Here is a 114,004-nt window from a genome sequence, read left to right on the forward strand (position 1 = left end):
CCCGGCCAGAGCGAGACGTTCACGGCCAGCGCGAGCTACACCATCACCAAGCGCACCCAGTACACCTGCCAGATCAGCCTGGCCAGCAAGTCGCCCACCAGCAGCTGACCCACCGGGCGCGCACCGGGCATTCAACGGGTACTCACCGGACGCGGAAGCCGGGCGTGCGGGCCGCGAAGAGCGCGGCCTGCGCGTCCGGCGGCCGGTTCCCCAGGGCGATCAGCTGCGGGGCCCGGGCGAGGGCCTGCGTCAGCGCCGCCTCCCTGGCCGCCCACAGCGCCCGTACGGTCCCCTGGACCGCCTCCGTCGGGTACGACGCGATGACGGCGGCGGCCCGCACCGCGGCGGCCACCGCCTCGCCCCGCGGCACCACCTCGCTGACCAGCCCCGTCTCGTACGCCCTTCGCGCCGAGACCCGTTCGGCGGCCCCCATCAGCGCCATCCGCGCGACCTCCCCGGCGGGCATGCGCTGCGCCATGTAGACGGCCTCGTACGCGCTGACCATCCCGTAGGAGGTGTGCGGGTCGAAGAAGGTCGCGGTCTCGTCGGCGACGAGGAACTCGGCCTCGCCCAGCAGATAGAACGCCCCGCCGCACGCCATCCCGCCCACCGCCGCGACGACCGGCTTCCACAGATCGTTGGCCTTGGGGCCGATGTCCCGCAGCGGATCGTCCATCGCGTACGGGGACGGCGGCTGCGGGACCGTCACCGAGCGGTCGATCCCGGTGCAGAACGCCCGCTCGCCCGCCCCGGTGAGCACCACGGCCCGCACCGACTCGTCCCCGCGCAGCCGCCGCCACACGGCGGCCAGTCCGTCGGCCGTCGCCAGGTCGATGGCGTTGTGGCGCTCGGGCCGGTCCAGCGTGACGACCGCGACCCCGTCGTCCCGGGTCTCCGTGCGGATCGCCATGTCCGGGGCCGTCATGGCCGCTCCAGCAGCCAGCGCACCACGGTGGGCCCGTCCGGCATCCGGTGGTAGACGGCCCGCACGGGCGCCCCGATCCGTATCCGCGCCGGGTCGACGGAGTCGAGCGCGGCGCCGGCGGATTCGAGCAGGTTGCCCACCAGCCGGATCCGCGGGGCCTCGGCCAGTTCGACGAGGATCACGTTGTACGGGGCCTGCGCCGCGTAGGCGGGCAGCAGCGGCGGATGCGGCAGGACGTATGACCAGATCCGGCCACGCCCGCTCGTCTTCGCCCACAGGCTGTCGAAGGACTGGCAGTGGGGGCAGCAGGGCCGGGGCGGGAAGCGCGGCTCACCGCAGCCGGTGCAGGTCTGGACACGCAGCTCGCCGCGGGCCGCGTACTCGAAGAAGGGCGCGCCGTCCTCGTCGGGCACGGGCCGAAGCAGCTCCGGAATCTCCGGCAGTGCGGTCATCGGTCGTCAACTCCTCAGCAGCAGGGCCGATGTGGGGACGCCCTCGCCCGCCGTGACCAGGCAGGTCCTGGCGTCGGGGACCTGGGCGGTGCTCGTTCCGCGCAGCTGTCTGACCCCCTCGGTGATGAGGTTGAAGCCATGCACATACGCCTCGCTCAGCCCGCCCCCGCCCGTGTTGAGCGGCAGCCGTCCGCCCAGTTCCAGCGCGCCGCCCTCCGTGAAGGCGGCGCCCTCGCCGCGCCCGCAGAAGCCGTAGCCCTCCAGGGACAGCGGGATCAGCGGGGTGAACGCGTCGTAGATCTGCGCCACGTCGACGTCCGGCGGGCCGAAGTCGGCGGTTTTCCACAGGTGGCGGGCGGCGGTCCAGGCGGGGCCGGTGAGCGGGTCGTCGTTCCAGTAGTTGACCATCCCGTGGTGCTGTGCGGGCAGCCCCTGGGCGGCGGAGTGGACGTACACCGGGCGGCGGCGGCAGTCGCGCGCCCGCTCGGCGGAGACGACGACGCAGGCCAGCGCGCCGTCCGTCTCCAGGCAGTTGTCGAACAGGCAGAGCGGTTCGCTGATCCAGCGGGCGGTCATGTACATCTCGCGGGTCAGCGGCCGTTCGTACATCATCGCGGCGGGGTTCTGGTTGGCGCGGTTGCGGGCGGCCAGCGCGACGTTGAAGAAGTGGTCGCGGGTGGCGCCGTATTCGTGCATGTAGCGGCGGGCCAGCAGGCCGATCTCGTCGGCGGGCCGCAGCAGCCCGTACGGCCGGGTCCACTGGGCGGGGGTGGGCAGCTGGACGCGGGTGTTGGTCCAGGGCCGGGGCCCGCTGCCGCGCTTGCGGGAGCGCCAGGCCACCCCGACGCCCGCCTGTCCGGTGGCGATCGCGGCGGCCAGATGCGCGACGGTCGCGCAGGAACCGCCGCCGCCGTAGCCGATCTTGCTGAAGAAGGTGACGTCGCCCGCGCCGATCGCCTTGGCGACCTCGACCTCGTCGGTCTCCTCCATGGTGTACGAGGCGAACGCGTCCACCTCGGAGGGGGCGATTCCGGCGTCGTCGAGCGCGGCCAGGATCGCGCGGCAGGCGAGGGTCTTCTCCGATTCGGGGAGGCGTTTGGCGAACGCGGTCTGGCCGATGCCGACGATCGCCGTCGCGTCCTTCAGGCCCATGGCCACCTCCGTACGTCGCGGTCACCGGTGCTGACAGCGGGGAAGGCTACCGCTAATCTGACGGGTAGTCAGCTAGTGGGAGTCGCTGTGCTGGAGGCGGAGTCATGGCGGAGTGGCAGACCATCCCGGCGCTGATACGGGACGCGGCGCGGGTCCACGGGGACGCGACCGAGGCCGTCGTCGAGGGCCGCGCCCGGATCTCCTACGCCGAACTCGGTACCCGCGTCGAACGCGCCGCGGCCGCGTGCGTCGCCTCCGGCGTCGAACGGGGCGACCGGGTCGCGATCTGGGCGCCCAACACCACCGACTGGATCGTCGCGGCCCTCGGCGCGGTCACCGCGGGCGGCGTCCTCGTCCCGGTCAACACCCGCTTCAAGGGGGCCGAGGCGGCGTACGTCCTGCGGCGCACCCGCGCCACCCATCTGTTCATCACCGGCACCTTCCTGGGCGCCTCCTACGTGGCGTCGCTGCGCCGGGCGGCCGAGCGGGGGCCAGGGCAGGGGGTCCCGCTGCCGGGGCTGCCCTATCTGCGCGAGGTGATCGTCCTCGCCGGGGACGCACCCGAAGACTTCCGCACCTGGAAGGACTTCCTGGCGGCGGGCGAGTCCGTGCCGCCGGACGCCGTACGGGACCGGGCCGACTCCGTACGCCCGGGCGACCCCTCCGACATCACCTTCACCTCCGGCACCACGGGCGACCCCAAGGGCGTGGTGATCACCCACGCGCAGACCCTGCGGGTCTACGACACCTGGAGCGAGGTGACGGGGCTGCGGCACGGCGACCGCTATCTCGTCGTCAACCCCTTCTTCCACACCTTCGGCTACAAGGCGGGCATCATCGCCTGTCTGATGCGCGGCGCGACGATGGTGCCGCAGCCGGTCTTCGACGTGGACACCGCGCTCACCCGCATCGCCGTCGAGCGCATCAGCGTCCTGCCAGGGCCGCCCACCCTGCATCAGGCGATCCTCGACCACCCGGCGCGCGAGGCCCATGACCTGTCCACGCTGCGCCTGGTCGTCACCGGCGCCGCCGTCGTCCCGCTGGAGCTGGTGGAGCGGCTGCGCTCCGAACTGCGCGTCGCCACCGTGCTGACGGCCTACGGCCTGACCGAGGCGTCCGGCACCGTCACCATGTGCCGCCGGGGCGATCCGCCCGAGACGATCGCCGCCACCTCGGGCCGCGCCATCCCCGACACCGAGGTCAAGGTCGTGAGCCCGCTGGGCGACCCGCGCCCGCCGGGCACTCCCGGCGAGGTCTGGGTCCGCGGCCACCACGTGATGCGCGGCTACTTCGAGGACCCGGTCGCCACCGCCCGCGCCATCACCCCGGACGGCTGGCTGCGCACGGGCGACATCGGCGTCCTCGACGGGAGCGGCAATCTGCGGATCACCGACCGGATCAAGGACATGTTCATCGTCGGCGGCTTCAACGCCTATCCCGCCGAAATCGAGCAACTCCTCGCCCGCCACCCCGGCATCGCCGATGTCGCCGTCGTCGGCGTCCCGGACGCCCGCCTCGGCGAGGTCGCCAAGGCGTTCGTGGTCCGCCGCGCGTCCTCCCCCCTGACCGCCGACGGCCTGATCGCCTGGTGCCGCCGCGAAATGGCCAACTACAAGGTGCCGCGCCACGTGGAGTTCCTGCCCGAACTGCCGCGCAACGCGAGCGGCAAGGTGCTCAAGCGCGCCTTACGGGGGCGCCCGGCGTGAAACGACGGCGTGGGGCCGAGCCGCGATGGCTCGACCCCATGTGGGAGGCGTCCTGGCGCCGGTGGCTCAGTGGTCGCCGTCTATCACCTGGTCGGCGGCCGCGCCGGGCTCGGGGCTGCCCGGGTAGGAGTCCTGCGTGGAGAACTCCGAAGCCGAGGCGCCCGTCGCGGCGCCCGGGTAGGAGTCCGCCAGCGCCGGGGCGGCGCTTCCGAGTGCGAGGGCCGCGGTGAACGCGCAGGCGGTGAGGGCCTTCTTCGAGCGGGTCATCTGGATCCTCCGTGGGGCGTGAATATTCGATACCAATACCCAGGCCGGGAGCGGCGTGGGATGTGTGTTCGATCCGCTGTCTTGAAGCCACCGAAATTTGGCGCGACGCAAGAGCCTGGCGTCGCGCCCGTAACGGAACCGGCTGCGGCAGCTTCCCCTCCGAGCTGCCCCAGCCGGTCCCGTCATTTCCTACGGCCCCCGTTGGGCGGCGTGCCTTACTTCGTCTCCTCCGCGGAGCCGCTGTCCGCGGCCGCGGCCGCGGGAGAAGGCGAGCCCGGGTAGTTGTCGTCCGCCGTGACCGGGGACGGCGAGCCCGGGTAGTTGTCCATCGTGACGGCAGGGGACGGCGAACCCGGGTAGTTGTCCTTCGCCGTCTGGGTCTGCGCCTCGGCGAGAGGACCGCTCTCGGCGGCGGCGGTCACACCGCCGGGGTAGTTGTCCATCGGACGGTAGGCATCGGAACTAGGCTTCTTGTCCTGGCTCATCAGGATCGACTCCTTCAGGGCAGTAGCTGGCAGGGCGATGACATCCGCCCGGCGACTCCCCCGTGGGTCGCCGGACGGATGTCTCCAGAGCCACTCACCGTAATGGCGGGGCCTGACAATCGATCCGCCTGCCCCCCGCGGGGACGGATCGACAGATTCAAGAGTGCCGTCCGGCGATAAACGATTGATGAACGGTCCGCAGTGGGTCTGCTACGCCGCTGTCGCGGGCGCCAACAGGGCCCGTACTTCCGCGGCTTCCGGCAGGTCCAGCCGCTCGTGGATGGCCAGCGCCTCGTACCAGCACGCCCGGGCGCGGTCCCGCTGGCCGAGCTGGTCCAGCGCCTTGCCCAGCACGGTCAGCACCGTGCCGCGCCGCCACTCCCCGCCGACGAAGCGCAGGGCGAGGGCCTGTTCCGCGTGCGTGGCGGCCTCGGCCGGGCGGTGGGCGGAGAGGTGGACCTCGGCGATCCTGGCGTGGGACGACCCCTCCCACAGGCGCTGCCGGTTGTCACGGAACAGCTGGAGGGCCTGGGTCAGCTGGTCGAGCGCCTCGGAGAGCCGTCCGGCCTGGTGGAGCGCCATACCGAGGGCGAACCTCCCGTTGGCGACGCGGAGCGCGAGCCCCAGGCCGCTCAGGATCTCGGTGCCCTCAGCGGCGAGTTCCACCGCGCTCTCCGACAGCCCCATGGCCGCGTGGGCACGGGAGATGTTGCACAGGGCGCCGGCGATGCCCGGGAGGTTGTTGTCGGCCCGGAAGGCGTCCAGGGCCTCGCGGAAGTGCGCCTCGGCGTCCTCGTAACGCTTCTCGTAGAGCGCGATGATCCCGCGGTCGTTCGGCGCCTCGCACCGGGGCACCGGGTCCCCGGCGGCGACGGCGAGCCGGATGGCGCGCTGTGCCTCCGCGTCGGCCTGATCGAACCTGCTGCTCATGTGGAAGCCGTGGGTCAGCATCATGCGCGCACGGCCCTCCGCGCGCGGGTCGTTCGCGGCGATGGCGGCGTCACGAACGGCCTCCGCCGCCAGCTCGTACTGCCGGGAGTTGGCGCCGGACTCGCCCAGGTCCTTGGTGGCCAGCAGCAGGTCGGCCGAGCGCCGCAGGGTCGTGTCCGCCGCGAGCTGCTGGATGCAGGCCAGCAGGCTGTTCGCCTCGGAGTAGAGCCAGTCGAGCGCGGTCGAGCGGTCGGTGAAGTCCAGCCCGGGATACCGCGTCGGCTCCAGGTGGTCCACCAGCCGGTCCCCGGGCCGCGCCAGCGCGAAGACGCGGGCGGCGGACGCCAGGTAGAAGTCCAGCAGCCGGGACAGCGCGGCGGCGCGCTCGGCCGGGGGCATCTCGTCGCGCTCCGCGCACGCACGCGCGTAGAGCCGGACGAGGTCGTGGAAGCGGTAGCGGCCGGGCGAGGCGGATTCGAGGAGGGAGGTGTCGACCAGGCTCTCCAGCAGGTCCTCCGCGTCCTCGACGTCCATGTCCAGCACGGCCGCCGCCGCGGCGAGCGAGATGTCGGGGCCGTCGGCCAGCCCCAGCAGGCGGAAGGCGCGGGCCTGCTGCGGTTCGAGCTGGCCGTAGCCGAGTTCGAAGGTGGCCTTGACCGCCAGGTCACCCGCGCGCAGCTCGTCCAGCCGCCGCCGCTCGTCGCCGAGCTTCCCGGCCAGGGCGGAGACCGTCCAGGTGCGGCGGGAGGCGAGGCGGGAGGCGGCGATGCGGATGGCCAGCGGGAGGAAGCCGCAGGCGGCGACGACGTCCATGGCGGCGTCGCGCTCGGAGCCGACCCGCTCCTCGCCCGCGATGCGGGTGAACAGGACGAGCGCCTCGTCGGGGCTCATCACATCGAGGTCGACCAGGTGGGCGCTCTCCAGGTCGACCATCCGGTGGCGGCTGGTGATCAGCGCCGCGCAGCCCGGGGTGCCGGGCAGCAGGGGGCGCACCTGGGCGGCGTCGCGGGCGTTGTCCAGCAGGGTCAGCACGCGGCGGCCGTCGAGGAGGGAGCGGAAGAGCGCGGCGCGCTCCTCGACGCCGTCGGGGATGGCGTTGTCGGCGGTGCCCAGGGCGCGCAGGAAGGAGCCCAGCACCGCGCCGGGGTCGGCGACCAGGGGGCCGGATCCCTGCAGGTCGACGTAGAGCTGGCCGTCCGGGAACTGGTGGCGCGCGGCGTGCGCGACGTGCACGGCCAGGGTCGTCTTGCCGACGCCGCCGATGCCCGCGACCGCTGACACGGCCATGACACGCCCTTCGGCGGTGGCGAGTTGGTCGCTCAGTTCCTTGATGAAGGGGACCCGCCCGGTGAAGTCCGAGACCGTGGCGGGCAGCTGCGCGGGCCGTACGAAGCTCGCGGCGCCGCCGCTCGGCTCCCCGGCGGCGTGCGCGGAGACCGCCAGCTCGGCGTCGGCCTCCAGGATGCGCTGGTGCAGCGCGGACAGCTCGGGGCGCGGGTCCACGCCCAGTTCGTCGGCGAGCAGCCGCCGGGTGTCGGCGTAGACGGCCAGGGCCTCCGCCTGCCGTCCGCTGCGGTACAGCGCCAGCATCAGCAGCTCGCGCAGCCGCTCGCGCAGCGGGTACGAGGCGGTCAGCGCGGTCAGTTCGGAGACCGCCTCGGAGTGGTGGCCCAGCTCCAGGTCCAGATCGAGCCGGGTCTCGATCAGGGAGCGGTACCACTCGTCGAGTCTGGTGCGCTGGGTCTCCGCGTAGGGGCCCGGCACTCCGGCCAGCGGTTCGCCGTTCCACAGGCCGAGCACCTTGTTGAACAGGTCGCGCGCCCGCGTGCGGTCCCCGGAGTGCTGCGCCTTCTCCGCCTCGGCCGTCAGCTGCTCGGCCACGTCGGTGTCCAGGGCGCCCAGGCCGATCCGTATCGCGTAACCGCCCGACTCGCTCACCAGGAGTTCGGAGTCCGGCCCGAACGCCTTGCGCAGCCGCGAGGCGTACGTGCGCAGCGCGGCGATGGCCGCCTCCGGCGGCTCGGTGCCCCACAGGCCGTCGACCAGCTCGGGCGCGGTCGCGGTACGCCCCCCGCGCAGCAGCAGCGCGGCGAGCAGCGCGCGCTGCTGCGGCGAACCGGTGCTGATCGCTTCCTCGCCCCGCCAGGCCCGGACGGGGCCCAGCACGGTGAAGTACAAGTGCTGTCCCGGCACCCGCTCCCTTTCGCCGTCCATGGTTTCCCCCTCGGCTGTCCTGCCAGTCGCACGGGCCAGTTTGCCTTGTCAACGCCTTCCGCGTCAGTAGGGCCCCCACGTCCTCCACAAGCCCGCCATAGTTGTCCGAAGTGCCCATGTTGCGTGGCGCGGTGCTTGCGTTCGGAGGGGCTCCCTGCGGGTGCGGGGGAAGCCCCGGCGCGTACGCGCGAGGCCCGCGGCGAACCCGGAGAGAAACCGCGGAGAAGCCCCGGCGAACCCGCAGAGAAGGCCGCACCGATAACTGACACTCCGTCAGATCAGCGCTACCGTGAACGGCATGGAGAGCTTCCCGAAGATCATCTCGGTGGACGACCACACGGTTGAGCCCCCTCACGTCTGGCGGGACCGCCTCCCGTCGAAGTACCGCGACATCGGCCCGCGCATCGTCCGGGCGCCCCTGAAGGAGATGACCTTCGTCGGCGGCAAGTTCGCCCCGAAGATGGGCGCGCCCGGCGACGACGGGCCGATCGCCGACTGGTGGGTGTACGAGGAGCTGCACCGGCCGCTCACCCGGCTCGACACCGCCGTCGGCTACGCCCGCGACGAGGTCCGGCTGGAGGCCATCACCTACGAGCAGATGCGGCCCGGTTCCCATTCGGTGCCCGACCGGCTCGCCGACATGGACGTCAACCACGTCCAGTCGGCGCTCTGCTTCCCGACCTTCCCCCGCTTCTGCGGGCAGACCTTCACCGAGGCGGGCGACCGTGAGCTGGGGCTGCTCGGGGTGCGCGCGTACAACGACTGGATGGTGGAGGAGTGGTGCGGCCCCGAGGCGCGGGGCCGCCTCATTCCGCTGATCATCATCCCGCTGTGGGACGCGGAGCTGGCCGCCGCCGAGGTGCGGCGCAACGCCGCGCGCGGGGTGCGCGCCGTCTGCTTCTCGGAGATCCCGCCGAACCTCGGGCTCCCCTCCGTCCACACCGACGCCTGGGATCCCTTCTTCGCGGCGTGCGACGAGACCGGCACCGTCATCGCCATGCACATCGGCTCGTCCTCCCGCATGCCCTCGACCTCCGCCGACGCGCCCCCGGCGGTCGGCTCCACCATCACCTTCGCCAACTGCTGCTTCTCGATGGTCGACTGGCTGATGAGCGGCACGTTCGAGCGCTTCCCCAACCTCAAGATCATGTACGCGGAGGGCCAGATCGGCTGGATCCCGTACATCCTGGAGCGCGCCGACGTGGTGTGGGAGGAGAACCGCGGCTGGGGCGGCGTCGCCGAGAAGGTGCTGCGGCCGCCGTCCGAGCTGTTCGCCGAGCATGTCTACGGCTGCTTCTTCGACGACGCGTTCGGGCTGCGGAACCTCGACGCGATCGGGGTGGGCAACGTCCTGTACGAGACGGACTACCCGCACTCCGACTCGACCTGGCCGAAGTCCCGGGAGGTCGGCGAGGCCCAGATGGGGCATCTGGCGCCGGACGTGGTGGAGCGGATCGTACGGGGCAACGCGATCGAGCTGCTGGGGCTGACCGCCGAGGGGCTGTGGGCCGGGCCCTGAGCCCCGGTCCGCCTCGCCGATCACTCAGGGGCAAGTCGGTTCACTCGGGAGCGGGCCGGTTCACTCAGGGACAAGTAAGTGTCCACTGCCGGTCAATGACACCCGTGCGGCGCTCCGGCAGGCTGGGAGACCTGGCGCCCGGGTTCGGTGCGTGCCGGACGCCACGGGGGTGCGTCCGGTGCGCCGGACCTGAGGGCCAGCTGCCGGTAGTCGCTCGGCGGCATCCCGTACGCGGCGCGGAACACGCGGCTGAACACGGCGGGATGGGCGAAGCCCCGGCGTGCGGCGACCTCATGGAGGGGGACGGCGGACAGGCCGGGATCGTCGAGGTCCCGCCGGACGCGGTCCAGGCGCTGCTGCCGTATCCAGGCCGCGACGGTGGTGTCCTGGGCCCGGAACAGCCGGTGCAGATAGCTGACGGAGATGTGGTGCGCGGCGGCGACGGCGGCCGGGGTCAGCTCCGGATCGTGCAGATGCCGCTGGATGAAGGTCTGCACGCGCAGCGTCAGGGTCCGCTGCCGGGTCTCGGGAGGTACGGCGTCGTCGGCCTCGGCTGCGTGCGCGAGCAGCGCCGTGGCCAGGTCGACCAGCACGGCCCCCAGGCGCGGTCCGTCGGAGGGGCGGTACGAGCCGCTGTCCGCGGCCAGCCGGCTGAGGAACCCGGTCAGCAGGGCACCGACCCCCTCGCGTCCCGGGATGGGCCGGGCGAGCAGCCGGTCGATCCGGTCGTGGGGGACCGGGATCAGCGCCTTGGGGATCTCCAGTCCCACGCCCTGGGGAGAGCCGCCGAAGGCCACGCAGTCGTAGGGGCGCGAGCTGTCGACGACATACAGGCCGCCGCTGGTGTGCGCGGCCTCCCCGCGCGCCTGGGAGACCTGGAGGTTCGCGCCTTCGAGGAAGGAGAAGTGGTACAGCTCGGGGTCCGACTGCCGGATGAGCTTCGGCGTCCGCCGGAAGGTCATCGGGTGGAACTTCGTGGGCCACACATGAGCGGCGCCGACCTCCAGGATGCGGACCTCGCCGCGGAAGTCGCCGGTGTGGTCGCTGCTCATCTCCATGGGCGCCATGAGCTTCGTCATCTGCTCGCGCCAGAAGTCGAACCGGTCGGCTCTGGGGAGTTCGTCGCACCGGAACACTGTCTCGATCATCAAGTGCCCTCGTGTTTGCCCTCATGTGGGGGGAGCGCTACAGCGGGGGGAAGGACGCGCGCGGCCTGAGGCCCACAACAACTCCCGTACGTTAGCACCAGGTCTTGTCTGACGAACCGTCAGCTACGACGATGGCGGTCCCGCCGCCGTCCACCGACAAGGAGGCCCGGCATGCGCGTCCTGCCCCGGGGCCGGTTGAGCTACGGCATGCAGCTGCCGGTCCAGTCACAGAGCACCCTCTACGCCGAGCCGTGGGAGGAGGCCGCGGGCCCCGCGGACCTCGTGGCCATCGCCCGCGCCGCCGACCGCTCCGGCTTCGCCTACGTCGCCGTCTGCGACCACGTGGCGATCCCGCGGCGGCTGGCCGACGCGATGGGCACCGTCTGGTACGACCCGGTCGCCACCCTCGGCTATCTGGCCGCCGTCACCGAGCGGGTGCGGCTGCTCAGCCATGTCGCCGTCGCCGCGCTACGGCACCCCCTGCTCACCGCCAAGCAGTACGCGACGCTCGACCACCTCTCCGGCGGGCGGCTGATCCTCGGGGTCGGCGCCGGGCACGTACGCGAGGAGTTCGACGCGCTCGGCGTCGACTTCGACGCGCGCGGGCCGCTGCTGGACGAGACGGTCGACGCGCTCAAGGCGGCGCTGGGCCCGGAGGAGTTCGCCGACTTCCACGGTGAGCGCTTCGCGTTCAGCGGTCTCGGCCAGGCGCCCCGCCCCGCCCAGACGCCGCGCCCCCCGCTGTGGGTGGGCGGCTCCTCGCCCGCCGCGCTGCGCCGGGCCGCCGTCCGCGGCGACGGCTGGCTGCCGCAGGGCGACCCGCGTGACCGGCTCCCCGCCCAGATCGCCCGGCTGCGCGCGCTGCGCGAGGCGGCGGGCGTCGAGGAGCCCGCCGAGATCGGCGCCATCACCGAGCCGCTGTACGTGGGCGATCCGCCCTGGCGCGTCGGGCGGCGCACGCTCACCGGCAAGCCGGAGCAGCTGGCCGAGTCGCTGCGCGCGTACGCGGCGATCGGCGTGGACCAGATCCAGGTGCGGTTCCGCAGCCGGAGCCGTACCGAACTCACCGACCAGATGGCGGCCTTCGCGGCCGGTGTCGCCCCGCATCTGAACGCTTGAATCGGCTGAAACGCCTGAGGAGACCATCATGGGCAAGCTGGACGGACGCGTCGTGATCGTCACGGGTGCGGCGCGCGGGCAGGGCGAGCAGGAGGCGCGGCTGTTCGCCGCCGAGGGCGCGAGGGTGGTGCTCACGGACGTCCTCGACGACCAGGGCGGGGCCGTCGCGAAGGAGCTGGGGGAGGAGACCGCCCGCTACGTCCATCTGGACGTGAGCAGCGAGGACGACTGGGCGGCCGCCGTGGCGTTTTCGAAGGACGCCTTCGGCAAGGTGGACGGGCTGGTCAACAACGCGGGCATCCTCCGCTTCAACGAGCTGACCAGCACCCCGCTGGCGGAGTACCTGTCCGTGGTGCAGGTCAACCAGGTCGGCGCCTTCCTCGGCATGCGCACGGTCGCCCCCGAGCTGGCGGCGGCGGGCGGCGGCACGATCGTCAACACCGCCTCGTACGTCGCCCTCTCCGGCATGGCCCTGCTGACCTCGTACGCCGCCACCAAGGCGGCCATCGTCGGGATGACCCGGGTGGCCGCGATGGAGCTGGCGGACAAGGGGATCCGGGTCAACGCGATGTGCCCCGGCGCGATCGACACCCCGATGAGCAACCCCGCCCGGCTCGACCCGGCGGCGGACGTGGCGGATGTGGCCGAGGCGTCGGAGGCGGTCGACGGCCTCTACCGCAAGCTCGTCCCGATGGGCCGCATCGGCGGCCCCGAGGAGGTCGCCCGCCTGGCGCTCTTCCTCACCTCGGACGACTCCTCGTACATCACCGGCCAGCCGCTCGTGGTCGACGGCGGCTGGCTGAGCGGCGTCTCCGTCTTCTGACGTATCGGCCTTCTGACGTATCGGCCCTTGACGGTCCACCCTCCCGGTGCCATGGTCGAACTCAAATCTGACGGTACGTCAGATTGTTGAACTGGAGGCGGTGACCCCCTTGGAATTCGGACTGTTCGTACAGGGATACGTGCCGGAGCGCCGACGCCGCGCCGACCCCGAGGCCGAGCACCACGCCCTCATCGAGGAGACCGAGTACGTCATCCAGGCCGACCGGTCCGGCTTCAAGTACGCGTGGGCCTCCGAGCACCACTTCCTGGAGGAGTACTCCCACCTCTCCGCGAACGACGTCTTCCTCGGCTACCTCGCCCACGCCACCGACCGCATCCACCTGGGATCCGGCATCTTCAACCCGCTCCCGCAGGTCAACCACCCCGTCAAGGTCGCCGAGAAGGTGGCCATGCTCGACCACCTCTCCGGCGGACGCTTCGAGTTCGGTTCGGGGCGCGGGGCGGGCAGCCACGAGATCCTGGGGTTCATCCCGGGCGTCACCGACATGAACCACACCAAGGAGATCTGGGAAGAGACCATCGGCGAGTTCGCCAAGATGTGGCTGGAGGACGAGTACCCGGGCTTTCAGGGCAAGCACTGGTCGCTCCCGCCCCGCAAGGTGCTGCCCAAGCCGTACGGCGCCGGCCACCCGGCCATGTGGTACGCGGCCGGGTCCCCGTCCTCGTACGCGATGGCGGGCCGCAAGGGGCTCGGCGTCCTCGGCTTCTCCATCCAGAAGGTCTCCGACATGGAGTGGGTCCTCGACTCCTACAAGAGCGCCGTCGAGGATGCCGACCCGGTGGGCGGCTTCGTCAACGACAACGTCATGGTGACCTCGACCGCGATCTGCGCCGAGACCCACGCCAAGGCGGTCGAGATCGCGCTCGGCGGCGGTCTCAACTACCTCCAGTCGCTCCTGTTCCGCTACCACGACACCTTCCCCCGCCCGGAGGGCATCCCGGAGTGGCCGGAACTCCTCCCCGAATACACCGAGGAGATCATCGAACTGCTCATCGCCGAGGAGCTGATGATCTGCGGCGATCCGGACGAGGTCCTCCGGCAGTGCAAGCGGTGGGAACAGGCCGGAGCCGACCAGCTCTCCTTCGGGCTGCCGATCGGGATCGGCTACGAGGACACCATGAACACCATCAAGCTCATCGGCGAGCACGTCATCCCGAAGATCGACACCGATCCGGTGCACCGCACGACCCGCTTCCGCCAGACGGCGAACGGATGACAGATATCAGCTGATGTCAGCCAGCGAACAGCTTTCAGCGAGCAGCTGACGGCTAACAGCAGGCAGCTAACAGCTATCAGCGGGCAACTAACAGCGAGCAGATGACAGCTGACAGATTTCAGCTGATGTCAGGCAGCTAACGGCAGGCGTCAGAAGGGATCCCACCCGTGCTCGACCACCTCATCAAGGGCGCGACCGTCGTGGACGGCACGGGCGCGCCCTCCTCCGTCGCCGACGTCGGCCTGCGCGACGGGCGGATCGTCACCGTCGCCGAGCCCGGGTCCGTCACCGAACCGGCCCGCTCCACCGAGGACGCCACCGGGCTCGTCCTCACGCCCGGTTTCGTCGACCCGCACACCCACTACGACGCCCAGCTCTTCTGGGACCCGTACGCCACCCCCTCCATGAACCACGGTGTCACCACCATCGCGGGCGGCAACTGCGGCTTCACCCTCGCCCCGCTCAACCCCGAACGCCCCGGCGACGCCGACTACACCCGGCGGATGATGAGCCGGGTCGAGGGCATGTCGCTGGTCGCCCTGGAGGAGGGCGCGCCCTGGAACTGGCACGGCTTCGGCGAATACCTCGACGCCCTGGAGGGCCGGATCGCCGTCAACGCGGGCTTCATGGTGGGGCACTGCGCGCTGCGCCGCCACGTCATGGGCCCGGACGCGATCGGCGGCCAGCCCACCCCTGACCAGCTGGAACAGATGCTGCGGCTCCTCCATGAGGCGATGGACGCGGGCGCCTGGGGGCTGTCCACCACCCAGTCCTCCACCCACGCCGACGGGGACGGCAAGCCGGTCGCCTCCCGTCACGCGCGGCCCGATGAACTCCTCGCCCTGTCCCGGGCCGTCGGCGAGCACGAGGGCACCCAGATCGAGGCCATCGTGGCGGGCTGCCTCGACCGGTTCGCGGACGAGGAGATCGATCTGCTGGTGGAGATGAGCGCCGCCGCCGGGCGCCCCCTCAACTGGAACGTCCTCACCATCGACGCCGCCGTCCCCGAGCGCGTCCCGCGCCAGCTCCAGGCGAGCGAGCGGGCCCGTAAGGCGGGCGGCCGCATCGTCGCCCTCACCATGCCCATCCTCACGCCGATGAACATGTCGCTCGGCACGTTCTGCGCGCTCAATCTCATCCCCGGCTGGGGAGACATCCTCGGCCTGCCCCTCCCCGAGCGCATCGCGAAGCTGCGCGACCCGGACGTACGGTCGGAGATGCTGCGCCGCGCGACCAGCCCCGAGGCCGGGGTGTTCCGGCGGCTCGCCGACTTCGAGCGGTACGTCATCGGCGACACCTACAGCGACACCAACGCCGGACTCACCGGCCGCGTCGTCCGCGACATCGCCGCCGAGCGCGGTCAGGACGCCTTCCACACCCTGGTGGAGATCTGCGCCGCCGACGAGATGCGCACGGTCCTGTGGCCGATGCCGACCGACAACGACCCGGCCAGCTGGGAACTGCGGCGGCAGACCTGGGAGCACGAGGACGTCATGCTGGGCGGCTCGGACGCCGGCGCCCATCTGGACCGCATGTGCGGCGCCCCGTACACCACGCGTTTCCTCGGCGACTGCCTGCGCCGCCGGAAGCTGGTCCCTCTGGAGCGGGCCGTACGCATGCTGACCGACGACCCGGCGCGGCTGTTCGGCCTGCGCGAGCGCGGCCGCGTCGCCGAGGGCTACCACGCCGACCTCGTCCTCTTCGACCCCGAACGGATCGACGCGGGCCAGGCGAAGCTGGTGCACGACCTCCCCGGCGACAGCCCCCGCCTGGACTCCCGGGCGGAGGGCATCGTGAGCGTCCGGGTCGGCGGCGTCGAGACCATCCGCGACGACGAGATCACCGGCGCGATACCGGGGAAGGTGCTGCGCTCGGGCCGCGACACCCGCAGCGTGTCCACGCGGGGCTGACCCGATGCCCCGCGTCGCCCTGGTCACGGGCGCCTCGCGCGGCATCGGCCTGGCCGTGGCGAAGGCGCTGGCGGCGGACGGGACGGCGGTGTGCGTCACCGCGCGCGACGCCTCCGAACTCGACGCGGCCGTAACCGACCTGGGCCCGCACGCGCTCGCCTGCCCCGGCGACGTGGCGGACCCGTACCATCTCGAAGAGTGCGTGGCCCGTACGGTCGCGGCTTTCGGCCGCCTCGACATCCTCGTCAACAACGCCGCGACCAACGCGCCCCTCGGCCCGCTCATCGACGCCGATCCGCTGCTGTGGCGCAGGGCCTTCACGGTCAACGTGGAGGCCCCGCTGCGGCTGACCCAGGCCGCCTGGCGCGCCGGGATGCGCGACCACGGCGGCGCGGTCGTCAACATCTGCACCGAGGGCACCCACGGCGTGGGCCCCGGCGTCGGCGCCTACGGCGCCAGCAAGACCGCCCTGCTCCGCCTCACCCGCCAGCTCGCCGCCGAACTCGCCCCGGGCGTCCGCGTCAACGCGGTCTCCCCGGGCCTGATCCGCACCGAGATGGCCCGCTTCGTCTGGGAGCCCGACGAACCCTCCCTCGCCGCCACCCTCCCCCTGGCCCGCATCGGCGAGCCGGAGGACGTGGCGCGCGCGGTCCGCTGGCTGGTCTCCGACGAGGCGTCCTGGATCACCGGCACGGACCTGGTGGTGGACGGTGGCCGCCGCGTCCGGGCGGCCTACCGCCCGCCCGGTGCTACCAGATGATGGCGTCGTCCAGCTCCTGCTGCCAGTACGAGACCTTGATGGAGTCGTCGATGTAGACGCCCTTGGCGGGCAGCGACGGGTGGGCGGCCGAGGAAAGGCTCTCACCGGCGCGGTCCTGGAAGTAGACCGTGAGGGACTTCTCAGTCGTGCCGTTCGAACCGCTGCCGTCGGCGGCCGACAGGTTCACGGAGGCGTAGCCGGACTCCTTCGGCGCGAGCGTGACGACGGCCTGCGGCTTCGACTCCTCGATGACCGGCGGCACCGACTGGGCCTCGCCGAACTGGACGGCCGGGTAGCCATAGAGGTAGCAGGGCGAGCTGCCGGTGTTGGTGACCGTGAGCAGCATGTGATTGATGGGGCGGGCCAGGGGAGCCGCGGTCGTCTTGGTGTTGGAGCCCTGGCAGGTGACGGCGGCCTTGGCCTTCGCCGCCCCCGAGGCCCGCGCGCCTTCGGCGTGGGCGGTCGCCCCGTTGCTGTACGCGGTCAGGGAGAGCGCGGCGACCGCGACGGTCGCAGCGGCGGTCAGAACGCGGGTACGGGACGCCCGGATGCTCGACATGTGGGTGAGCCCTTTCGGTGGTGCGGTGGGTGTGGTGCTTGGATGACCGGAGCTTGTGGGGTGATCCGTCCCAGCCGCCACGAAATCCGGGCAGTTGGGGACAGTGGGACGCGGAAACGGGCTATGACCAGGGGGAACGTAAGGGGCTTGGGACGCGTGAATGGGACGCGCCGGGCCGCACGGGGAAGGGGAGGAACGGGTGTCAGGGGTGTCAGGGGTGAGCGGGGCCGACGCGGAGGCGTTCGGGGAGCTGCTGCGGGGGTTCAAGGAACGCTCGGGGCTGAGCTACGGGGTACTCGCCAAGCGATTACACATGAGCAGGTCCACGCTGCATCGTTACTGCAACGGCAGCGCGGTGCCGCCCGACTACGCACCGGCCGAGCGGCTCGCCCGGCTGTGCCGGGCGACCCCCGAGGAACTGGTCGAGCTGCACCGGCGGTGGATTCTGGCGGACGCGGCGCGGGGCCGTAAGGCGCCGGGCCCCGACGATCCGGCACCCGCTGCCGCCACGGACGCCCCGGCGCCCGCCGCCGACGCCCCGCCGCCCGCCGCCGTCGCGGACGACAGCCCGCCCGAGCCGCCGTCCGTGGACGACGAACTCCCCGTACCCGCCGCGGCCGATGAACCGGTCGTCGGCGGCACCACCCCGCCCGCTCCCGTGCGGCGGCCCGGTCGGCGCCGCACCGTGCTGATCGCCTCCGTCGCGACGGCCGCCGTGCTGGGAGCCCTCATGGTCGCCGTGAACCTGCCGTTCTCCGGGGGCGACGGCGAAGGCCGGCGGGCCGGTGATGTCACCGTCCCGGCCACCGCACCCGCCACCACCACCCGGGCGGACGACCGGCGCCCGTCCGCGTCGGCCTCCCCTTCCCCGTCCCGGAGCCGGAGCGCGAAGACCGGCGAACCCTCCGCCCCTGCGCGGGAGTCCGCCACCCCCGGCGGTGCGGAGGCCCGCGGCGGTGGGGGCGCCCGCGGCGGTGCGGACGCCCCCGCGGTGGACGGCGGCGTACCGCTCAACGTCGCCACCCGCCCCTACACCTACGAGAGCCCGTGCAGCCAGCACTTCCTCGTCGACCGCGAGCCCGAACAGGTCGGCCCGCCCGCCGCCGAGCAGGACGCCCCCCGCTGGGCGGCCGCGAACGGCGCGGTCTCCTCGGGTGAACAGCGCGTCGCCCTCACCGTGCAGGGCACGGGCAAGGACACCGTCGTATTGGAGGCGCTGCACGTACGCGTCGTCGCGAAGGGCGCCCCGCTCGCCTGGAACGACTACTCGATGGGCGTCGGCTGCGGCGGTGGCGTCGGCACCAAGTCGTTCGGCGTCGACCTCGACAACGGCAGCCCCACCGTCACCGTCAGGAACGGCCAGCGCGACTTCCCGTACAAGGTCAGCGAGTCCGACCCGGAGGTCTTCTACGTCACCGCCCGCACCAATGCGCACGACGTCCGCTGGGACCTCGCCCTGAGCTGGTCCAGCGGCGACCGCCACGGCACGGTGCACATCGACAACAACGGCACCCCGTTCCGCACCAGCGCCGCCACCGGCCGCCCCGGCTACGACTACCCGCTGGGCGGCAGCGAGTGGATCAAGCGGGAGGAGTAGCAAGGCGGCCCCGCGGCCGCCCCGTCCAACCGCTCACACCGGGGGACGGGTCGGCCGGTACGCCCCCAAGTCCGCGGTCCCACCCGTCATTACGGCGTGCTCCCGTCCCTTAAGCTTCACCGCGGAAACGTCGTCCGTCGCATCGCCTTCCGTCGCGCATTCCATGACCTGATTCGCACCAGCGTCATACCCGCGCCTCGGACCGGCCGTCCGCCCGACGACGACGTGGGTGTCGCTGAATCCTCAGGAGGGATTCATGAGCCCGACCGACACCGACCCCACGCCCGGCTGGTACGTCGACGGCCGCTGCCTGAACTGCAACCTCGCCCGCCAGTACGCCCCCGGCCTCATCGGCTATACGCCCGGCGGCGATTACGGCGGCCTCTCGACGGTCCTGCGCCAGCCCGAGACCGAGGACGAGGTCCGCCAGCTCTACATGGCCGCCCACGCCTGCCCGACCCGTTCCGTGCACCCGCCCGCCAACGACTGGCAGCCGGGCTCGGACCCGTACCCCCTGCCCCTGGACGAAGCCGGAACCGTCCTGCTGTGCGGGCACGCCTCACCGAAGACCTACGGCGCCGCCTCCTACCTGCTGCGCCGCCCCGACGCCACCGCGATGATGATCGACACCCCGCACTGGCGGCCCGCCCTCGCCCGCCGCTACGAGGAGGCGGCCGGGAAGATCACCGACGTGCTCCTCACCCACCTCGACCACGTGGCCCACGGACGCCAGTACGCCGACGCGTTCGGCGCACGGCTGTGGGTCCACGAGGGCGACCTCCACTCCCGGCCCGACGCCGACTCCGTCATCCGCGGCCACGACCCGGTGGAGATCGCCCCGGGCGTGATCGCCCACCCGTTCCCTGGCCACACGGCGGGCAGCACGGTCTTCGTCGCGGACAACACGTTCTGCTTCACCGGCGACGCCTTCTTCTGGTCCCACTCCGAACAGGACCTGGAGGTCGCCGACAGCGTCGTCTACGACTCGATCACGACCCTGGCCGCATCCGTGGCACGCGGCGCCGAGGAACTGACCTTCGAGTGGGTCCTCCCCGGCCACGGCAGCTACCACCACCTCCCGGCCGAAGAGATGAGCCACCGAATGCGAGCCCTGGCCCACCGAGCCGCCACGTACCCGGAACAGCCGATCGACTACGGCAAGGTCCGCTACTGACCACTCGGCGGTGGCCGCCATGACCTGACCTTCGGCGCGAAGCCGGAAACCGATGCGCCTGGTGGGTCGTCTTGGGGGGTGGGGTCGGACGGATCGGACGTGACAGTGGTGGGGCGGCGACGGTGAAGGCGGCAATCCGGGGGTGGGTTCGGCGCTGGGGGCCGGGCGAGGGCGGCGAGGGGCGGTCGGTCTGGGCTCGGGGGCGGGTTCTGGGTGGACTGGCGGTGCTGACCGCCGGGTTGCTGGCGTTTCACCGGGCGGTGCCCGGCTCCTGGGGGAGTCTGCTGGAGGCGTTTCTGCCGTGGCTCGGTCTGGTGGTCGTGGTGCTGCTCGGCCTGGCGCTGCTGCGTCGTTCGGTCACCGCGCTGGTGGCGCTGCTGCTGCCGGTGGCGGCGTGGACGTACCTGTTCGGCGGGCTGCTGCTGCCCGGGGGGACGGAAAGCGGCCTGCTCGTGGTGCAGCACAACGTCAGCGATGAGAACGCCGACCCGGCGGGTACGGCCCGGGCCCTGGCGGACGCGGGGCCCGATCTCATCGCGCTGGAGGAGCTGGTGCCCACGGCGCTGCCGGTCTACGAGAAGACCCTCGCCCGGGAGTATCCGCACCACGCTGTGCGGGGCACCGTCGGGCTCTGGTCGAAGCATCCGCTCGCCGAGGCCCGGCTGTTGGACATCAAGCCCCGGGGGATCACGGAGGACTGGAGCCGTGGGCTGCGGGCCGTGGTCCGGACGCCGCGGGGCGAGGTCGCGGCGTATGTCGCGCATCTGCCGTCGGTCCGGGTCGGGGCGGGCGGCCTCGCCTCGTCATGGCGGGACGAGAGCGCCGGACTGCTGGGCGAGGCCATCGCCGCCGAGAAGCGGAAGCCGGTGATCCTGATGGGCGACCTCAACGGCACGGTCGACGATCGTGGGCTGGATCCGCTGACCTCCCGGATGAACGTGGCGGAGCGGGGCCTCGCCTTCAGCTTCCCCGCCGGGTTCCCGCTGGCCCGGATCGACCAGGTCATGGCCCGTTCGGCGGACGTCGGCCACATCCGCACCCTGCCCGCGACCGGCAGCGACCATCTGCCGGTCGCGGCGCGGGTCGCCCCCTGAGGCAGGCATCGGCCGGGACCTCCTACTTCACCCACCAGAACGTGCTCAGCGCGTATGGCCTGTGCCATGCGCGCTCCTCGTCGTAGCCGCTCGCCATTCAGCGGTGTGCCGGTGCGGGACCCCTTGACATGCCGCCGTGGTGAGGCGCACTCTTACCGCCCAATACGCAGAGCGCAATATATTGGAGCACGGATGAGCGCACCACCCACCCAAGCCACCAGCACAGACGCCCGGCCCGGGCCTCGGCCGGGGCTTCTGCGGCGATGTCTGCGGATGCCGATCGGTGTGCAGTCGATCATCGCCGTCGGGCTCGGAGCCCTCATCGGCGCTCTCGCGCCGGGCGTCGGCGAGCAGATGAAGATCCTCGGCGATCTCTTCCTCAACCTGGTGCAGGTCGTCGTCCTGCCCCTGGTCTTCCCGCTCATCGTGCTGGGCATCGCCCGCATGGAGTCGGTCAAGAAGGTCGGCCGGATCGCGGGCAAGGCCATCCTCTACTTCGAACTCGTCACCACGGTCGTCCTCCTCATCGCCGTGGGCCTCGCGAAGTTCACCGGCATCGGCAAGGGCGCCCCCGTCGGCGCCGCCGACGCCAAGGACCTGGAAAGCCTGGACCAGGGGATCGACTTCCACGAGCTGATCCTGCACGCGGTCCCGAAGAACATCTTCGCCGCCTTCAGCGAGGGCAATCTGCTCGGCGCGATCGTCTTCGCCCTGCTGGTGGGCGTGGCCATGGCCGCCATCGGCGAGAAGGCGGCCCCCTTCGCCACGCTGCTGGACTCCGTCGCCACGGTGATGTTCAAGGTCGTCGGGTACGTCATCCGCGTCGCCCCCTTGGGCGTCCTCGGGTTCCTCTCGTACGACGTCGCCCACTACGGCTTCGGCAATCTGCGCAGCCTCCTGGGCTTCATCGCCGTCGTCTACGCGGGCCTGGTCATCGTGATCGGCGTGCTGTTCCCCCTCATCGCCGCGATCTACCGCATCCGCTACGTCGCGCTGCTGAAGTCGATCGCCAACCTGGCCGGGATCGCCTTCGTCACCCGCAGCTCCGAAGCCGTGCTGGCCCCCCTCATGGGCAAGCTGGAGGACTTCGGCCTCAGCCGGTCGACGACCTCGTTCGTCGTTCCGCTCGGCTACTCGTTCAACACCGACGGCTCCGTGCTGTACCAGGCCGCGGGCCTGGTCTTCATCGCCAACGCCTACGGCGCCGACACCTCCCTGCCCGCGCTGCTCGTCATGGTCGGCGTGCTGGTGCTCCTTTCCAAGGGGATGGCCGGTGTGGCCTCCGCCTCCGTCGTCGTCCTCATCGCCGCCGGTAACAGCATCGGACTGCCCGCCGAGGGCATCGCCCTGCTGCTCGGTGTGGACTTCATCGTCGACATGGCCCGTACCGGCGTGAACGTCATCGGCAACGCGCTCGCCGCCGCCGTCGTGGACAGCTCCGAGAAGCGCCGCGAGGCCAAGCACGGACCACACGAGGCCACGGCCGACGCCGCCGCACCCGACGACACCAGCCCCGGCGACACCGGCCCCGCGCCGCGGTTCGCGCAGGCTCTCCAGAAGGACGACGCACGATGACCTGCCCGGTCGGCACGACGGAGATCATCGGCATCCTGGGCGGCATGGGACCGGCGGCCACCGCCGACTTCTACGCCAAGCTGGTGTCGATGACTCCGGGCCGCAGCGATCAGGACCACCTCAGGACGGTCATCTGGTCCGACCCCACCATCCCCGACCGCACCGAGGCCCTTCTCGGCGACGGCCCCGATCCCACCCCCTGGCTCCTCAACGGCAGCCGTGTCCTGCGCGAGGCGGGTGCCACCGTCATCGCCATCCCCTGCAACACCGCGCACGCCTTCGTCCCCCGCATCGCCGACGCCGTGGGCCTGCCGATCGTCCACATGATCGGAGAAGTGGCCCGCCACCTCACCACCCTGCGACCGGCCGTCCGCACCGCGGGGCTGTTGGCCACCACCGGCACCGTCCGGGCGGGCCTGTACCAGGAATGGCTGGACCGCTACGGCATCCGCCTCGTGCTCCCCGACGACGACAGCCAGCACCATGAGGTCATGGCCGCCATCCGCGCCGTGAAAGCGGGCACCCCCGGCACGGCGACCGCGTCCCTGGCCGATGCCGCACGGCAACTCGCCGAACGGGGCGCGCAAGCGATCATCGCGGGGTGCACCGAGATCCCCCTCGGGCTTCCCGCCGACGCGGTAGACGTTCCCCTCGTCGATCCGGCTGCCATCCTGGCCCAGGTCCTCGTCCGCCGGGTCCGGGCAGCATGAAGGCTGTAAGGGGCGGGGGAACCGCGGCGAACCGATGTATTGTACGCAATATGTCGCTCGACAGCCCTGTCTCCCGCCGTCTCCTCAGTGACGAGGTCTTCCACCGCCTGCGCGACTCCATCGTGCGCGGCGAGCTGCCCCCGGGGGAGAAGGTCAAGGACAGTGAACTCGCCGAACGTCTCGGGCTCAGCCGCACCCCGGTGCGCGAGGCGCTCGCCCGGCTCGCCGACATCGGGCTCGTCGAAGCCAAACCGGGCGTCTACACCCGCATCACCACCCTCAACCGCCGCGACGCCGAAAAGACCCTCGCCGTCCTGCGCTCCCTCGACCAGCTCGCCATTGAGACCGCCGTGCCGGTCATGACCGAGCAGGACCTACGGCAGATGCGCGACGCCAACCGCGACTTCGAGCAGGCCGTCGCCGCCAACGACACCACGGCCGCCCTCGCCGCCGACGACCGCTTCCACGCCGTCCCCATCGCGGCCGCGGACAACCCGGTGCTCAGCCGCATCGTCGAACAGGTCCACCCGCAGATCCACCGCATCCTCTACCGCAAGTTCTCCACGCTGCTCGGCGGCCGCAACACCATCGAGCACCACGACCAGCTCGTCGACGTCTGCGCCACCGGCGACGCCCGCGCCGCCGCCGAGCTCTCCGGACGGCACTGGTCCGAACTCGGCGGACACATCAACCAGCTCTTCGACACCAACCAATTCGCCGAAGACACTCCGGACCTCGCTGCCCGTGGGCGGTGATGGCGGCAGGTGGGAGCCCGTCACCGCCGGGGAGTCCGGGGCCGCCGTCTTCCGCTCCGATGACGGTTCGCGGTACGCGAAGTGCGTGCCCGCGCACCAGGTGGCCGCGCTGGAGGCGGAGCGGGACCGGGTCGAGTGGCTGCGTGCGCAGGGCGTTTCCGGTGCGCGGGTGCTCGACTGGCGCGTGACCGATGCGGGCGGCCGCCTGGTGACGAGCGCCGTGGCGGGCGTACCGGCGGACCGTGTCCCGGCGGCCACGCTCCACGCGGCGTGGGGGCCGATCGCCGATGCCGTGCGGCGGCTGCACGAACTGCCGCTCCAGGGGTGCCCCTTCGGCCGCGATCTCCGGCAGATGTTCGCCACCGCGCAGGACGTTGTGGCGCGGGGCGCGGTCAACCCGGAGTTCCTGCCCGTCGAGCAGCAGGGCACCCCTCCCGAGGAGCTGCTCGCGCGGCTCGCCCCGCAGGTCGAGGGCCGTCTCGCGCAGGAGGCCGCCGAAGCGGTCGTCTGCCATGGGGATCTGTGCCTGCCCAATATCCTCCTCGACCCGGCGACCCTGACCGTCTCGGGCTTCATCGACCTCGGCCGCCTCGGGCGGGCCGACCCGTACGCCGACCTCGCCCTACTGCTCGCCACCGCCCGGGAGACATGGCCCGATGACCGGCAGGCGACCACGGCGGAGACTCTGTTCGCCCGCCGCTACGGCAGCACCCTCGACCGCGACCGTGAGCGCTTCTACCTCCACCTCTACCCCCTCACCTGGGGATAGCGAGGAATCGCCAGGGGCGTGGACTTCCGGAGCTCCCATGTCAGGAGTTTGACATAGGCGGGGGTCGTGTTTACGTTCTTGATGTCAAAGTTCTGACATCAACGTCACGCGCCCGATCACCGGAGGCACCCCATATGAGTACCCCCATGACGACGATCTCCGTTGACTCCGACGTGATCACCGTGGTGAACGTCTTCACCGTCGCCCCGGAGCGGCAGATCGAGCTGGCCGACGCCCTCGACCGGGCGACCAACGACGTATTCCTGGCCGTGCCCGGCTTCGTCTCCGCGAACCTGCACGTCAGTCTGGACGGCCGCCGCGTCGTGAACTACGCGCAGTGGGCCAGTGAGCAGCAGTACGAGGACGCGATGCGGCGCCCCGACGTCCGGGAGCACATCTCCGAGGCGTCGGCGATCGCGGAGGCATACGATCCGACCTTCGCGCGGGTCCGTTCGGTCCACCACCCCCGTGGGCAGCGGGCATGAACCCCCGATGGCCACTGTCGGTGGGCGGTTTCCGGCCGTCCCTAGACTCCGTCCATGGAGATCCCTGACACCACCGCGCTCGCCCGCGACCTCGCCCCCGCCGGAGTGCTCCGCGCCTCCGTCAATCTCGGCAACCCCGTCCTCGCCCAGGGCACCCCGGACGCGCCCCGCGGCGTCACCGTCGATCTCGCCGGTGAGATAGCCCGGCGTCTCGGCCTGGACGTGGAGTTCCTCTGCTTCGACGCGGCCCGCAAGTCCTTCGAGGCGATGAGCACCGGCCGTGCCGACCTGTGCTTCCTCGCCGTCGAACCCGCCCGGGAGGCGGAGGTCGCGTTCACCGCTCCGTACGTGCACATCGAAGGGGTGTACGCCGTCCCGGCCGAGTCCACGCCGCGGACGCCGGAAGACGTGGACCGGCCGGGCGTCCGTATCGGGGTGAAGCAGGGCTCCGCGTACGACCTGTACCTGACGCGCACCCTGCGCCACGCCACCGTGGTCCGGGGCGCGGAGGGGGTGGACGTCTTCCACGCCGAGAACCTGGAGGTCGCGGCGGGAATCCGGCAGCCGCTCACCGCGCATCTCGCCGAACGGGCCGAACTGCGCCTGATCGAGCCCGCGTTCATGACCATCCGGCAGGCCGTCGGGACGACGAAGGCGCGGCATCCGGACACGGTGCGGTTCCTGAGCGAGACGGTGGCTCATCTGACCGCGTCCGGGTTCGTCGCCGAGGCCCTGAGCCGGTCCGGACAGGATCCGGCACTGGCCGCGCCCGCGGAAGGCTGAGCCCGCGGAAGGCTGAGCCCGTGGGGCGGACGGGCCCGCCGCTGATCCTCGGGTGCGCCAACGTCAGCGGTCGGGGGCGCCCAGCCAGATCGGGTTGGTCAGGGCGACCATCGGGCCCGGTACGCCCGACGCGCCGCCGTCCGCCGCCGGGTGGCGCACCTCGGCGCGTACGTAGGCCGCGTAGGAGGCTGTGGTCTTCCACTCGGCGGTGCCGGAGCCGGAGTCCGGGAGCGTGGTGGTGTACAGCGGGCCCTGGTCGGTGATGAAGCGGACCTGACGGCCCGCGCCCGTGACCTTCAGGCGGACCGTCACCTCGGCGTCCCTCGGGACCGCCAGCCGGTCCGCGATTCCGGCGTGCCTGCCGCGGCCGTCCACCGCCTCGAAGGTGAGGTCGACGTCCGCGGACTCGGCGATCCAGCAGCGGCCGGACCGGATGCCGTCCTGGAGGGCGGTGCGCGACAGGTCGTCGGCGAGGACGACGGTCTGGGGGAGGCCGACGGGCGCGGGCTCGCGGTGGGAGTCGCTGTTGCCGACGGCGGGGAGCCAGCGGCCGTCCCCGCGGGCGGCGGCGACCAGGGTGTTGTCCCACTCCAGGACGGTCGCCTCGTCGTCCGGGCCGAAGTCGGCGTTCCACACCTCGACCGCGTCGGCCTCGTTGAAGCCGAACTTCCAGTTGCAGCCGACGCAGGTGCCGTGCGGGTGGGCCGGGATCACCAGGCCGCCCGCCTGCCGGATCTTGCGGGCGAACTGGCCGAAGCGGTTGTCCCGCGCGCGGTAGCGCCAGTCGATGAACGTGCCCGGGGTGATGCCGAGCGCGACCACATGGCCGTTCCGGGTGGTGATCTCCTCACCGGTGATGATCAGCAGGTCGTCGCCCCACAGGCCCTCGAACGCGCCGTGGGCGGAGGTGGTGTTGTGCTCGGTCGTGGTGATGAAGTCGAGCCCGGCGGCGCGGGCGGCGGCGGCCAGCTCGGCCGGGGTGCGCTTGCCGTCGGAGTGCACGGTGTGCAGATGGGAGTCGCCCCGGTACCAGGCCCGGCCGCGCCCCTTGGCGCGCTGCGGCGGGTACACGGGCTTCGGGGTGGTGCCGGGGGCGCCGAACCGCAGGGTGACCGTGACCTTGTAGTCCAGGCCCTGCGGGGCGACCGTGTAGGGCCCGAGGACGACCTGCCAGGTGCCCGCCCGGACGGGCCCGGCGAGGTAGCCGGGGGTCGCCTCCGCGGCGCTGATGGCGAACTCCGTACGGGCGCCGCCGGACCAGCCGCGGAAGCCGCGCCCGCCCAGCTCCGTACCGCGCTCGTCGAAGATGCCGATATCGCACGCGTTCCCCTGCGTGCCCGCCGGGACCGTCGGCTTGTCGTACGAGTACGACACGGCGATCTCGCGGACTCCGGACGGCACCTCCACCGGGAGATACACGAAGTCAGGGGAGCCGGTGGGCAGATGGCCGGTGATCGTGCGGGACTTCTCATCGCCCCCGTCCGCCTCGTCGGCCTGCGCGAAGGACACCGGGTCGAGCGTGAGCACCCCCGCCGCGCCCGCGATGGCGGAGAGTCTGAGTACGTCCCGTCGCTGCATGCCTGCCCCCAGAGTCGTAGCCGTGTCACCCGCGTCACACCGTTGTACGCGGGGATGACATCCGCGGAAAGCCCTGTGGATAACTCCGTGGCGGTGAGGGAACATACGCGAGCCACATCGGCCAACCCGGAGGAGCGGCCCCTTCATGCGCATCGCGACCACCGTGTTCCTCACCGACGAGACCGTCCGCCCCGCCTGGCTCGGGCGCGAGCTGGAGCAGCGCGGATTCGCCGGGCTGTATCTGCCCGAGCACACCCATATCCCGGTCAGCCGCGACACGCCCGCCCCCATGGGCGAGCCGCTGCCGCGCCCGTACGGCCGCACCCTCGACCCGTTCGTGGCCCTCGGCCAGGCGGCCGCCGTGACCGAACGGCTGGGGCTCGGCACCGGCATCTGCCTGGTCGCCCAGCACGATCCGGTCGTCCTCGCGAAGAGCGTGGCCACCCTCGACTTCCTGTCCGGCGGCCGCTTCACCTTCGGCATCGGTTATGGCTGGAATGTCGAGGAGGCCGCCGACCACGGCACCGTCTGGGCCGAGCGCCGCGAGCTGGTCCGCGACCGGACGGCGCTGATGCGCGCGCTGTGGGCGGAGGAGCCCACGGCCCATCAGGGCCCGTACGCGTCGGTGCGGGCGAGCCTGGCGTACCCCAAACCGGTGATCCGGGAGCGCCCGCCCGGCGACCCCCTCACCGGGCCGCGCACCCTGATCGGCGGGGCGGCCGGGCCGCGGCTGTTCGCGCACATCGCCGCGTACGCCGACGGCTGGCTGCCGATCGGCGGCGGCGGTCTGACGGAGACCATCCCGGAACTGCGCCGCGTCTGGGCGGAGGCGGGGCGGGACCCGGCGGCGCTGGAGGTGGTGCCGTACGCGGTGCACCCCTCGCCGGGCAAGCTCGCCCACTACGCCGACCTCGGCATCGAGGAGGTCGTCGTGCAGCTCCCGTCCGGGGACGAGACGGAGATCCTGCGCACGATGGACGCGTACGCGGGGTACCTGTAGCCGGTCGCTGTAGGACGCAACCGTATTCCCGCCCCGGCGGTGAATTGTCGTGATCAGACCCACATCACCGCAGGCCCGGCCGCTCTGGCGATGTCGGACCCCACTCGTATGCTCGGAGGATGACCACGAGCGCGCAGGGAAATGAAGCGAAGTCCCCCACCGCCAACGCGATGCGCCGTGCGCTCAAGCGCGCCCGCGAGGGGGTCGCGCTGGACACCGCCGAGGCGGCGGTGCTGCTGCAGGCGCGCGGGGACGACCTGAGCGACCTCGCCGCCTCCGCCGCGCGCGTGCGGGACGCCGGTCTGGAGGCCGCGGGCCGCCCCGGGGTCATCACCTACTCGCGCAGCGTCTTCATCCCGCTCACCCGGCTGTGCCGCGACAAGTGCCACTACTGCACGTTCGCCACCGTCCCCGGCAAGCTGCGCCGCGAGGGCCACGGCATGTTCATGTCCCCCGACGAGGTGCTGGACATCGCCCGCCGCGGCGCCGAAATGGGCTGCAAGGAAGCGCTGATCACGCTCGGCGACCGCCCCGAGGACCGGTGGCCCGAGGCCCGCGAGTGGCTGGAGGCCGAGGGGTACGACGACACGATCGCGTACGTACGGGCCATGGCGATCCGCATCCTGGAGGAGACCGGGCTGCTGCCGCACCTCAACCCCGGCGTCATGAGCTGGACGGACTTCCAGCGGCTCAAGCCCGTCGCGCCCTCCATGGGCATGATGCTGGAGACCACGTCCGAGCGGCTGTGGAGCGAGCCCGGCGGCCCGCACTACGGCTCGCCGGACAAGGAACCGGCCGTCCGGCTGCGCGTCCTGGAGGACGCGGGCCGCAGCTCCGTCCCGTTCACCAGCGGGCTGCTGATCGGCATCGGGGAGACGTACGAGGAGCGCGCCGACTCACTGTTCGCGCTGCGCCGCGTGTCCCGCTCGTACCACGGCGTCCAGGAAGTCATCGTCCAGAACTTCCGCGCCAAGCCCGACACGGCGATGCGCGGCATGCCGGACGCGGAGCTGGAGGACCTGCTCGCCACGGTCGCGGTCGCCCGGCACATCCTGGGCCCCTCCGGCTGCATCCAGGCGCCGCCGAACCTGGTCGACGCGGAGTACGAGCGGCTCATCGGCGCCGGTATCGACGACTGGGGCGGCGTCTCCCCGCTCACCCCGGACCACGTCAACCCCGAGCGCCCCTGGCCCCAGGTGGACGAGCTGGCCGAGCGCTCGGCGGCCGCCGGGTTCGAACTGCGCGAACGGCTCGCGGTCTACCCCGAGTTCATCCAGCGCGGCGAGCCGTGGCTGGACCCGCGGCTGCTGCCGCACGTGCGCGCGCTGGCCGACCCGGAGACGGGCCTCGCCCGCCCGGACGCGCTGCCCGCCGGGCTGCCCTGGCAGGAGCCGGACGAGGGGTTCGCCGCCTCCGGCTCCGGCCGCACCGATCTGCACCGCACGATCGACACCGAGGGCCGCACCGGCGACCGGCGCGACGACTTCGACGAGGTGTACGGCGACTGGGAGGCGCTGCGCGAGGCGGCCGCCCCCGGCATGGTGCCGTCCCGCATCGACGCGGACGTGAAGGCCGCGCTGTCGCAGGCCGCCGACGACCCGACGAAGCTCACCGACCCCGAGGCGCTGGCCCTCCTGCACGCCGACGGGCCCGCGCTGGACGCCCTGTGCCGCATCGCCGACGACCTGCGGCGCGCGGCGGTCGGCGACGACGTGACGTACATCGTCACCCGCAACATCAACTTCACCAACGTCTGTTACACCGGCTGCCGCTTCTGCGCCTTCGCACAGCGCCGCACCGACGCCGACGCGTACACCCTCTCCCTGAGCCAGGTCGCCGACCGCGCCCAGCAGGCGTGGGACGTGGGCGCGGTGGAGGTCTGCATGCAGGGCGGGATCCACCCGGACCTGCCCGGTACGGCGTACTTCGACGTCGCCCGGGCCGTGAAGGAGCGCGTCCCCGGGATGCACGTCCACGCGTTCTCCCCGATGGAGGTCGTCAACGGCGCGACCCGCACGGGGATGTCCATCCGCGAGTGGCTGACGGCGGCGCGCGAGGCGGGCCTCGACACCATCCCCGGCACGGCGGCCGAGATCCTCGACGACGAGGTGCGCTGGATCCTCACCAAGGGCAAGCTGCCGACCGCGACCTGGGTGGAGGTCATCAAGACCGCGCACGAGCTGGGCATCCGCTCGTCCTCGACGATGATGTACGGCCATGTCGACCAGCCGCGCCACTGGCTGGGCCATCTGCGGCTGCTCGCGGAGATCCAGCAGGAGACGGGCGGCTTCACCGAGTTCGTCACCCTCCCCTTCATCCACACCAACGCCCCGGTCTACCTCGCCGGTATCGCCCGCCCCGGCCCCACCACCCGCGACAACCGCGCCGTGACGGCCATGGCGCGGGTCCTCCTCCACCCCCACATCCCCAACATCCAGACCAGCTGGGTCAAGCTCGGCACCGAGGGCGCGGCCGAAATGCTGCGCTCCGGCGCCAATGACCTGGGCGGCACGCTCATGGAGGAGACCATCTCGCGCATGGCGGGCTCCTCGTACGGCTCCTACCGTTCCATCCAGGACCTGATCGGCATCGCCGACCTGGCGGGCCGCCCGGCCCGCCCCCGCGGTACGACGTACGGGGACGTCCCGGAGGAGCGGCAGCAGGCGGCCCTCGCCTCGGACGGCCACCTTCCGGAGCTGCTGCCGGTGCTCGGCGACTGAGCCTCAGCGCTGCTGCCAGGCCGATTCGCGCAGCAGCCGCAGCCCGTTGAGGCCGACGAGGACCGTGGAGCCCTCGTGCCCGGCGACGCCGAGCGGCAGCGGCAGCTGCCCGGCCAGGTCCCAGACGACCAGCGCGGTGATGCAGACCCCGGCGATGACCAGGTTCTGGACGACCAGGCGCCGGGCGGTGCGGGAGAGCCGTACGACGGCGGGCAGGGCGGCCAGTTCGTCCCGTACGACGACCGCGTCGGCCGTCTCCAGGGCCAGGTCGGAGCCCGCCCGGCCCATGGCGACGCCGGTATGGGCGGCCGCCAGGGCGGGGGCGTCGTTGACGCCGTCCCCGACGACCATGACGTGGCGCCCGGCCTCGGCCAGCTCCCGTACGGCGGTCACCTTGTCCTGCGGCAGCAGCCCGGCGCGTACGTCCTGGATGCCGGTCTCGGCCGCCAGCCGGTCGGCGGCGCGCGCGTTGTCGCCGGTGAGCAGCACCGGCCGGGAGCCGGTCAGCGCCGCGAGCCCGCCGACCGCCTCCGCGGCGTCGGGGCGCAGCCGGTCGGCGAGGCCGAGCACCCCGGCCGGTGCGCCGTCGACCAGGACGGCGACGGCGGTACGCCCCTCCGCCTCCAGCTCGGCGACGACCACGTGGTCCGTGTGGTCCGTGGGCAGCAGCCGGGCGGGCGCCCCGACCCGCACCTCGCGTCCGTCCACGCTCGCGCGGACGCCGAGCCCGGGCGCGGAGCTGAACCCTCCGGCGTCCGGCAGCGCCAGCCCGCGGGCGCGTGCCGCGTCCACGACGGCGCGGGCCAGGGGGTGTTCGCTCGGCCGCTCGGCCGCGGCCGCGAGCCGCAGCAGCGCGTCCTCGTCCAGCCCCGAACCGGGCAGCGGGCGCACCTCGGTCACCCGGGGCGTGCCCTCGGTGAGGGTGCCGGTCTTGTCCAGCGCGACGGCGTCCACCTGGCCCAGGCGCTCCATGACGACGGCCGACTTGACCAGGACGCCATGGCGCCCGGCGTTGGCGATCGCCGACAGCAGCGGCGGCATGGTGGCCAGCACGACCGCGCACGGCGATGCGACGATCATGAAGGTCATCGCGCGCAGCAGCGTCGGCTGAAGTGCCGCGCCGAGGGCGAGCGGGACGGCGAACAGGGCGATGGTGGCGGCCACCATCACCAGCGAGTACCGCTGTTCGACCCGCTCGATGAACAACTGCGTGGGTGCCTTGGTCTCCGACGCCTCCTCGACCAGCCGCACGATGCGGGCGATCACCGAGTCCGACGGGTCGCGTTCGACCCGTACCCGCAGTGCCCCGGTGCCGTTGACGGTCCCGGCGAACACCTCGTCCCCGGCCGCCTTGGCGGCGGGCAGCGGCTCGCCCGTGATGGTGGCCTGGTCGACCTCGCTCTCCCCGTCCAGCACCCGCCCGTCGGCCCCGACCCGCTCCCCGGGCCGGACCAGGACCGTGTCCCCGACCGCCAGCGCGTCGGCGGCCACCGTCTCCTCGTCCCCGCCGGGCAGCAGCCGGGTGGCGGTCGCGGGCGCCAGGTCGAGCAGCCCGCGCACCGAGTCGGCCGTCCGCGCGGTGGCGACCGCCTCCAGGGCGCCGGAGGTCGCGAAGATGACGATCAGCAGCGCCCCGTCCAGCACCTGCCCGATCGCCGCCGCGCCGATCGCCGCGACGACCATCAGCAGATCCACGTCCAGCGTGCGTTCTCTGAGGGCCTTCAACCCCTCCAGCCCCGGCTCCCAGCCCCCGGTGACATACACCGCCACGTACAGCGGCTCCCCCAGCCACTCGGGCGCACCGAGCAGCTGCGCCACCAGCGCGGCCAGGAACAGCAGGAGCGCCGACAGCGCCCAGCGGGCCTCCGGCAGGGCGAACACACGAGTACGGCGGCGGGGTACGGCCGCCGGGCGGGCCGTCGTCGGCGCGGACCGGGTGGTGAGCGTGGACGTCATGGCCGCAGACGCTACCACCAACATGTGAACAAGTGTTCATGCATCAAGCGGTCCGTAGGATGAGCCCATGGGTCATGGAGTGCAAACCCCCGCAGGCGACGCCGAAGCCCCGCGCGCCCGCCTCACCCCCGAGAACGCCCCGACGGTCGCCGCCACCCTCCAGGCCCTCGCCACCCCGTCCCGCCTGCTGATCCTGGCCCGCCTCCGCGAAGGCCCCTGCCCCGCCACCGAACTCGCCGAAGCCGTCGGCATGCAGCAGTCCGCCTGCTCCCACCAGCTCCGCCTGCTCCGCAACCTCGGCCTGGTCACCGGCACCCGCCAGGGCCGCTCAGTCGTCTACACCCTCCACGACAACCACGTGGCGGAACTCCTCGACCAGGCCCTCCACCACGTGGAACACCTCCGCCTGGGCGTCACGGACTGACGTCGCCCGTACCGGTGATCAGCCGCAGCAGTGGCAGGCGTCCGGTGTCGCGGAGGGGGCCGCGCAGCAGCCCTTGCCCTGCCAGGCGTCGCGCCCTTCCTTGACGGCGACGGCGGCGATGACGAGCGCGGCGATCGGGTCGGCCCAGGACCAGCCGAGGGTCGCGTTGAGGACCAGTCCGGCGAGCAGGACCGCGGAGAGGTACGTGCACAGCAGCGTCTGCCGGGAGTCGGCGACCGCGGAGGCGGAGCCCAGCTCGCGGCCCGCCTTGCGCTGGGCGGCGGACAGGAACGGCATGATGACCAGGGACAGGGCGGCGATGACGATCCCGGGGACGGACGTTTCGGCCCCGCCGGTGCCCGTCAGGGTCCGGACGGCGTCGACGCCGACGTACGCGGCGAGGGCGAAGAAGGAGACGGCGATGATCCGCAGCGTCGTCTTCTCCCGCGCCTCACGCACGGCGTGCTCGCTCGCGGAGAACTGCCAGGCGACCGCCGCGGCGGAGGACACCTCGATGACCGAGTCCAGTCCGAAGCCGATCAGCGCGGTGGAGGAGGCCAGCGTGCCCGCGGTGACCGCGACGACCGCCTCGATGACGTTGTAGGTGATGGTGGCCGCGACCAGCAGCCGTATCCGGCGGGCCAGTTCGTCGCGGCGAGCCGGGGACGGTCCGAGGGATATCGCGGTCATCTCAGCAGCACCCCTTGGTCTCGGCGTCGGGGCAGGTCTTGTCCGCCTCGACGGCGACCACAGCGCTGCGCAGATCGTCCAGGGCGTGCCCGAGGCGTTCGTCGGCCAGCTCGTAGCGGGTGCGCCGCCCGACGGGCACGGCGACGACCAGTCCGCAGTCCCGCAGGCAGGCCAGGTGGTTCGACAGCCGGGTGCGGGAAATGCCGAGCGCGTCGGCGAGGTCCGAGGGATGCGCCGGGGACTCGCGCAGAGCGAGCAGCAGCCGGCAGCGGATCGGATCGGCGAGCGCCCGGCCGAAGCGGGCCAGCACTTCGATGTCGGGGGCAGCGGTCAGCATCCCTCGACAGTACACGCCATCCTGAATTCAGGGAATCGTGGACTTGGAAGGTTCCGGGAGGCGGGAATCGCGGCCCTTCGTGCACCGCTCACCGACCTGCGGGCGACGCTTCAGGTGTCGTAGCCGGTCAGGCCGTCCGCGTCCTCGTTGAGCCGCCTGAGGTCCACGTCGCTGAGGAAGGGCAGCAGGGCGCCGCAGTCGAGGCAGGCGCGGGCGAAGTCGACGTCGAACGCCGGGCGGAGCTTGTAGAGGCGCGGGCGGGGGAACTTGAGCCGGAGGCGGTCGTTCTGGCCTTCGAAGGTCCTGAGCTGCCCGACCGGGGTCAGTCGGCCGGATCCACACATTCCGCAGCGCAGCACCCCGGTTCCCATGGGGTGACGATACCTCAGGCGTTCGTGCCCCGGGGGTGGCGCGAACCGCCGGGGAGGGGGCCGCGCCCCGACGGCGGGGGAGCCGGTCGGGGCGCGGTCAGGAGCCGTCGGGCTGGTTCGCTTCGGCGGCGGGCTCCCGCAGCTGTTCGTTGAGCCGCTGGGCTTCTTCCAGCTGGTCTTCGAGGATGACGATGCGGCAGGCGGCATCGATCGGAGTGCCCTGGTCCACGAGTTCGCGGACGCGCGCCGCGACGCGCAGCTGGTAGCGCGAGTAGCGGCGGTGACCCCCTTCGGAGCGCAGGGGGACGATGAGGCGGGCTTCGCCGACGGCCCGCAGGAAGGCGGGGGTGACTCCGATCATCTCCGCGGCGCGGCCCATGGTGTACGCCGGGTAGTCGTCGTCGTCGAACTTGTCGGTGGCTCGCTCTCGGGGCTTTGAATTCATCCGCACCTCTTTGCTGGACGCGTCGAGGAGCCCTGGTGCCGTATGGCACCAGGGCCCCGAGGGTTTCAACACCATCTACCGGCGCCGTGCGCCGGCCTTCTGTGTCCGCTGCCTGCCCGAAGGGCGGGACGCGGGGATCGCGGCTGCGTGACCGGGGACCACCTTCCAATCCGGGGCCTGCGGTACCCGAGCGGACCAGGTCCGTGCCCGGGCGATCCTGATGGTGTCTTCTCCTCTCTGTTCTCTCACGCTGACGTCGTTGACTACGGGAAAAACCCTAGCCACAAGAGTGCCGCATGTCTACCTTCGCCGGTGCAGGTTTACCTCTATTGCCGGAACAGACCGGAGCAGACCCGGGGCGGCGCGGACCCGGGAGGGCCGGGGGAGGCGGGGGCGCGGGCGCGGGTGGTGCGCGGATCCGGAGCGCGTCCGTCCGGCGCCTCGGCGGTCCGGCCGCCAGGGGGGTCTCCGCGGGGCCACCGGCACTCTCCCCGCCGCTGCCGAATATGTAATGCCGCAACTGCAGAAATAGCCTCTGAATTGGTAGGGAGTTTTTACCTCACTTGCTGGCGGCTATCAATTTCCGTGCGTGATCCCGGTGTGCCGTGTTACTGTCGTTGGCAGTTGCAGTTGTGGTTCCCAGACTTCAAGTGTCCCCGTCGTCGTACGCGGCGGGAATGCTTTTGTATTTTCCGGTGCATTTCCGGAGGGGCGATCATCGCGGCGACGCGGGGTCCGCAAAGTGTGGGCTCCGGGCACTGCGCCCGAAGGAGATATGACATGGCTACTGGCACCGTGAAGTGGTTCAACTCGGAAAAGGGCTTCGGCTTCATCGAGCAGGACGGCGGCGGCCCCGACGTCTTCGCCCACTACTCGAACATCGCCGCCCAGGGCTTCCGTGAGCTGCAGGAGGGCCAGAAGGTGAGCTTCGACCTCACCCAGGGCCAGAAGGGCCCGCAGGCCGAGAACATCGTTCCCGCCTGACGCTGACGCGTGAGTGAAGTTGGGGCCCGCACCTTGGGTGCGGGCCCCAACTTTTGATTTACCTATTCGGTTCGTTCTGGCGATTCTTTTATGCGCGGCTCACGGCTGCCGAGAATTCCTCGACGTACCGTATCGAGGAAAGGTTTGCATGAATCGCACCGCCCGAACGAACCCCCGAACGAACCCCCGGACGAACAACCGCTCCGTCCGGCCCCGCTCCGGGGGGAACGGCCGTCGTCCCGCCGCGCCGCAGGGAGAATTCGCCCTGCCCGTCACCCATACGCCCGCGCTGCCTCCGGCCGAGACCTTCGCCGAGCTGGACATGCCGCCCGCGCTGCTGTCGTCCCTGGCCGCGGAGGGCATGGCCGTGCCGTTCCCGATCCAGGGCGCCACGCTGCCGAACTCCCTCGCGGGCCGCGACGTCCTGGGCCGCGGACGCACCGGCTCGGGCAAGACCCTCGCCTTCGGCCTGGCCCTGCTGGCCCGCACCGCCGGACAGCGCGCCGAGCCCCGTCGGCCCCTGGGCCTGGTCCTGGTCCCCACGCGGGAGCTGGCCCAGCAGGTCACCGACGCGCTCGCCCCCTACGCCCGGCCGCTGAAGCTGCGGATGACCACCGTCGTCGGCGGTATGTCGATCGGTCGGCAGATCAGCGCTCTGCGCGGCGGTGCCGAGATCGTCGTCGCGACCCCCGGGCGGCTCAAGGACCTCATCGACCGTGGTGACTGCCATCTGAACCAGGTCGGCATCACCGTGCTGGACGAGGCGGACCAGATGGCCGACATGGGCTTCATGCCCCAGGTCACCGCCCTGCTGGACCAGGTGCGCCCCGAAGGGCAGCGGATGCTCTTCTCGGCCACCCTGGACCGCAACGTCGACCTTCTGGTCCGGCGCTACCTGGCCGACCCGGTGGTCCACTCCGTCGACCCCTCGGCGGGCGCCGTCACCACGATGGAACACCACCTGCTGCACGTCGACGGCGCCGACAAGCACGCCACCACCACGGAGATCGCCGCGCGTGACGGCCGGGTGATCATGTTCCTCGACACCAAGCACGCGGTGGACAAGCTCACCAAGCACCTGCTGAACAGCGGCGTCCGCGCCGCCGCACTGCACGGCGGCAAGTCCCAGCCGCAGCGCACCCGTACGCTCGCCCAGTTCAAGACCGGCGACGTGACGGTACTGGTGGCCACCAACGTCGCGGCCCGCGGCATTCACGTGGACAACCTCGACCTCGTCGTCAACGTGGACCCGCCCAGCGACCACAAGGACTATCTGCACCGCGGCGGCCGCACCGCCCGGGCCGGGGAGTCCGGCAGCGTCGTCACCCTCGTCCTGCCGGGCCAGCGCCGCGACATGACCCGCCTCATGAGCGCGGCCGGTATCACCCCGCGGAACACCCGGGTCCGCTCCGGCGAAGCCGAACTGAGCCGCATCACCGGCGCCCAGGCCCCCTCCGGCATCCCCGTCACCATCGCCGCGCCGGTCGTCGAACGCGCCAAGCGCGGCGGCTCCTCCTCGCGAGGACGGCGCAGCCGCCCGGCACAGGCCCGCCGCGCCGCCGGCTCGGCCCGGACGGGGTCGGGAGCCCCGCAGCGGCGGTCCTCCCTCGGTTCGGCCGCGTGAGCCCCGAGTCCCCGCCCCGCGTCGCCGATCTCTCGGCCGGCCATCCGGTTCGGCTTCTCTTCGACCCTGATGAGGCACTATGCGCTGTGTCATCGCCCGCTTCCCCTTCGACCTGATCAAGAGTGAGGTTCAGGAAGCGATGGCAGGTATCAAACCCGAACCCGTCACGACGGGCGACATCGTGATCATCGGCCGCCGTCAATACCCCGTCAAACAAGTGGGCGCGATCATCACCCGTCAGGACCGTAGGGACTTCACCGCCGACGAGGTCACCCGAGCGCTCACCCGCCTCGGCTTCACCTGCCGTTCCCTTCCCGTATCCGCACCCGTCGCGGACGCCACTCCATTCGAGACGGCGTCGGCATTGCTCGGTTCCCCGGAACCCTCCTGACCTGGGGAAAGGACGCACAACGAGGGCCCCGACCGCACGCCAGCGGTCGGGGCCCTCAGCTGTCCGCATTCCGCGGTCCGAACAACGGAAGTCGCCCGCTATCCGGTACACCTTTTCGGAATGCGGTGGTCCGTCGCATCATTCGTGATGACGCCTTCACAAGGGGCCGTCCCATTGACGGCATCCAGAAGTGATCAAAGAGTGTCCATTACAGTTCAGAGGCACTCCAGGGCGATGCACGTACCGACGAAAAGGGGAAAGGTCGTGACCGCAACCGCCAGCGCAGCGACCGGCGTATGGGGCCGCGCCGAACAGCAGGACTTTCGCAGCCGGGTACGGGGCTGTCTGCTCGGGGGAGCGATCGGGGACGCGCTGGGGGCGGCCGTGGAGTTCTCCTCGCTGGCCGACATCCGGGCGAACCACGGCCCGCACGGCGTGACGGACTTCCTGCCCGCGTACGGGCGGCGCGGCGCGGTCACCGACGACACCCAGATGACGCTGTTCACCGTGGACGGCCTGATACGCGCCCAGGTGCGCCGCGACACCGGCGCCTGGCATCCGCCCACCGACGTCCACTCCGCACACCGCCGCTGGTACGCCACCCAGCGCGACTGGGGCCCCGACGAGCGCCGCGAGGACGACGGCTGGCTGGCCCGCGAGGAGTGGCTGTACGCCCAGCGCGCCCCCGGCCGGGCCTGTCTCACCGGGCTCGGGGACGCGACCATGGGCACCCTGGAGGCGCCCAAGAACCCCGAATCCAAGGGCTGCGGCGCCGTCATGCGCTCCGCGCCGTTCGGGCTGCTGGTGGGCTGGGAGCCGCAGCTGGTGTTCCAGCTGGCCATCGAGTGCGCGGCCCAGACCCACGGCCACCCCACCGGATACCTGGCGGCCGGGGCGTTCTCCCTCATCGTCCACGGACTGGCGCGCGGGGAGGCGCTGGACGGCGCCGTCCAGCGCGCCCTGGCCCATCTGGCCGGTCGCCCCGGCCACGACGAGACCACGGACGCGCTGCGCCGCGCGCTCGGCGCCGTACGCCAGGGGCTGCCGACGCCCGAGCGCGTCGAATCCCTCGGCGAGGGCTGGACCGGGGAAGAGGCGCTGGCCATGGGGCTGTACTGCGCCCTGGTCGCCGAGGACGTACGGCACGGTCTGCTGCTCGCCGTCAACCACGGCGGGGACAGCGACTCCACGGCGGCGGTCTGCGGCAATCTGCTGGGCGTGCTGCACGGCGAGACGGCGCTGCCGCCCGCGTGGCTCGCCGAGGTGGAGGGGCGCGGCACGATCCTGGAGCTGGCGGACGACTTCGCGATGGAGATGACCCAGGGCCCGGCCCTGCACAGCCCCGAGAGCTCCGCCCCCGCCTGGCTCAGCCGCTACCCGCGCGCGTGAGCGGGCGCGACGTCCCCGACACGCCCGACACGGGGCGGGAAACCGACGGAGGCCCGGAAGTGCGCGGGGCGCGGAAGGTGACCCAGGCCGCGGTCGCCAGGAAGGCGATGCCGATGATCGGGTAGACCGCCGTCATCAGCATCTGCGGCGGCGTCTGGTGCAGCTCGACCCGCTGTTTCACGCTGTGCGGGGCGTACCAGATCATGAAGGAGCAGAAGAGCAGCCCGGTCAGCGCCGTCCAGCCCGCCCAGGCCCAAGACGCCCGGCGGACCGTCTCGACGCCGAGCAGCAGCACCATCGGGACCGCCCACACCCAGTGGTGTGACCAGGAGACCGGGCTGACCATGAGGGCCGTGACGGCGCAGCTGAGAGAGGCCCACGCGCGGGCGTGGGGGAGGCCGCGGCCGTGCGGGAGCGTGTGGTCCTCGGCGAGCTGGGCGGCGACGGCGGTGGCCAGGCCGAGCAGGCCGATCAGCGCGGCCGCGGCGAGCCACCACAGGCCGGGGTCGGGGGTGTGCAGGAGGCGGGCGAGGGCGCCGCGCAGGTTCTGGTTGCCCGAGCCCTCGACGTCGCCGGGCCGGTCGGTGGCGAACAGGACCTCGGTCCAGAAGCGGCGCGAGTCGTACGGCAGCGCCACCGCGGACAGGCAGACCGTCCAGGCGAAGGCGGCCGTGGCGACGCCCGCCCGCCGCAGCTGGTCGCTCCCGAATCCGCGCCCGGACCGCAGGCGCCGGACGGCGTCGATCAGCCCGGCGGCGGCGAGGAAGACGATGAAGAGCCCGGGGGTCAGCTTGATCCCGGTCGCGATGCCGGTGCCGACCCCGGCCCAGCGGTGGCCGGTCGGGCGGGTCAGGTCCCACAGCACCAGGACGGCGACAGCCAGGTTGATCTGGCCGTAGCGCAGGGTCGTCCACACCGGTTCGCACCACACCGCGAGCCCGGCCAGGGCCAGGACGGCGGCGGCGCGCGGCGCCCGGCGCGGGCGGCCGACGAGCCGCAGCGAGAGGTGGGCCAGGCCGGCCATCAGGACCAGGTTGACGGCGGTGCCGAAGGTGCGCAGGACGCCCGTGCCCATGAGGGTCAGCGGGGTGAACAGCATGGCCGCGAACGGCGGATAGGTATTGGGCAGCTGGTGCGCGGTGGCCCGCATCTCGTACAGGTCCGCGGCATTGCGTACGGTCCAGCCCTCGGCCTGGTAGACCAGCAGATCGGCCATGGACACCTGGGCGGCCCGCTGCGCGATCCAGAAGCCCGTGAAGGACACCAGGCAGAACACCGCCGCGCACAGCGTGGGACGCCGGGTGATCATCTGTGTCGCGGTCACGGGGGTCGCTCCAGAGGTCCATGAGGGCGGCAAACGGCACAGGCGGCCGACGATAGTACGTTCCGGATGATGGCCCTCGAAGGGGGGACGGTTGCCTGGGCGGGCCGTGAAACTCCACCTCGGGGCTGATGGGCACAGGAAGGGCCCCGGCCACCGAAGGAGCGAAGGTGACCGGGGCCCACGTGGTGCCCGAAGCGGAGGCCGTCAGTCGGAGGCGCCCGCGACCGTCGTACGGCCGGTGGCGTCCGACGCCGGGACCGACCGCGCGGCACCCGCCGAACCCGGCCCGTCGTCGTCCGAGTTGAGCGAGGCGAGGATGGCGTCGCGCTCCGGGGTGTCCTCCGGCTTCAGGTAGCCGATGGCGATGAAGAGCACGAGCGAGACCGCGAGCGGGACGGCGACCTGGTACTCCAGGTTGACGCCACCGTCGATCGCGTCGTTGATCGGGTAGTTGACCAGGTAGAAGGCGATCAGGCCCAGGCCCCAGCTGGTGAGCGCCGCCGTCGGCCCGGACTTGCGGAAGGCCCGCAGCATGCCGAGCATCAGCGGGATCGCGATCGGCCCCATCAGACCGGCGACCCATTTGATGACGACGGTGATGATGTCGCCGAAGAAGTCCGAGTTCACCTGGGTGGCGATGCCCATGGACAGGGCGAGGAAGAGCAGCGTGGTGTAGCGGGCGGCGAGCAGCCCGGTGCGGGTGCTCCACTGCCGAACGGACTTGAAGATCGCGGGCATGATGTCACGGGTCACCACCGCCGCGATCGCGTTGGCGTCGGAGGAGCACATCGCCATGGTGTGCGAGAAGAAGCCGACGATGACCAGGCCCAGCAGACCGTGCGGCAGCAGATGTTCGGCCATTTGGGCGTACGAGTCGGCGGGCTTGTCCGTCTTGATGATCAGCGGTGCGACCCACATCGGGAAGAACAGCACCAGCGGCCAGACGAACCACAGGACGGCCGACAGCCGGGCCGAGCGCTTGGCGGAGTGGGCGCTGTCGGTGGCCATGTAGCGCTGCGCCTGGTTCCACATGCCGCCGTTGTATTCGAAGGTCTTGATGAAGAGGTAGGAGAGCAGGAAGATCAGGGTGTACGGACCGACGGTCGGCTCGGCGTGGCTCTCGGGCAGGTCGTCCCAGACGGTCCAGAACGTGCTGAAGCCGTCCAGCTCGTTGAGCACGGCGATCAGCATCGCGATGCCCGCCACGAACTGGATGACGAACTGGCCGAGTTCGGTGAGCGCGTCGGCCCACAGCCCGCCGACCGTGCAGTAGATGGCGGTGACCGCGCCGGTGATCAGGATGCCCTGGTTGAGCGAGACGCCGGTGAAGATGGAGAGCAGGGTGGCGATGGCCGCCCACTTGGCGCCCACGTCGACGATCTTCAGCAACACCCCGGACCAGGCCAGCGCCTGCTGGGTGGGGAGGTTGTAACGGTTCTTCAGGTATTCGAGGGGCGAGGAGACGCGCAGTTTGCTGCGCACCCGGTTCAGGCGCGGGGCGAAGAGGTTCGAGCCGATCGCGATGCCGATGGCGATGGGGAAGGACCAGGTGACATAGGAGGTGATGCCGTATTGGTAGGCGATGGCCGCGTAACCGGTGAACATCACGGCGCTGTAGCCGGACATGTGGTGCGAGATCCCCGACAGCCACCAGGGCATCTTGCCGCCGGCGGTGAAGAAGTCGCTGACGTTGTCCACGCGTTTGTGGGACCAGACGCCGATGGCGACCATGACGCCGAAGTAGCCGATGAGTACAGCCCAGTCGAGACTGTTCATTTCCCCTCCCAGGGGTCCGCCTTGTGAACGGGAGCGCACTTCGCCGCGACGTTCCTTTGGGGCGGTTCCCCCGAGCGGGAGCGGGGTACTTCCGGGATTGAACCGCTTGTTCGGGTTACCGGTCAAGGGTTCGAGAGGTCACGAGTGTGAACGCAAGTCAGAAAGAAGAACGATTTTGCGTTTTCTTGACCTACCGGGGCGTTGTCGTGAACGCGTCCGTGAATCCACGATGAGCGGGCACTTCGTCAGACGCACGCCCACGCATCGATGGGTCGGTACGGGAGCGGGATCCCGAAAGGCCGGACAGGAGTCGCGCTAACGCATCAGTTCACCGGCGTTCACCAGCAGCGACTGCCCGGTGATCGCCCGGGCCCGGTCGGAGGCCAGGAACACCGCGGCCTCCGCCACATCGCCGTCCGTCGCCAGCTCGGGCAGCGCCATCCGGCCCGCGAGCCGCTGCCCGATCTCGGACTCGGGCAGCCCCTCCGTATGCGCGGCGAACTGGACGTACGCCTGCACCGGCGGCCCCCACATCCAGCCGGGCTGCACGGTGTTGACCCGGATCCGGTGCGGGCCCAGCTCGCGTGCGAGCGAGTACATCGCCGAGGTGAGCGCCCCCTTGGACGCCGCGTAGGCGGCCTGCCGCACCTCGGTGGGGGCGGCGACCGACGACTGCGTGCCGATGAGCACCACCGCGCCGCCGTTCCGCTTGAGGGCGGGGAGGCAGGCCCGGGTCATCCGCAGCGTCCCGAACAGGTTGACGTCCACCACGCGCTGCCAGGACGCGAAGTCGGCGTCCTCCAGCCCGCCGAAGTGGCTGTCCAGCGCGGCCACGTTGACGACGGCGTCGATCCGGCCGAAGCGGTCCAGTGCGAGCGCGGCAAGCGCCTCGCACTGGGCCTCGTCCGCGATGTCGGTGGCCCGGTGGGCGGTGCGCGTGCCGTCCGGGTCGAGCTCCTGCACGGTCTCGGCCAGCCGCTCGCCGGTCCGCGCCCCGAGGACCACGTCGGCGCCCTCGCGCAGAGCGGCGGCGGCGATGCGATGGCCGAGGCCGGGGCCGACACCGGAGACGATGACGGTTCTGCCGCTCAGCATGGGGCCTCCTCGTGGCTGACGCGGCGTCAGGGTAGGCGCGTGGCACGGGAAAGGCCATACCCGGTTCGCGCCGGATGCCGCCGGGCCGCGGATCGTGCCGCACCCCTCCCCAGCTGACGTCACGTCAGCTACACCTGATGGGTATGACGAGTGACGCGAGCGAGGACACACGCGGCGAGCTGTACGGGGAACTGGCCGCGGTCGGCCCCTACGGGGTGCGCCCGGGGCACGCCCTGATCACGATGGTCGAGCCGCATCCGGGCCATGAGTACGCGTACAACCGCTGGTACGAGGACGATCACTTCATCGCGGGCGCGATGGCCATGCCGTGGATCTACGCGGGCCGCCGCTGGGTCGCCCCCCGCGACCTCCAGCGCCTGCGCTACCCGGAGAAGTCGGCGGTCGCCCAGCCGGTCACGGCGGGCTGCTACCTCACCGTCTACTGGCTCACCGAGGACCGCTACGCGGAGCACATGCGGTGGACGGTCGGCATCAACAAGCGGCTGAACCGCGACGGCCGGGTCTTTCAGGAGCGCACCCACGTCCTGACGGCCTTCCACGACCGGGAGGCGACCGTCTACCGGGACGGGGCGGCCGGGCCGCGCGACCACCATGCCCTCGACCATCCCTACGCCGGGCTGGTCCTGGAGGTCGTCGAGAGCGAGAGCCCCGAGCGCCGCGGCGAGCTGCTCGACTGGCTCACGGCCCGCCATCTGCCCCGCCGCCTGGCGGGCTCGCCCGCCGCGATGGTGACCGTCTTCCGCCCGACCCCGCTGCCGTCGGACCGGATGGCGTACGTCAAGCAGGTGGAGGGCGTCGACACCAGGCTGACCCTGCTCTGGTTCCTGCAGTGCGATCCACGGACGTGCTGGGAGGAATACATGACGGGTCTGGACGCCGATGTGGAGCGATCAGGACTGGGCCGGGTGGAATTCGTCGCGCCGTTCATTCCGACGATTCCCGGGACCGACCGTTACGTCGCGGAACTTCGCTGAAGGGGAGGGAAAAGCGAGGGAAGCCGAAATGCGACGAGCCCTCTCGGCAGGGACGGCGGCCGGTCGAGAGGGCTCGGTGGCAGACTTTCGATACTGCGGCTCTACGGGGCCGGACCGCGCTGCCGCGGCCGGTCGAACAGCAGGATCAGCCGAGGTCGAAGGCTCCCCCGTGGACATCGGCGACGAAGGCCGACCAGGAGGCGGGGGCGAAGCTGAGAGTCGGTCCCTGCGGGTCCTTGGAGTCGCGCACGGCGATCTCGTCGACGACCGGGGAGGCGATCTCTACGCAAGCGCCGTTTCCTGCGGAGTACGAGGATTTAACCCACGTATTCGTCTTTCCCTGCTGAATGGACACAATTGCTCCGATGCGATGTGTTGAAGAGACACACCTCCGTTTGGAGGCGAGGCCGACGTTACTCGTCAACATCGTCCGGAAAAGTGGCCATTCACTCGACCGGGTGGCATATTCCACCGGCCCCTTCCAGAGCATGGTGCGGAGGTGTACCCTCCGCACTCGCTCCCGACCGGCGTCGTCAGCCCTCCCCGTGCCGACGCGCATGGTCCTGTGCCACCTCGGTGATGAACTGGCGGCTCTGGTCCACATTCAGCGCCTGGGCCCGCAGATGCTCGTACATCATGCTGTAGCTCTGCACATCGGTGAGCTTCTCCAGATAGAGGTCGCTCGTCACGCCCTCCAGGTAGACGACGCTCGTATCCGACTCGTCCGAGAACTCCAGGATGGTGAACTGCCCGCTCATGCCCGGGTGCGAGCCCATGCCGAACGGCAGCGCCTGCACCGTCACATGCGGCTCGTGGCTCATGCGGACCAGGTACTCCAGCTGATCACTCATGATCTTGTGGTTGCCCACCACGCGCCGCATCGCCGCCTCGTCCACCACGGCCCACAGCCGCAGCGGGGTCAGTGGATCGGTGATCCGCTCCTGCCGCCGCAGCCGCACCTGCACCCGCTGGGCGATCTGGTCCGGGGCGACCTCCGGCAGCGCTCCGCTGATGACCGCCTCGGCGTACTCCGGGGTCTGCAACAGCCCCGGCATCACCTGGGGTTCGTAGACCCGCAGGGACGCCGCGTCCGTCTCGAAGCCGATGTAGACGCTGTACGGAACGTCGCCGAAGGCGTTCCACCAGCCCTGCTGGCGCGATTCCTTCGCCATTTGCATAAGGGAATCGACCAGGGCCTTGTCCTCGACCTTGTAGGTCCGGCAGAGGTCGCGCACATCGCGCTGGCTGATGCTGCGACGGCCGTTCTCCAGTCTGCTGATCTTCGACTGGGAGACCATCAGCTCCTCCGCCACCTCCTCCGCCGTCATTCCCTTTTCCTGGCGGAGCCTGCGCAGTTCCTGGCCCAACCGGCGTCGCCGGACAGTGGGGCCGACGTTCGATGTCACGGGACGTGCACCTCCGGCTTCGTACTGCTGATACATGCTGTTCAGCAGCCTGCCACTACCGGACCCGGCCGCGCTGGGAAATGGCCCGACAAAGACCGTACAAAGGGCGATCGCACACACGCGCGGGGCGGCGGGACGGCCGGTCGTCCGGAACGGCCGTCCCACCGCCCCGCGCTTCAGCGGCTCCCGAACCGGGTCGGTGGGGACTGCGGTGCGGTCGGTGGAGCGGAGTGGTGCTCGCTGGTGCTGTATCGGTTCTGCGGGCTCTCGCGAACCCGGTCGGTGCCCTGGAGAAGTGCCCTGTGGTGCCCTGTCGTGCGCTGTGGTGCCCTGTGGTGCTTCGGAACTCCCCCGATGCCCCGGAGCCGCTCACGGATGCTGTGCGGCGTCCTGAGGCGCCCTGGGGGCCTCCTGGTGATGGGTCAGCGGGCTCCGACGCGGTCCATGCTCCCGCGGCGGGACGGCTGGGCCGGAACCCCGGCCGCGGGCTCCGCGGCGCGTGCTCCGGGCTGTCGGCCTGTGGCCGGTGCGCGCCGTGGCTGCGCCGCGACACCGTTCTGCACGTCCATCACGGCGTGCGCCACCAGGCCGCCCATCGGGTCGTGCCTGATCAGATCCCGGAGCCTGGAGCGCGAGGAGCGCCCCTCGTTCCCGGGATACAAGTGCTTGCCGAGCCCGACCGCGTGGGCCAGGGCGGCGAGCGCGGCGGTCCGCGGGTCCGGCGGTACGCCGGTGCGGATCGCGCTGTCCAGCCGGTTCCTGATCTCCCGGCTGATCGCCGTGTCCGTCGCCTGGTAGCGAGTCGTCGGCAGTACCCCGCACATCTGGCCCGCCACGGCATGCACCATGCCGCACCGCTCCAGGTGCGTGAGATACGTCTGGCGCAGCCCCAGCCGGGGCCCGCCGATCCAGTGGACAGCCCGAACCGGACTGCCGCGACGGCGCAGCAGTTCCAGTGCGGAGTCCAGAGTTGGATCTCCAGTCGGCCGTGGCAGCACCACGGCGATACGATCCCCGTCAGGGGCTATCCGTCCGGCCAGAGCCAGCTCTACTAGCTGTGCCCCGGCAAGACCGAGGTCGAGCGACTGCGGCTGCGCCGTGGTACCCGTGGTCGGGTCCAGGGCGAGCAACAGAAGCTCCTCCGGAATTGTTCTGCGGCTCCTGCCCATCCATGCCTCCCCGCGTGGATGAATGACAGGGTGACCCCTGCCACATTGGTCTGTCGAGAGTGCCTGGTGGATTTGGGTGGGAACCGGTAGGTATGTCTTTCTCGTCTAGCAGGTGAGCGATCACCTTCAGGCGCTCTCCGGCGGTGGCGTTGCACGTCTGCACGCCGGGCACACAGGACACTGGTTGATGGTTGTAATGCGGGACGCGGCGCCAGGAGGCGCCCGGCGTCCCGTGTGACGTATCGAGGAGGCATCGGTGGCGGGCGAGTCCCCCGGCAAGTCGGATCAGCAGAAGTCGTCGGGGGAGACGGCCAGGGGAGCACGCGATCCGCGGCTCACGGCCTTCCGCGAGGGGGAGGCCGACGGCGGCCGGTCGACGGTCGCCGTCGCCGAGGACGCCGAGGATGCGCCCGAGTCGGCTCCCGAGGAGTCCGGCGCCGCGTCCGGCGCGGCCTCCGCGGAACCGGAATCGGAGCGCCCGGATGCCGCGGGCGACGACGATGCGTCTGATGTTCGCGAAAGCGAAGACAGTGAATCGGCCGAAGCGGAGGCGGAGTCGAGGCCGGGGTCGGAGCCCGACGCGGAGACCGCGTCGGGCCTGCCGGTCCGCCCCAAGGACGAGGCGCCCTCGTCGGATGCGGCGGACAAGTCGGATGAATCCGGCGAATCCGGCGAAACCGATAAGCCGGAGGGAAGTGACAGCCGCCTGCGGGAGGCCGTCGCGGCCTGGGTCGCGTCCGACGAACCGGACGCGGACGCGGATGCGGACGCGGACGCCGAGTCCGGTGGCGATGAGGCCGCCCGTACGTCGGGCGCGCCCTCCGGCGCCAAGGGCAAGGACGCGGACGACGCCGACGCCTCCGACGCCGGGAGCGACGACGACGCCGCGTCCGGCGACACGTCATCGGACGGGCCGGTCGACCGGAAGACCGCGGTGTTCCGCACGGCGGAGGTGTCCCCCGAGGCCGACGCGGGTGTGTCCGACGCCAAGGGGACGGCTGAAGCGACGTCGGGCGCCGACGATGGCGACGACGACGCCGAGGGCGCGTCCTCCTCGGAGGCCGACGCCGACGACACCGCATCGGCCTCCGGCTCCAAGGACGCCAAGGCCCACGACGCCAAGGCCGGTGACAAGGCCGCCTCCGGTGCGCGGCGTCCGGCTTGGGCCGGGGCCGATGACGACGAGGGTGACGACGCCGCGAAGGCCGCGCCGGACGATGACAAGCCGTCGCGTCCGTCCGTCGACCAGAAGACCGCCGTCTTCCGCGCGCCCAAGGTGGAGGACAAGAAGGACCGGCCCACCGCCGCGTTCGGCGTGCTGCCGGAGAAGAAGAAGGACGTCGACCAGCCGACCACCGCAATCAAGGCGCTCGACGGCGACAAGCGCGACAAGGACAGCAAGGGCGGCAAGGACGGCAAGGGCACCAAGCCGTCCGAGGGCGAGAACGAGCGCACCAGCAAGTTCGTACCGCTGCGTTCCGCCGATGCCCCCGCGCCCGCGAAGGCCAAGCCGGAGGCCAAGGCACCGGCGAAGCCGGACACCGCACCTGCCAAACCGGCCGACGTGCCGGAGACCGAGCGCACCAAGCAGCAGCCGCTGCCGCCGCAGACGCCGGACGGGAAGCAGCCCGCGCCGCTCGATCTGCTGGCGCAGCTGACGAACAAGCCGCCCAAGCCGGAGACGCCGGTGCGGACTGCGGTGCGGCGGGTCAAGATCTGGACGCCGCTGGCGATCCTGCTCGTCGTGCTGCTGGGGATCGCGCAGGCGGTGCGGCCGCTGCCGGAACCGCAGCTGAAGCTGACGGCCGACGAGTCGTACGCGTTCAAGGGCGACAAGCTGGACATGCCGTGGTCCGGCGAGGGCCAGTCCGCGGCCGCGGTCGAGGGCGTGGGCAGCCTGGGCACGTCGGGGGCGCAGAAGCCGGTGCCGATCGCCAGTGTCACCAAGGTGATGACGGCCTACGTGGTGCTCAAGGACCATCCGCTGAAGGCCGGTGCGGAGGGCCCGCGCATCAAGATCGACAAGACGGCGGCCGACGAGTCGAGTTCCGCCGACGAGTCGCGGGCGTCGGTCAAGGAGGGGCAGAGCTTCACCCAGCACCAGCTGCTCCAGCTGCTGCTGATCAACTCCAGCAACAACATCGCCCGGCTGCTGGCCCGCTGGGATGCGGGGTCGCTGGACGCGTTCACCAAGAAGATGAACGACGCGGCCAAGAGCCTGGGCATGAAGAACACGACCTACACGGACCCCAGTGGGCTCAAGGAGTCCACCAAGTCCACCGCGGAGGACCAGCTCAAGCTGGCCAAGGCGGCGATGGGGTCGGATGCGTTCCGGGAGGTCGTGGCGACGCCCAACACCGAGATCCCCGGTCTCGACGGCAAGATCTACAACAACAACAATCTGCTGGTGAAGCCCGGGGTGATCGGCATCAAGACCGGTTCGTCGACTCCGGCGGGCGGTGCGCTGATGTGGGGCGCGGTGCGGACGATCGACGGCAAGAAGCAGCGGATTCTCGGTGTCGTGCTCGAACAGCGCGCGCCCACCACGCTGGACGCCAGCCTCCAGCTCGCCCAGACGGAGAGCTACAAGCTGATCAGCACCGTGCAGGACGCCCTGACCTCGGCGACCGTCATCAAGAAGGGCGATGTCGTCGGTCAGGTGGACGACGGCCTGGGCGGTACGACGCCGGTCGTCGCCACCAAAGACCTGAAGGCGGTCGGCTGGGCCGGGCTGAACGTCGACATCAAGATCGGTGACGGTGGCAAAACCATTCCGCACTCGGCGAAGGCGGGTGCCGTCGTCGGCGAGGTGACCGTGGGCACCGGTCCCGGTCAGGTCAAGGCGCCGGTGGCGCTGCAAAACGACTTGTCCGAGCCGTCCTTCGGGGCCAAGCTGACCCGTATCTCCTGACCCGGGCGGGGACACCGGCGCGGGAGCCGCGCCGGTGTCCGTAGCCGGTCACGAACCGCCTTGCGTGCTAGCGTCGCATGATGTCCCCCGACCCTGACTCGCCCCGACCAAGGCGAACCGTGGGGAACCGGTACAGGGTTGAAAAGATGAACAGGGGCAGACCTCGGGGGAGACGGGGAGAGCCAAGGTGACCACCGTGGATCCGACACGGGCCGACAAGAACGGCAGCTCGGAGGAGAGCACCGCGGCGCGAATACGCCTGCCCGCGCAGCGCCACCCCACCGAGCCGGACGAGCCGAAGGCGGCCCCCGGAGACGAGGCGGCCGACCGGGCAGGGGTGTTCCACCGCGCCTGGTTCGCGCTGCGCCGCCCGGTGCCCGCCGCGCTGGCCGCCGCCGCGGTGCTGCACCTGCTGTGGGTGGCGCTGCTCGCGAACAGCGGCGGCGACCTGGCCGCGCAGGACGCCTGGGCGGAGTTCGCGCTCCAGCACCCCGACTCGGCGTACAACCTGGCCTGGTACGGCGGGATGCACCCGGTGTCGTACAGCGTCATCTCGCCGTATCTGATGGCGGTCCTCGGCGTGCGGTCGACCATGGTGATCGCCGGGACGCTGTCCGCGGGGCTGCTCGCCCTGCTGCTGGTCCGCAGCCGTTCGGTGGCGCGGCCGATGTGGCCCGCCATGTACGGGGCGTTCGCGCTGGTCTGCAACGCGATCTCGGGCCGGGTGACCTTCGGGCTCGGCGCGATGTTCGGCCTGGCAGCGGTCGCGGTGATCTTCGCGTGGCCGGTGCGGTGGCGGTCCCGGCACTGGCACCACCGGACCGGGCGGTTCCTGCTGGCCGCCCTGCTGTCCGCGATGTCGACCATGGCCAGCCCGGTGGCGGGCCTGTTCGTGGGGATGGTGGCGGCCGCGCTGTGGCTGACCAAGCGGCGCCCGGCGGCGTATGCGCTCGGCGTCACCCCGACGCTGGTGGTCGCGCTGTCCGCGTGGCTGTTCCCGTTCTCCGGCGAGCAGCCGATGTCCTTCGGCTCGGCGGTGCTGCCGCTCACCGCCGGACTCACCGCCTGGCTGCTGTCCCCGGCCGACTGGCGCACGGTGCGGGTCGGCGCGGCGCTGTACTCGCTCGGAGTGGTGCTCACCTGGCTGATCCCCTCCCAGATCGGCACCAACATCGCCCGGCTGGGCATGATCTTCGGCGGCGTGGTGGTGATCGCCGCGCTGAGCGAGCGCCGCATCCGGCCCGCCCCCGGCGAGTGGCGCACCACGCGGGCCGGGAAGCGGTGGACCGCGCTGGTGCTGGCGCTCACGACGATCACGGTGTGGCAGCTCGTCAAGACCGGCGACGACGTCATCCACACCACCCCCTCGGCGTCCTGGGCCCGTGAGCTGGCGCCGCTGGTGGACCGGCTGAAGCGGGTGGACGCCGACCGGGGCCGGGTCGAGGTGGTGCCGGTGCGCAGCCACCGCGAGTCCTCGGCGCTCTCCCCGTACGTCAACCTGGCGCGCGGCTGGAACCGGCAGCGGGACCTGGACCGCAACCCGATCTTCTACGGCGAGAACACCCTCACTCCGGCGACCTACCACGAGTGGCTCAAGCGCTGGGCGGTGCACTTCGTGGTGCTGCCCGCCGACAACCCGGACAAGGGGGCCGAGAAGGAGTCCCGGCTGTTGCAGGGCACCGACCTGCCGTATCTGAAGCAGGTGTGGTCGGACGCCAACTGGAAGCTGTACGAGGTCAAGGACCCCACGCAGCTCGCCGACCCCCCGGCCACCGTGGAGCGGGCGGGCGCCGACCAGCTGGTGCTGAAGGTGCGCGAGCGCGGACCGGTTCTGATCCGCATCCCGTACTCGCCGTGGCTGGGCCTGGTCGACTCCAAGGGGCGCAGCGTCCACGCGCCGCAGTCCGACTCGCACGAGGACCTGCCGGTCAACCGCCAGGGCTGTCTGACCAAGCAGGTCGAGGACGCCGAGGCGGGCCAGCCGGAGGACGAGTGGACCGTGCTGCACGCGCCGCGCGCGGGCACCTACCGGATAGCGGGCAAGTACCAGCTGCCGCGCGGCACGCCCTGCCCGAACGAGATGCTGCCGTAGGGCCTCACCCGCAGACGGTGGACAGCCAGGGCCGTCCGCGCTCCCGGCGCAGATCCGTACGGACCTTCTCCAGGCTGGTCAGCAGCGCGTCCGGGCCCTGGCCGACATCGCTCAGGTAGGCCAGGGCGGCGCGCTGGAAGGCCAGCCGCATCCGGGTCGGCATGGCGTCGGACGCGTCCAGGCACAGCGAGCCGGAGTCCCGGAGCGCGCGGGCGATCCGCCGGGCCACGCCGTCGGCGGGCCGCACCTCGATCGGTACCTTGCCGTTGGCGAAGAAGGGCCGGGTGCGGCCGCTCGGGGTGTTCTCCGCCCACTCCGTCTGGGCCTCGGCCGAGGCGAGGTAGGCCAGGAGCTGCCGCGACTGCGGGGTCTCGTGGAACATCGCGGCGAAGTCCGCGGACACCTCCCGGGCGGTGGTGCGGCGGTCGGCGCCGGGGATCAGCCCGGTGGAGAAGTCGAAGGAGGCATGGGCGCGGTCCTTCGGCGGGTAGCCGCCGCGGATGAACGAGCCCTGGTGCTCCAGCGCGCACGGGGGCCGTGCGGCGAACAGCTTCCGGCCCGCGTCCCGGAAGTCCGTGAGCAGCGCGGTGCGCGCGGCGCCCGCCCCGAACAGGGAGCCCCAGGTCCGCCAGGCCCGCCCGATCCGGGGGTCCGTCCAGGCCAGGCCGCCGGTCGCCCACGCCTGGTAGACGGCCTTGCCCTGCTGCTGGAGCAGGATGTCCTCGATCCAGTCGGTGCCCGGCCAGCCGGAGGTCGCGTCGCCGCCCATCCCGGCGCACCACTGGCCGTCCCGGGCGGCGAGGGCGGGCAGTTCGCGCCGGTCGTGGCGGTCCGCGTCGTACCAGACGATGCTCTTCAGGTCGGTCTTGACGGCGATGCCGTACACCTCCCCGTCCCCGCGCGGTGCGGGCTTCCACAGCGGGCCGTAGGCGGCGAGCGTGCTCGCGGGAAGCACCTTCTGCAACGGCACCAGGGCGTCCGCGTAGGTGGCCAGTTCGCCCGGGCTGGGCAGGACGGCGATGTCGGGCGGGGTGCCCGCCTTCACCTCCGAGGACAGCACCTCGCGCAGCGCGGTGGTGCCCTGGTAGTCGACCCGGATCCCGGAGGCGTCGGTGAACGACTGGAGCAGGTCGCGGAAGGCCGCGCCCTCGTCGCCGGTCCAGGTGGCCAGCACGCTGACGCTGCCGCGTGACCGCTGCCCGCCGGTGTCGCCCGCGCCGACCGCGGACAGCACCACCAGCCACAGCCCGAGGACCGCGGCGGTCACATTCCAGGAGCGTCCCTGGGCGCTCATCGCGGCTGGAACCGGTACTCGTCGATGCGCGGCTGGAGCCCTATGAGGATCAGCGCCGCGAGGACCGCGCCGCCCAGCGGGATCCAGCCGACGGCCCCGGCCCGCCAATGGGTGCCCCGCATGGTCGCCGCCACCTCCTGGGCGGTCTCGCCGCCGCTGGAGCCGATGTTGGTCCGGTGCAGGGTGTGCCCCGACGCGACCAGCCGCTGCTGGGTCTGGTGCGTGAAGGCGGCCAGCGGCACCACCGCGATCAGCAGCGCGGTCGCCGCGGCCAGCCACGGGTTGACCAAGCGGCGGAAGCGGTGCCGCAGATAGCGCTGGGTGAGCACGAGCAGCACGCCGAGGGTGAGGAACAGCGCGGGCACCAGCACCCACCAGGCGAACGCCAGCAGCCAGCCGAACGAGGTCTGCGCCCGCAGCACCCGCTGCTGCCCGTCCTGCACGGTGCCCAGCCGGGCCAGGATGCCGTCGTGTTCGCGGGTGAGCATGGCCGTGGCGTAGCTCAGATAGGCATCGCGCAGATCGTCCTCGGCGCGGTTCACATACGCCTGCTCGATGATGTCGCTGTACGAGGAGACCAGCCCCGTGATGGTGAGCAGCGACTGCCGGGCCACCTTGCCGCCCGTGGTGCTCTTCACGGCCTGGGCCAGGCTCTGGTTGGCCGTGGACAGTTCGTTGCGGTAGTCCTCGCCGAGCCCCTCGACGTCGGTGGTGGGGCCGGTGAGGCTCTGCTCGGCCTTGGCGTTGGAGGCGTGGAGGGCGTCGATCGCGGCGGCCACCTGGAGGATCGCCGGGGTCGACCGGGTGCTGACCGCCGTGGAGTTGCGGCTGACCCCGTAGTACGCCGCGAACAGCACGGTCACCGCCGCCGCCGTGACCACGAGCAGCGCGGTCAGCCGCCGGACCAGGAAGGCGCGCGTACCGCTCATAAGTCCTCCTCCGGGCGCAGCGGGGTGTCGCACTTCTGGCAGTACGCGGCGGTGGCGGGCGCGCTGCGGCCGCAGGACGGGCAGAGCCGGTCCGGGCCGGTGGGGGCCGCGGCGGGGGCGGTGCCGGGGAGGCCGGGGACGCCGGTGAAGCGGACGCTCTCCTCGGTCACGATCATCGCCGAGTTGAGGTCCAGCGGCCGGATGGGCTCCCGGATCCGCACCTCGCCGGTGGCGGCGTCGACGATGTGGACCAGTCCGCGCAGCCGTTCCAGCATCTTGGCGCCGCCCAGCCCGTGGGCGAGCCGGACGGCCTGCCCCCACTGCCGCCGGGCCTCCTCGCGGTCGCCCGCCTCGTACGCGTCGCAGCCCGCGGTGATGGCGTGGCCGAGGTCGGAGTCGGCCCCGTAGTGCGCCAGCCGGGGGTCGACGCGGGAGGACAGCAGCACGTCGTCGGTCCACTGGACGAGCACGGACCGCGCTTCGGGCAGCGGAAGCTCCGCGCCTCCGTCCAGCGCGAGGTCACCGTCCAGTACGAGGTCGACGGCGGCCAGTTCGACGTCCTCGCCCACCGGATCGCCCTCGGGGTCGGCGAGTACGCACAGATGGAACTCGCGGGACTCGTCGCCCCAGGCGTCGGTGCGGCACTCCCAGGTGCGCGCGTCGGGCCGGGTGCCCTCGCCGGTGAGGTCGGCCCGGGTGGGGTGCACCTGCTTGACGAAGCCGATGCGGCCGCCCGCCCGGGTACGGACCCGGATCCGCACCCCGGCCAGCGCCTTGGCCATGGAGGCGCGCGTCATCGCCTCGAACTCGGCGGCCAGCGCCGAGTCGTCCAGTACGGCGTCGGCGCGGCCGTGCAGCCTGCGCACGATCTCCTTCAGCTCGGTGGCGTCCCAGCCGTCGCCGATGCCGCGCGCGTCGCAGGTGAAGTGCGGGGTGCAGGCGTCCAGCACCTTGTCCAGATACCCGGCCGCGTCATGCTCGTTGCGGCCGTCGGTGAGCAGCAGGGTGTGCCGGATCGCGGCGGGGCGGCTGAGGTGGAGCCGCCGGGCGAGGTCCAGCCAGGCGCCGATGGCCGTGCCGCCGATGGCGGGCAGCCGGGCGGCGACGCGGGCGGCGGCGGCCCGGGTGTCGGGGCCCGCGACGGCCATCCCACCGGCGAACGGGTAGACGACCTGGGCCTGTTCGGTGCCCTCGATGATCGCGAAGTGGGTGCCGTCGCGCAGGACACCGACGGCGGTCGCGGTCGCCCGGCGGGCCGCCGCGATCTTCGTCGGGGGCCAGCTCATCGACCCGGAGCAGTCGATGACGATGACCTCGGATGCGGCGGTGCGGGCCGCGGCGGGTCCCAGCCCCCGGGCCTCGACGCTGATGACGGCGTGCATCTCGGCGCGGCCCGCGGGGGCCGGGAGGTACTTGTTCTGGTGCACGCGCAGGCTGATGGCGGGCTCGTCGTCCCGCCGCGGATGGTCCTGGTTCATGTGATCCCCTGTCCCCCTGTGCCCCGGTCGGAGCTTTCGTAGCTGTCAGACGCCGGTCATCGGCCGGATGGCGTTGGCGCGGTCGACCAGCACCCCCAGCGCTTCGGGGCTGTCCGCCTGCCGGGCCAGTCGGCGCAGCACGGCTTCGAGCCGCGACCGCACCGACAGCTCGTCGTCCCCCTCGCCGAACAGCAGCCCGGGGTCCGCCGGTTCGTCTGCGGCGCCCCGGTGTGGCTGGTGCGGCCGTTGTGGCCGGTGCGGCTGGTGTGGCGTCCGGTCGAGCGCGGCCTCCAGCACCTCCGCGGTGAGCCGGTCCCGGGCCTGCCCCTGGGCGCGCCCGTCGTCCAGATACAGCCGCGGCAGCCGGGTCAGTACCTCCACCAGGTCCTCGTCGGTGGGCCGCGCCCCCGGGTCCTCGCCGATGCGCCCCGCGAGCACCCGTACGGTCGCGATCCGGGCGGCGTCGTAGTGGCGCGAGACCTTCGGGACCCCGTCGAGGACGGCGGCCGCCCCGCCCCGGTCGCCCGCGGCGAGCCGCAGCCGGGCCAGGCCGAAGGCGGCGCTGCCCTGGGAGCGGTTGCGCTCCCACACCGCCTCGTAGAACCGCTTGGCTGCCTGGTGGTCGCCCAGGTGCTCGGCGCAGTACCCCAGCGCCAGCTTGGGTGCGTACTCGCCGGGCAGCGCGCTGTAGACCTCGTCGAACGCACCCCGCGCCTCGGCCACCGCGCCGCCCGCGAGCCGCAGCAGGGCGCGGTGCCAGGCGGGCCGCCAGTCGTACGGGGCGCCGCTGCCGATAATCTCCTCGGCGGCTGTCAGCTCGGCGTCCGCCCGGTCCCGCATCCCCAGGTCCAGATAGGCGCGGCAGGTGCGGAAGCGGATCTCGGCCGAGGGGTACGGGAACGCGCCCAGCTGCTCGATCAGCCGCCGCGGGCTGCTGTCGGTCGGGGTGTTGAGCAGGGCGGCGCCCGGGTCGGCCGCGTCCGGGAACGGCACCGGCAGCCCCGGCGGCACCTGCTCCGGAGCCGGTAGCCCGTGCGCGAGGGCCCGGCGCGGATCGCCGTCGCCGTCCAGCCAGTGTTCGAGCCCCGGGATCCGGCCGAGGCCCGCGTCCAGCAGCGCGGCGGTCGGGGCGAACAGCGTGGACGGCGCGGGCTGTTCCTCGCGCAGCCGCAGCGCGTGGATCTCCCGGAGCACGCCCCACAGCTGCTCGGACATCTCGCCCGCCGACCCGAACCGCCGCCGCGGATCGCGGGCGGTGGCGCGGGCCAGCACCCGCCGGTACGACTCGGCGCCCAGCCCGGGCGGCGCCTGGGCGGGCCGCCTCGCCTTGTCGGACAGCGACCGCAGGGTCGCGCCCACGCCGTACAGGTCATGGCGCTCGGTGAGCGGACCGCCCCGCAGCGACTCGGGGGAGGCGAACCCCTCGGTGATGACCGGCGGATCGTTGTTCTCCTGCCCGAGCCGCCGGACCGCGCCCAGGTCGATCACCTTGACCCGGCTCTCGTAGTGCATCACGTTGCTCGGCTTGAGGTCGCAGTACAGCAGCCGCTCGCCGTGCAGATAGCCGACCGCGCGCAGCACCAGGCAGCCGTACGCCAGGATGTGCTCGTACAGCCGGGGCCCGTCGTACGGCGGCATCGCGTCCTTGATGCAGTCCCGTATCTGGGCGAGCGTCATGCCGCCGACGAACTCCATCACGATGTAGCCGGTGGCGCTGGCGCTCCCGGGTTCGGGCTGGGTGACGTAGTTGATGATGCGCACGATGCCGGGGTGGTCGAGCATCGTCAGATAGCGGCGCTCCTCGACCGCCGCCCGCAGCGCCGCCTCGTCCTCGTTGTTGATCAGGCCCTTGATGGCGACGGGCTGCTGGTCGAGCTGGGTGTCCTCGGCGAGATAGACCCAGCCGAGCCCGCCGTACGCGACACAGCCGATCACCCTGTACTGCTCGCCCAGCAGATCCCCGGGGCGCAGCCGCGGGGTGAAGTCGAACGGATGGCGGCAGCGCGGGCAGTACCCCGCCGACAGCGCGGGCTCCCCGTGGTACGGCGCGCCCACGGTCTCCTCGCACCCCGGGCGCCCGCAGGTCTGGCCGCGGGACGGCGGCCGCGGGTCGTCGAGCACGAGGTCGGTGAGGGAGGGCAGTTCGACGCGCGGCAGATCCAACAACCCGTCCCCGGCGGCCCCCAGACTGAACTTCCGCGCCGCGTCCCGGCGCCGGGCCCGGTCGGTGGCGGCGGTCGCACTGGATTGGAGACTGCCGGCGGCGCTGCCGCTGCGGTTGGCGGTATGGGGCCCGGTGGCGGCGCGGGTGCCCGCGCCGGTGGCGGGGCCGGGGCCTGCACCGGGCCGCGCGTCCGCGGCGGTGCCGGGCGGTGTGCCCGTCCCGGCACCGGGGTCGGGGCCGGGACCCGGCGGCTCGCGGGTGGCCGCGCTGCGGTCTGCACCGGGTCCCGTGCCTGTTCGGGGGCCCTGGCCTCGGGCCGCGGCCGGGCGCGGGGCGGAGTTCGGGGCGGTGGGGGCGGGTCTGCGGCCGCACTCCGCGCAGTAGCCGCGCGGGTTGATCCGGCCTCGGCCCCCGCCGGGGCAGTCCGCGCGGACGCACGCCGCGCCCGCCGTCACGGCGCCTCCTCGTGCGGCGAGGCGCCCGGCGCCGCGTGCACGGCCTGGACGAAGGCTTCTACGGCGCGGCGGGCGGCCGTCACGTCGCAGGGGACCGCGGTCAGCTCGTGGTGGGCGGCGCGTTGGAGGGGGAACAGCTCGCGGCGCTCCGACGCGGCCTTCGCCCCTAGCAGCGCCGCGTACGCGTTCAGCAGCCCCTTCAGCTCCTTGACCTCGTCGCGCCGGGCGTCGGCCGTGCGCAGTGCCGCCTCGGTGCGCTCCCGCACGGCCCGTACCGCGTGCTCGAACGCGGCCAGCTTGGCGACGATGTGATGGGTCCGCAGCTCGGGGTCGCCCCGCAGCCGGGTCAGGTTGATGCGCAGTGCCGGGGCCTCCGCCGGTTCCGACGCGGCGCGCGCCCCGGACGCGGTGGCCTCGCGCTCCAGCCCGGTGGCCTCCGCGACCCGGGCCGCCAGCTCGTCCAGCCAGGCGTCGACCCGCTCCGGCGCGGGGCGGAACAGCCGCTCGGCCAGCCGCAGTCCGGGCGCGTGCGGATCGCGGAAGACCAGCATCAGCCGGGCGCCCCGGTCGGCGAGGAGCTTCATGAAGCGGATCAGCGCCTCCGGGTCGCCGGCCCGGTCGAGCCCGACGGCCACGACGGTCAGCGGGACGGCGTTGGCCCGGATCCGGCTGAGCGGGGAGGCGTCGCCGGGCGAGCGCAGATCCATCCGGTCGGCGACCCGGCGGGCCACCTCCGTGTCGGTGCGGCCGGTGACGTCGATGGCCAGGTCCACGCTGCCCAGCGGCGGCACCGTGCCGTGCGGCGCGGCGGACAGCGCCTCGTCGTCGCCGCCCCCGGACAGCTCGCGGTCGGCGAGGGTCACGGCGCGGCTGAGCGCCTCGTAGCGGCCGCTGTCGTCGTGCGCGATGACGACCGTCTCCACGTCCGCGATGCCCTCGCGCCGCCCGGCCAGGGACGCGCGGCGCAGCCACAGGGCGAGCCGCTGTGCGAACGGGACGTCCTGGAAGACGGCTTCGCCGGAGGTGAGCCGGGAGACGAGCCGCGCGTCGACGACCCGGTCGCCGCCCACGAAGCGGTGGACGAGCGGGAGGTGACGCAGCACCGTTTCGATGTGGATCATGTTCGACCGCAGCCGTCGCTCGTCGGCGGGGATGCCGGGGGCGTCGTCGTAGCGGTTGACGATCATCCCGATGACATGGCCGGTCTTGACGTCCTCCACCCCGGCGCCGCTGCATCCGCGGCGCACCACGTCCCCGGGGGAGTCCGGGATCAGCTCCAGCCACTCCGCACGCGGGCCGACGGGCCCGGCGATCTTCGCGTAGAACCAGGTGCCGTCGTCGTTGTGGACCGGGAAGCCCAGGTTCCGTACCTGCCCCAGCGGCTCCGGCGACAGCCGGTACAGGGGCACGGCATGCTCGGCGGGCTGCGGGCGGTCCAGCGTCAGCAGCGCGATGTCACCGCATCCGTCGGCGCGCCGGGGCACCCAGCAGCCCGCGGCGACGCGCGCGGTCACCGGGGCGGCGTCGGGCACCTGCACGAGGTCGACGAGGACCCGCGACGCGGGCACCGGGCGGCCGTCGTCCGGGATGACATGGGCGCACGTCAGCACGGTGTCGCCGCCCAGAAGGATTCCGGCGCCCAGGATCTCGCCGGTCATGCCGCGGATGCGAACCCGCCAACACCCCCCGGCGGAGGACTCATTGACGGGAATGCCCATGTCCGCCCCCATGTGGCAAGAGGATACGCCCGCGGAGTGCGGAAGTGACCCCTTCTTCCGACGGGTCACGGGAAAGGTTGAGTGGCCGCGAAAGGCCCGGCCCACGCGCTCCCGCGCGGTCTTCGCGGGCCCGGCGCGAGGGCCGCGATGACCTGCGGTGGCCGCACGCCCCGCCATTCGAGTGATGCGACGTCACACTTCTTGTGGACGGACTCATTCTGATGGATTACTGAAAATGTGCGGGATGGCCTCCGCCGGTTTTCCGGCGAACCAGGCTCCCGCACCCTCGCCGGTCCCGGGCGCCAGGCGTACCGAGCGAGGGGGCCGGGCGGGCGTCCCCAACGACCCGGCCGGCGCACATCGCATTCTCCTGCGAGCGCGAGCGGGTCCGACCCGCCCGGCCCGTCCTTCCATCCCTTCCCTTTCCGTCCTCTGAGCCGTCTCCGGGCCGCTCTTCGGACCTCCGGGTCCGGCTCAGTCTTCCGCAGGGAGCACACGCCATGCCCATCTCTCCGAATCAGGGCTCGACCGGCGGTGGTACGACCGTCACCATCACCGGTACGAACCTCGCCAACGCCTCCGCCGTGAAGTTCGGCAGCAAGAACGCCACGATCACCGCCAACACGCCCACGTCCGTCACCGTGACCTCGCCCTCCGGCACCGGCGCGGTCCCGGTGACCGTGACCACGCCGGGCGGCACCAGCAACCCGCTGACGTTCTTCTACGTCGGCGCGCCCTTCAAGTCCGGCCTGAGCGGCTCCTCCGGGCCGCTCGTGGGCGGCAACACCATCACCATCAGCGGCACCGGTCTGTCGACGGCCACCTCCGTGGCCTTCGGCGCCAACACCGTCACGCCCACCGTCGTCTCCGACAGCAGCATCACCGCCGTCGTGCCCGCGGGCGCCGCGGCCGGGTCCGTCGGGGTCAGCGTCACCACCGCGGGCGGCACCAACAACGGGCTGTCCTACACCTACATCGACGTGCCCACCATCACCACCTTCGCCCCCGCCTCCGGCCCGGCCTCCGGCGGCACCGCGGTGACCATCACCGGCACCAACCTGGACACCACCACGTCGGTCACCTTCGGCGGCATCGCGGCTCCGTTCAGCGTCATCAGCCCCACCACCCTGTCCGCGGTCACGCCGCCCACGGCGGACGGACAGCCCGGCCCGGCCAACGTCACGGTCACCAACCCGGCGGGCAGCGCGACCGCCGCGACCCCCTACCAGTACCTCGCCGGGCCCGGTATCTGATCACCCTTGGGACGTTCCGCCGGAAGGAGCAGCACGTTGAGCACCCCTCAAGCCGCAGGCCCGCAGACAGATACCACGGCAACCGCCGTGCCCGCGGCCATGGCGGCGTCCCCTCCGGTGGTCAGCTCCGTCAGTCCCGCCTCCGGATCACCCGGAGGCGGGACCGTCGTGACGATCACCGGCAGCAACTTGAACGGGGCGACGGCGGTCCGGTTCGGCACCACCCTCGCCCCGGCCTTCACCGTCGTCTCCGCCAACCAGATCACCGCCACCGCACCGGCGGGCTCCGGCACCGTGCAGGTCACTGTGACCACTCCGGGCGGTACGAGCAACGGGGTGGCGTTCGGCTACGCGGCCGTCCCCGCCCCCGTGCTGAGCGGTGCCTCGCCGAACACGGGCCCGGCCGCCGGGGGCAACACGGTGACGCTGACCGGCAGTGGTCTCGCCACTGTCACGGCGGTCCGCTTCGGTTCGGTGCTCGCCACGTCGTTCACCGTGGTGTCGCCGTCGCAGATCACGGCGGTGGCGCCGCCCGGAAGCGCCGGTGCGGTGCAGATCACGGTGACCGGCCCGGGCGGCACGAGCAACGGCCTCACCTATACCTATACGGCCGTCCCCGCCCCCGTGGTGACCGCGATCTCGCCGAGTCAGGGCCCGGTCGCCGGGGGCAACACGGTGACGCTGACCGGTACCGGCTTCACCGGGGCCACGGCGGTCCGGTTCGGCGCGGTGCTGGCGACGTCGTTCACGGTGGTGTCGGCGACGCAGATCACGGCGGTGGCGCCGCCCGGGAGTGCCGGTTCGGTGCAGGTGACCGTGACCGGGCCGGGTGGTACCAGCAACGGCGTCCCCTATACCTATGTGGCCGTCGCGGCTCCCGTGCTGACCGCGGTCTCGCCGAGCACGGGCCCGGTCGCCGGGGGCAATACGGTGACGCTGACCGGTACCGGCTTCACCGGGGCCACGGCGGTGAGCTTCGGCGCGGTTCCCGCGACATCGTTCAACGTGGTGTCGGCGACGCAGATCACGGCGGTGGCGCCGTCCGGGAGCGCCGGTCCGGTGCAGATCACGGTGACCGGCCCGGGCGGTACGAGCAACGGCCTCACGTACTTCTACGTCGGCATCCCCACCCTCAGCTCCGTCACCCCCAACCTGGGCCCGGCGTCCGGCGGCACGGCCGTCACCCTCGTGGGGACGAACCTGCTCGGCGCGACGGCCGTCATGTTCGGCGCCGTCGCCGCCACGTCGTTCACCGTGGTGTCGGCGACGCAGATCAACGCCGTGGCACCGGCGCAGAGTGCCGGGACGGTGCAGGTGACGGTGACCGGCCCGGGCGGCACCAGCAACGGCATCCCCTACACCTACGTCACCGTCCCCGTCCTCACCAGCGCGGTCCCCAACACGGGCCCGCTGGAGGGCGGGACCACGGTCACCCTGTTCGGCACCGGCCTGACCACGACGAGCGCGGTCCAGTTCGACTCCACGCCCGCCGCGTTCACGGTCGTGTCGGACACCTGGGTGACGGCGACCGCCCCGGCTGGGTCGGCCGGGGCGGTCAGCGTCACCGTGACGACACCGGGCGGCACGAGCAACAGCGTGACCTACACCCGCGTCAACGGACCCGGCATCTAGCCAGGGCCACAACTAGCGGGTGGCGCTGCCGGGGAGCGGCCGGTCGCCGGACGGGCGGGAGAGCCACACCCCCTCGCCCCGCGACAGCCCCGGCAGCGCGTGCTCGAACTCGTGCACCGACCGCACCGGAATCTCCCCCGTGAGCAGCCATCCCGCCCCACCGCCCGTGCTCTCCGCGAGGTCCGCCCCGACCGCGGCGAGCCGGGCGGTGACGGGTGCGAGCACATCGGCCGGGATCTCCAGCTCAAAGGCGTGGTACGGCTCGTACACCCGCCACCCCGCCCGCTCCAGGGCCTGCCACAGCACCCCCGGGGTGACGCCCCGGAAGTCGGCGGCGGTGCTGACCGGGGCGTCGAAACCCGACCGGATCAGGGTGACCCGGCAGTCCGTGACCGCCCGCCCGCGCGAGCCCCGGCGCAGCGTGTCGTGCACGGTCTGCTCGATCGCGGTGTGGAACGCCCGGGGCAGGGCGCCCAGTTCGGTCTCGTAGCCGAACACCGTCCCCGACCCGGTCGCGGCGGGCTCGACGCGCAGCCCGACCGTCGCCCACGGCCCCGTATGGCCGCGCCGGGCCATCTCGTAGCACGCCTCGCCGACCCCCGCCGGGCGCTCGACCAGGACCGGGCGGCTCGGCTCGAAGTCGGCCTCGATGCCGTAGTCCTGGGTGAGCGTCGCCGCGATGATCTGCTTCTGGACCTCGCCGTACAGCAGCACCGAGGTGGCGCCGCCGGGCAGCGCCCGGGCGTGGATCAGCGGATCCTGGTCGGCCAGGGCGAGCAGCGCGGTGTGCAGCCGGGCGGCGGCCGCGGGGCCGGGTTCGCGGGCGTGGACGAGGGTGTGGAGGGTGGGCGCGGCGAACCGCGGCCGGTCGTCGCCGTTGTCGAAGTCCCCCAGCCGGTCGCCGACGCGGACCTCGGGAAGGCCCTTGACCCGCGCGATGTTCCCGGCGGTCAGCACCCGCGTCCCGGCCCGGCCGACGACCTCCAGCGCGGTGATCTGCCCGCTGTGCCGGGCGCCGGGCCGGTGCAGGGTGAGGTGCTGCCGTACGGTCAGCTCGCCTGAGAACAGCCGCAGATAGGCGGTCTTGGTGGCGGAGCCCGCCGTCCGCTCGACGGCGAAGACGGCTCCCCGGGGTGCCGTACCGACGCCGCGGGCGGGCGGAACGAGCCGTACGACGCCCTCCACGAGGGCCGCGACGCCCTCCCCGCTCAGCGCCGAACCGCAGTACACCGGGTACGCCCGCCCCTCCGCCGTCCCCGCGGCCAGCGCCGCGCGCACCTCGGCGGGGGAGGGGAGCGAGCCGTCCACGAGCCGGGCGAGCAGCGCGTCGTCGGTCTCCGCCAGCGCCTCGGCGATCTCGGTGCGTACGCCGGTGTCGTCCAGCGACCGCGGCGCGGTGCGCGCGGCCCGGGTGCCCAGGTCCGTTACGTCCGTGAGGGACACGAGGTGCGGCGCCAGCAGCCGCCGGATGTCCGCCAGCAGCTCCGAGTGCCGGGCACCTGCCCGGTCGATCTTGTTGACGAAGAGCAGTACGGGCAACCGCAGCCGCCGCAGCGTCTTCATCAGCACCCGGGTCTGCGCCTGGACGCCCTCGACGGCGGACAGCACGAGCACCGCCCCGTCCAGCACGCCGAGCGCCCGCTCGACCTCGGCGATGAAGTCGGAGTGGCCGGGGGTGTCGATCAGATTGACCTGGGTGCCGCCGACGCCGAAGGAGGCGACGGCCGATCGCACGGTGATCCCGCGCTCCCGCTCGATGGCGCCCGTATCGGTCTGGGTGTCCCCGGAATCGACGCTGCCGAGGCGGTCGATGACGCCCGCGTCGAACAGCAGCCGCTCGGTGAGGCTGGTCTTACCGGCGTCGACATGGGCGAGCACGCCGATGTTGATGGTCTGGTTCTGGTGCATGCGTGGTGATGTCCTCGAAAACGGTCGTCCGGCGGGGGCCTTGAGTCGTTCCGAGGAATCGGCGCATCGCATGCTCCTGTCGTTGTCGGCGGAATGTCGCGGACATCCTGAGCGCGGGGCGGGGCTGCGAGCAACCGATTTATGGGCCGCCGCCCCCGACGGCAGAAAGCGCTGTCATGCCTCTCGACAACTCCCTCTCCGCGCCCGACGCTTCAGACCACGGGGCCCCAAGCGGCAGAAGGGACACATGGTGCGACGAAGAACGCTCCTCACCGCGGCAAGCGCGACCCTGCTCGGCACCGCACTCACCACCGGCACGGCCCACGCCGACGAATCCGTCGCCGTCGACCCGGGCACCGACTACGGGGGCTGGGAGGGCTGGGGGACCTCGCTCGCCTGGTGGGCCAACCTCTTCGGGCAGCGGGACGACTTCGCCGACGCCTTCTTCACCACCAAGAACACCGCGTACGCCGGTACCACCCTCCCCGGCCTCGGCCTGAACATCGCCCGCTACAACCTCGGCGGCTGCGCCTGGACCGGCGTGGGCGGCCAGTCCATGGCCGTCTCGCCCAACATCCCCCGGTTCAAGCAGATCGAGGGCTACTGGCACGACTGGTCCAGCGAGGACCCGGCCTCCGCCGCCTGGCGCTGGAACTCCGACGCGCCCCAGCGCGCGGCGCTCACCAAGGCCGTCCAGCGCGGCGCCGTCACCGAGCTGTTCTCCAATTCGCCCATGTGGTGGATGTGCCTCAACCACAATCCCTCGGGCGCCGCGGACGGCGGCAACAACCTCCAGTCGTGGAACTACCGGCAGTTCGCCGTCTACCTCGCCACCACCGCCCGCTACGCCCAGGACCACTGGGGCGTCCGCTTCGCCACCGTCGAGCCGTTCAACGAACCCTCCTCCGCCTGGTGGAAGGCGGACGGCACACAGGAGGGCTGCCACATGGACGCCGGCGTACAGCGCACCGTCCTCGGCCACCTCCGCACCGAGCTGGACCGCCGCGGCCTCACCGCGGCCCGCGTCTCGGCCTCGGACGAGACCAGCTACGACCTTGCCCGCACCACCTGGGGCTCCTTCGACTCCGCGACCCGCGCCCTGGTCGACCAGGTCAATGTGCACGGCTACCAGGGCTCGGGCGGCCGCCGCGACCTGCTGTACACGGACGTGCGCGCCGCGGGCAAGAAGCTGTGGAACTCCGAGACCGGCGACAAGGACGGCACCGGCCTCACCCTCGCCACCAACCTCTGCCTGGACTTCAACTGGCTGCACCCGACCGCCTGGTCCTACTGGCAGGTGATGGACCCCAGCGCGGGCTGGGCGCTCATCCACTACGACCCGAACACCGCGCAGCCCGGCGCCGTGCAGACCAAGTACTACGTCCTGGCCCAGTTCACCCGGCACATCCGCCCCGGCATGCGCATCCTGGCCACCGGCTCGGACCACGCGGTGGCGGCGTACGACCCGGCCGCCCGCCGCCTCGTGCTCGTCGCCGTCAACCCCGGCGCCGCGCAGAACATGACCTTCGACCTGTCGCGGTTCGGGCAGGTCAGCGGCGGTACGGGCGGGCTCGTGCCGCGCTGGTCGACCCAGACCGCGGGCGGCGGCGACCTGTACACCGCGCGCCGGGACACGGTGCTGGACGGCAAGCGGCTGAGCGTGCCGTTCGCCGCACAGTCGGTGCAGACGTTCCAGATCGACGGGGTGACGGAGTAGCGGCCGGGGCGCCCTCGGGCGGCCTTACGTCGCCAGGCGGCGGACGATCCTGCGCAGCTGCTCCGCGTAGTGCTCGCGGAACTCCGGCGACTCCGGATCGGCGTCGAAGAAGCGGCGCACGGCGTGCGGCAGCGCGATCGGCGCCGTCACCAGGCTGACGTACAGCAGCATCGCCATGGCGGGGTCGATGTCCTCGGCGATCTCGCCCGCCGCCTGGCGGCGCCGCAGGTCGGAGAGGTCCTCCGGGTCCTCCTCCGGCGCGGCGTCGTCAAGGCCGCACCAGGCGTTGAACCGGGTCGCCCGGGGGTCGGCGAAGGCCTCGCGGAGATAGTGCTCGACCAGCTCGTCGAGCGGGATCGCGGGGTCGTTGAAGGTCTCCTCGCGCTTCAGCCACTCGCGGCACAGCTCCCGGTGCAGGCCCTCCTTGCCGCCGAAGTGGTACGCGATCAGCTGCTTGTTGACGCCCGCCCGGTCCGCGATGTCCTGGACCCGGGCGCCCGCGAACCCCTTCTGCGCGAACTCGTCCCGCGCGGCCTCCAGCAGCAGCCGCCGGGAGCGCTCCGGGCACAGCTTGCGCTCTTCGGGCGCGGGGGCGCGGCGGGGTCTCTTCGGCGTCCCCTCCATGTCCTTCAACTCCTCATGCGGCTTGTCGTGCTCGGACCAGGCTAACGCCATCTAAATGTTTGACAACTTCATCCGTTTGGATGAACCTGGCCTCGAAGACGCCGATGAGGAGCAGGTAGGAGAGAGATCATGATCGTCGTAACGGGTGCCACCGGAAATGTCGGCGCGCATGTGGTGAAGGAGCTGGCCGCCGCGGGCGCGGAGGTCCGGGCGCTCACCCGTGACCCCGGGACCGCGAGCTTCCCCGCGGGCGTGAGCGCGGCGCGGACCGATGACCTGCCGCTGGAGGGCGCCACCGGGCTCTTCCTCCACGCCGCGGTGGCGTGGCAGCTGGGCGCCGAGAAGCTGCTGGAGCGGGCCAAGGAGAGCGGGGTGCGGCGCATCGTGACGCTCTCCTCGTCCTCGGTCCTGGAGGACACCGACCCGCAGAGCAACCCGATCGGTGCCATGCACCGCGACCTGGAGGCCCAGGTCGAGCGCACCGGGCTGGAGTGGACCCATGTGCGGCCGGGCGCCTTCGCGGCGAACGCCTTCCAGTGGGTGGAGCAGGCCAAGGCCGGGGATGTGGTGCGGGGTGTGTACGCCGGAGCGCACATGGCCCCCATCCACGAGGCCGACATGGGCGCCGTCGCCGCCCGCGCCCTCCTCGTCGACGACCTGGTCGGCCAGACGCCCGAGCTGACCGGCCCGGAGTCGCTGACCTTCGCCGACCAGGCGCGCATCATCGGCGAGGCCGTCGGGCGCCCCCTGCGGTACGAGGAGATCCCGCCCGAGGTGGCGCGGGAGCAGCTGATCGGCGGGTTCATGACGCCGGAGATCGCGGACTCGCTGCTGCGGGTCTTCGCGGCGTGCGTGGACCGGCCGCAGGCGATCTCCCCGGAGGTCGAGCGGATCACGGGGCGCCCGCCGCGGACGTTCGCGCAGTGGGCCGCGGACCACGCGCCCGCCTTCAGCTGACCGGCTGAGCGCGGGTGGGGGCGCCGGGCGGGGGGTGGCCGCGGCCGCGCGCCCCCGGCTTCAGGCGCCCCGCTTGCCGGGCTGCTTCTTGGCCGCCGTCTTCTTCGTGCCGGGCTTCTTCGCGGCGGCGGTCTTCGCCGCCGCGGTCTTCTTGGCCGCCGTCTTCTTCTCGGCCGTCTTCTTCGCCGCGGTCTTCTTGGCCGGGGCCTTCTTGCGGCCGGTCAGTTCGGTGACCGTGGCCTTCTCCTCCTCGGCCGGTTCGCCGCGGGCCTCCTTCGCGCTGCGGACGCTGTCCTTCAGGGCGGCCATCAGGTCCACGACCTGGGCGCCGGCCGGGCGCTCGCCCGGTTCGGCGGTGGGGGTGGCGCCGGAGACCTTCGCGGCCACCATGGCCTCCAGGGCCTCGTGGTACTCGTCGTGCAGTTCGCTCAGGTCCACCTCGCCGAGCGTGGCCATCAGGGTGTCGGCGAGATCCAGCTCGGCCGGTTTCACCGTGACCTTCTCCTTGGGCGCCACGCCCGCCGGTTCGCGCACCTCGTCCGGCCACAGCAGCCGGTGCATGGCGATGGCGTCGCCGACGACGCGCAGCATCCCGAGCCGTTCCCGCCCGCGGTGGGCGTACTTGGTGATGGCGACCCGCTCGCTGCGCTTGAGGGCCTCCCGGAGCAGGGCGTACGGCTTGGCGGCGGCGGTGCCGTTGGCGCCGAGGTAGTACGCGTCGCCCATCTGGAGCGGATCGATGTCCGAGGCGTTCACGAACGCCTCGATCTCCAGCGCGCGGGTCGTCGGCAGCGGCAGGGCTGCCAGGTCCTCGTCGGTGATCGGGATCAGGGCACCGTCGGCATCCTCGTACGCCTTGCCGATCTCGTCCGCGTCGATCTGCTTGTCCTCCAGCTCGCAGATCTTGCGATACCGGATGCGGCCGCCGTCGGCGGTGTGGATCTGCCGGAAGGACACCGAGTGATCCTCGGTCGCCGGATACATCTTGATCGGGATGCTGACCAGGCCGAACGAAATGTTCCCATTCCAGATAGATCGCATGCTTGATCCCTTTCGTGAGATTCTTATCGTATGTCCCCGATCACGGAGGTGGAGGGGCGACGGATCGCGCTCAGGAACCTCGACAAGGTCATCCATCCGGCCACCGGCACCACCAAGGGCGAGCTGCTGCACTACCTGGCGTCGGCCGCCGGGGCGATGCTCGGCCATCTGCGGGGGCGCCCGCTCGCGTTCCTGCGCTACCCGGACGGCCCGGACGGCCAGCTGTTCTTCACCAAGAATCCGCCGCCCGGCACCCCCTCCTGGGTGACGACCGCCGAGGTCAGCCGCCATGAGGGGGAGACCGCGCGGCAGGTGCTGGTGCAGGACCTGGCCTCGCTGATGTGGGCGGCGAACCTGGTGGTCGAGTTCCACGCGCCCATGTGGCGGACCGACGAGGGGACGGGCGTCGCCGACCGGCTGGTCTTCGATCTCGACCCCGGCCCGCCCGCCACGATCGTGGAGTGCTGCGCCGTCGCCGTATGGCTGCGGGAGCGGCTGCGCGCGGACGGGCTGGCCGCGTACGCCAAGACCAGCGGCTCCAAGGGGCTGCATCTGCTGACCCCGCTGGAACCGGTCCCGTCCCGGCAGGTCACCCACTACGCCCGGCGGCTCGCGGCGGAGGCCGCCGCCGCCCTGCCCGGGCTGGCCATCCAGAAGATGACGCGCTCCCTGCGGCCCGGCAAGGTGTTCGTCGACTTCAGCCAGAACGCCGCCGCCAAGACCACCGCCGCCCCCTACACGCCCCGGGCCCGCCGGGAGCCGACTGTCTCCACGCCCGTGACCTGGGACGAAGTGGAGGCGTGCGACGACCCCGGGCGGCTGGTCTTCCGCATTGAGGACCTTCCCGCCCGCCTCGACCGCCACGGCGATCTGCTCGCCCCGCTCCTCGACCCGGCACGGGCCCATCCGCTGCCCGCCACCCCATGACCCCCCTGACCCCACCCGTGCCGGTGGCGCTCGCCCGCCCCGTCCCGACCCTGCCGACGCCCGCGCCGGGGCGGCGGTTCGCGTACGAGCCGAAGTTCGACGGCCACCGGCTGCTGATCTTCCGGCTGGCGGACGGGGTGCAGCTGCAGGCCCGCTCGGGCCGCATCGTCACCCGCGCCTTCCCCGACCTGGCCGCCGCCGCGCGACGGCTCCCGGTGGGCACCGTGCTCGACGGGGAGGTGGTGGTGTGGGTCGGCGGCCACACCGACTTCGCCGCCGTCCAGAAGCGCGCCGCGGCCGCGACCGAGGCCCGCGCCGCGCGGCTGGCCAGCCAACTCCCCGCCTCCTACGCCGCGTTCGACCTCCTCGCGAGCGGCCCGGACGACCTGCGGCCCCGCCCGTACGCCGAACGCCGCGCCCTCCTCGTCGCCCTCCTCGAACCGTACGGCCCACCCCTCCAGGCCGTCCCCATGACGATGGACCCGGAGCTGGCCGCCACCTGGTACGAGGCGCTCCCGGCCATCGGCGTCGAAGGGCTGGTCATCAAGAGCCCCGACCAGCCGTACCGGACCGGACGCCACTGGCGGAAACTGCGGCACTCGGAGACCCGGGACGCCGTGGTCGTCGGCGTAGTCGGCCCCCGCCTCCGCCCCCGCGCCCTGGTCCTCGTCCTGCCGGGCGATGACACCCCCGTGGTCTCCGGCCCCCTGACCCCGGCGGTCCGAGCCCAGCTCACCACGGCCCTACGAGACCTCCCAGCCCCGCCCCCGGTGGACACCGCCCCGCCCACGGCGATCGACACGGTAGGCGCATGGATCGCCTACCAACCGATCACACCGAACCTGACGGTGGAGGTCCGCCAGGAAAGCACGGTCCGCCACGCGGCAACGGCAGTAATCCGCCTACGGGTCCCCGAGTGACCCTCGCCGCGCCCCAACCCCGAACGCCGGGCCATGTCCCCGCGCCGCCAACTCCTGCGGGGGCCTGAGACCCGGCCCCGAGCGCCGGGCCACGTCCCCGCCCCCTGCGGGATCGCGCGCCACGCCCCCAACTCCCGCGCGGGGCCCCTGCCGGGACCCGCGTCGGGGGGCGCCCCGGGGCCCGAGGCCCAGCCCCGAGCGCCGGGCGGCCCCGTGGCCCTGCCCCTGCGGGCTCCGCGCCCGCCCGCACCTCCCGTGCGGGGTGCGCTACCGGGGTCGTGCCGGGTATGCCCCGGGCCCGAGGCCCAGCCCTGACTGGCCCTGCCCCCTTCGGGGCCGGTGCCTGTCCGCCTCGTCCCGCCCCCGGGCGCCGGGCGGCCGTGGCCCCGCCACCCGCGGGGGCTCGCGCCTGCTCGCTCGGCCTCGGCCCCGGGGCGCGCCGCCGACTCCCGCGTGCCCGCGGTGGGCGTTGTCGGGGTCCGGGGCGGCAGCCCCGGTTTCGGGAAGGGGCGGGGTGGGGGAAAGGCTCGCTACCCCGCCCCCGCAGGGTCCGGGGGGCCGGTGACCACCGCCGTCACCCGGGTGCCCCGGGGGAGGGCTCCGGCGGCGGCCAGGTCGTACAGGCCCCACAGCATCTTCGCCACGTACCGCCGCTCCACCCGCACCCCGTGCCGCGCTTCGAACCCGGCCGCGAACGCCTCCAGCTCGGCCGGGATACGCCCGTACCCGCCGCCGTGCCAGCCGTGCTCGATGTGCCAGTCGCCGAACGTCCGTCCCCACCCGAGCCGGTGCAGCTCCGCCACCTCGCCCTCCAGATACCCGTCCGCCCCCTTCAGCACGGCGAACCCCACCGCCCGCGCGCCCTCCGGCAGCGCGGCGGCGATCCCGGCCAGCGTGCCGCCCGTGCCGACCGCGCAGCACACGAGGTCACGCGCGCCCAGGTCGGGCAGTTCCGCGACGAGCTCGGCGGTGCCGTGCGCGGCGAGCGCGTTCGTACCGCCCTCCGGCAGGACGTAGGCCCGCCCCCACCGCGCCTCCAGCTCCCGCAGCGTGCGGGGGTCGTCGAGGGAGCGCAGGGTCGCCCGGTAGCCGGACCGGTCGAGGAAGGACAGGCGCATGCCGTACGACTCGGCGAGGGCGAGGGACCAGTTGCGCGGGGCGTCCGCCAGCTCGTCGCCCCGGATGACCCCCACCGTGGACAGCCCCCACGCGGCCCCGGCCGCGGCGACGGCGCGGATGTGGTTGGAGTACGCCCCGCCGAAGGTGAGCAGCCGCGTATGCCCCTGCTCGGCGGCGGCCCGCAGGTTCGGCGTGAGCTTGCGCCACTTGTTGCCGGGGACGGTGGGATGGATGAGGTCGTCCCGCTTCAGCCGCAGCTCCAGCCCCCGGCTCGCGAACCACTCGTCGTGCAGTTCCTGCGAGGGCGAGGGCAGCCGGGGCGCGGGCGCGCTGGTGTGGTCGGACGGTCTCACCGGTCCAGTCTGGTTCATCCCTCGGCGCCGTGACGCCGCTGACCGCCCTGTGACGCGTCGAGGGGGTCGCCGGGCCGCGTACGGCCCGGTGACCCCCTCGTCTCTGCGTGCGCCGCGCCTAGGCGGCCGTGGGGACAGGGCCGATGGAGCGGCCCGCCCAGTCGGGTGTCTTCTCGACCAGGGAGGCGAGCCGCTCGCGGATCTCCTCGGGGAAGGGCGCCGCGTGGCCCTCCTTCTGGTCGATGTGGAGGGCGAGCAGTTCGGTGGTGGCCACGGGGTCGCCACCCTCCGGCTCGCCCACGTACATCTCGTGCGAGAACCGCACCTTCTTCTCGTCCACGCCCAGCACTCGGGTGCGGATGGTCAGCTCGGCGCCTTCCTCGACCTCGTGGAGATAGCGTATGTGCGTCTCGACGGTGTAGAGGGAGCAGCCGGTCTTCACCCGGTATCCGGAGTCGAGACCGGTCTCGACCATCATCTCGTCCGTGCTGTGTCCGAAGACGAGGACGTAGAACGCCTCGCTCATATGACCGTTGTAGTCGATCCATTCCGGTCGGACGGTCTGGTGGTAGTGGGGGAGCTGGTCGCTCACTTGTCGCCTCCCTCGTTGCGCTGCTCGGGCAACCGGCCGGTCGCCCGCAGGACGTTGATCACGCCCTGGTCCCTTTCCGCGACGAGCTGGGCGATACTCCGCCCGGCCGCCGCCTCGTCACATCCGTCGACCATGGCCGTACGCAACGAGTCGTCCAGCTCAGGGGCTTCGAGACGCGTCCATGGCGATTTCAGTGACGGTCCGAAGTGATCGAGCATATGCCCCATGCCGCCTTCGCCTCCCGCCAGGGCGAACGTCAGGCACGGCCCCATGAAGGCCCAGCGCAGGCCGGGTCCCTCGGTGATCGAGTCGTCGATGTCCTTAACGGTGGCCTCGCCGTTCGCCACCATGTGCAGGGCCTCGCGCCACAGCGCCTCCTGGAGGCGGTTGGCGATGAAGCCGGGCAACTCGCGGTCCATGGTGATGACGGACTTGGCGGCCGCCTTGTAGAAGGCGGAGGCCCATTCCACGGCGGCCGGGTCGGTCTTCTCGCCGCCCGCGACCTCGACCAGGGGGATCAGATACGGCGGGTTGAACGGGTGGCCGACGAGGAGGCGGCCGGGGTCGGTGGCCTCGGTCTGCATGTCGGTCATCGGATAGCCGGAGGTGGAGGAGGCGATGACGACGCCCGCCGGGGCCGCCGCGTCCAGCTGGGCCAGCAGGCTCCGCTTCAGCTCCAGCTTCTCGGGGGCGCTCTCCTGCACGAACTGCGCCTCGGCGACGGCCTCTTCGAGGGTCGGGGCGAGGGTGAGACGGTCCGGTGAGGCGCCTTCGGCCAGGCCGATCTGCTCCAGCGCGGGCCAGGCGGCGTCGACGAGGCGGCGCAGCTTGGTCTCGGCGTCCGGCGCCGGGTCCCAGGCGGTGACGTCGTAGCCGCGGGCGAGGAAGTGGGCGACCCAGCCGCCGCCGATGACGCCCGCGCCGATACAGGCGACGCGGCGGACACGGTCGGGTGCACAGGGGGGTGAGGGCATGGGGGTCCTAAGGATCGCAGGAGGAGGGGGCGTCTTACGCGCGGGGCTTGAGGCCGAGGCGCAGCCGGGCCTCGTCCGGGCTGGCGACGGCCGCGCCCAGCAGCTCGGTGATCTGGACGGCCCGTTCGACCAGCTGGCCGTTGGTGGCCTTGACGCCGCGGCTGAGGTAGAGGTTGTCCTCAAGGCCGACCCGTACGTTGCCGCCGAGCAGGATGGACTGGGCGACCCACGGCATCTGCATGCGGCCCAGCGCGAAGCTGGCCCACTGCGCGCCCTCGGGCAGGATGTCGACCATGGCCTTCAGGACGCCCGGTTCGGCGGGGGCGCCCCACGGGATGCCCATGCACAGCTGGAAGACGGTCGGGTCCTCCAGCAGCCCCTCGGCCAGCAGCTGCTTGGCGAACCACAGCTGGCCGGTGTCGAAGATCTCCAGCTCGGGGCGGACGCCGAGCTCCTGGATGCGCTTGGCGCCGGTGCGCAGCATGTCGGGGGTGGAGACGTAGAGGTTGCTGCCGTCGCCGAAGTTGAGCGAGCCGCAGTCCAGGGTGCAGATGTCGGGAAGCAGGTCCTCGACGTGCGGAAGCCGGTCCAGGCCGCTGACCAGGTCGGTGCCGGGGAGCTGGGTGAGGGGCGCCTCGGGGTCGATGACGAGGTCGCCGCCCATGCCCGCGGTGAGGTTGATGACGACGTCGGTGCCGGTTTCCTTCACCCGCTCCACGACCTCGCGGTACAGCCGCGGATCGCGGGAGGGGGCACCGGTCTCGGGGTCGCGTACGTGGATGTGGACCACGGCCGCCCCGGCCTCGGCGGCCTCGACGGCGGAGCGGGCTATCTGCTCGGGGGTGACGGGGACGTGGGGGCTGCGGCCCACGGTGTCGCCGGCCCCGGTGAGGGCGCAGGTGATGATGACGCTGTCGTTCATGGGCATGGCGTTTCTCCGTCTTCTGCGACTGCTCCGTAGCTACGGGAACGGGGATGAACGGGTTTCGTCCGGACGGTGAGGGGGCTGTGCGGACAGCTCCGTGTCGAGGTAGGCGAGGCAGGCGGTGCGCATGACCTCCGCGCTCGTACCGCCCTCGCCGGGCGCGGTGGCCACCACCTGGGTGGCGAATCCGTCGATCAGCGCGGTGAGCCGCAGCGCGCTGAACTCGGGGTCGACGTCGCGGAACACGCCCTGGGCGATGCCGCGCCTGATCACCTCGGCGATCGTCCGCCGCCACTCCTGGTAGAACGCGGCGTGCAGCTGTCCGATGGCGGTCGAGCGCGCGGCCTCGGCCCACAGGTCCATCCACACCAGCCACTGGTGGCGCTGCTGGGTGCTGTCCGGGACCTGGAGGTCGATGAGCTGCCGCAGCTCCTCGAGGGCGTCGTCGGCCTCGGCGAGGCGGGCGGCGCGGCGCATGGTGTCCTCGTCCATGCACCAGCGCACGGCGGCTTCCAGTAATTCGGCGCGGCCGGGGAAGTGGTAGTGGATGGCGGCGGTGCTGGTGTCGCAGGCGGCGGCGATGTCGGCGACACGTACGGAGTGGAAGCCGTGCTCGGCGATGAGCCGCACGGTCTCCCGCACGATCTGGAGAGGCCGCCCGCCCTCGGGGGGTGAGGGGCGGGCGGCCGGTTCAGGGGTGGCGGCGGCCGGTTCGCCGGGCCCGGTGGTGCCGAGCAGCCACCCGGCGTCGACCCGGCCCGCGTCGGCGATGCGGGCCAGTTCGGCGACGGTGAAACGTCGGGTGCCGCCGAGCGAGCGGGACAGCTTGGAGGGGTCCATCACCACACGCCGTGCGAACTCCCGCTGGCTGCAGCCCGCTTCGTCGATCACCTGACGGACACGCGCCGGGACGTCGAACTTTTGCCGCATGGCCGACACCGTACGGAGGTGTTGAGATAAGCGCAATGGATGTGGGTGGGAAATGCCCCCTTATGGGCGTGTACGCACCGGAATTTCCGCCAGGTGATGAGACGTCGACTGACTCGGTGATCAGTAGGGAGGGGTGAGGAATCGGCCACTCAGCCGAAGCGGGCGATCGCGGTCATCGTGGGCCGCAGGTTCCGTACGGCGGGCAGCCGCCGCAGCACCGGCACCAGCGCCCCGTGGTACACCCCCCGGCCGCGCGGCGGCGGCAGCTCCCGCACCTCGGAGATGCGCGGATGGGCGGTACGGACCTTGGCCAGCTCACCCGCGTCCATGCCCCAGGGCATGGGCGGAGCCTGGTACCCCGCGCTGCGCATCTCGCCGCGCATCGTGCGCGCGCTGAACCAGCGCGGCACCGCGTCGAAGACCAGCGCCCCGCCCGGAAACCCCTCCGCGCATCCGGCGATCAGGTCCCGTACCTCGGTGGGCCGCAGATACATCAGCAGCCCCTGCGCGGTGATCAGCACCCCGCGCGAGGCGTCGACCTCCTGCCGCCACGACAGGTCGAGCGCCGACCCGGCGAGGGTGCGCCGCCGCTCGTCGTCCGGCAGCAGGGCGCGCCGCACCGCGGCGGTCTCCGGCAGCTCGACGCACAGCCAGCGGGCCCGCCCGTTGTCCACCCGCCAGTACTGGGTCTCCAGCCCCTCGGCGAGCGTGACGACGGTGCCGTCCGGGTGGGCGGCCAGGAATTCCCGTACGGCATCGTCGAAGGTCCGCACGCGCAGCGCGTGCCCCTGCGCGAGCAGCGGGTTCGGCGGGCCGAAGGTCTCCTCGAAGGGGTAGTCGACGCGGTCGGCCAGCTCCACGGCCTTGGGATCCGCCAGCACCGGCCGCGGTTGGCGCGCCTCGTACGCGCGCATGTGGAGGTTCCACAGCAGGGTCTCGGGCACCCCGCTCAGTTCGACGCGCCACCGGTTGTCGTCCGCCATGCAGCCATTGAACACCCGCGGCCCGCGATAAGCGCTGGTCACTCCGCCAGGTCCGCGAACACCTCGTCCCAGAGCGGGGCGTCCTCCACGTACGGATCGAAGGCGGTCATCTCGGCGCGCAGCTCCTCGACGGCCTCGGCCCGGGCCTCCTCGTCGTCCTCGACCGCCTCGATGGCCTCCGCCCGCTCGGCGAGCAGCCCGAGCAGGACGGCGAGCGAGGGCAGCGAGGAGGCCACCATGCCCTTGTGGCCCTCCCCGTGGTCCCAGCCGGACGGATCGTAGTGATCGATGCCACCGGCCGCCGCGTCGAGCATCAGCATGTCCTCGTAGCGCCTGCCGAAGGAGAAGCAGAAGTTCTCCGGCGGGGAGTCGTCGTCGGGGTAGCGCCGCCCGTACACATCGTCGGCGTCGAAGGCGTGCGGCTCGTCGCCGTCGCGCAGATGGACCGAGTCGAAGCGGATGAGGCCCATCTTCACGGCGGGGAATCCGACCGTGGTCAGGAACTCCCGCGACCCCTGGTGGGTCAGCTCCGCCGGAAGGTCGGCCTCGTCCGGCCGCCACAGGGACCCCGTGCCGAACCGGGCCTCCAGCCAGGCCGCGTCCGGAACATCCGGAAGGTTCGTCGTGGTCATCGCCGTGCCCCCTGAAGTGCTGTGTGCCTGAAGTGCTGTGTGCCGGTAGGCCGTTGCCGCCCGCCCGGCGAAACGCGTACGTACCAAGTCAACCGCACGGGTCCGACAACGGTCCGACTATGCTCGCCGCATCGTTTCCCGCGCATCGGCGGGGCCGGGGGGAGAGAACAGGGGAGACCGAGTGAGATCCGCCGAAGAAGGACGGCTGATCGCCGAACGCTATCTGCTCCAGGACCGGCTCGGCCGGGGCGGTATGGGCACGGTCTGGCGTGCCCGGGACCGGGTGCTGGAGCGCGAGGTCGCCGTCAAGGAGCTCCACGTCACCAGCGACGGCGACGAGCACCACAGACGGCTGCGCCGGGCGGTGCGGGAGGCGCGCACCGTCGCCCGGCTGCACCACCCCCATGTGGTCGGCATCCACGATCTGGTCGAGTACGACGGCCGGCTGTGGATCACGATGGAGCTGGTGGACGGCCCGTCCCTCGACCGCCACCTCGCGGCCGTCGGTCCGCTGTCGCCGTCCCGCACCGCCACCCTCGGCCTCCAGTTGCTGAGCGCGCTGGAAGCCGTGCACGCCGTCGGGGCGCTGCACCGCGACATCAAGCCCGCCAACGTCCTGCTGCGCCCGGACGGCAGCGCCGTCCTCACCGACTTCGGCATCGCCGCCCTGGAGGGCGACGACTCGCTCACCACGGCGGGCGAACTCCTCGGCTCCATCGGCTACATGGCCCCCGAGCGGCTGACCGCCGACGAGATCGGCCCGCCGTCCGACCTGTGGGCGCTGGGCGCGACCCTGTCCGCCGTCGCCTCCGGGGTGGCGCCGTTCCAGCGCACCACCCAGGCCGCCGCGCTGCACGCCGTGACCTTCGCGGAACCGAACATCCCGGACCGGGTCGGCCCGCTGCGGCCCGTCGTCGAGGCGCTGCTGCGCAAGTCCCCGGACGAGCGCCCCTCCGTGGCCACGGTGCGCGAGGCGCTGCAGAGCGTCGCGGACGGCGCCGCGGACGGCGTCGCCCTCACGGCCGCCGTCGGCGCGGAGACCGCCGCCGCGGCGGTACGGGCGCCCCAGCCCCTGGCGGAGGCCGCGACGCAGACCCACATACGCCCCCTGGACCCGGCGCCGACCCTGATCGGCGCGGATCCGACCGTGGTGGACCGCCCGGCCGCCCCGCCGCCCCGCCGCCGCCCGGTGCGGTGGTGGTGGCCGGTGGCGGCCGGGGCGGTGTCCGCCCTGGTCACCGGCGTCTTCCTGGTCCTGACGGACGCGCCCCCGTTCGACGGGGAGGACGCGTCGCCGGACGGCCGGGCCACGTCGGCCGCCCCGGCCGCGCCCGTCACCACGACCACGACGTTCAACGTCCAGTCGGCCAAGGGGTGGCAGCGCGCGACGCGGACCCCGCTCCGTCAGGGCGACAAGGTGGCGGTGCGCTACTCCACCGGGACCTGGTCGGTGGACTCCACCCTCCTGCCGGGGGTGGGCCCCCTCGGCCACACATCCGCCGACGACGAGAGGCTGCGGGGCGCCTGGAGCTGCAAGGTCAACTCCACGGCCCCGTTCGGCACCCTCCTGGGCCGCTTCTCCGGCAACCCCAAGAGCCTGCCGAGCCATCGCGTCACGCGCGAGTGGAAGTTCCGGGCGGCGGACGAGGGCACCTTGGAGCTGCGGATCAACGACGGCGACGACTGCCTGGACGACAACAAGGGCACCCTGACGGTGAGCGTGCTGGTCACTCGCTGAGCGCGGTCCAACGGCTAACGGTGCCACAGCAGTTCGCAGACCCGGGCCAGGCCGCGGGTGAGATGACGGCGGTAGGTGCTGAACGGCACGCCGAGCCGGTCGGCCGCGGCCTCCTGGGTCGGGGCGCCCTCGAAGAACGTCACCGCGACCGCCTGGTGGAGCTTTTCGCCCAGCCGGTCCGCGCGCAGCTTCCCGGCCGCCTCGGCGAGTACGTCCCGCAGCGCCTCCACGGGGTCGGCGGCGTCCGCGGCCACCAGATGGGTGCGCAGGAGCGGGCTGGCCGACAGCGCGTCGGGCCGGTGCCAGTGGCGCAGTGCGCGCCGTACGGCCGCGTCGAACTCGGCCCGGGACAGACCCTCTTCGGCGGGCGCCGGGGCGGCGGCGGGAGGCGGCACGGGTGCGGCGGCGGGCGCGTCCCCGTGGTCGGCGGGTTCCAGATGCATCGTCTGCTGGAGGAACGCGTCGGGGGACATCCTGCGCCGGTCGTGGCCGAAGAGCCCGTAGAGCCGGTCGCCGACCTGGACCAGGGGCGGGGCGTCCAGGGTGGCGGCGAACGAGGACCGCTGGTACGTCCCGAAGTCGTCCATCACCACGAGCGCCCAGGTCAGACCGTCATCGGTGAGGACCTCGGCCATGATCCGCGCGCTCATGAGGTCCCCGGCGGGGGAGGGGCTGGGATCGGCGCGCACGATGAACCGGGCGAGGCCCAGGTGTTCCCCGGGACCGGGCGGGGCCTTCCGGCGCACATGCGCCCAGGCCGCCGCGACGACGGGATCGGCGCCCTGGTCCGCCGCCCGGGCCTCGGTCAGCCGCAGCCAGGACATGAAGCCGACGGTCTCGCCCGAGACCGAGCGCCGGTAGACGTGGAACGACTCGGGCTGCCGGTCGAGCCAGTGGCGGACGATGGCCACGTTCTCCGCGGGGCCTTCCTTGGCGGCCAGTTCCAGCACCGCGTCGCGGTCGCCGGGCCGCAGGGTGTCCTCGTACACCTCGTGCGGCCGGGCGCTGCCGAACCAGTCCTGGCCGAACCCGTCGCGCTGGAGGTAGAGCACGGCGGCCGACAGGCCGCGCAGGGCCGGGCCCGCCACGGCGCCACCGCGGGCCTGCCGCACCTGTGCGACGAGATGGCGCAGGATGCGGCCGTGCATGGTCCGGTAGCGCTGCGGATCACGCCAGCGCAGATCGGCGTCCAGGATCTCGCGCACCACATCGTGCGGGAAGATCCCGCAGGGGCCCGTCTCGATGAACGGCAGCCCGCGCAGCCAGCCGAACAGGGCCGCCGTGTCGGCCTCGGGCAGGGCCGCCCGCAGCAACTCCTCGGTGGTCATGTGCGCGTGGGCGCATATCTCCAGCGCCTGCCGGTGGACCGCCGACGGCACCTCGCCGACCAGCCGGGACACCAGCGTGCCGATCACGTCCTGGGCCGGTGTCCAGGCGCCGCTTCCGCCGTCCCCGCCCCCGCCGTCGTCCCCGTCGTCGTGGTCGCGTGCCACCTCCGCGGCCAGCGACAGGGCCAGCGGGTTGCCGCCCGCGAAGGCGAGGACACCGGCCTGCCGCTCCGGCGGCACCCCGCGCGCCGTCAGCAGGGCGACCGCCTCGCCGCGCGGCAGCTCCGGCAGGCCGACGACCCGCAGGATCCCGGCCCAGCCGGGATCGGTCCGCCAGTGGTCCGAGGGCGGCTGCCGTCCGGCGAGGACCACCAGCGCCCCCAGCGGGAGCCGGGGGAGGAAGCGGTCCCGTAACCAGCCCTCCAGCGACCGGTATTCCTCGAACGTGTCGACCAGCAGCACCGGCCGGTCGGTGGCGAACACCCCGGCCGCGTCCGCCTCGAACGCCGCGGGGCTGCACTCACCGCTGCGCCCGTCCAGCTCGACCACCGTCGCCCCGGCCGCATGCCCCTCGTCGGCGAAGCGCCGCAGCAGCGACGACTTGCCGATTCCGCCGGGGCCGGTGAGGAAGAGCACAGTGAACGCGCCCGCGGCGCCGTCGAGCGCCGAGCGGAACTGGGCGAGTTCGCGGTCGCGTCCGACGAAGGCGCGTCGCCGCGCCGCGCGTAAGTGCTCACCCAGGCTCTCGGGTGAGTGATGGTCACGGTGAGTCATAGCACTCCCTTGCCGACCTGCTCCTGCGCGTACAAGCGCTTACTGAGGGGGAGGGTAGTGGGGATTCCTGAGTAGCCGCCCCGCGTGCCCATCCGCGGGAGAGCGTCGAGTGGGCAATATACCGGCCATTTTTCGAGCACTTTTCTGAGCACTTTAATGAGCATGTCGCGGGCCGGGTCGGCCAATAGTGAAGTGGTAGAAAGGCTTCCACCCGTGTGGCTGTTATCGGGAGCTGTCGTACCATCGCGACGGCAGGGGAGGAATAGTGCGCGGAACTTTTCATTCGGTGATCACGGAACCCGAGAAAAAGATTCCGGTCGTGGTCCATGCGCCGGATCCGATCTCACGAGAAGGAACGATCAGCCAGCTGCGGCAGCACCCGGAAGTCGACCTCGTGGACGAGGCCGCCGCGGCCGGCGACGGCGTGGCCGTGCTGCTCGCCGAATCTCCCGATCAGGCGCTGCTCTCCCAACTGCGCAGGCTCGTCCGCAGCGAGGGGCTGCAGCCCGTCCTGGTGGTGAGCCTGATCCGCGAGGCCGAGCTGCTGGACGTCATCGAGTGCGGCGTCGGTGCCATCGTCTGGCGGCACGAGGCCACCGGCGGGCGGCTGTTGAGGGCCGTGACCGCCGCCTTCCACGGCGACGGCGACCTGCCCTCGGATCTGCTCGGGCGGCTGATCAGCCAGGTCGGCAACTTACGGCCGGGCGCCTCCGGCCACCCCGCCACCCAGCCCTCCGGCCTCACCCCGCGCGAGATCGACGTGCTGCGGCTCGTCGCGGACGGAATGGGAACTGGGGAAATCGCTAGTAAGCTGTCGTATTCGGAACGGACCGTCAAGAACATCATGCAAGGTCTGACCACGCGACTGGATCTGCGCAATCGCGCGCACGCCGTCGCCTATGCTCTGCGCGAGGGGTACATCTCGTGATTCACGAAGTCGACGCGCTGCTGCGCACGATGCTCCAGGGCGGCGCACTCGCCGGAAGTGATATCGAGATCGCCTTCGACGCCCCGACCAAGGAATGGTCCGCGCGGCGCAACGCCCCGGCTCTGAACTGTTATCTGTACGACATCCGGGAGGACGTCAAACGGCGCGAACGCGGCGCGGGCGCCATCCGCGACGGACAGGGAATCGTGGTGCGCAGGCGCCGCCCGCCGCGCTGGTTCCGGCTGTCGTACCTGCTCACCGCGTGGACCAAGCGGCCCGAGGACGAACACCGGCTGTTGTCGGCCGCGCTGGCGACCCTGCTGCCCCACGAACTGCTGCCGCCGGACACCCTTCCGGAGCAGCTCGCGGGGCTGGGTCTCAGCGTGCCGCTCACGGTCGCCGGGATACAGACCGAGTCCCGTTCGCTGGCCGAGATCTGGTCCGCGCTCGGCGGCATGCTCAAACCGTCGATCGACCTCGTGGTCACCGTGCCGTTCCCGGCCTACCCCGACTACGACGCCGGGCCGCCCGTCACCGAGGGCACGCTGGTGCGCGCCCGCGAGATCGGTGGAGCCGAGGACGGCGAGCGGACGCACCAGGCACGCCATCTCGACCCGACGACCACGGGAGCGCACCCCCGGTGACCGGCTCTCCGTCGCCCTCGTACGGCATCCGCGCCGACGATCCGGCGAGCGCGCTGCTCGTCCGGCTCGCCCGGCTGCGCGAACGGATCGCCGCCCTGGTGGAGTCGCGCAGCGCGGGCGACCCCACCGCGGCCGACCCGCTGCGCGGCCTCTACCTGTCCGACGACGTCGTACGCCACCTTCTGCTGCGGGCCGCCGACGAGCCGCAGGCGCCACCGCTGCAGGCCGCGGATGCCCCGGAAGCCCTGGATGCCGCCGCGGCCGACCCGGCGCCGGACGGCGACCGGCTGCACCGGCTCGCCCTCCGGCTGGGCCTGACCGAGCTGGACACCGCCGCGCTGCTCATCGCCCTCGCCCCCGACCTGGACCGCGGCTTCGAGCCGCTGTACGGCTACCTCAACGACGACGTCAGCCGTCGCCGGGCCACCGTCGGGCTGGTGCTCGACGTATGCGGGCTGCCCGTGGCCCATCCCGCGGCCCGTGACCGCTTCCACCCCACGGCACCCCTGGCCCGGCTCGGCCTGCTGGTCGTGGAGGAGCCCGAACGGCCCTTCCTCAGCCGCTCGTTGCGGGTGCCCGACCGGGTGGCCGCCCATCTCCTCGGCGACGACACCCAGGACGCCGCGCTCGACGGCCGTGCCCGCACGCTCACGGGCGCGGCCCACGGCGATCCGGTGGCGGACCGGCTCGCCAAGAACCTCGCCGCGCACCTCGCCGCCGCCCCGTGCACGGTCTATCTGCGCGAACAGCGAGAGGGCGACGGTCTGTCGTGCGCCGCCACCGCTCTGCGCGCCGCCGGGTACGAGGCGCTGCACTTCACCCCGGCCGCCGCCGGGCAGCGGGAGGCCGGGCAGCGGGAGCACGATGCCCTCGGCCCGGTGCCGGAGCTGCTGCGCGAGGCGCGGCTGCGCGGCTGCGGGATCGTGGTGTCCGAGCTGCCCGACCGGCCGGGGCCGCTGATCCGGGCGCTGGCGGTGCCCGACGTACCGGTGCTGCTGACCGGCCGGCCGGCGTACGACCCGCAGTGGTCCGACCGCGATCCGCTGCTGCTGGAGGTGGAGCGGCTGCCCTCGGGCGGGGTGGACGCCTGGGCGGCCGCGCTCGGCCTGGGCCCGGGGGACGACCCCGGGTTCGACCTGGCGGCGACCGTCGCCCCGTACCGGCTCGGCGGTGAGCGGATCCGCCGGGCGGCGCGGTCCGCGCTGCGGCTGGCCGCCTTCGAGGGCACCCCGCCCGGCCCGGAGCATCTGCGGCGCGCGGCCCGTCAGCACTCCGCGTCCGGTCTGGAGAACCACGCCCGCCGGATCCGGCCCGACGTCGGCTGGGACGATCTGGTGCTGCCCGCCGAGCCATTGGGCCAGCTGCGCGAGCTGTCCCTGCGCGCCCGCCACCGCGACCGGGTGCTCGGCGACTGGCGGCTGAGCGCGGGCGGCGGGCGGGGCCATGGCGTCCTGGCGCTGTTCGCCGGGGACTCCGGCACCGGAAAGACCATGTCCGCCGAGGTGGTCGCCGCAGATCTGGGCCTGGACCTGTACGTCGTCCAGCTGTCGTCGGTCGTGGACAAGTACGTCGGCGAGACCGAGAAGAACCTGGAGCGCATCTTCACCGAGGCCGACCGCACGGACGCGGTGCTGCTCTTCGACGAGGCGGACGCGGTGTTCGGCAAGCGCTCCGAGGTCAACGACTCCCATGACCGCTACGCCAACCTGGAGAGCGCGTACCTCCTCCAGCGGCTGGAGGAGTTCGGCGGCATCGCCCTGCTCACCACCAATCTGCGGGCGAACATCGACGACGCTTTCACCCGGCGGCTGGACACGGTGGTCGACTTCCCGTTCCCCGACGCCGGTCAGCGGCTCGCCCTGTGGCGGCACAGCCTGACCCATGTGCCGTGCGAGGACGGCATCGACCCGGGCCCGTGCGCTCGCGACTTCGAGCTGGCGGGCGGCTCCATCCGCAGCGCGGTGGTGACCGCTGCGTACGCGGCGGCCGGTCGCGGTGAGCCGGTGACGAGCGCCGATCTGCTGGCCGGGGCGCGGCGGGAGTACCGGAAGGCGGGCCGCCTGGTGCTGGACGACGTCAGCTGGTGAGCGGCGGCCCGCGCCTCCCTCAAGGCTGCTGGGCGTCCGGCTTGACGATGAACCAGGTCTGATCGTCGTCGTCGGAGCAGTCGAAGAGCGTGAGGTTGGTGCCGTCCGCCTTGTCCTCGCCGTTGGCGGCGTACCCGGCGACGTCCAGGCAGAGATTGCTGCTGGCGTAGTTGCGGATCCAGTGGAGCCCATTGGTGTTCGGCCGCTTGTCCACCCACCACAGCTGGTTGTCGTCCATCTTGCGGGTGCAGGCCGCCTCCGTGATCGGCGAGGTGGCGGGGGCCGCGCCGGTCTCGGGCAGGTCCAGGCAGAGTCCGTCCATGGTGTTGCGGATCTGGACGAGGTCGGCGTTGTCGGGGCCGTTGCCCTCGAAGACCGTTTCGAGGTCCCACAACTGCCCCTCATTGCCGCCGTCACAGGGGAACTGGGCGGCTCTGCCACCCGCCTTGCCGCCCTCCTCCTTCGGGGCCGCGCACTTCTGCGTGGTCCCGTTCCGGAGCAGGACGCGGGCGAACGGGTCGACCGGTGCCTGCGTGGGCTTGGCGTCCCCGCCGCCGCCACCTCCACCGCCGCCGTCTCCGTCGTCGCCCCCACCGGGCTTCTGCGTCGGCTCGTCCGCCGGTTTCGACGCGGCCGGGGCGCTCGGGGCCGCGGGCTTCTCGGTGGGCACGGAGGTGGCGGCGGCCTCCGCGGCCCGGTCCTGGGCGCGGGTGCCGACCGGCGGTTTGTACGAGATCCAGATCATGACGAAGGCGATGGTGAGCGCGACGAGCATGCTGAAGAGCACGCCCAGCCAGCGCGGCATCAGCCCGGGCTGTTCGTAGGTGCCCTGCACCGGCAGCGGTTCGGCGCCGGAGCGCTGTACGGAGAGGGTGAAGGGCCGGGATTCCTTGGCTCCGGCCCAGATGGTCTGGCGGGGCTTGAGGGTGGTTTTGATGAAGGCGGCCCGGCCGGGTTCGATCTGGACGTTGGCGGGGTGGATGTCGTAGGAGATCTGGTCGCCGTTGTCGCTGCCGCTGATGGAGGCGGTGAGTTTGACGTTGCCGAGGTTGTCCACGGCGAGTTTGGGGCGTCCCCGGAACCGGCCCTTGACGGTCTGCGGCACGAGTTCGGCCCGTACCTCGCTGAACGGCGTGACGGTGACGTTGCCTTCGGGGACGGTGGTGGCCTGCGGGTGTTCGGTGGGGATGATCTGCACCCCGTACGCGTTCGGCCCGGCGGCGGCGTCCGGGGTGCGCGGTGGGGCGAAGGTCAGCTCCACGGTGCCGGTTGTTCCCGGGTACAGCCGGAGTGTCTGCGGCTCGACGGTCGTCCATGGGGACAGGTCGCCGACGGGTACGAAGCGGTATTCGTCGACGACATCGCCGGTGTTGCGCAGCCGCAGCCGCACGGTGGCCGAGCCGCCGGGGTCCACGGTGGTCGAGGCAGGTTCCAGAGAGGTCCAAAGGCTCACCGCATGACGCTATGGCGGGCGCCCGGCCCGTGTCGCAGGCGCCGGGGCACGTTCCGCTGCCTGAAAACACCGGCACGCTGCCCCGCCGGTCCGTCTCCGGCCCGCGCGGATCGCCGGACGCCCCCGAGGGCAGGGAGGACTGCCCCCGGGCCTCTACCGCCGCGTGTCCGCATCGCGTACCGAAGGGGGCGGACGTATCGGATCAAGGAGAGGCGACGGCCGATGCACGCGCGACGGACGCTGGACAACGAACAGGCCCCCGACCGGGTCAGGCCCCTGGTCCGCCCCCCGGCGGACCACACCACCGCCGGGCACGCCGCGCCCGGCCCGACGACTCCGGGGCAGGCCCTCGCCCTCCAGCGCTCGGTGGGCAACGCGGCGACGGCCAGGATGATCGAGCAGGAGCGGCACGTCCACGGGGCGGACTGCGGCCATGCGCCGCCGGTCCAGCGCTCGACCGTGCACGACGTCCTGGACACCCCCGGCCAGCCCTTCACCGGACCGCTGCGCACGGAGATGGAGGCCCGCTTCGGCGGCGCGGACTTCTCCGGCGTACGGCTGCACACCGACAGCGCCGCCCAGAAGTCGGCCACCGAGATCGGCGCCCAGGCGTACACCTCGGGCAACCACGTGGTCTTCGGCCCCGGCCCCATCGAGCCGAAGGTCATGGCCCACGAGCTGCGCCACACCCAGCAGCAGGAGGCCGGAGAGGTGGCCGGGACCGACCACGGCGACGGGCTGAGCATGTCGGACAAGAGCGACGACTTCGAGAAGGAGGCCGAGTCCTTCTCCGAGCAGGTGATGGAGCGACCGCTGACGGAATCCGCTCCCGCGGCGGAGCACGCGGCCGAGTCCGGCCCGGCGGAGCAGCCGTCCGTGCAGCGGTCCACGTCCCGGGGCGGCGCGCCGAAGCGCGGGGCGCCCGCCGTGCAGCGGATGGGCAACCAGGTGTCCGCCATGACGAGCACCCTGGGCCTGAACGCCGACCAGCGGGCCCGGGGGAACCCGCGCGGAGACGCGATGCAGCACATCAGCACTGTGCTGAAGGACGCGGGCCTGGAGGGCAAGGACACCGTCGGATCCGGTGTGCTGGCCGCCATCGCCGGTATCCGCACCGTCGCCGGGGAGAACGGCGCCCGCACCATCGACCAGGTCTTCAAGTCCCCCGAGATGACCGAGCTGTACAAGATCCCCAGCGACGACCCGCGGGCCAAGGCGGCGCACGAGGAGATCGCCCGGCGCGAACTCGCCTACTGGCAGACGGAACACAACAAGGAGCCCACCCGGGGGACCGCGATCGCCGTCGGCGTGGACGTGCGGACCCGGGTCGATCTTCAGCGCAACGTCGGCATGGTGGCCCAGTACTCCAAGCAGTTCGAGGCGGCGTTCCGGGGGACGAGCGACCCGTTCCGGTAGATCCGCACAGACGAGGAAGCAGGTGGAGGAGACGCATGGGCAGGACGACGCAGTACGGCGGCGAGCACGGGCACACGGGCGCACCGGAGCGCGGCGCGCCCGTGCGGCCACCCGCCGCCGCGGCGCCCCACCGGGCCCGGACCGCGCTGGAGGCCACGCCGAGGACGCCCGCCGAGATGTCGGCGGTCCAGGGCCTGGCCGGGAACCGGGCGGCGTCCGTGGCCATCCAGCGGGCGGGGGAGAGCAGCGCGAGCGCGGCAGCCACCCAAGAACCCGAGCAGTCCGGACACTCCGAACAGGAAGACAAGAAGGGCAAGAAGGTGATCGACCGGCTCAGCCGGTCGATCGAGGGGAACATCGTCGAGCCGAAGATGAAGCGGGCCCTCATGGCCCCGGGCACCTGGTGGCCCGAGGACTGGATGCCGGAGGGGAAAGCGCGCCTGCGGCGCACCCTGGACCGGCGGGTGCTCAGCGGTGAGGTATTCAACGCGCGGGAACTGGCGGACATCGCCACGCTCACCACGGTCAACCCCGACTGGCTGAAGAAGGTGGGCATCGGCACCATCGCCGAAGCCACGGAGTACACCGGGAAGGGCAACTACAAGGACTGGATGAATCTCCCGGCGGGCAAGCGCATCCTCACCGCGACCCTGGCCTACAACAACCATCTCCAGGGCGCACCCATCCCGGACGCTCCGGACTACACCCTCGGCCGCTTCTTCAACATCAAGGGCCGCAACCTCTCGGAGGACGACAAGCAGGCCCTGAAGGACGAGCGCGACCAGCAGATCCGCGACACCGCCGTCGCCACGCTGCACCCGGCCGGGCTTCCCGCCTCCGCCCTGCACGCCGACGCGAACAAGCCGCACGTCACCCAGCACCAGGCGAAGGCCGACAAGGCCCGCGATGTCTTCACCCACGTCCTTCTCGTCCTCCAGCACGGGCTGAAGATCTACGACAAGGAGAATAAGCAGCACATCGACTACCGCGACGGCGACGTCATCCGGGCCCTCGCGCACGGCGGCCGGGTCCACATCCGCATCCCGGCCCTGAAGAACGGGGAGTCGGCCGCTTCCCTGACGGAATTCCTGGGCACCACCGACAACCAGGGCAATCGCACCCAGTTCGTCGACGAGCGGGACTTCGCCACGCACGGCACCGACATCACGAAGAACAAGGGCGACAAACGGGGTAAATTCAAGGAGACGGGCGGAACTCTCGTCTCCCTCGGGAACTTCATCAATCCAAACGGTCCGGACCTGTCCGGGGTGGACATCCCCGGCGGCGGCATCGGTTCGAAGGACTGGAACGGCGACGTGGTGCTGCCGACCGGATCGCACGGCCACATGCTGCTGGTCTTCACCCCGCCGACCGCGGACAAGGACGGCTCCCTGCTGGTGGGCATCGAGACGGTCGGGCCCCACAAGCCCAGCCCGGTCGGCTACAAGCACGACATCCGGTCCACCGAGGCCACGGCCAACCCCGAATCGGTCCTGCACGGCCACAAGCGGGACAAGGAGGGCTCCGGCGGGCTGAGCAAGAACGAACGCTATGTGGACCTGAAGGAGCTGGGGAAGGCGCAGGGAAGCGGGAACTGGCGTGCGTTCCTGGACGACATCAAGCAGGACTGGTACGCCGAGCTGAACAAGACCCAGGACGGCTCCCACCAGCGGCAGGCGATGTACCAGGAACTCGTCGGCCGGCGGCACAACTTCTACGACGAGGCCACCTGATCCGACCCGGGAGCCGTCCGGGCACGGCGGGCCCGGGGCAGGGTCCGCCTTCCTGGCGGCGCCCATACCTTCGGGCACCGGCCCTGCCCCATGGCAGGCCCCAAGAGACCTAGTCGGGCTGTCGCCCTCCGGTCAAGGGTGGGAAGGACCCACGTTCTTCCTCACCCTTACCCCGAGGAGCACAGCGCATGCCGTCGTATCTGTCGCCGGGCGTCTATGTCGAGGAGGTCGCCAGCGGCTCCCGCCCGATCGAGGGAGTGGGCACCTCGGTGGCCGCCTTCGTCGGACTCGCCCCCAGCGGGCCGCTGAACACCCCGACGCTGGTGACCAACTGGTCCCAGTACGTGGCCGCCTTCGGCGAGTTCACCGACGGGTACTACCTCGCGCACTCCGTCTACGGGTTCTTCAACAACGGCGGCTCCGCGGCGTACGTCGTACGGATCGGCGGCGCGCCCGACGCGGACGCCGGGACCGCCGGTGCCCCGGCCGCCGTGGCGGGCTCCGCCGCCCCGGCCGAGCTGCCGCCGGGCGCCCCCTCCGCGCTGGGCACGTTCTCCGTCCGGGCCCTGACCCCCGGCGGCGCGCTCAGCGTCGAGGTGGCGGACCCGGAGGGGGAGGGCCCGGCCGAGCGGTTCAAGCTGATCGTCAAGGACGACGGCAGGGTCGCCGAGACCTTCGACGTGACCGCGAAGAAGGGCAACCGCTCCTACGTCGTCACGCAGGTCAAGGAGCGCTCCAAGCTCATCACCGTCCAGGAGACGGCCCCCGCGGGGCAGCTCGCCCGGCCGGAGAACCAGAGCGTCACCTTGGTCCGCCCCACCGCCGCCCCCGCCCCCGCGGAGGCCCCGGCCGACACGTCCGTCGCGCACCCCGGCCCCGCCGAGTACCTCGGCGACTCCGCCGACCGCACCGGCTTCGGCGGTCTGGAGGCGGTGGACGAGATCTCGATGGTCGCCGTTCCCGACCTGATGGCCGCCTACCAGCGCGGTGTGATCGACCTGGAGGCGGTCAAGGCCGTCCAGCTCGGGATGATCGCGCACTGCGAGCTGATGGGCGACCGCGTCGCCGTCATCGACCCGCCGCCCGGTCTCAACGCCCGTGACATCCGGGTGTGGCGCCAGGAGACCGCGGGCTACGACTCCAAGTACGCGGCCGTCTACTACCCCTGGATCAAGATCTTCGACCCGGCCACCGGCCAGGGCCGCATGGTCCCGCCGAGCGGTCACGTCGCCGGTATCTGGGCCCGTAACGACTTCGAGCGCGGTGTGCACAAGGCCCCCGCCAACGAGGTCGTCCGCGGTGTCGTCGATCTGGAGAACCAGGTCACCCGCGGCGAGCAGGACCTGCTCAACCCGATCGGCGTCAACTGCATCCGGGCCTTCCCCGGCCGCGGCATCCGCATCTGGGGCGCCCGCACCCTCTCCTCCGACCCGGCCTGGCGCTACATCAACATCCGCCGGTACTTCAACTACCTGGAGGAGTCGATCCTGATCGGCACCCAGTGGGTGGTCTTCGAGCCCAACGACCACCAGCTGTGGGCCCGTATCCGGCGCAATGTGTCGGCGTTCCTGGTCAACGAGTGGCGCGCCGGAGCCCTGTTCGGCTCCAGCCCCGAGCAGGCCTTCTACGTCAAGTGCGACGAGGAGACCAACCCGGCGGAGTCGGTGGACCTGGGCCGGGTCGTGTGCGAGATCGGCATCGCGCCCGTCAAGCCCGCCGAGTTCGTGATCTTCCGGCTGGCCCAGTTCTCCAGCGGAAGCGGCGAGCTGGAGGAGTAGCGGCCCGCGCGCCCCCTCACCTCGGTCCAGTCGGTGCATCAGCGGCATCAGCGGCATCAGTAGCAGAAGGACAGACAGCGGTTCATGAGCATCCAGCCCGGTGATTCCTTCACCTCACACAACTTCGGCATCCAGATCGACGGCGTCATGGTCGAGTACCTCCAGGAGGTCAGCGGCCTGAGCTACGAACAGGACGTCATCGAGTACCAGCAGGTCTCCGCGCAGGGCAAGCCCAAGGTCAGCAAGATGCCGGGCGTGCAGAAGGCGGGCCAGTGCACGGTCGTGCGCGGCATGACCCCGTCCCCGGCGTTCACCCAGTGGATCCAGCAGTCCATCAAGGGCCAGATGTCGACGGCCCGTAAGAACGCCACGATCATGGTGATGGACTACGAGCTGAACCCGGTCAAGCGGTACAACCTGCGCAACGCCTGGTGCAGCAAGATCGACGCCAGCACCGTCAAGGCCGGTGAGGCGTCGGCGCTCACCGAGACCGTCACCATCACCTTCGAAGAACTGGAAATCGAGTAATGCGCCGCACGGCCGTCCGCGCGCCGGTCGCGGAAGCGGATGTGCCTGCGGCTGCGGCTGCGGCTGGGGTTCCGGTCCCGGCCCCGGTTCCGGCTCCGGCGCCGGACCCCGAACCGCAGCGGCTGCGCACCGAGTTCGAGTTCGAGCTGCCGCGCGGCTACGTCGACGAGTCCGGCACCGTGCACCGCACCGGGACCATGCGGCTGGCGACCGCGCGGGACGAACTGGTGCCGCTGCGGGATGTGCGGGTGCAGGAGAACCCGGCCTATCTGTCGGTCGTGCTGCTCGGCCGGGTCATCACCCGGCTGGGCGGGCTGACCTCGGTGCACGACGGCGTGGTGGAGAACATGTTCGCCTCCGACCTCGCCTTCCTCCAGGACTTCTACCGGCAGGTCAACGCCGAGGGCCACACCCGGGCCGGGGTCACCTGCCCGCACTGTGAGCAGCCCTTCGAGGTGGAGCTCGGCGGGAGCCGCCTGGGGGAATCGTGACGTACGCGACCGACCGTATCCATCAGGAGATCGCGTACGTCGCCTACCACTTCCACTGGAGCCTGGAGAACATCCTGGACCTCGAACACGGCGACCGACGGCGCTACGCGCAGGAAATCGCCTCTCTCGTCACCCGCGCCACGGAGGGGTTCGGGACTGCCGGCGCTTGACCATGCAGGAGTGCGCTTCCGCAAACACAAGTGAGCCTGGCGCCGGCGGCCGAGAAGTGCCTGCGGGCCTTGGATCGATAGGAACGGAAGTTTGTTCATCGAATATGTGACCTTTGTGGGTGGGGGTCGTTGGACGGGGCGACAGGATTTTCGATGCCCGGTGGGGGTGAAGGGTTTGGGCGGGGTGCGGGAGGTGGCGGCGCCGTGCGTGGTGCCCGGCCCAACGGGGACGGCCATCCGGGCCCGGTTACGCGTGTCGGAGACCGATGCGGCGGTACTGGCCGAGGTCGGCGTCTTCCTTGGTGCCTTGGCCGCGGGGGATCTGGCGGTGCGTTCCCGGCAGGGCCTGGAGCACGGCAGCGAGACCTGGGCGGTGCGCAAGCGGGAACTGACCGGCGTCTCGTCGGCGAGGTGGGCGGGCAGTATCACCAAGGCCACACATGACCAGTGGGCCTTGGCCCGGCGCGGGCACGCCGCTGAGATGGCGTGGCTGCGCAAGCAGATCGCGTCGATCCAGGAGCGGTTGGCGCGTCCGTTGGGGGCGAAGGCGGACAAGCGGGAAGGAGCGCCAGGCGGGTACGGTTCGCGGGCCGAGTGGCATGCCAAGTCCCGCCGCGTGCACGCGCTGCGAGCCCGGCTGGCCGGGGTGGAGGCGGACTGGGCTGTGGGCCGTGTGCGGGTGGCGCGCGGCGGGAAGAGACTCGCGCGCCTGCGCCACCACCTGGATCAGGCCGGACTGAGCGAGCAGGTGTGGCGGGAGCGGTGGCGAGCGGCGCGGATGTTCCTGGCCGCGGATGGCGAGTCCGGCAAGCGTCTGGGTAATGAAACCATTCGTATCACCGATACCGGAGAGCTCTCGATCAAACTCCCAGCCAGGCTGGCCCGTCTGGCCAGCGCCCCGCACGGCCGGTACGTGCTGGACGCGACCGTGGCGTTCCACCATCGGAGTGAGGAGTGGCTGGACCGGATCACGGACAACCGGGCGGTGGCCTATCGCATCCACCACGATGTGACACGGGGCCGTATCGGGCGACGCGCCCTCGGACACCCGATCCGGCGACGGACGGCACCGCCCCACGACGACCAGAGTGATCGCCGTGGGCATCGGACCGCCCAGGCCCGACCGGATTCCCGACGGCGTGAGGGACCCCGCCCCCGCCTTCCCGGACCACGGACGAGATCCGTACCGCCCGGCAGCGGAGCGAAAGCGGGCGACCAGCGTGCCCAACACCGTTCGGAGCACGCGGCTGAGCAACAGTCCTGGATACAGGATTCACTCCTGCTCAGTCCCGAGGAACGGTAGATGGGACTGCTCGACAGACTCTGGGGCCAGTCGCGGGCGCCGCGCGGCGGGGCTGCCGCCGGCGCGCCCGGGGAGACGGCCGGGCGGGCGCCTGGGGAGGACGCCCGTCCGGCATCCGCGGAGGGGATGCCGGACGGTCCGTCCGCGTCCCCGGAGGGCCGTACAGATCGCCGGGCGGCGGCTGCGTGGGCTGGACTTCCCCCGATCCAGTCCACGGCCGCCGCCCGGTCTCCGCACGGCGTCGCCGACCCCGGGTTCGGTGCCTCGCTCACCACCTGGCAGAACCCGTCCCTCGCCGGGACGCTGTCGCACGCCGTGCTCGACGGTGCGCCGGGCGGCCTGATCCGGGGCGCCCTCAGGGCGTCGGGCACCCCGTCCCCGGACCTCGGCGCGCCCTCGCTGGCCCTGCCGCTGGCCCAGCCGGAGCCGCCCGCGGAGCCCGCCGTTCCGTCGTTCAGCGGTTCGGCGGCCCCCCGGGTACGCCCGGTCCCGCCGAGCCCCACCCGCCCCCCAACCCTGACCACGGCCCCCGCCCCCATACAACGCCGCGCCCTCCCAGTGACCCCCATTGGCGCCCCGTCGGCCCCTGCCCCAGGCGCGGCGGCCCCGCCTGCGCCTGGCTCCGCCTTGGGGTCGGCGCCTGCGCCTGGCTCTGCGTCGGCTCCCGGTCCGGGGGCGGTGGGCCCGGCTCCTGCGCCTCGTTCTGCCTCGCGTCCCGGTCCGGGGTCGTCGGCCCGGGCATCCGCTGCGCCCACGGCCCCTGGGCCGTCGCAGCTGCCCACCGCTTCCGCCGCGCCTGCGGTGCAGCGGCGCGTGCCCGACGCTCCGGCGCCTGCGGTGCCCATGGCCCCCAAGTCTTCGCAGACGCCTGCCGGTTCCGCTGCGCCCGCAGTGCAGCGGCGCGTGCCCGACGGCCCCGGCCCCGGTGGTACGGGTCTGGGCGCGCCGATGACGGGCATGCCTCCGTCGGCGCTGCGTCCCGTTCAGCGGCGGGCCGTTGCTCCCGCCCCGGCGGCGCCCGGTTCCGTTCCGGCCCCGGTATCCGCTGAGCCCACGGTGCCCGGGTCGTCGCAGCTGCCTGCCGATCCTGTTGCGCCTGCGGTGCAGCGTCGTGTGCCCGACGCTCCCGGAGGTACGGGTCCGGGCGCGCCCGCGACCGCCACGCCCCCGGCGCCGCCGCCTTCCGTTCAGCGGTCGGTCGGCGTTCCGGACCCGGCTTCGGGTCCTATGCCTACACCGGAGGTGGCGCGGGAGAGTGAGCCGGGCGGGGACGCGTCGGTACCCGCTGCGCCCACGGCCCCCACGTCTCCGGAGCCGCCTGCCGCTCCCGTCACGCCTGCGGTGCAGCGGCCCGTGCCCGACGTTCCCGAAGGCGCGGGCCTGGGCGCGCCGACGACCGGCATGCCCCCGGCGCCGCCGAGTCCCGTCCAACGGCGGGCTGTTGCTCCGGCCCCGGCGGCGCCCGGTTCCGCTCCGACCCCGGCTTCGGCGCCTGCTCCGGCGCGGGGCAGCGGGCCGGGAGAGGTCGCTTCGGCATCCGCTGCGCCCACGGCCTCTACGTCTCCGCAGCCGCCTGCCGCGCCCCCGGCGCCACCGCGTCCCGTTCAGCGGTCGGCCGGTGTTCCGGGCTCGGCACCCGCCTCGGCTTCGGCACCTGCCGTGCCCGCGGCCCCCAACTCTCCGCAGCCGCCTGCCGCTCCCGTCACGCCTGCGGTACAGCGGCGCGTGCCCGACGTTCCCGATGGCGCGGGCCTGGGTGCGCCGATGACCGGCATGCCCTCGGCGGCGCCCGGCTCCGCACCGAACCTGGCTTCGGGGCCTGCCCCGGCGCGGGGCAGCGGGCCGGGCGGGGACGCTTCGGTATCTGCTGCGCCCACGGTGCAGCGTCGTGTGCCCGACGCTCCCGGAGGTACGGGTCCGGGCGCGCCCGCGACCGCCACGCCCCCGGCGCCGCCGCGTCCCGTTCAGCGGTCGGCCGGTGTTCCGGGCTCGGCACCCGCCTCGGCTCCGGCACCTGCAGTGCCCGCGGCCCCCAAGTCTCCGGAGCCGCCTGCCGCCCCCGTCGCGCCCGCGGCGCAGCGGTACGTGCCCGACAGCGCCGGAGATGCGGGTGCGGGCGCGCCCGGCATGCCTCCGGTGGCGCCGCGTCCTGTGCAGCGGCGGACCGTTCTCCCGGGCGGGAACGCTTCGGCATCCGCTGTGCCCACGGTGCCCGGGCCGTCGCGGTTGCCCGCTGCCCCCGTCGCGCCCGCGGTGCAGCGGCGTATGCCCGACGATCCCGGACCCGTACCTCCCGCAGCGCCTGACTCCGTTTCGGCACCCGCCGCGCCTGCGGTGCAGCGGCGCGTACCTGACGGTCCCGGCCTCGGTGGTACGGGTCTGGGCGCGCCGATGACCGGCATGCCCTCGGCGGCGTCGCGTCCCGTCCAGCGGCGGGCCGCTGTTCCGGGGGCGGACCCGGCGTCCGCTGTGCCCACGACCGCCGGGCCGCCACAACTGCCCGCAGCGCCTGCGGTGCAGCGGCGCGTGCCCGACGGTCCCGGCCTCGGTGGTACGGGTCTGGGCGCGCCGATGACCGGCATGCCCTCGGCGGCGCCGCGTTCCGTTCAGCGGCGGGCCGCTGTTCCGGGGTCGGCCCCGGCGTCCGCTGTGCCCGCGGCACCCGGGCCGCCGCAGCTGCCCGCAGCGCCTGCGGTGCAGCGGCGTGTGCCCGACGGCCCCGGCCTCGGTGGTACGGGTCTGGGCGCGCCGATGACCGGCATGCCCCCGGTGGCGCCGCGTCCCGTTCAGCGGCGGGCCGCTGTTCCAGGGTCGGCGCCCGCGCCTGCGGTGCAGCGCGGTGGTACGGGCCCGGCCTCGCCACCCGCCCCATCGGCCCCGCTACCGCAGGCACCCGTACGCCGGGAGGCCGCACCAACCCTGCAGCGCAACGCGGTTGCGTCGCTTCCCCTGGCGTCGGCGCGCGCCCTGACCTCGGCGATGCCGACGACGCCTCCGCCCGGTGTCGCCGCCGTGCAGCGCAGCAGTTCGCCGACGGCCGTGCCGCTGCGCCGCGTCCGTACGGACAGCGCCCCGCCTGCCCCGCCGGTACGGCGCGCAGACGCCGGACCCGCGCCCGCGACCGGGCCGATCGGCCGCGCGGCGCCCGTGCAGCGGCAGACCAAGGCGGCGGCCCCCGCGCCCGGCGCCGTACAGCTCCCCGTGCGTCCCCACACCCCGGCGGCGCACCCCAGCACCCCCACACCGTCGCCCCAGGCGCCACGGACGGCGCCCGCACCGCGCCCGGTGCAGCGGGACGCCGTCGCGCCACCACCCACCCCGGCACCCCCACCGGCACAGGCACAGGCACAGGCACAGACACCGGCACCGGCACCGGCACCGGCACCCCGCGCCACGACCACGAGGGACACCGGCACCCAGACCCGAAGCGGCGGCGGCAGCGCCAAGCGCATCACCGCCGGGACCGCCGCGTTCGACGCCAGGGCGCTCACGGACGGGCAGTTCGACGAGCTGGTGCACCGGCTGATCGGCCCGCTGACCCGGCTGCTGAGAACGGAGTTCCGCCTCGACCGCGAGCGCATCGGCAAGCTGCGCGACCCGCGCCGATAAGCGCGTACGAAGACGACCCCAGACCGCACACGCCACACGCCACACGCACCGACGTAGGAAAGAAAGGCCGCCCGCGATGCCCAGTGATCTCGACCCGGGGTCCACGATCTTCTTCACCCTCACCATCGACGGCCAGAGCCTGGGGTACTTCAACGGCTGCGAGGGTCTGTCGTCCGAGGTGGAGATCGAGCACCACCAGGAAGGCGGCAACAACGGCTTCGTCTGGCAGCTGCCGTCCCGCGTCACCTTCTCCAGCATCCGGCTGACCCGCCCCCTCACCCCCGACACGGCGAAGGTGGCGGCCTGGGTCTCGTCCATCACCACGGGCGTCACCCGCCCCACCGGGCAGATCGCCGCGCTGCGGGCGGACGGTTCGGTGGTGGCGCAGTGGGGGCTGCTGGACGTGCTGCCGGTGCGGTGGCAGGGGCCGTCGCTCGATCCGGCGAGCCCGGCGGTGGCCACGGAGGTTCTGGAGATCACCCACCACGGCTTCACGGATGCGGGGGCGGCGTAGATGGCCACCAACGGCAAAGGCGGCGGGGGCCGCGGCGGTAACCCCGGCGGAGGCCGCGGCGGCGGCAAAGGCGGAGCCAAGGGCGGCGCGGGCAAGAGCCTGGTCCGCGCCTCGCTCGCGATCCACGAGCCGCCGATCGGCCACAGCACCAGCCCCGGCGGCCTGATCAAGAACTTCGCGTTCGACTTCAACCCCGCCCAGCTGTCCATGAGCCGCCGTACGGACTGGAAGGTCACCCCGAGCCCGGCGGTCCGCGACGGTTCGCAGCCGGAGTTCATGGGGCCCGAGCCGCGCGAGCTGAGCCTCGACATCTTCCTCGACTCCTCGGACCGGCCGGACAGCAACGAGGTGCTGAAGAAGGTCGAGTCGCTCTTCCTCTGCTGCGAGGTGACGGCGTCCAGCCTCGCCGCCAAGCAGCCGTCCACGCCGTGGGTGGTCTTCCAGTGGGGGTCGTTCTCCACCGCCCGCTTCACGGCGTACATGGAGTCCGTGGACGTCACGTACTCCCTGTTCGGCACCACAGGGGTGCCGATCCGGGCCACCTGCCAGGTGCGGATGCGAGAGATACCGGGCGCGACGAAGGGCCAGAACCCCACCTCCGGCGCGCTCACCGCGCGCCGTGTGCACCGCCTCGTCGCGGGCGATTCGCTGCAGTCGCTGGCCTGGCGGGAGTACGGGGACGCCACCGTCTGGCGGGTGATCGCCGATACCAACGGCATCGACGACCCGGCCCGCCTCGCGCCCGGCACCGAGCTCATCCTGCCCGCCGTCGAGGAGGTGACGGCCTGATGCCGCCGATCTCGTACTCCAGCATCATCCACGTCGAGCTGGACGGCAGCCCGTTGCACCCCGTCGAGGTCGCGCCGCAGCTGGCGGAGGCATGGGTGGACTTCGGGGCGGGGGTGCCCGCCGCGTTCCAGCTCACCTTCCGCGACCAGAAGCGGACGGTGCTGGGGCTCGCGAAAATCACCATCGGCACCAAGGCCGTACTGGCGCCGGTCGCCGACGGCAAGGGCGCGCAGGATCCGCTGTTCACCGGCGAGGTCACCGGGCTGGAGACGGATTACGACGCGACCGGCGCGTTCACCGTGGTCCGCGGCTACGACCTCGGTCACCGCATGCTGCGCCAGCGCCGGGTGGCCGGATACACCGACATGACGGCCTCCGACATCGCCAAGCGGCTGATCGGGAAGAGCGGGGTAACCGCGGGCCGGATCGAACCGACGAGGACCACCTACGAGTTCATCACCCAGGACAACGTCACCGACTGGGACTTCCTCGCCCGGCTGGCGGACGAGAACAAGAAGGTGATGTTCCTGGACGCCAAGGGCAAGTTCCAGTTCGTCAGCCGCAAGAGCGCCGCCGGGGCGCCCCCGCCGAGCACGGACGGCGACAAGAGCCCGTTCGTGCTCCACGGCGGCCGGGACGTCCTGCGCTGCCGGGCCTCCGTCACCTCGGCCGACCAGGTGCCCCAGGTGCAGGCGCGCGGCTGGAACGTGCAGGCCAAGAAGGCCATCACCGCCCAGGCGCCCGCCAAGAGCAACCCGGCACTCGCCAACGGCACCAAGCCCGGCGCGGGGACGGCGAAGTTCAAGGCGAGCAAGCTGGTCGACGCCTCGTTCCCGTACGACCAGCAGGGCGAGGTCGGCCGGGCGGCGCAGGCGCTCGCGGACGACGTGACGTCGGCCTTCGCCGAGCTGGAGGTGACCGTCCGCGGCAACCCCAAGCTGCGCGCCGACATCCCGGTGACGCTCAGGGACGTCGGCAAGCCCTTCGACGGCAAGTACACGATGACCGGCGTCCGCCACGTCTTCGAGATGAGCAAGCCGTACACGACCCTGGTGACCGTCAGCGGACGCCAGTGGCGGTCCCTGTACGGGCTCGCCTCCGGCGGCACCCAGGCCGGGGCCTCCCGGCTGCCGTCCGTGGCCAACGCACTCGTCACCAACGTGAAGGACCCGCTCAAGCAGGGCCGGGTGAAGCTGAAGTTCCCCTGGCTGGACCCGGATTACGTGAGCGACTGGACCCGGACCGTGCAGTGGGCCGGGGTGGGCGGCGGCAGCGTCTTCCCGCTGGACGTCAACGACGAGGTGCTGGTGGCGTTCGACCGCGGCGCGCTGGACCATCCGTACGTCATCGGCGGCCTCTACAACGGCAAGGACAAGCCGAAGCCCGGCGACGTGCCGCTGCACGACGCCCTCAAGGGCAAGGCCACCCGGCACACGCTCGCCGACCGCGAGAACAACCGGCTGGACCTGCTCAGCCAGAAGATCGGCAAGCGCGGGGTGCGGCTGAGCACCGGCAACGACCGGCTCACCATCAACCTGGACCGCACCAGGACCCAGATCACCGTGGACAGCAAGGGAACCGTGGTCATCAAGGGAACGGGCGCGGTGTCCGTCGAGGCCGGTGGCAATCTGAGCCTGCGGGCGGGCGGCACCATGAACCTGAACGCCGGGGGAGCGCTGAACATCACGGCGGGCGGCGCCCTGTCCGCCACCGCGGGCGCCGCGTTCAACATCAAGGGCGGCACCGGATCGATCCAGACCGGCGCCCTGAGCGTGACGGCCGGGGCGGTCAACGTCCTGCCCGCGACGTTCACGATGATGACCCCCGGTGTCGTCACCATCGGGGGCACTTCGGTCGCGCTGACCGGCCTCGCCACGATCAACGGCCACATCCCGGTGGTGGTCTGATGGCCGGGCAGTTCGTCGGCTCCGGCTGGTCCTTCCCCTTGCGCATCAGCCCGACCGGGGGCATCGCCCTGGTCAGCGGGGAGCGGGAGATCGAGGAGGCCATCCGGCTCGTGCTCGCGACCGCCCCCGGCGAGCGGCCCATGCGCCCGGAGTTCGGCTGCGCCATCCACGACCTGGTCTTCGCACCGGTCAACGAGGCCACCGCGGGCCGCATCCAGCACGAGGTGTACACCACGCTGGACCGCTGGGAGCCCCGTATCGAGGTCCGCGAGGTGGAGGTGACCGCGGGCGACGACCAGGGCGTGCTGTACATCGACGTCCGCTACGTCGTCCGCGGCACCAACAACCCGCGCAACCTGGTCTTCCCGTTCTACGTCATCCCCTCCCACGACGACTCCGATCCGTCCTCGTCCGCCGATGACAGCGCCGGTGACAGCGCCGGTGACGGCGGCGGACCGGCCACCGAAAGCGACCGCTGATGGCACTGCCCTCCCCGAACCTCGACGACCGGCGCTTCCAGCAGTTCGTCGACGACGCCAAGCGCTACATCCAGCGGCGCGCCCCGGAGTGGACCGACCACAACGTGTCCGACCCCGGTGTCACCCTGGTGGAAACCGTCGCGCACATGGCCGACCAGATCGTGTACCGGCTCAACCGGATCCCCGAGAAGAACCACCTGGCCTTCCTCGACCTCGTCGGCATCACCCTCTTCCCGCCGTCCGCCGCCCGCACCGACCTCACCTTCTGGCTGTCCGCCCCGCAGGACGACCCGGTCCGCATACCCGTCGGCACGGAGACCGCCACCGTGCGCGCCGACAGCGAGGACGCCGTGGTCTTCGCCACCGAGCGCGAACTCACCGTCATACCGAGCGAGTTGAGCCATCTCGCCGTACAGCACGGCGGGGAGCAGGTCACCGACCGCACCACGGACCTCGTCGAGGGCACCGACGTGATGTGCTTCGCCGAGTCCCCGGCGCCCGGCGACTGCATGCTGCTCGGCCTCAGCGCCGCAGTCCCGCACTGCGCGGTCGCGCTGCGGCTCGACAGCCGCGTCGACGGCGTCGGCGTCGACCCGCGGCAGCCGCCGCTGGTCTGGGAGGCGTGGACGGCCGAGGGCTGGGTGGTGTGCGAGGTCGACCAGGACACCACCGGTGGCCTCAACCGCCCCGGCGACGTCGTCCTGCACATCCCCGGCGGCCACATCCTCTCCCGCACCGGCCGGAAGGAGGCGGGCTGGCTGCGCTGCCGGGTCACCGAGCCCGAGACCAACCAGCCCTTCTACACCACCTCGCCCACCGTGCGCTCCGCCGAGGCGTTCACCATGGGCGGCACCGTGCCCGCCGTCCACGCCGAGACGGTGCGCGACGAGGCCCTGGGCGAGTCCACCGGGCTGCCCGGCCAGCGGCTGCGGCTCGCCCACGCCCCCGTCGTCGGCGACCTGCCCCCGCTCCACCTCCAGGTGGCCGATTACGCGGGGGAGCAGGGCTGGGCCGACTGGGACGTCGTCCCGCACTTCGCCGCCTCCGGCCCGTACGACCGCCACCTGACCCTCGACGCGGCGACCGGCGAGATCGCCTTCGGCCCGGCCGTCCGCGAACCCGACGGCACCCTGCGCCAGTACGGAGCCGTCCCGCCCAAGGGCGCCGTGATCCGCGCCCGCCGCTACCGCACCGGCGGCGGGCGCACCGGAAATGTCGCGCGGGGTGCCATCCGCACCCTGCGCGACTCCGTCCCGTACGTCGCCGAGGTCGTCAACCGCGAGGCCGCGCAGGGCGGGGTGGACGGCGAGACCGTCGAGGAGGCCAAGGCCCGCGCCCCCATCACGCTGCGCGCCCAGGACCGCGCCGTCACCCTGCGGGACTACGCCGAACTCGCCCGCCGCGCCGCCCCCGAGACCGCCCGCATCACCTGTCTGGAGGGCCAGGTGGAGGAGTACGGCTCGTACGCGGTACGCGTCCTCGTCGTCCCCAGCGCCGTCCCCGACCCCGGCGGGCGGCTCCGCTTCGAACAGCTCGTCCCCGCCGACGCGCTCCTCCAGCGGATCACCCGCTACCTCGACGAGCGGCGGCTCATCGGCACCCGGCTGGCCGTCGGCCCGCCGTACTACCAGGGCGTCACCGTCGTCGCCACCGTCCACGCCTTCCGCGGCACCGACGCCGACCGCGTACGGCGCGACGCCCACGACGCCCTCTACCGCCACCTCGACCCCCTCACCGGCGGCGCGGACGGCACCGGCTGGCCCTTCGGCCGCCCCGTCCAGTCGGGCGAGATCTTCGCGGTGCTGCAGCGCGTCCCCGGGGTGGAACTCGTGGACGAGGTACGGCTGCACGCCGCCGACCCGCTGACCGGCAAACGAGGCGACCGCACCGACCGCATCGACCTCGATCCGCCGTCCCTGGTCTTCTCCTACGACCACCGCGTCCGGGTGATCGGGGACACGGCATGAGCCGCTGTACGCATCGCCGTACGCATCGCTGTACGAGTCACCGCATGAGGGGAGCCACCCCATGAGGGGATCCATCGACGGCCTCGCCTCGTCCTCCCCGCTCGGCTTGATGCTGCCCGCCGTCTTCGCCGACGACGACCTCGCGCAGCGCTTCATCGGCGGGCTGGACGACGTCCTGGCGCCCATCCTCAACGTCCTTGACTGTCAGGAGAGTTACTTCAGCCCCGCCCTCGCCCCCGCCGACTTCACCCGCTGGCTCGGCTGGTGGATCGGCGCCGAGACCGACGGCATCGAGGACGACCACCCCGAGGGCGAGGCCCGGCTGCGCGCCGCGGTCGCCGCCGCCGCGTACCTGCACCGCGTCCGCGGCACCCGCTTCGGCCTGGCCGAGACGGTACGGCTCGCCTTCGGCGTCGAACCGGAGATCACCGAAAGCGGCGGCGCCACGTGGAGCGCCCGCCCACGCGGCCCCTTCCCGGGCCAGCCCCGCCCCCGGCTGCACGTCACCCTGCGCCTGCCGTCCCCGACCCCGGCCGACGAACACCGCCTCGACGAACTCGTCTCCGCCGCCCGCCCCGCCCACGTCCCCTACACGGTCCAGGTGACCGCCGCGGAAAGGACCCCCGAGTCATGACCCCCAGACAGTCCGCAGGCGGCCGTGGCACCGACGAGCCGACCGCCCCCCTGACCTGCGACGAGTGCGGTACGCGGTATGTGCCGGGGCAGTCCTTCTGCGACGGCTGCAACGCGGTCCTGCCCGACCGGCCCCCGCCACCGCGCGCCGCCGCCCCCGCGACGGACCCACGCCAGGGCCGCGCCCCGGCGCCGAGTGGTGGCGCGCCGACTGGCGGTGCTTCGGGCGGTGGGGCGCCGACGGGCGGTGCTCCGGCCGGTGGCGCGCCCGGCCCGCACCACTCGGCAACCGCCGCCCCCGGCACGCCGGGCCGGACGGCACCCGATGCGCCCGCCTCGTACGGCCCGGCCACGTACGGCTCCGCCCCGCAGGGCTTCGGGCCGCAGGGCTTCGGGCCGCACGGATCCGCCCCGCAGGGCCCCGCCCCGCAGAGCCCCGCCCCGCAGGGCCCCACCCCGCAGGGCTTCGGGCCGCACGGCTCCGCCTCGCCGGGCTTCGGGCCGCCGGGGTCCTCCGCCCATACGCCCCCGGCGGGCGACGCCGACCCGACCCGCCCCGTACCCCGGGCCACCACCCCGGCACCCGCGGGAGGCACCCCCGACCCGGAATCCACCACGGACCGGGCCCGCGCCCTCCTCGTCCCCGTGGCCGACCCGCAGGGCGAACCCGAACGCCCCCCGGCCGTCGCCCCGGTCCTCCCGGGCCGCCCGGCCCCCGCCCGCCCCGAGGTCCGCGCCCCGGTCGCGCCGGAGAACCACGGCGGCGTGGCGTGTCCCTGGTGCCACGTCGCGAACCGCCCCGACCGCCACTTCTGCGCGCGCTGCGCCATGCCGATGGCCCAGGGCCCGGAGAACCCGACCCGTCTCCCCTGGTGGCGACGGATGTTCGACTACCGCAACCGGGAACAGCCCTGGGCGGGCGACCGCCCGCGCCTGCGCCACCAGATCGGCCGCATCCTGCGCTGGGTCGTCCTCGCGGCGGTGCTGGCCCTGGTGGGCTGGGCCCTGTTCCAGACCCCGCAGGCCGTGAGCGCGGTACGCGACCACTTCGCCAAGCGCGCCCCGCTCAACCCGGACTCCTACAAGGCGTCCCGCTCGTTCCCCCAGCACGGCCCGGACAAGGCGTTCGACGTGGTCAGCAACTCCTGGTGGGGCCCGGGGGTCACCCAGTCCGCCCAGGGAGAGTGGCTGGAGGCCCGCTTCCGCGACCCGGTACGCCTGCTGGACATCGGCATCACACCGGGGATGTCCGGCCACGGTGACACCCTCACCAAGTCGGCGCTCCCGCACCGCATCGAGGCCCGCGTCACCACCGACGACGGCAAGACCACCATCCGCGAACTCAACCTCGACCAGGGCGCGGGCTTCCAGCGCCGCCCCTTCCGCTTCCAGAACGTCACCGCGGTCCGCTTCACCATCCAGTCGGCCTACGGAGCCAATAACAAGAAGCAGCTGGCGATAGCCGAGATCGAGTTCTTCGGCCCCTCCAAGGCAGGCCGCTCATAACCCCGTACGCCGAACACTCCCGCCCCGCTCGCGTCTCGCTCGAAGATCACTCGCAGTAGGACGAGACGAGCGGGGCGGGCGGAACGTACGGGCCCCCTGTGTCCAACTTCCGCGCCCCACAACACCCACATACCCCGGACAGCACGCAGGCCACTTCGGACACTCGGAAGCCGGGTTCTCAATTCCGTTTGCACTCCCTAACTTGAGGTTCTGTCGCGGAACCGCGACAGAAGGGGGGCATCATCGTGAATCGTCCGAAAACATGGCAACGCACCACGGCCGCAGCCGGGCTGGCGGCATGCGCACTTCTGGCGACCTGTATGGGCACCGCCCAGGCCGCACCGCAGGTCAAACACCATCTGAAGGTCACCTACAGCAGCACCCGGCCCATGAACAGGGCCGCCGACGACACGGGCAAGCTGTGCGCGACGCCGGCCGTCGTGACCCAGGAGTTCATCCGTACCCACGCCTGCAAGACCGTGCAGGCCACGGTGAGCGTGCTGAAGATCGTGAACGGAGTGCCCCACCTGGAGGGCACGGCCCGGTTCACGATCGAGCACGAGATCGACCTGGACCTGCGCCGCACCAAGTGGAGCGAGAAGATCGCGGTGTCCAAGGCCCGCCTCACCGGCCGGGCCGACGGCATCCGCACCGTCTTCCGCCCGACCGCCCCCGGCGCCACGGCCAAGGCCACCGGCGCGCTCGCGAAGCCGTTCACCCTCGGCAGCGCGGCACCGTCCGGCGGCATCGACTACGCGATGCGGGTCGCCAAGATGAAGAAGCGCACGACGGCGACGCGCTACGCGTTCGCGATGACCAAGCCCGGCTACCTGCCCGGCGCCATGACGTACAAGTCGGAGCGCTACCGCTGCGACGACACGCTGTGGAACGAGTCGAAGACGCGGCGGACGAAGGCCGCCGGATGCGTCTTCCCCCAGCACGCCACGACCGACGACGGGAACCTCCTGTCCGGCATGGCCTTCCTGCCGCACATCGCGAGCAACATCCGCAAGGTGCAGTCCGCCTCGCTGCACATCGGACGCCCCGGCTCCAGCCATCCGCTGACGCGCGCCAGCGAGGCCACGAAAAAGAAGAACCGGGAAGCGGTGTGCGGGGGCAAGCAGCCCGGACGGGGCGACGTCACCTGGGTGGTCCTGCCCACCGTGCCGGGCCAGGAGTACAACCCGACCTCGCCGTCGTGCGACGAGTACCCCTTCGCCAGCACTCATCAGGGCGGCACCGCGTACGCACCGCCGAACCGTGCCATCAAATGGGTGCCGCGCTGGGAGAACACGCGGCAGGGACAGATCCTGAACAGCTTCTACGCCAAGTACCGCGTCCTCGTCGGCGACCCGTACTACATCAACATGGGCTGAGCGAACAGATCACCGTGGCCCGCACTCACTAGAGTGCGGGCCACGCGCCCGTTCACCTGCCCAAGCGCCGAGGAGCCCCGCATGCCCGAGGAGCGTTTCCGGGTCGACGTAGAGCACAGCTACGACGTGATCACCGGAGCGGTGGAGGAAGTCACCGACGTCTTCCTCCAGATCGACCCCAACAAGGCGATCGGCGGCAACGTCGTCCCCTACGACGACCAACGCGGCCTCCAAGTCCTCACCCTCACCGAATGGGACGAGATCACGCTGACTACCAGCGTGCACGACTCCGCCCCACCCCTGGATCCCGCGCCCTGGTCGTGGATCAGGGAGGTCAGCGTCCTGGCCGAACCCGGCGGCACCGGCCCCGCCCCGGACGAGGACGACGACGACCGCGACCCCCACACGGCCCTGGCCGAGGTATGGACCTTCGGCGAACAGGGCTCCGACCTCCACGCCGAACCCGAGCTCCCCTGCCCCGACGGCACCCCCCGCTGGTTCCGCGCCAGGATCCACGGCCGCGCAGCCCAGGCGGCCCCCGAAGGGGAACCGTACGAGGAACACCTCATCCAACTCTGGCCCCAACCCCCCTCACCCCCCGAGGACCTCCACCCTCAGAGGGGATGAGCCCGCTCCCACTCCCGAATGCGGCGGGACTTGCGGCGCTGGCGGGAGCTGCCCTCGGGGCAGTTGCTTCGGCAGCATGACCAGCGGCGTCCGGCAGGGGCGTCGTGAGGCGTCACATTTCCGCCCATTGTCCACTGTGCGACCGTTGTCCCCGCTCCCGGGCCCTGGTCCGACGAAAATCCCAACAGCCGCCTGTGCACGGCATCTTGTCGTCGACACTAAGCCATGCTTATGGTCATGGCCGCAATGCCGATTGGCATGCGAGCGCACGGGGGACGCGAGAGGAATTGCCTATCTGCGGGCAGTCCTGCGCGCCTCCCCTGACACACGGGGAATCAATGAGCTTCAAAGCTGGATCGGCGGTGGCCGCTGTGGCCGCCGCCGTCGCCTCCGCGAGCATCCTGATGGCGCCCGGCGCCTCCGCGGCTGACTCCGCGGCCGATTCCGGGGGCAATTCCATCAAGCCTAGTTACGTCTGCACCTCAAAGCACACACAAACCACGGGATCCGCCAAGTGCTCCAACCTGGCGCGGTTCGACCAATATCGGGCGAAGGTCACCTGCATCGACTCCCGCGGTATCAAGGCGGTCTTCTACGGCCCCTGGAAGAAGGGCAAGAGCGGCGAGTGGTCGAGCCGTAAGTGCCCCGGCACCGAGGGCGGCCGAGTGGGCGTCTACAAGGCGGGCTACCAGGTCGAACTCATGTGACGCCCGGCAGGCCCGACCCGCCTGCCCGTCGCAAGCACGACTCATCGAAAACACGGGGAAGACGCATGAATCGTAAGAAGGCATTCCTCGCCGTCGCGGGAATGGTGATGGGCGCCAGCCTCATCACGCCCTCCGCCCTCGCGGAAGACGGCGATATCGGAGTTCGCTCCGCAGACTGCAACACCTGGTCCAAGAACGGCACCACCGGCTACGCCTATTGCTCCGGCCTCGGCCAGGTCGCCGCACACCGGGTGAAGATAGTGTGCGTGGACACGCGCGGCGTAGAGGTCACGTTCTACGGCCCCTGGGTCGGCAACGCCAAGACGTCGAAGCGAAAGTGCCCGGGCACCGAAGGCGGCCGGGTAGGCATTCTCCGCGTCGGCTCGGAGATCAAGGACTGACCCCATAGGGAAAACCCCTGATGTCCCGGTGGGCGGCCCAACCAGCCGCCCACCGGCCACCTTTGCCCGCCGCGTTGTCTCCGCGGACCGCGATGCGTCAGCCCCCGTTGCCCAGAACACTCCCTGCCGCCGCCCGGAACCCCTTCACCGCCTCCCACAGCGCGTCCGACCGCTCCGCCGCGAGCGCCAGGTCCTCGGCCCGGTGTGAGGCGTCACCGCGGCGGGCATCGTCCACCATCCGCCGCATCACGCCGGAGAGCGCACCCGACGCCTGCGCTACCCCGCTCACGGCCTCGCCCACCCCCGGCGGTCCCTCCAGTAGCACGACCTCGGCGGCCCGGTGCACCTCGCGCGCCAGCGCGATGAACGTCTCCACGCGCCCCTCGACGACCGCCTGGTCGGGAGACTCGGCATCGAGCGCGCGCAGCACGTCGTCCATCGCCACATCGCGATCGTGGAGGGCGACCAAGTACTGCGTGTACGCCTCGCGTCGTACCTGCCGACGCCACTGGTCATGCTGGGAACGCGCCTGGGCACGCCCACTGACCGACGCCGCCCCCAACGAGGCAACCGCCCCGAGGGCCGCCCCTACCAGCGCCGCAAGTCCCGCATCCATGCCCGCGATTCTGCCCGCCGCTGCCCCACCGCTCGTTCCCCCTCGAACGCCGCGAGTTCCCGTGGGCTGCCGGCAAAGGCCGGACCGCAGCCCGGAGGCAGCCGCTCGATCACCATGGCCAGGGCCTCGTCCACGCTCCCGGCCTCACCGACGTGTTCGCTCCTGGACGGACCGTCGACCCGGTATCGGTCGTCGTACGAAGGGGACACATACGGGATGTCCCAGGTGTAGCGCGGTTCCGTACAGCGGCTGAAGTGCAGCTCCCACATCCCCGTCCACGGGTAGAGCTGCCGCAACAGCGGCTGCGCGTAGGCGGCCCGCACGAGCGCGCCGAAGGGACCGAGGGGCGGCGAACCCATTGGCCTGACCGGTTCTCCCGCAGTCTGCGACAGCCTGCGCCAAGCACTCTCGATGGGATCGATCACGCCGTCATTCTGTACGGCGCCGGATCCTCGCGCAGCCCTGGACCAGTCCGGCAGTCGCGGCAGCGGCGGCCGGGCTGAGGCGCGCGGTAGTGCCGCAGCTTTTAGTGGGATGTGCACCTGATATGAAGAATTCGGCAATCTCATCGCGGTGCGGAAGAATGCGAAAGGTGGTGAGGTGGTGGCGTCGAAGGAAACGCTTCTTCGCTGCCGAACGGTCCGCCTCACCGGTGCGGCGCAAGCGACCGATACCGACCGCTTCTCTGCGAGGTGCGCCGCGGGCCGGGTTTCCTCAGACTTGAGGTGAGGAGGTGAGGTCCATGCCCACCTACATCACCCTGCTGAACTGGACCGAACAGGGCGTCCACGCCTATCAGGACACCGCGAAGCGCTACGCGGCCTTCGCGGCGGCGCTGGACAAGCTCGGGGTGAAGCTCCTGGACTTCCACTGGACCGTCGGCCCGTACGACATGATCTACGCGATCGAAGCGCCGGACGACGAGACTGCCACTGCGGTATCCCTGCAGCTCAGTGGCCTGGGAAACGTTCGCTGCACGACACTGCGGGCCTTCGACCGAGAGGAGATGGACGGCATCATCGCCAAGGCGGCTGCCTGAGGGCGGCGGCGTGAGGGCGGCTGCCTGACGGCGGCGAGTGGGGATGCGCGGCGGCAGGCCCCCGGGGGGTGGGGGCCTGCCTGGCTTCGCTACTTACTTGCAGTAAATCGCGGCCTTCGACTTACGCACGTTGACCTTCCCCTTGACCTTGGCGCTGGCATAACTCGAGTACTTACCGCAGGTGCCGACCTTGGCGGTGACGCTCACGGACCCGGACTGGGCCGTTTTGCACTTGTTGGCCACCTCGATGTCGGGGTAGTAAGGGTGAGCCACCAGGAGGGATACGCACAGTTTCGTGCCCGCGGGCTGCGGACCGAGCATGGTCGCGCTTGCGGTCACCTTTCCGGACTTATAGGTGGGTGCCTTTGCGGTGAGCCAGTCGGCGGCGGATGCCGTTTGAGTTCCGCCGATTACCGCGAGTGACGCGAGCGCGGCGACAGTCGCCGCGCCGATGGACTTGAACTTCAAAATTGCTCCCCGTTTGAGCGTGATCAAAGTGATCGTGCTTGGCGGGAAAGCTAGCAGACGTCATGGGAGAAGTCAGCGGCTCGGCAAATCAATTCCGCTTGGTCCTCGATGGCAGCGCAAAGGCAGTATTTGCCTGATATGGCGGGGATGTGAATGCGGGGGATTCCGAATGGGGGCGGAACCCCTGAAGAGAACGGCGGCGGCGCCGTCACTTGCCCTGCTCTTCCCCGGCCCGCATGCTGAGGTCGTGCAGACGCTCAGCGCTTCCGGGCCGGATGAATGGGCCGACGCCGTCGGCAAATGCTTCTTTCCCCTGGCGGTCGTCGGCGTCGAGGACCGGTTCTCCGCGACGATTCGGCAGGCTCCGCTCGGGCGTGGTGTACGCGTCGCCGAGGTGGTCACCGCCACCAATGAGGTGTCCCGGACCCGCCGTCTCGCGCGGCAGGCGCCCTCGGACGAAGTACTTCTGCTGATCCAGCTCAGTGGCACGGCCCTCGTGCGGCACGACGACCGCTCCGTCACCCTCGACGCCGGTTCGGCGACCCTCGCGGACCCGCTGGTCGAGTACAGCGTCACCGCCTCCGCGTCGAGACAGCTGGTCCTGATGTTCCCGCGCACGGTGGTGCGGCAGCTGGCCGCACCCGTCAGCTCCGCCCGGCTGCGGCGGATCGACGGCCGCATCCCCTCGCTCCGGGCGCTGGTCGCGCTGACCGAGGAGACGCTCTCGACGGAGGCGCAGACGCAGACAGAGAGGGAGGCGCAGACAGGGAGAGAGCCGCAGACGCAGATGCACTTCGGCGAGCGCGACGCACTCGCCGGTGCCGTCACCGACCTCGCGCGCTCCGTCTTCGCCCGCCTGACGGACAGCGCCAGCGCACCCCGCACCCGCGACGCGCTGGTACGGACCGCCCTGCACCTCATCCGCGAACGCGCGACCGACCCCGGTCTGACGCCGGAGGCCGTGGCGCACGCCGTGGGCGTATCGCCGCGGCAACTCGCGGCGCTCCTGCGGTCGCAGGGGGCGCAGGGGTCGCCGAGCCGCCTGATCCGCTCGGAGCGGCTCCGCCACGCCCGCGCCCTGCTGATGGATCCGCTGTACGAGAAGGTCTCCGTCGGGGACATCGCGCGGCGAAGCGGCTTCACCGACCCCACCACCTTCACCCGGGCATTCCGCCGGGAGTTCCATGACCTCCCCTCCGACCTGCGCCGCGCCTACCTCGACTGACCCCTTCACGCATCGGCGATCACGCATCGGCGATCCGCGCGCCGGATCGGCGTTTCCGACGCGCTTCCCCATGAACGGCCGAACCGCCGTGTCCCCCGCGGGCTCTCGGCTGGAAGCGCGCGCGAACGCACCGTTGTACTGGCGGATGCCCACACCCTCACCCACACAAGGAGTCCCGATGACGCCTGCCGACCCGCCGCCCACCGGCGGCCCCGACCGCGACGACGTGCACCTTCGCCTCGTATGGCCCCAGTGGCAGGGCGCGGGCACGTCCAGCGTCGAGGCGTTCGCCTCCGAGTTCCCGTTGGACGTCGCCCGCCGCGGCTACGCCGTGGGCTCGGCGGTCCTCGAAACGGTTCTGCCGCCGCACCAGGGCCCCACGGTGACCGTGCCGGTCACGATGACGGACGACGGTCTGGAGGAGCGCGACGGCGTCGAAGCCAAGGCCGCCGTCGTCGCGCAGCTCGAACGGGCGCTGGCGGCCATCCGCCCGTACGACCCGGCACGGATCACGACCCTCGGCGGAGAGTGCGCCGTCAGCGTCGCGCCGTTCGCCGAACTGGCCCGCCGGTACGGGGACGACCTCGCGATCGTCTGGATCGACGCGCACCCCGACATCGGCACCCCCGAGAGCGCGTACCCGGGGTATCACGCGATGGCCGTGGCCACCCTGACCGGCCACGGAGACCCCGACATCCTGAAGCTGCTCCCGGCGACCGTCCCGCCCGACCGGGTCGTCCTGGCGGGGCTGCACGCGTGGACCGACGACGACTTTCCCCACGTAGCCGAGTGGGGCATCGCCTCGTTCGGCCCCGATGACCTGCGTACCTCCACGCGCCCCCTGCTCGACTGGATCGCGGCGACCGGCTGCTCGCGCGTCGCCGTGCACTTCGACGTGGACGCGGTCGACAGCGACGAGATCGTGCTCGGCCTCGGAGCCGAACCGAACGGACTCACCAGCGCCCAGGTCCGGCGCGTCGTCGCCGACATCGACGAGGCCGTGGACGTGGTCGGGCTCACGATCGCGGAGTTCATCCCCCGTCAGGTGATGCGCCTGCGGCAGATCCTGGACGGCTTCCCGCTGCTCTCCGCGACCTCATCGCGTAGCGAGCCCTAGGAGCCTTGCAGGAGCAGAACAGATAGGCCCCGCCTATACGGGGCATCGATTTTTGGTCGTGGACCCCCTGAGCTGTGGCCCGGTTCACTGTGGCGCAAGCTGGCGCGGCCCGATCGGGCTCGGTGTCGCGCGATCAGGGAGGCCGCAATGACGCAAACCCCGGACCCAGAAGAGCGACCCGCGACCCCGGAGCCGGAAGAGCGAGCCGCGGCGAAACCGTGGTACCGGCAGTTGTACATCCAGGTGCTGGCGGCGATCGTGGTCGGCATCGTGCTGGGCTGGCGGTGGCCGGATCTGGCCACC

Annotated in this window: 100 protein-coding genes (2 of these 100 cut by a window edge); 60 read left to right on the forward strand and 40 right to left on the reverse strand. The window is 72.1% G+C overall.

What is annotated here, in order from left to right; translation table 11 throughout:
- Positions 1-108 carry the end of a hypothetical protein gene (locus ACZ59A_RS08725; RefSeq protein WP_470955352.1) on the forward strand. 471 nt of this gene lie to the left of the window's left edge, so 108 of the gene's 579 nt are visible here — the last part of the coding sequence; its start codon lies beyond the left edge, outside the window; the stop codon is at positions 106-108.
- A gap of 34 nt (positions 109-142) precedes the next feature.
- Here the strand turns inward: ACZ59A_RS08725 and ACZ59A_RS08730 are convergent, their stop codons facing one another.
- Genes ACZ59A_RS08730 through ACZ59A_RS08740 form a run of 3 tightly spaced genes read right to left on the reverse strand, consistent with a single transcriptional unit; the run spans position 143 to position 2,529 of the window.
- Positions 143-925 carry an enoyl-CoA hydratase/isomerase family protein gene (locus ACZ59A_RS08730; RefSeq protein WP_470955355.1) on the reverse strand — a complete coding sequence of 261 codons (783 nt, stop codon included), beginning with the start codon at positions 923-925 and terminating at the stop codon, positions 143-145.
- Positions 922-1,377 (reverse strand): Zn-ribbon domain-containing OB-fold protein, encoded by a 456-nt coding sequence (locus ACZ59A_RS08735; RefSeq protein WP_470955358.1) that lies wholly within the window; start codon positions 1,375-1,377, stop codon positions 922-924. Before ACZ59A_RS08735 ends, ACZ59A_RS08730 begins: the two co-directional genes overlap by 4 nt.
- 6 nt (positions 1,378-1,383) lie before the next feature.
- On the reverse strand, positions 1,384-2,529 hold the full coding sequence (locus tag ACZ59A_RS08740) for a lipid-transfer protein (RefSeq protein ID WP_470955361.1): 1,146 nt from the start codon (positions 2,527-2,529) through the stop codon (positions 1,384-1,386).
- Between the two features lie 104 nt (positions 2,530-2,633).
- Here ACZ59A_RS08740 and ACZ59A_RS08745 point away from each other — a divergent pair, with 104 nt between their 5' ends.
- Positions 2,634-4,235 carry a FadD3 family acyl-CoA ligase gene (locus ACZ59A_RS08745; RefSeq protein ID WP_470955364.1) on the forward strand — a complete coding sequence of 534 codons (1,602 nt, stop codon included), beginning with the start codon at positions 2,634-2,636 and terminating at the stop codon, positions 4,233-4,235.
- Positions 4,236-4,301: 66 nt separating this feature from the next.
- Here the strand turns inward: ACZ59A_RS08745 and ACZ59A_RS08750 are convergent, their stop codons facing one another.
- The 3 genes from ACZ59A_RS08750 to afsR form a co-directional block, all read right to left on the reverse strand.
- Entirely contained in the window at positions 4,302-4,502 is a 201-nt protein-coding gene (locus ACZ59A_RS08750) for a hypothetical protein (RefSeq protein ID WP_470955368.1), read from the reverse strand.
- Between the two features lie 215 nt (positions 4,503-4,717).
- A complete protein-coding gene (locus ACZ59A_RS08755; RefSeq protein ID WP_470955371.1) occupies positions 4,718-4,987 on the reverse strand; it encodes a hypothetical protein in 270 nt (89 codons plus the stop codon).
- A 210-nt stretch (positions 4,988-5,197) separates the two neighbouring features.
- Positions 5,198-8,131: an SARP-family global regulator AfsR gene (gene afsR, locus ACZ59A_RS08760; protein WP_470955374.1), complete on the reverse strand. Its 2,934-nt coding sequence runs from the start codon at positions 8,129-8,131 to the stop codon at positions 5,198-5,200.
- A 298-nt stretch (positions 8,132-8,429) separates the two neighbouring features.
- Between afsR and ACZ59A_RS08765 the strand changes: the two genes are divergently transcribed.
- Positions 8,430-9,650 (forward strand): amidohydrolase family protein, encoded by a 1,221-nt coding sequence (locus ACZ59A_RS08765; protein WP_468048941.1) that lies wholly within the window; start codon positions 8,430-8,432, stop codon positions 9,648-9,650.
- A gap of 92 nt (positions 9,651-9,742) precedes the next feature.
- On the opposite strand, the gene ACZ59A_RS08770 is transcribed toward ACZ59A_RS08765, so the two are convergent.
- Positions 9,743-10,798, reverse strand: a complete 1,056-nt coding sequence (locus ACZ59A_RS08770) for a helix-turn-helix transcriptional regulator (RefSeq protein ID WP_470955377.1) — start codon at positions 10,796-10,798, stop codon at positions 9,743-9,745.
- Positions 10,799-10,969: 171 nt separating this feature from the next.
- Here ACZ59A_RS08770 and ACZ59A_RS08775 point away from each other — a divergent pair, with 171 nt between their 5' ends.
- The 5 genes from ACZ59A_RS08775 to ACZ59A_RS08795 all read left to right on the forward strand — a co-directional run bounded on the left by ACZ59A_RS08775 (position 10,970) and on the right by ACZ59A_RS08795 (position 16,647).
- Positions 10,970-11,917 carry an LLM class F420-dependent oxidoreductase gene (locus ACZ59A_RS08775; protein ID WP_470955380.1) on the forward strand — a complete coding sequence of 316 codons (948 nt, stop codon included), beginning with the start codon at positions 10,970-10,972 and terminating at the stop codon, positions 11,915-11,917.
- Positions 11,918-11,945: 28 nt separating this feature from the next.
- Positions 11,946-12,740, forward strand: a complete 795-nt coding sequence (locus tag ACZ59A_RS08780) for an SDR family NAD(P)-dependent oxidoreductase (protein WP_470955383.1) — start codon at positions 11,946-11,948, stop codon at positions 12,738-12,740.
- A gap of 109 nt (positions 12,741-12,849) precedes the next feature.
- A complete protein-coding gene (locus ACZ59A_RS08785) occupies positions 12,850-13,977 on the forward strand; it encodes an LLM class flavin-dependent oxidoreductase (protein ID WP_470957816.1) in 1,128 nt (375 codons plus the stop codon).
- A 167-nt stretch (positions 13,978-14,144) separates the two neighbouring features.
- Positions 14,145-15,887: an N-acyl-D-amino-acid deacylase family protein gene (locus ACZ59A_RS08790; RefSeq protein WP_470955385.1), complete on the forward strand. Its 1,743-nt coding sequence runs from the start codon at positions 14,145-14,147 to the stop codon at positions 15,885-15,887.
- A gap of 4 nt (positions 15,888-15,891) precedes the next feature.
- The gene (locus ACZ59A_RS08795) at positions 15,892-16,647 is read left to right on the forward strand and encodes an SDR family oxidoreductase (RefSeq protein ID WP_470955388.1); all 756 of its coding nucleotides are present in this window, start codon (positions 15,892-15,894) and stop codon (positions 16,645-16,647) included.
- On the opposite strand, the gene ACZ59A_RS08800 is transcribed toward ACZ59A_RS08795, so the two are convergent.
- On the reverse strand, positions 16,637-17,206 hold the full coding sequence (locus ACZ59A_RS08800) for a DUF4232 domain-containing protein (protein WP_470955391.1): 570 nt from the start codon (positions 17,204-17,206) through the stop codon (positions 16,637-16,639). The genes ACZ59A_RS08795 and ACZ59A_RS08800 overlap by 11 nt on opposite strands.
- 208 nt (positions 17,207-17,414) lie before the next feature.
- Here ACZ59A_RS08800 and ACZ59A_RS08805 point away from each other — a divergent pair, with 208 nt between their 5' ends.
- The 9 genes from ACZ59A_RS08805 (at position 17,415) to ACZ59A_RS08845 (ending at position 26,148) form a co-directional block, all read left to right on the forward strand.
- The gene (locus ACZ59A_RS08805; RefSeq protein WP_470957819.1) at positions 17,415-18,803 is read left to right on the forward strand and encodes a helix-turn-helix domain-containing protein; all 1,389 of its coding nucleotides are present in this window, start codon (positions 17,415-17,417) and stop codon (positions 18,801-18,803) included.
- Between the two features lie 256 nt (positions 18,804-19,059).
- Complete coding sequence (locus tag ACZ59A_RS08810) at positions 19,060-19,977, forward strand: 4Fe-4S domain-containing protein (protein WP_470955395.1); 918 nt, start codon at positions 19,060-19,062, stop codon at positions 19,975-19,977.
- A 134-nt stretch (positions 19,978-20,111) separates the two neighbouring features.
- On the forward strand, positions 20,112-21,071 hold the full coding sequence (locus tag ACZ59A_RS08815; protein WP_470957822.1) for an endonuclease/exonuclease/phosphatase family protein: 960 nt from the start codon (positions 20,112-20,114) through the stop codon (positions 21,069-21,071).
- 273 nt (positions 21,072-21,344) lie between these two features.
- A complete protein-coding gene (locus ACZ59A_RS08820; protein WP_470955397.1) occupies positions 21,345-22,646 on the forward strand; it encodes a dicarboxylate/amino acid:cation symporter in 1,302 nt (433 codons plus the stop codon).
- Positions 22,643-23,356 (forward strand): cysteate racemase, encoded by a 714-nt coding sequence (cuyB, locus tag ACZ59A_RS08825; RefSeq protein ID WP_470955399.1) that lies wholly within the window; start codon positions 22,643-22,645, stop codon positions 23,354-23,356. The genes ACZ59A_RS08820 and cuyB overlap by 4 nt, the downstream gene beginning before the upstream one ends.
- A 50-nt stretch (positions 23,357-23,406) precedes the next feature.
- Positions 23,407-24,111, forward strand: coding sequence for a GntR family transcriptional regulator (locus ACZ59A_RS08830; protein ID WP_470955401.1), 705 nt, complete (start codon positions 23,407-23,409; stop codon positions 24,109-24,111).
- A complete protein-coding gene (locus ACZ59A_RS08835) occupies positions 24,095-24,880 on the forward strand; it encodes an APH(3'') family aminoglycoside O-phosphotransferase (protein ID WP_470957825.1) in 786 nt (261 codons plus the stop codon). The genes ACZ59A_RS08830 and ACZ59A_RS08835 overlap by 17 nt, the downstream gene beginning before the upstream one ends.
- Positions 24,881-25,026: 146 nt before the next feature.
- Positions 25,027-25,365, forward strand: coding sequence for an antibiotic biosynthesis monooxygenase family protein (locus tag ACZ59A_RS08840; protein WP_470955404.1), 339 nt, complete (start codon positions 25,027-25,029; stop codon positions 25,363-25,365).
- A 54-nt stretch (positions 25,366-25,419) separates the two neighbouring features.
- Positions 25,420-26,148 (forward strand): transporter substrate-binding domain-containing protein, encoded by a 729-nt coding sequence (locus ACZ59A_RS08845; protein ID WP_470955405.1) that lies wholly within the window; start codon positions 25,420-25,422, stop codon positions 26,146-26,148.
- Between the two features lie 63 nt (positions 26,149-26,211).
- On the opposite strand, the gene ACZ59A_RS08850 is transcribed toward ACZ59A_RS08845, so the two are convergent.
- On the reverse strand, positions 26,212-27,726 hold the full coding sequence (locus ACZ59A_RS08850; RefSeq protein WP_470955407.1) for a CehA/McbA family metallohydrolase: 1,515 nt from the start codon (positions 27,724-27,726) through the stop codon (positions 26,212-26,214).
- A gap of 145 nt (positions 27,727-27,871) precedes the next feature.
- On the opposite strand from ACZ59A_RS08850, the gene ACZ59A_RS08855 reads away from it, so the two are divergent.
- Complete coding sequence (locus ACZ59A_RS08855) at positions 27,872-28,726, forward strand: TIGR03619 family F420-dependent LLM class oxidoreductase (RefSeq protein ID WP_470955410.1); 855 nt, start codon at positions 27,872-27,874, stop codon at positions 28,724-28,726.
- 119 nt (positions 28,727-28,845) lie between these two features.
- Positions 28,846-31,446 (forward strand): bifunctional FO biosynthesis protein CofGH, encoded by a 2,601-nt coding sequence (locus ACZ59A_RS08860; RefSeq protein WP_470955413.1) that lies wholly within the window; start codon positions 28,846-28,848, stop codon positions 31,444-31,446.
- A 3-nt stretch (positions 31,447-31,449) separates the two neighbouring features.
- Here the strand turns inward: ACZ59A_RS08860 and ACZ59A_RS08865 are convergent, their stop codons facing one another.
- Entirely contained in the window at positions 31,450-33,402 is a 1,953-nt protein-coding gene (locus ACZ59A_RS08865; RefSeq protein WP_470955416.1) for a heavy metal translocating P-type ATPase, read from the reverse strand.
- 67 nt (positions 33,403-33,469) lie between these two features.
- Here ACZ59A_RS08865 and ACZ59A_RS08870 point away from each other — a divergent pair, with 67 nt between their 5' ends.
- On the forward strand, positions 33,470-33,826 hold the full coding sequence (locus ACZ59A_RS08870; RefSeq protein ID WP_470955419.1) for an ArsR/SmtB family transcription factor: 357 nt from the start codon (positions 33,470-33,472) through the stop codon (positions 33,824-33,826).
- 18 nt (positions 33,827-33,844) lie between these two features.
- Here the strand turns inward: ACZ59A_RS08870 and ACZ59A_RS08875 are convergent, their stop codons facing one another.
- From ACZ59A_RS08875 to ACZ59A_RS08890, 4 genes are all read right to left on the reverse strand, one after another.
- Entirely contained in the window at positions 33,845-34,516 is a 672-nt protein-coding gene (locus ACZ59A_RS08875; RefSeq protein WP_470955422.1) for a cation efflux transmembrane domain-containing protein, read from the reverse strand.
- A gap of 1 nt (position 34,517) precedes the next feature.
- A complete protein-coding gene (locus ACZ59A_RS08880; protein WP_470955425.1) occupies positions 34,518-34,853 on the reverse strand; it encodes an ArsR/SmtB family transcription factor in 336 nt (111 codons plus the stop codon).
- 110 nt (positions 34,854-34,963) lie between these two features.
- On the reverse strand, positions 34,964-35,224 hold the full coding sequence (locus tag ACZ59A_RS08885; protein ID WP_470955427.1) for a hypothetical protein: 261 nt from the start codon (positions 35,222-35,224) through the stop codon (positions 34,964-34,966).
- Between the two features lie 97 nt (positions 35,225-35,321).
- A complete protein-coding gene (locus ACZ59A_RS08890) occupies positions 35,322-35,669 on the reverse strand; it encodes a helix-turn-helix domain-containing protein (RefSeq protein WP_470955430.1) in 348 nt (115 codons plus the stop codon).
- A 780-nt stretch (positions 35,670-36,449) separates the two neighbouring features.
- On the opposite strand from ACZ59A_RS08890, the gene ACZ59A_RS08895 reads away from it, so the two are divergent.
- From ACZ59A_RS08895 to ACZ59A_RS08910, 4 genes are all read left to right on the forward strand, one after another.
- Complete coding sequence (locus ACZ59A_RS08895) at positions 36,450-36,653, forward strand: cold-shock protein (protein ID WP_123105039.1); 204 nt, start codon at positions 36,450-36,452, stop codon at positions 36,651-36,653.
- 148 nt (positions 36,654-36,801) lie between these two features.
- Positions 36,802-38,277 (forward strand): DEAD/DEAH box helicase, encoded by a 1,476-nt coding sequence (locus ACZ59A_RS08900; RefSeq protein WP_470955433.1) that lies wholly within the window; start codon positions 36,802-36,804, stop codon positions 38,275-38,277.
- Positions 38,278-38,356: 79 nt separating this feature from the next.
- Positions 38,357-38,668 carry an SCO5918 family protein gene (locus ACZ59A_RS08905; RefSeq protein ID WP_470955435.1) on the forward strand — a complete coding sequence of 104 codons (312 nt, stop codon included), beginning with the start codon at positions 38,357-38,359 and terminating at the stop codon, positions 38,666-38,668.
- Between the two features lie 234 nt (positions 38,669-38,902).
- A complete protein-coding gene (locus ACZ59A_RS08910; protein WP_468048902.1) occupies positions 38,903-40,057 on the forward strand; it encodes an ADP-ribosylglycohydrolase family protein in 1,155 nt (384 codons plus the stop codon).
- Here the strand turns inward: ACZ59A_RS08910 and ACZ59A_RS08915 are convergent.
- From ACZ59A_RS08915 to ACZ59A_RS08925, 3 genes are all read right to left on the reverse strand, one after another.
- Complete coding sequence (locus tag ACZ59A_RS08915; protein WP_470955438.1) at positions 40,035-41,381, reverse strand: glycosyltransferase 87 family protein; 1,347 nt, start codon at positions 41,379-41,381, stop codon at positions 40,035-40,037. The two genes, ACZ59A_RS08910 and ACZ59A_RS08915, sit on opposite strands and share 23 nt — an antisense overlap.
- 204 nt (positions 41,382-41,585) lie before the next feature.
- Positions 41,586-43,157 (reverse strand): sodium:solute symporter family protein, encoded by a 1,572-nt coding sequence (locus ACZ59A_RS08920; protein ID WP_470955441.1) that lies wholly within the window; start codon positions 43,155-43,157, stop codon positions 41,586-41,588.
- A gap of 315 nt (positions 43,158-43,472) precedes the next feature.
- The gene (locus ACZ59A_RS08925; protein WP_470955443.1) at positions 43,473-44,252 is read right to left on the reverse strand and encodes an SDR family oxidoreductase; all 780 of its coding nucleotides are present in this window, start codon (positions 44,250-44,252) and stop codon (positions 43,473-43,475) included.
- Positions 44,253-44,389: 137 nt separating this feature from the next.
- On the opposite strand from ACZ59A_RS08925, the gene ACZ59A_RS08930 reads away from it, so the two are divergent.
- Positions 44,390-45,247, forward strand: coding sequence for a hypothetical protein (locus ACZ59A_RS08930; RefSeq protein ID WP_470955445.1), 858 nt, complete (start codon positions 44,390-44,392; stop codon positions 45,245-45,247).
- Between the two features lie 145 nt (positions 45,248-45,392).
- On the opposite strand, the gene ACZ59A_RS08935 is transcribed toward ACZ59A_RS08930, so the two are convergent.
- From ACZ59A_RS08935 to ACZ59A_RS08945, 3 genes are all read right to left on the reverse strand, one after another.
- On the reverse strand, positions 45,393-45,602 hold the full coding sequence (locus ACZ59A_RS08935; protein ID WP_468048896.1) for a DUF397 domain-containing protein: 210 nt from the start codon (positions 45,600-45,602) through the stop codon (positions 45,393-45,395).
- A 178-nt stretch (positions 45,603-45,780) separates the two neighbouring features.
- Positions 45,781-46,653 (reverse strand): helix-turn-helix domain-containing protein, encoded by an 873-nt coding sequence (locus ACZ59A_RS08940; protein WP_123105023.1) that lies wholly within the window; start codon positions 46,651-46,653, stop codon positions 45,781-45,783.
- A 422-nt stretch (positions 46,654-47,075) separates the two neighbouring features.
- Entirely contained in the window at positions 47,076-47,822 is a 747-nt protein-coding gene (locus tag ACZ59A_RS08945) for a GOLPH3/VPS74 family protein (RefSeq protein WP_468048894.1), read from the reverse strand.
- 256 nt (positions 47,823-48,078) lie between these two features.
- On the opposite strand from ACZ59A_RS08945, the gene ACZ59A_RS08950 reads away from it, so the two are divergent.
- Positions 48,079-50,733 (forward strand): D-alanyl-D-alanine carboxypeptidase family protein, encoded by a 2,655-nt coding sequence (locus tag ACZ59A_RS08950; RefSeq protein WP_470955449.1) that lies wholly within the window; start codon positions 48,079-48,081, stop codon positions 50,731-50,733.
- Between the two features lie 187 nt (positions 50,734-50,920).
- Positions 50,921-52,825, forward strand: coding sequence for an MFS transporter (locus ACZ59A_RS08955; protein ID WP_470955452.1), 1,905 nt, complete (start codon positions 50,921-50,923; stop codon positions 52,823-52,825).
- A gap of 4 nt (positions 52,826-52,829) precedes the next feature.
- On the opposite strand, the gene ACZ59A_RS08960 is transcribed toward ACZ59A_RS08955, so the two are convergent.
- Genes ACZ59A_RS08960 through ACZ59A_RS08980 form a run of 5 tightly spaced genes read right to left on the reverse strand, consistent with a single transcriptional unit; the run spans position 52,830 to position 60,803 of the window.
- Complete coding sequence (locus tag ACZ59A_RS08960) at positions 52,830-54,092, reverse strand: ABC transporter substrate-binding protein (protein ID WP_470955455.1); 1,263 nt, start codon at positions 54,090-54,092, stop codon at positions 52,830-52,832.
- Between the two features lie 23 nt (positions 54,093-54,115).
- Complete coding sequence (locus tag ACZ59A_RS08965) at positions 54,116-55,048, reverse strand: hypothetical protein (protein WP_470955457.1); 933 nt, start codon at positions 55,046-55,048, stop codon at positions 54,116-54,118.
- A complete protein-coding gene (locus ACZ59A_RS08970; RefSeq protein ID WP_470955460.1) occupies positions 55,045-56,526 on the reverse strand; it encodes a VWA domain-containing protein in 1,482 nt (493 codons plus the stop codon). Before ACZ59A_RS08970 ends, ACZ59A_RS08965 begins: the two co-directional genes overlap by 4 nt.
- A 45-nt stretch (positions 56,527-56,571) precedes the next feature.
- A complete protein-coding gene (locus ACZ59A_RS08975) occupies positions 56,572-59,145 on the reverse strand; it encodes a serine/threonine-protein kinase (protein WP_470955463.1) in 2,574 nt (857 codons plus the stop codon).
- Positions 59,142-60,803, reverse strand: coding sequence for a S1 family peptidase (locus tag ACZ59A_RS08980; RefSeq protein ID WP_470955465.1), 1,662 nt, complete (start codon positions 60,801-60,803; stop codon positions 59,142-59,144). The genes ACZ59A_RS08975 and ACZ59A_RS08980 overlap by 4 nt, the downstream gene beginning before the upstream one ends.
- 560 nt (positions 60,804-61,363) lie before the next feature.
- On the opposite strand from ACZ59A_RS08980, the gene ACZ59A_RS08985 reads away from it, so the two are divergent.
- Positions 61,364-62,116 (forward strand): IPT/TIG domain-containing protein, encoded by a 753-nt coding sequence (locus ACZ59A_RS08985; protein ID WP_470955467.1) that lies wholly within the window; start codon positions 61,364-61,366, stop codon positions 62,114-62,116.
- Between the two features lie 36 nt (positions 62,117-62,152).
- On the forward strand, positions 62,153-63,748 hold the full coding sequence (locus tag ACZ59A_RS08990) for an IPT/TIG domain-containing protein (RefSeq protein ID WP_470955469.1): 1,596 nt from the start codon (positions 62,153-62,155) through the stop codon (positions 63,746-63,748).
- A 12-nt stretch (positions 63,749-63,760) separates the two neighbouring features.
- On the opposite strand, the gene otr(A) is transcribed toward ACZ59A_RS08990, so the two are convergent.
- Positions 63,761-65,656: a tetracycline resistance ribosomal protection protein Otr(A) gene (gene otr(A), locus ACZ59A_RS08995; RefSeq protein WP_470955474.1), complete on the reverse strand. Its 1,896-nt coding sequence runs from the start codon at positions 65,654-65,656 to the stop codon at positions 63,761-63,763.
- Positions 65,657-65,903: 247 nt separating this feature from the next.
- Here otr(A) and ACZ59A_RS09000 point away from each other — a divergent pair, with 247 nt between their 5' ends.
- Positions 65,904-67,373, forward strand: a complete 1,470-nt coding sequence (locus tag ACZ59A_RS09000; protein ID WP_470955477.1) for a glycoside hydrolase — start codon at positions 65,904-65,906, stop codon at positions 67,371-67,373.
- A 24-nt stretch (positions 67,374-67,397) separates the two neighbouring features.
- On the opposite strand, the gene ACZ59A_RS09005 is transcribed toward ACZ59A_RS09000, so the two are convergent.
- A complete protein-coding gene (locus tag ACZ59A_RS09005) occupies positions 67,398-68,048 on the reverse strand; it encodes a TetR/AcrR family transcriptional regulator (protein ID WP_470955479.1) in 651 nt (216 codons plus the stop codon).
- A gap of 78 nt (positions 68,049-68,126) precedes the next feature.
- Between ACZ59A_RS09005 and ACZ59A_RS09010 the strand changes: the two genes are divergently transcribed.
- Positions 68,127-68,954, forward strand: a complete 828-nt coding sequence (locus tag ACZ59A_RS09010) for an SDR family oxidoreductase (RefSeq protein ID WP_470955481.1) — start codon at positions 68,127-68,129, stop codon at positions 68,952-68,954.
- 60 nt (positions 68,955-69,014) lie between these two features.
- On the opposite strand, the gene ku is transcribed toward ACZ59A_RS09010, so the two are convergent.
- The gene (gene ku / locus ACZ59A_RS09015) at positions 69,015-69,995 is read right to left on the reverse strand and encodes a non-homologous end joining protein Ku (protein ID WP_470955486.1); all 981 of its coding nucleotides are present in this window, start codon (positions 69,993-69,995) and stop codon (positions 69,015-69,017) included.
- Positions 69,996-70,025: 30 nt separating this feature from the next.
- Here ku and ligD point away from each other — a divergent pair, with 30 nt between their 5' ends.
- Positions 70,026-70,922 (forward strand): non-homologous end-joining DNA ligase, encoded by an 897-nt coding sequence (ligD, locus tag ACZ59A_RS09020; RefSeq protein ID WP_470955489.1) that lies wholly within the window; start codon positions 70,026-70,028, stop codon positions 70,920-70,922.
- Positions 70,919-71,842 (forward strand): ATP-dependent DNA ligase, encoded by a 924-nt coding sequence (locus ACZ59A_RS09025; protein WP_470955492.1) that lies wholly within the window; start codon positions 70,919-70,921, stop codon positions 71,840-71,842. Before ligD ends, ACZ59A_RS09025 begins: the two co-directional genes overlap by 4 nt.
- A 530-nt stretch (positions 71,843-72,372) precedes the next feature.
- Here ACZ59A_RS09025 and ACZ59A_RS09030 read toward each other — a convergent pair.
- From ACZ59A_RS09030 to ACZ59A_RS09060, 7 genes are all read right to left on the reverse strand, one after another.
- The gene (locus ACZ59A_RS09030) at positions 72,373-73,332 is read right to left on the reverse strand and encodes a 1-aminocyclopropane-1-carboxylate deaminase/D-cysteine desulfhydrase (RefSeq protein ID WP_470955497.1); all 960 of its coding nucleotides are present in this window, start codon (positions 73,330-73,332) and stop codon (positions 72,373-72,375) included.
- Between the two features lie 100 nt (positions 73,333-73,432).
- Positions 73,433-73,906 carry a thioesterase family protein gene (locus ACZ59A_RS09035; protein ID WP_468048865.1) on the reverse strand — a complete coding sequence of 158 codons (474 nt, stop codon included), beginning with the start codon at positions 73,904-73,906 and terminating at the stop codon, positions 73,433-73,435.
- Positions 73,903-74,880 carry a 3-hydroxyacyl-CoA dehydrogenase NAD-binding domain-containing protein gene (locus ACZ59A_RS09040; RefSeq protein WP_470955501.1) on the reverse strand — a complete coding sequence of 326 codons (978 nt, stop codon included), beginning with the start codon at positions 74,878-74,880 and terminating at the stop codon, positions 73,903-73,905. Before ACZ59A_RS09040 ends, ACZ59A_RS09035 begins: the two co-directional genes overlap by 4 nt.
- 34 nt (positions 74,881-74,914) lie before the next feature.
- Positions 74,915-75,802 (reverse strand): beta-keto acid cleavage family enzyme, encoded by an 888-nt coding sequence (locus tag ACZ59A_RS09045; RefSeq protein WP_470957827.1) that lies wholly within the window; start codon positions 75,800-75,802, stop codon positions 74,915-74,917.
- A gap of 39 nt (positions 75,803-75,841) precedes the next feature.
- The gene (locus ACZ59A_RS09050) at positions 75,842-76,735 is read right to left on the reverse strand and encodes a TetR/AcrR family transcriptional regulator (protein ID WP_470955504.1); all 894 of its coding nucleotides are present in this window, start codon (positions 76,733-76,735) and stop codon (positions 75,842-75,844) included.
- A gap of 149 nt (positions 76,736-76,884) precedes the next feature.
- On the reverse strand, positions 76,885-77,718 hold the full coding sequence (locus tag ACZ59A_RS09055) for a class I SAM-dependent methyltransferase (protein WP_470955507.1): 834 nt from the start codon (positions 77,716-77,718) through the stop codon (positions 76,885-76,887).
- 38 nt (positions 77,719-77,756) lie between these two features.
- The gene (locus ACZ59A_RS09060) at positions 77,757-78,350 is read right to left on the reverse strand and encodes an SUKH-4 family immunity protein (RefSeq protein ID WP_470955510.1); all 594 of its coding nucleotides are present in this window, start codon (positions 78,348-78,350) and stop codon (positions 77,757-77,759) included.
- A gap of 181 nt (positions 78,351-78,531) precedes the next feature.
- On the opposite strand from ACZ59A_RS09060, the gene ACZ59A_RS09065 reads away from it, so the two are divergent.
- Positions 78,532-80,088 (forward strand): serine/threonine-protein kinase, encoded by a 1,557-nt coding sequence (locus ACZ59A_RS09065; RefSeq protein WP_470955513.1) that lies wholly within the window; start codon positions 78,532-78,534, stop codon positions 80,086-80,088.
- Positions 80,089-80,102: 14 nt separating this feature from the next.
- Here ACZ59A_RS09065 and ACZ59A_RS09070 read toward each other — a convergent pair whose 3' ends face one another.
- On the reverse strand, positions 80,103-82,190 hold the full coding sequence (locus ACZ59A_RS09070; RefSeq protein ID WP_470955516.1) for an AAA family ATPase: 2,088 nt from the start codon (positions 82,188-82,190) through the stop codon (positions 80,103-80,105).
- A gap of 286 nt (positions 82,191-82,476) precedes the next feature.
- Here ACZ59A_RS09070 and ACZ59A_RS09075 point away from each other — a divergent pair, with 286 nt between their 5' ends.
- The 3 genes from ACZ59A_RS09075 to ACZ59A_RS09085 are packed head-to-tail and all read left to right on the forward strand — an operon-like array spanning position 82,477 to position 85,849.
- On the forward strand, positions 82,477-83,118 hold the full coding sequence (locus ACZ59A_RS09075) for a helix-turn-helix transcriptional regulator (protein ID WP_470955518.1): 642 nt from the start codon (positions 82,477-82,479) through the stop codon (positions 83,116-83,118).
- Positions 83,115-83,762, forward strand: coding sequence for a Pvc16 family protein (locus ACZ59A_RS09080; protein ID WP_470955520.1), 648 nt, complete (start codon positions 83,115-83,117; stop codon positions 83,760-83,762). The genes ACZ59A_RS09075 and ACZ59A_RS09080 overlap by 4 nt, the downstream gene beginning before the upstream one ends.
- Positions 83,759-85,849: an ATP-binding protein gene (locus ACZ59A_RS09085; RefSeq protein WP_470955523.1), complete on the forward strand. Its 2,091-nt coding sequence runs from the start codon at positions 83,759-83,761 to the stop codon at positions 85,847-85,849. The genes ACZ59A_RS09080 and ACZ59A_RS09085 overlap by 4 nt, the downstream gene beginning before the upstream one ends.
- A gap of 19 nt (positions 85,850-85,868) precedes the next feature.
- Here ACZ59A_RS09085 and ACZ59A_RS09090 read toward each other — a convergent pair whose 3' ends face one another.
- Positions 85,869-87,302 carry an RICIN domain-containing protein gene (locus ACZ59A_RS09090; RefSeq protein ID WP_470955526.1) on the reverse strand — a complete coding sequence of 478 codons (1,434 nt, stop codon included), beginning with the start codon at positions 87,300-87,302 and terminating at the stop codon, positions 85,869-85,871.
- A gap of 222 nt (positions 87,303-87,524) precedes the next feature.
- Here ACZ59A_RS09090 and ACZ59A_RS09095 point away from each other — a divergent pair, with 222 nt between their 5' ends.
- The 19 genes from ACZ59A_RS09095 to ACZ59A_RS09185 all read left to right on the forward strand — a co-directional run bounded on the left by ACZ59A_RS09095 (position 87,525) and on the right by ACZ59A_RS09185 (position 109,236).
- Positions 87,525-88,718, forward strand: coding sequence for an eCIS core domain-containing protein (locus tag ACZ59A_RS09095; RefSeq protein WP_470955529.1), 1,194 nt, complete (start codon positions 87,525-87,527; stop codon positions 88,716-88,718).
- Between the two features lie 35 nt (positions 88,719-88,753).
- The gene (locus tag ACZ59A_RS09100; RefSeq protein WP_470955532.1) at positions 88,754-90,451 is read left to right on the forward strand and encodes a PE-PGRS family protein; all 1,698 of its coding nucleotides are present in this window, start codon (positions 88,754-88,756) and stop codon (positions 90,449-90,451) included.
- 188 nt (positions 90,452-90,639) lie between these two features.
- A complete protein-coding gene (locus ACZ59A_RS09105; protein ID WP_470955534.1) occupies positions 90,640-92,229 on the forward strand; it encodes a phage tail sheath family protein in 1,590 nt (529 codons plus the stop codon).
- An 84-nt stretch (positions 92,230-92,313) separates the two neighbouring features.
- Positions 92,314-92,757, forward strand: coding sequence for a phage tail protein (locus tag ACZ59A_RS09110; RefSeq protein WP_470955537.1), 444 nt, complete (start codon positions 92,314-92,316; stop codon positions 92,755-92,757).
- Complete coding sequence (locus ACZ59A_RS09115; RefSeq protein ID WP_470955540.1) at positions 92,757-93,248, forward strand: hypothetical protein; 492 nt, start codon at positions 92,757-92,759, stop codon at positions 93,246-93,248. The genes ACZ59A_RS09110 and ACZ59A_RS09115 overlap by 1 nt, the downstream gene beginning before the upstream one ends.
- Entirely contained in the window at positions 93,245-93,418 is a 174-nt protein-coding gene (locus ACZ59A_RS09120; RefSeq protein ID WP_470955542.1) for a DUF6760 family protein, read from the forward strand. Before ACZ59A_RS09115 ends, ACZ59A_RS09120 begins: the two co-directional genes overlap by 4 nt.
- A 175-nt stretch (positions 93,419-93,593) precedes the next feature.
- Positions 93,594-94,721: a hypothetical protein gene (locus ACZ59A_RS09125; protein WP_470957831.1), complete on the forward strand. Its 1,128-nt coding sequence runs from the start codon at positions 93,594-93,596 to the stop codon at positions 94,719-94,721.
- Between the two features lie 2,979 nt (positions 94,722-97,700).
- Positions 97,701-98,330: an extensin gene (locus tag ACZ59A_RS09130; RefSeq protein ID WP_470955545.1), complete on the forward strand. Its 630-nt coding sequence runs from the start codon at positions 97,701-97,703 to the stop codon at positions 98,328-98,330.
- 76 nt (positions 98,331-98,406) lie between these two features.
- Positions 98,407-98,844, forward strand: a complete 438-nt coding sequence (locus ACZ59A_RS09135; protein ID WP_470955547.1) for a phage tail protein — start codon at positions 98,407-98,409, stop codon at positions 98,842-98,844.
- Positions 98,845-99,633: a CIS tube protein gene (locus ACZ59A_RS09140; RefSeq protein WP_470955549.1), complete on the forward strand. Its 789-nt coding sequence runs from the start codon at positions 98,845-98,847 to the stop codon at positions 99,631-99,633.
- Positions 99,633-101,540: a VgrG-related protein gene (locus tag ACZ59A_RS09145; RefSeq protein WP_470955551.1), complete on the forward strand. Its 1,908-nt coding sequence runs from the start codon at positions 99,633-99,635 to the stop codon at positions 101,538-101,540. Before ACZ59A_RS09140 ends, ACZ59A_RS09145 begins: the two co-directional genes overlap by 1 nt.
- Positions 101,540-102,019, forward strand: coding sequence for a GPW/gp25 family protein (locus ACZ59A_RS09150; protein ID WP_470955554.1), 480 nt, complete (start codon positions 101,540-101,542; stop codon positions 102,017-102,019). Before ACZ59A_RS09145 ends, ACZ59A_RS09150 begins: the two co-directional genes overlap by 1 nt.
- On the forward strand, positions 102,019-103,986 hold the full coding sequence (locus tag ACZ59A_RS09155; protein WP_470955556.1) for a putative baseplate assembly protein: 1,968 nt from the start codon (positions 102,019-102,021) through the stop codon (positions 103,984-103,986). Before ACZ59A_RS09150 ends, ACZ59A_RS09155 begins: the two co-directional genes overlap by 1 nt.
- 61 nt (positions 103,987-104,047) lie before the next feature.
- Positions 104,048-104,620 carry a phage tail protein gene (locus tag ACZ59A_RS09160; RefSeq protein WP_470955559.1) on the forward strand — a complete coding sequence of 191 codons (573 nt, stop codon included), beginning with the start codon at positions 104,048-104,050 and terminating at the stop codon, positions 104,618-104,620.
- A complete protein-coding gene (locus ACZ59A_RS09165; protein ID WP_470955561.1) occupies positions 104,617-106,125 on the forward strand; it encodes an NADase-type glycan-binding domain-containing protein in 1,509 nt (502 codons plus the stop codon). Before ACZ59A_RS09160 ends, ACZ59A_RS09165 begins: the two co-directional genes overlap by 4 nt.
- A gap of 320 nt (positions 106,126-106,445) precedes the next feature.
- Positions 106,446-107,501 carry a NucA/NucB deoxyribonuclease domain-containing protein gene (locus ACZ59A_RS09170; protein ID WP_470955564.1) on the forward strand — a complete coding sequence of 352 codons (1,056 nt, stop codon included), beginning with the start codon at positions 106,446-106,448 and terminating at the stop codon, positions 107,499-107,501.
- A gap of 81 nt (positions 107,502-107,582) precedes the next feature.
- The gene (locus tag ACZ59A_RS09175; RefSeq protein WP_470955567.1) at positions 107,583-108,128 is read left to right on the forward strand and encodes a hypothetical protein; all 546 of its coding nucleotides are present in this window, start codon (positions 107,583-107,585) and stop codon (positions 108,126-108,128) included.
- Positions 108,129-108,466: 338 nt separating this feature from the next.
- Positions 108,467-108,835: a hypothetical protein gene (locus ACZ59A_RS09180; RefSeq protein ID WP_470955570.1), complete on the forward strand. Its 369-nt coding sequence runs from the start codon at positions 108,467-108,469 to the stop codon at positions 108,833-108,835.
- A 65-nt stretch (positions 108,836-108,900) separates the two neighbouring features.
- Positions 108,901-109,236, forward strand: coding sequence for a hypothetical protein (locus ACZ59A_RS09185; RefSeq protein WP_470955573.1), 336 nt, complete (start codon positions 108,901-108,903; stop codon positions 109,234-109,236).
- A gap of 97 nt (positions 109,237-109,333) precedes the next feature.
- On the opposite strand, the gene ACZ59A_RS09190 is transcribed toward ACZ59A_RS09185, so the two are convergent.
- Complete coding sequence (locus tag ACZ59A_RS09190) at positions 109,334-109,852, reverse strand: proline dehydrogenase (RefSeq protein WP_470955575.1); 519 nt, start codon at positions 109,850-109,852, stop codon at positions 109,334-109,336.
- Entirely contained in the window at positions 109,825-110,421 is a 597-nt protein-coding gene (locus tag ACZ59A_RS09195; RefSeq protein ID WP_470957834.1) for a DUF6193 family natural product biosynthesis protein, read from the reverse strand. The genes ACZ59A_RS09190 and ACZ59A_RS09195 overlap by 28 nt, the downstream gene beginning before the upstream one ends.
- Before the next feature lie 173 nt (positions 110,422-110,594).
- Between ACZ59A_RS09195 and ACZ59A_RS09200 the strand changes: the two genes are divergently transcribed.
- Positions 110,595-110,891 carry a GYD domain-containing protein gene (locus ACZ59A_RS09200; RefSeq protein WP_470955577.1) on the forward strand — a complete coding sequence of 99 codons (297 nt, stop codon included), beginning with the start codon at positions 110,595-110,597 and terminating at the stop codon, positions 110,889-110,891.
- Positions 110,892-110,984: 93 nt separating this feature from the next.
- Here ACZ59A_RS09200 and ACZ59A_RS09205 read toward each other — a convergent pair whose 3' ends face one another.
- Complete coding sequence (locus ACZ59A_RS09205; protein ID WP_470955580.1) at positions 110,985-111,359, reverse strand: hypothetical protein; 375 nt, start codon at positions 111,357-111,359, stop codon at positions 110,985-110,987.
- 247 nt (positions 111,360-111,606) lie between these two features.
- Here ACZ59A_RS09205 and ACZ59A_RS09210 point away from each other — a divergent pair, with 247 nt between their 5' ends.
- The 3 genes from ACZ59A_RS09210 to dctA all read left to right on the forward strand — a co-directional run.
- The gene (locus ACZ59A_RS09210) at positions 111,607-112,584 is read left to right on the forward strand and encodes a helix-turn-helix domain-containing protein (RefSeq protein ID WP_470955582.1); all 978 of its coding nucleotides are present in this window, start codon (positions 111,607-111,609) and stop codon (positions 112,582-112,584) included.
- Positions 112,585-112,762: 178 nt separating this feature from the next.
- Positions 112,763-113,701: an arginase family protein gene (locus tag ACZ59A_RS09215; RefSeq protein ID WP_470955587.1), complete on the forward strand. Its 939-nt coding sequence runs from the start codon at positions 112,763-112,765 to the stop codon at positions 113,699-113,701.
- 147 nt (positions 113,702-113,848) lie between these two features.
- Positions 113,849-114,004, forward strand: the beginning of a protein-coding gene (gene dctA, locus ACZ59A_RS09220) for a C4-dicarboxylate transporter DctA (RefSeq protein WP_470955590.1). 1,257 nt of this gene lie beyond the right edge of the window; 156 of the gene's 1,413 nt are visible here — the first part of the coding sequence; its start codon is at positions 113,849-113,851; the stop codon falls past the right edge of the window.

It is taken from the genome of Streptomyces sp. NPDC040405, from assembly GCF_055595765.1.

Coding starts and splice junctions, on each gene's coding strand:
- ACZ59A_RS08730 (WP_470955355.1), bottom strand. CDS start 925: ATGACGGCCCCGGACATGGCGATCCGCACGGAGACCCGGGACGACGGG.
- ACZ59A_RS08735 (WP_470955358.1), bottom strand. CDS start 1,377: ATGACCGCACTGCCGGAGATTCCGGAGCTGCTTCGGCCCGTGCCCGAC.
- ACZ59A_RS08740 (WP_470955361.1), bottom strand. CDS start 2,529: ATGGGCCTGAAGGACGCGACGGCGATCGTCGGCATCGGCCAGACCGCG.
- ACZ59A_RS08745 (WP_470955364.1), top strand. CDS start 2,634: ATGGCGGAGTGGCAGACCATCCCGGCGCTGATACGGGACGCGGCGCGG.
- ACZ59A_RS08750 (WP_470955368.1), bottom strand. CDS start 4,502: ATGACCCGCTCGAAGAAGGCCCTCACCGCCTGCGCGTTCACCGCGGCC.
- ACZ59A_RS08755 (WP_470955371.1), bottom strand. CDS start 4,987: ATGAGCCAGGACAAGAAGCCTAGTTCCGATGCCTACCGTCCGATGGAC.
- afsR (WP_470955374.1), bottom strand. CDS start 8,131: ATGGACGGCGAAAGGGAGCGGGTGCCGGGACAGCACTTGTACTTCACC.
- ACZ59A_RS08765 (WP_468048941.1), top strand. CDS start 8,430: ATGGAGAGCTTCCCGAAGATCATCTCGGTGGACGACCACACGGTTGAG.
- ACZ59A_RS08770 (WP_470955377.1), bottom strand. CDS start 10,798: ATGATCGAGACAGTGTTCCGGTGCGACGAACTCCCCAGAGCCGACCGG.
- ACZ59A_RS08775 (WP_470955380.1), top strand. CDS start 10,970: ATGCGCGTCCTGCCCCGGGGCCGGTTGAGCTACGGCATGCAGCTGCCG.
- ACZ59A_RS08780 (WP_470955383.1), top strand. CDS start 11,946: ATGGGCAAGCTGGACGGACGCGTCGTGATCGTCACGGGTGCGGCGCGC.
- ACZ59A_RS08795 (WP_470955388.1), top strand. CDS start 15,892: ATGCCCCGCGTCGCCCTGGTCACGGGCGCCTCGCGCGGCATCGGCCTG.
- ACZ59A_RS08800 (WP_470955391.1), bottom strand. CDS start 17,206: ATGTCGAGCATCCGGGCGTCCCGTACCCGCGTTCTGACCGCCGCTGCG.
- ACZ59A_RS08810 (WP_470955395.1), top strand. CDS start 19,060: ATGAGCCCGACCGACACCGACCCCACGCCCGGCTGGTACGTCGACGGC.
- ACZ59A_RS08820 (WP_470955397.1), top strand. CDS start 21,345: ATGCCGATCGGTGTGCAGTCGATCATCGCCGTCGGGCTCGGAGCCCTC.
- cuyB (WP_470955399.1), top strand. CDS start 22,643: ATGACCTGCCCGGTCGGCACGACGGAGATCATCGGCATCCTGGGCGGC.
- ACZ59A_RS08830 (WP_470955401.1), top strand. CDS start 23,407: ATGTCGCTCGACAGCCCTGTCTCCCGCCGTCTCCTCAGTGACGAGGTC.
- ACZ59A_RS08840 (WP_470955404.1), top strand. CDS start 25,027: ATGACGACGATCTCCGTTGACTCCGACGTGATCACCGTGGTGAACGTC.
- ACZ59A_RS08845 (WP_470955405.1), top strand. CDS start 25,420: ATGGAGATCCCTGACACCACCGCGCTCGCCCGCGACCTCGCCCCCGCC.
- ACZ59A_RS08850 (WP_470955407.1), bottom strand. CDS start 27,726: ATGCAGCGACGGGACGTACTCAGACTCTCCGCCATCGCGGGCGCGGCG.
- ACZ59A_RS08855 (WP_470955410.1), top strand. CDS start 27,872: ATGCGCATCGCGACCACCGTGTTCCTCACCGACGAGACCGTCCGCCCC.
- ACZ59A_RS08860 (WP_470955413.1), top strand. CDS start 28,846: ATGACCACGAGCGCGCAGGGAAATGAAGCGAAGTCCCCCACCGCCAAC.
- ACZ59A_RS08865 (WP_470955416.1), bottom strand. CDS start 33,402: ATGACGTCCACGCTCACCACCCGGTCCGCGCCGACGACGGCCCGCCCG.
- ACZ59A_RS08870 (WP_470955419.1), top strand. CDS start 33,470: ATGGGTCATGGAGTGCAAACCCCCGCAGGCGACGCCGAAGCCCCGCGC.
- ACZ59A_RS08875 (WP_470955422.1), bottom strand. CDS start 34,516: ATGACCGCGATATCCCTCGGACCGTCCCCGGCTCGCCGCGACGAACTG.
- ACZ59A_RS08880 (WP_470955425.1), bottom strand. CDS start 34,853: ATGCTGACCGCTGCCCCCGACATCGAAGTGCTGGCCCGCTTCGGCCGG.
- ACZ59A_RS08885 (WP_470955427.1), bottom strand. CDS start 35,224: ATGGGAACCGGGGTGCTGCGCTGCGGAATGTGTGGATCCGGCCGACTG.
- ACZ59A_RS08890 (WP_470955430.1), bottom strand. CDS start 35,669: ATGAATTCAAAGCCCCGAGAGCGAGCCACCGACAAGTTCGACGACGAC.
- ACZ59A_RS08895 (WP_123105039.1), top strand. CDS start 36,450: ATGGCTACTGGCACCGTGAAGTGGTTCAACTCGGAAAAGGGCTTCGGC.
- ACZ59A_RS08900 (WP_470955433.1), top strand. CDS start 36,802: ATGAATCGCACCGCCCGAACGAACCCCCGAACGAACCCCCGGACGAAC.
- ACZ59A_RS08905 (WP_470955435.1), top strand. CDS start 38,357: ATGCGCTGTGTCATCGCCCGCTTCCCCTTCGACCTGATCAAGAGTGAG.
- ACZ59A_RS08910 (WP_468048902.1), top strand. CDS start 38,903: ATGCACGTACCGACGAAAAGGGGAAAGGTCGTGACCGCAACCGCCAGC.
- ACZ59A_RS08920 (WP_470955441.1), bottom strand. CDS start 43,157: ATGAACAGTCTCGACTGGGCTGTACTCATCGGCTACTTCGGCGTCATG.
- ACZ59A_RS08925 (WP_470955443.1), bottom strand. CDS start 44,252: ATGCTGAGCGGCAGAACCGTCATCGTCTCCGGTGTCGGCCCCGGCCTC.
- ACZ59A_RS08930 (WP_470955445.1), top strand. CDS start 44,390: ATGGGTATGACGAGTGACGCGAGCGAGGACACACGCGGCGAGCTGTAC.
- ACZ59A_RS08945 (WP_468048894.1), bottom strand. CDS start 47,822: ATGGGCAGGAGCCGCAGAACAATTCCGGAGGAGCTTCTGTTGCTCGCC.
- ACZ59A_RS08965 (WP_470955457.1), bottom strand. CDS start 55,048: ATGAGCGGTACGCGCGCCTTCCTGGTCCGGCGGCTGACCGCGCTGCTC.
- ACZ59A_RS08970 (WP_470955460.1), bottom strand. CDS start 56,526: ATGAACCAGGACCATCCGCGGCGGGACGACGAGCCCGCCATCAGCCTG.
- ACZ59A_RS08980 (WP_470955465.1), bottom strand. CDS start 60,803: ATGACCGGCGAGATCCTGGGCGCCGGAATCCTTCTGGGCGGCGACACC.
- ACZ59A_RS08985 (WP_470955467.1), top strand. CDS start 61,364: ATGCCCATCTCTCCGAATCAGGGCTCGACCGGCGGTGGTACGACCGTC.
- ACZ59A_RS09000 (WP_470955477.1), top strand. CDS start 65,904: ATGGTGCGACGAAGAACGCTCCTCACCGCGGCAAGCGCGACCCTGCTC.
- ACZ59A_RS09005 (WP_470955479.1), bottom strand. CDS start 68,048: ATGGCGTTAGCCTGGTCCGAGCACGACAAGCCGCATGAGGAGTTGAAG.
- ACZ59A_RS09010 (WP_470955481.1), top strand. CDS start 68,127: ATGATCGTCGTAACGGGTGCCACCGGAAATGTCGGCGCGCATGTGGTG.
- ku (WP_470955486.1), bottom strand. CDS start 69,995: ATGCGATCTATCTGGAATGGGAACATTTCGTTCGGCCTGGTCAGCATC.
- ligD (WP_470955489.1), top strand. CDS start 70,026: ATGTCCCCGATCACGGAGGTGGAGGGGCGACGGATCGCGCTCAGGAAC.
- ACZ59A_RS09025 (WP_470955492.1), top strand. CDS start 70,919: ATGACCCCCCTGACCCCACCCGTGCCGGTGGCGCTCGCCCGCCCCGTC.
- ACZ59A_RS09030 (WP_470955497.1), bottom strand. CDS start 73,332: ATGAACCAGACTGGACCGGTGAGACCGTCCGACCACACCAGCGCGCCC.
- ACZ59A_RS09040 (WP_470955501.1), bottom strand. CDS start 74,880: ATGCCCTCACCCCCCTGTGCACCCGACCGTGTCCGCCGCGTCGCCTGT.
- ACZ59A_RS09045 (WP_470957827.1), bottom strand. CDS start 75,802: ATGAACGACAGCGTCATCATCACCTGCGCCCTCACCGGGGCCGGCGAC.
- ACZ59A_RS09050 (WP_470955504.1), bottom strand. CDS start 76,735: ATGCGGCAAAAGTTCGACGTCCCGGCGCGTGTCCGTCAGGTGATCGAC.
- ACZ59A_RS09055 (WP_470955507.1), bottom strand. CDS start 77,718: ATGGCGGACGACAACCGGTGGCGCGTCGAACTGAGCGGGGTGCCCGAG.
- ACZ59A_RS09060 (WP_470955510.1), bottom strand. CDS start 78,350: ATGACCACGACGAACCTTCCGGATGTTCCGGACGCGGCCTGGCTGGAG.
- ACZ59A_RS09070 (WP_470955516.1), bottom strand. CDS start 82,190: ATGACTCACCGTGACCATCACTCACCCGAGAGCCTGGGTGAGCACTTA.
- ACZ59A_RS09095 (WP_470955529.1), top strand. CDS start 87,525: ATGCACGCGCGACGGACGCTGGACAACGAACAGGCCCCCGACCGGGTC.
- ACZ59A_RS09100 (WP_470955532.1), top strand. CDS start 88,754: ATGGGCAGGACGACGCAGTACGGCGGCGAGCACGGGCACACGGGCGCA.
- ACZ59A_RS09105 (WP_470955534.1), top strand. CDS start 90,640: ATGCCGTCGTATCTGTCGCCGGGCGTCTATGTCGAGGAGGTCGCCAGC.
- ACZ59A_RS09110 (WP_470955537.1), top strand. CDS start 92,314: ATGAGCATCCAGCCCGGTGATTCCTTCACCTCACACAACTTCGGCATC.
- ACZ59A_RS09115 (WP_470955540.1), top strand. CDS start 92,757: ATGCGCCGCACGGCCGTCCGCGCGCCGGTCGCGGAAGCGGATGTGCCT.
- ACZ59A_RS09130 (WP_470955545.1), top strand. CDS start 97,701: ATGCCGACGACGCCTCCGCCCGGTGTCGCCGCCGTGCAGCGCAGCAGT.
- ACZ59A_RS09135 (WP_470955547.1), top strand. CDS start 98,407: ATGCCCAGTGATCTCGACCCGGGGTCCACGATCTTCTTCACCCTCACC.
- ACZ59A_RS09140 (WP_470955549.1), top strand. CDS start 98,845: ATGGCCACCAACGGCAAAGGCGGCGGGGGCCGCGGCGGTAACCCCGGC.
- ACZ59A_RS09145 (WP_470955551.1), top strand. CDS start 99,633: ATGCCGCCGATCTCGTACTCCAGCATCATCCACGTCGAGCTGGACGGC.
- ACZ59A_RS09150 (WP_470955554.1), top strand. CDS start 101,540: ATGGCCGGGCAGTTCGTCGGCTCCGGCTGGTCCTTCCCCTTGCGCATC.
- ACZ59A_RS09155 (WP_470955556.1), top strand. CDS start 102,019: ATGGCACTGCCCTCCCCGAACCTCGACGACCGGCGCTTCCAGCAGTTC.
- ACZ59A_RS09160 (WP_470955559.1), top strand. CDS start 104,048: ATGAGGGGATCCATCGACGGCCTCGCCTCGTCCTCCCCGCTCGGCTTG.
- ACZ59A_RS09165 (WP_470955561.1), top strand. CDS start 104,617: ATGACCCCCAGACAGTCCGCAGGCGGCCGTGGCACCGACGAGCCGACC.
- ACZ59A_RS09170 (WP_470955564.1), top strand. CDS start 106,446: ATGGGCACCGCCCAGGCCGCACCGCAGGTCAAACACCATCTGAAGGTC.
- ACZ59A_RS09175 (WP_470955567.1), top strand. CDS start 107,583: ATGCCCGAGGAGCGTTTCCGGGTCGACGTAGAGCACAGCTACGACGTG.
- ACZ59A_RS09180 (WP_470955570.1), top strand. CDS start 108,467: ATGAGCTTCAAAGCTGGATCGGCGGTGGCCGCTGTGGCCGCCGCCGTC.
- ACZ59A_RS09185 (WP_470955573.1), top strand. CDS start 108,901: ATGAATCGTAAGAAGGCATTCCTCGCCGTCGCGGGAATGGTGATGGGC.
- ACZ59A_RS09190 (WP_470955575.1), bottom strand. CDS start 109,852: ATGGATGCGGGACTTGCGGCGCTGGTAGGGGCGGCCCTCGGGGCGGTT.
- ACZ59A_RS09195 (WP_470957834.1), bottom strand. CDS start 110,421: ATGAGATTGCCGAATTCTTCATATCAGGTGCACATCCCACTAAAAGCT.
- ACZ59A_RS09200 (WP_470955577.1), top strand. CDS start 110,595: ATGCCCACCTACATCACCCTGCTGAACTGGACCGAACAGGGCGTCCAC.
- ACZ59A_RS09215 (WP_470955587.1), top strand. CDS start 112,763: ATGACGCCTGCCGACCCGCCGCCCACCGGCGGCCCCGACCGCGACGAC.